This window comes from Aequorivita aquimaris, from assembly GCF_001573155.1.
Lineage (GTDB): Bacteria > Bacteroidota > Bacteroidia > Flavobacteriales > Flavobacteriaceae > Aequorivita > Aequorivita aquimaris.
The window spans coordinates 1-96490 of sequence record NZ_JRWG01000008.1; the positions used below are offsets into that span (position 1 = coordinate 1).

The window sequence follows — 96490 nt, forward strand, 5'->3', positions numbered from 1 at the left end:
GACTTTACCGTAACCGTAATAGACAACGAGCTGCCAGTGGCGGTTTGCCAGGATATTACCGTAGATCTTGACCCTGTTACCGGCATGGCTACCATTACCGCTGCAGATGTTGACAACGGTTCTACCGACAACTGCGGCATTGCCTCAATGAGCCTTGATGTTTCATCATTTGATTGCTCAATGACCGGTGCAAACACCGTGGTTATGACAGTTACCGATAACTCAGGAAACATTTCTACCTGTACTTCTACCGTTACCGTTCAGGACGTTACAGCTCCTGAGGTATTCTGCGTGGGCGGGTTTGGAATCTTCACAGAGTCTGAGGACTTTGAGGGCGCTACAATCCCAACAGGATGGACAACGGTAATTGAATCTGGAAGTCAGGACTGGACATTCGGAAGTGGCGATATGCCAACCGGCGGTGATTTTCCTACCAATGCAGCGATCTTTGATGACGATGCAGCAGGATCTGGTCCAGCAAACATGGCAAGACTTTTATCTCCTGTATATGACCTTACAGGTGGAAGTAACGTACAGCTTTCCTTTGACTATGCCCTTCAAGATTTTGTTGGCGCGGGCGTGCTCTATGCAGAAGTATGGGACGGAAGCGCTTGGCAACAAGTATTTATTATTGATGACGTTGATGTGAGCCCTGTAAATACTGGGGATATAGATGTTTCAGCTTATGCAAACGCAGCATTCCAGGTTCGTTTCACTTATGATGACGAAGATGGTGGTTGGAACTGGGGAGCTGGCGTTGACAACTTCCTATTGAGCTATGAGGCTGCCTCCGGTGGAGGACTTGACGTCTTCCTTGATGCGAACGGTATGGCCTCAATCAGCCCTAACGATCTTGTGACCGGTGTTAACGAGGCTTGCGGCTACACCATTACCGCTGGCGGTGTTGGTGGAGGAACCATGGGATCACTTTCTACCCTTTTCACCTCAAACAACGGTGGAGCAGCGGGATGGACAGTTATGTACGACCTTACGGTAGGACCTAATGACATCGAGGTAACGGATATCGATGTGAACATTGACGGTACCGCTGCCTTCAACCTAGATATGTATACCTTGGTGGGCACGTACGTGGGCAACGAGCAGAATGCTGCTGCCTGGGGAGCTCCCGCGGCTTCGGGAACCGGAACCGGTCTGGGCATTGACCAGCCGAGTAATGCAGTTCTTGCGACCCCGGTTGTCTTGAGCGCGAACACCACATACGGTATCGCCATTGTGACCGATTCTGGCCAAAACTACACCAATGGGGATGGATCCAACCAAAACTTCTCGAACGCTGACCTATCATTATCGTTAGGTTCTGCCGTTGCGGGATTGTTTACCGGATCTGTGTTCTCTCCACGTGTGTGGAACGGTACTGTTCACTATACAGTGGCAGCCAGCTCCGGTCTTGACTTTACTTGCGCTGACCTGGGCGAGAACATCATTGAGGTTACCGTTACCGACGACAGCGGAAACTCTTCTACCTGTATGGCAGTGGTAAATGTGATTGATAACATTGCACCTGTGATTACCTGCGGTCCTCCTGTGACTACTGTATCAGAAACAGTAGATTTTGAAGGTAGCTCTATACCTTCTGGATGGACTACCCAGATTAATTCTGGTTCTCAGGACTGGGCCTTCGGTTCTGGCGATATGCCAATAGGAACTGACTTCGCCTCAAACGCAGCCATCTTTGATGACGACGCAGCTGGTAGCGGTGAGGTAAACAACGCTACGCTTATCTCTCCGGTATATGATATAAGCGCTGCTTCTACTGCCTCGTTGTCTTTTGACTATGCAATGCAGGAGTTTGCCGGTGACGGTACACTTACCGTTGAAGTTTATGATGGGGCCGCATGGCAACAGATTCTTTTTGTTGATGTTGATACTAATCCTGTCAATACAGGAGCCATTGATTTGGCAACTTACCTAAATGCTGACTTCCAAGTTCGTTTTACATATGACGATGAAGGCGGTTGGGCCTGGGGTGCCGGTGTGGACAATTTCGAGCTTAACTATTCTATTGTTCCAACGAGCAACGTAGTGGAAATCGAATTGGGTCCTGACGGAACTACCTCTGTAGATCCCTACAGTCTTGTATCTAATATAGATGAGGCCTGTGGTATCGCTACAATTGCTGTAGATGTGCCAACAGTAAGTTGTGCAGATATAGGAGGTACCTTTATGGTTACTGTATTTGTTAGTGATACTAGCGGCAATATTGCTTCTTGTATTGCAGAGGTAAGTGTGGTAGACAGGCTTGCTCCGGAACTAACCTGTCCAGCAGACCAGACAGTTGATCCAGGACCAGGTAACATATTCTATATATTACCGGATTATTTCGCAACTGGCGAAGCTATCGCGGATGACAACTGTACAGACCCTGTAACAGATACGACCCAAGACCCTGCTCCCGGTACGGCGTTGCCCGATGGTGTTCACACCATTACGTTCACCGCTACCGATGAGTACGGAAACACTTCAACCTGTAGCTTTGAGCTTACAGTTGAGTCTGTGCTTGGTGTGAGCCAAAACTCTTTGGACGCTGGCGTGGCACTATATCCAAACCCAGCGAGCAATGTTGTGAACCTTGTTAACAAGACCAACATTTCCCTAGAGAAAATGATGATCTATGACATAAACGGAAAACTAGTAAGCCAGACAGACCTTCGCGCTATGCAAGGTGAAAGAGCGGTAGATGTTTCATCGCTTGCTGCTGGAGTTTACGTTGTTCAGATTATTGGTGACAACGCAAGCACTGTGAAGCGCTTGATAAAAGAATAATCACCAAATAACCAACCAAAAAGGAAACCCCTTCAGCTTTTGCTGAGGGGGTTTTTGATTATAGCTATTTCACTGTATGCATCTTACCAATTATGTATCTTTACGTTTCTTATTAAAAATCAACAAAATGAAAAAAGCAATTCCTTTATTTGCGTTAGCCCTTATGATTGTGGCCTGTAATAATTCCAAAGAAAAAGAAAACCCGAATCAAACTGAAGAACAAATGAATGAGATTGAAAATCCGTTACTTTCAGAAAGTACCTTGCCCTATGGTGCACCTGATTTTTCCAAAATAAAAGATGAACATTTTAAGCCGGCAATGCTGGAAGGAATAAAACAACAAAAGAAAGCCGTAGAAGTTATTGCCAATTCGGAAGATGAACCCACTTTTGAGAATACAGTTATTGCCCTTGAGAAAAGTGGTGAATTATTGAATAGATCTTCACAAATATTTTATGCACTTGCAGGTGCAAATACCAATGAAACCCTGCAGGCGATAGAGGAGGAGATGGCTCCAAAGTTTGCTGCCCAAAAGGATATGATTTATTTGAACGATAAACTCTTCAAGCGGTTTAAAACACTTCACAATAAAAAAGAATCGCTAAACCTCGATTCGGAATCTTTAAAGCTTTTGGAAGAATATTACGAGGACTTTGAAATTGCTGGCGCCAATCTTTCTTCAGAAGACAAGGAAAAACTGAAGCAATACAATGAAACCATAGCCACGCTGACCACCAAATTTGGAAAAACACTATTGGATGCCAACAATGCCGGGGCAGTCACGTTTACCAATAAGGAGGATTTGGCAGGGGTGGATGAAGATTTTCTGAAATCAAAGGAAAATAAAGACGGCACAGGATGGAAAATTCCACTACAAAATACCACCCAACAACCTTTGTTGCAATCTATGCAAAATAGAGCAAGCCGTGAAAAATTGTTTAAAGCGGCTTGGCACAGGGCAGACCATGGCGCAAACGATACACGCGACTTAATAAAACAATTGGTGGAAGTGCGTGCCCAAAAGGCAAAACTACTCGGATTTAACAATTATGCCGAATGGAGCCTTCAAAAAACGATGGCCAAGACCCCTGAAAATGTAAATGCATTTTTCGGCAAGCTTATTCCCGCCGCAACGGCCAAAGCGCAGATGGAAGCTGATGAAATTCAAAAAATGATAAATTCCAAAGGAGAGGACTTCACCTTAGAACCTTGGGATTGGAACTATTATGCCGAAATGGTCCGCAAAAAGAAATACGATTTGGACGAGGACCAGATAAAGCCCTATTTTGAACTTAACAACGTTTTGGAAAAAGGTGTTTTTTATGCGGCCCAAAAGTTGTACGGAATTACCTACAAACCCAGAACCGATATACCCACCTATCATGAAGACGTAAAGGTTTATGAGCTTTTTGAAGAAGACGGCGAACCATTGGGACTTTTTTATACAGATTATTTTTCGCGCCCAAGCAAGAGTGGCGGGGCTTGGATGGACAATTTTGTAACCCAATCTAAGCTATACAACAAAAAACCGGTAATCTACAATGTTTGTAACTACCCAAAACCTGCAAATGGTGAACCTGCCTTGTTGACCTATGATGAAGTTGAAACCATGTTCCATGAGTTCGGGCATGCGCTGCATGGGTTTTTTGCAGACCAGCAGTATCCCTCGCTTTCGGGTACTTCGGTGGCGCGCGATTTTGTGGAGTTTCCTTCCCAGTTCAATGAAAACTGGGCGCTTTATCCAGAAATTCTTAAGAACTACGCACTTCATTATAAAACGGGAGAGCCCATTCCACAAGCTTTGATCGATAAGATCAAAAATTCGGGAACTTTCAATCAAGGCTATAGTTTGACCGAAAACTTGGCTGCATCAAATCTGGATATGCAGTGGCATACCATTTCTTCCGATAAAAAAATAGAGGATGTAAACGCTTTTGAAAAAGAGGCCTTGCACAACACCAAACTCGATGTGGTACACGCGGTGCCGCCCAGATATCGCTCCACCTATTTCTCACATATTTTTGCGGGAGGCTATGCTGCGGGCTATTATTCCTATTCGTGGACGGAGATGCTCCATCACGACGCCTTCAATTGGTTTGAGACCCACGGAGGCCTGACCCGTGAAAATGGCCAGCGTTTCCGCGATATGGTCTTGTCGAAAGGAAATACCATGAATCTTGAGGAAATGTATAAAGATTGGCGCGGCAGCGATCCGAAAATCGGGCCAATGCTGAAGGCAAGAGGATTAAAGTGATAAATTAAAAAAAGAATGCACGAATAATTCTATGTAATTATTCGTGCATTTGTATTTAACACTACAAGCTTTTTGTTACTTTTTCTTTTTAGAGCTTTTCTTATCCTTCTTGGGATGCACTAACTTTAGTTCATCAATCAAATTAGTTGCTCCAGCATATTTATCCATTATAAAAAGCACATACCGAATATCGACCATAATATTACGGGACAGCGCAGGGTCGTAGTAGTAATCACTCATAGTTCCTTCCCAAACGCGGTCAAAGTTTAGGCCGATTAAATTTCCGTGGGCATCAATGGCAGGGCTTCCGCTATTGCCGCCAGTGGTGTGATTGGTGCCTATGAAGTTAACTGGCATTTTGCCGTTTTCGCCATAGGGGCCATAATCCTTTGCTTTGTAAAGATCAATCAATTTTTGGGGCACATCAAATTCATAATCGCCCGGAATGTATTTCTGCATAACGCCTTCAAGGTGCGTCACTGGCTCATAATAAATAGCATCGGCGGGGGAGTAGCCAGCTACTTTTCCGTAGGTTACGCGCAGGGTTCTGTTTGCATTGGGAAAAATACGCGCTTCCTTGGGGCTCAATTCCAGCAGTGCTTTCATATAATCGCGTTGAAGTCCGGAAATGTTTAGTTCCAGCGCTTCGTATTTTGGAGCAACCTTGTCAAAATAAGTATCGGCCATTTCCTGTGCAACCTTGAATCCAGGGTCGTTGTTTAACTTTTCAATGACCGTTTCGGCATCGCCTTCCAACAAAATTTTTAGGGAATTATGATCAACGAACGCGGAATTGCTATAGACAGTATTTGCAAGTTGTGTGGCGTTTATATTCTGAAAGGAAGCGGGCAAAAACTGCAGAGGAACATTTTCAGCATAGAGCGCGATCAAAGCTTCAAAAACCTCTTTGTCCACTTGTTTGTTATAATCTTTATAATGGCTTTCGGCACTTTCTATAAGATTGTTTTTTCTGTCCATAAAAGATTGGGCGCCACGATTTTCGTACACTTGTTTCAATTGGTACGTTTGGAAGGCCAAGCGCAGCAGTTCCACATTGCGCACTACGGTTTCAAGAAAATATTCCCTCGCTAAGGCATAAGGCTCTATTTCGGTATAATACTCCTCAAATTTTGGCAAAAGTTGTCCGTACTGCTGTTGTTTTCCTTTTTTGTTTATCTGTTCGGTCAGCGCTCTTTCCTGTTGCTTTTTAATCCCTACGGCATTTGATTTTGTCAAGCCAAGAGTTTCACCTTTCCACTTTTTCCAGTAATTGGCAATGCGGGCAAACTTTGAGGCATATTGAATTTTAATCTGCGGATCGGCACGCATATACTTATCCTGAATGGCCAAGGCAGCATCGCGAATAGCAATACGCGCGGGATTTACCGTATTAATAACCTGTTCAATTGCAACGGAAGGCAAATACTCGTCCGTAGTGCCGGGATAGCCGAAAACCAGCGTGAAATCGTTTTCGGCTACACCATCGAGCGAGATGGGCAGGAAGTGTTTTGGCGTGTAAGGTACATTGTCTGCGGAATATTCTGCGGGTCGGTTATTTTTATCGGCGTAGATTCTGAAAAGCGAAAAATCACCGGTATGCCTTGGCCATATCCAGTTATCGGTATCGCTGCCAAACTTTCCAATGGAAGAGGGTGGAGCGCCCACCAAACGCACATCCTTAAAAGTTTCAACTACAAAGAGCATATACTGGTTGCCCTCATAAAAAGTACGTACACGGTTTTCCTGCCAGGCTTCCTTGGGCGAAGTCTGGACCACGAGAGCGATATTCTCTTCTATCTTTTTTTGCTTATCTGCCTCACTCATTGCTTCGTTAATACCTTCCAGAACCTGTTCCGTTACGTCTTCAATACGAACCATAAAGCTGGCCGTTACGCCGGGATTGGGAAGTTCATCCTTCAGGCTCATTGCCCAAAATCCATTTTCCAGATAATCATTTTCCAAAGAGGAATGGCTCTGTATCTGCGAATACCCGCAGTGATGGTTGGTAAGCAGAAGCCCTTGGTTGCTTATAACTTCGGAAGTACAGCCGCCGTTAAAATGCGGAACGGCATCTTTTAGGCTGGCATTGTTAACGTCGTAAATATCCTTGGCGGTCATTTTCATGCCGAGGTTTTTCATTTCGGATGCGTTCATCCCTTCTAAGAGGGAAGGAATCCACATGCCGCCTTGTTGGGCGAAAAGAGGAAAGGATAGAAGAATAAAAAATAGTCGGAACAGTTTCATTTGAATGTTTTTTAAATTGTTGCAATATACTAAATAGAAATATTTATGAACGACAAATTAAATATTCATAACGTTTTTGACGGTATGTTTTAAAACGAAAGAAGTCCGATTTTTTTAAATCGGACTTCTTTTAAATTAGTTTTTGATAGCTTAACTATAGGCCACAATCATCTAAACAGTATTCAAAATACATAGCCCAACTGTTGCCGCCATAAGGTAGACCTGCTGCCCAGCCTGTTTCTGAACCTGTTGGGCCATTTACTTCCGCGTGCGCTGCAATACATAGACAGTTTGGTAAATCTGATAAAGGAATACTGTAAGTGTAGGTTGTAGTTCCGTTCGGATGGCTTGCCGAGTAAGGGAAATGTCCAATACGTGGATTTCCGGATTTATTGGATGGTCGTTGGGAACAATCTCCTACAAAAAGGTGTGATGCGTTAAGTATCCAGTCCCCTTCCATGCTATAGGTGACCAATAGGTTGTCTCCGTAGATTGCAACCTCTACATTTCCAGAATCATAATGTTGTCCTGCCATAAGATCGACTTGAATGCAATAACCGTCACTCGTAGGTTCCTCTCTTGAAGCCACAATATCATCTGGTTGATTGATCAATAGATTATCATTTTCGTTATCCCTAGAGCAACTGGAGATGAAAATTATACCTAAAAAAAGAATGAGTAATTTTGTTTTCATAATTTATTTGTTTAGAGGTTGTTAAGTCAAAGGTAAATAAAAACTATTCATTTAATTTTATTTATTAAAATAATCGATTAAATGTAAAATTTTATCGATAAAATACATTAATTGGTATTTTATATACGAATTAATTGTTAATAAATTAGAAAAATATAGTTTCAAAAGTTATTGAAATTTATTAAGGTGATTTTTTTGTGTTCAATAGAAATAATTTCCAAAGTTTTTATTCGGCATCTATATTTAAATGGAACAACTTCATTCCTAATATATACAGTCAATGCCACTGATAACACTTTTGTTTGAATGTTTTGCAATTGCTACAATATGCTAAATAGACATTCAGAATGAGTTTGATAATCCGTTTTAAAAATATATCGCTATTATGTAAGAAGAACTATATTCGCATTCTATTACGTTATAATTCTCTTTTTTATGTCCTGGATTTTCAATGTGGTTTGGATATTAAGCCAGTTTCTTTCTACTACTTTAGTTACTCAAGCTTCCACAATCTTGACATCTTCTGCTTTAAAACCGCAGCCACCTACATTGCAATTTAAGTATTGTGATCCTGATGGCGATGGCAAAATTGAGCTGAACCTTGAACAAATATCCCAGGAAGCGCTTAATTATTATGGTTTGGATCCTAACGATCCTGAAGCTATTTTAATCTGTAATAGTGACGGTTCATACGTGAAGCTCAACAATCCTTCCCAAGAGCCTACCTTGGAATATATATGCCAAGTGGTTGGGCCCCTTACCGATATAGCTGTAAATGATGTGGGAGATGTATTTGTAAATACCTTTCTATCTATTTATAAAATGGATGCCACAGATTGTTCCTATAGCTCGGTCTTTCCCGTGATTTATGGTGAAGTTTTAAACTCGCTTTCTTTTGATACTGGCGGAAATATGTACTTTGGTTTTGCAGATCACAGCAAGGTTTATAGATATGATGCCGATGGCTTGACAGATCCTTATATATGGCATGATTTTGGACAGGGCAATGCGGGTGGCGATTTCGTGATGGTGGATGGCAAGCTTTACATTTCGTGGGACGACGGATCTTTTAATAGACTTTATGAGGTAACGGTAGATGCAGATTACAATTACGTTTCGCATATAGATAAAATGGAACTTCCAGAAGGTACCTACGGGTTGGCTAGTGAATTTGGAAGTCTTTACGGCGTAACTATTGACTGGCTCTACAGAATAAAACTAGACACTCATACTTTTGAATCTGTAATTTATAATACCTTCGGAAACGGGGACTGGTACGGAGCAGCTGGACTACACGAAGGAATGATACTGAATGCGGCACTTTTTTCCAGTAGTTCAGATGCCAATAACAATACAAACCCTCTTCCACCCCTTTGGACCAATACCCAGAGTGGGCAACAAACTATTTATGTGCGTATTGAAAATGAAACCACTGGGGAGTACGTAATACACCCAGTAATTATTACTGTAAATAATACTCCCCAGCTTACCCAGCCCGAAAATTTAATGCAGTGTAGCGATGATGAAGTGAACACGTTTGACCTGCAACTTGTGGAAGATGAGCTATTGCAAAATGTTACTGAAAGTGTTGTGGTTAGCTACCATGAACTTCCAGAACACGCCGACTCTGGAACAGACCCACTCCCAGTATTATTTGAAATGGATGTTTCGCAAAAAACTATTTATGTTAGGGTAAAAAACAGAAATAATGATTGCTATGCCGTAACGAATTTTCAATTAATTGTAAAGTCTTCTCCAGAATTGGCACCTTTGGTCACTAATAGGACAGAGCGTAGCTTGAGCCAATGCTATATAACTACAAGTGGTAGGGGTTATTTTATGCTTGATGAAATGTATCAACAAATTGTGATGGATGGTAATTCAAATTACATTTTGAAATACTATAGTTCCTTTTCAGATGCCCAAAACGGTTATAATAGAATTCCAAAGTTGTTTTATTCTGACGAAGGTAGTGTGTATGAGATTTTTGTAGCCGTGACCAATGATGATGGATGTACGTCTATTTCAAATTTCTTTTTGGATGGCAACTGCGTAAAATACACTTTGGACTTGGGCAGTATTAATTTTCCCAACTTTTTTACTCCGAACGGAGATGGTATTCACGACTTTTGGAATATTTATGGTGTTTCAGAAAAATTGCAGAAAGAAACAATTGTAACAATTTATGACAGATTCGGTAAAAAAATCTTCGGATTTAAACCATATAACATTATTGGTTGGGACGGAACTTATAATGGAAGGCCTATGCCATCCAGCGATTACTGGTTTGAAGTTGCTACACCTATAGGGGCAAGATTTACAGGGCATTTTTCCTTAAAGCGATAAGCACTTTAATTTTTGGCTGTAAGTAATTAGTGAATGACTTTGAAGATTTGTTTCGAATGATTTAGAGTGTGATTATTTATATATAATATTCAAAATTTCTATTTCTCTAATTTCCTTACCCAGTTTGAATTGCAAAATGTCCCCCACATTATTCCCTGTGAGGGCAACCGCTAGGGGAGCAACGAATGCAATTTTTTGCTTCGCCACATCAGCTTCGTCAACACCAACTATCTGAAATGTTTGAGCAGAGGTGGAAGTGGAAATTTTATAGGTAACCGTGGCGCCAAAACGCACTTCATTTTTAGGTTGTTGGTTTGGTTCTAAAACTCTTGCGGAGGCAATGCGTTCGTTTAGTAAATCCAATTTGCCATTTATTACGGCCAACTCTATGCGGCGTTGTTGCTCATGCTTGGTAGGAAGCGTGGCGCGCTCCTGTTCCAGTTGTTTGCGTTCGTTCAATAACAATTGCATTCCCGTCGGAGTTACATAATTCGTTGCTCCATTTGGCAGAGCGGCACGTGGAGGTATTATGGGTGTTTCTTCTTGGTCTCCTTCTTTTACAAATCCTCGGCTCATATAATCTTTTATAAATAAAGATACTTATTTTTAGATATTGAGAGTTTTTTTGATATTGTCAAAACAGATTAACATAGAAGAGGCTGTCTTTTAAACAGCCTCTCTCATTAAAGTTGTAATTTTTTTACCGTTTTATCACTTTAAAAGTTGATTGTAAATCTTCAGAAATTGCATTTATAAAATACAATCCGCTCTCTAACTGGGACATATCAATTTCAATGATATTGCCATTCGCGGGTCCCTGCGCTACAAGACTTCCCAAAGTATTGTAAATTTTATAATTGTCCAGCTTATAAAGAGAGGTTACGGTTACTTTATTTTGTACAGGATTGGGATAGAAAGAGATATTTTTTCTGAATTTATCCTCAACAGAAGCAATGTCTTCTACAGTTATCGTGCCTTCCATATTAGAGTGTACATCGCATTTATAGTCGTTTGTACCAATTTGTGTAAATGTATAAGAAAACTGGGAACCGCTGCCAGTGAGAATACCACTGTCAAAATCTTCTTGACTGCCAGATTCACTAGTAACGGAGTGGGGCACTTCATCTGTCCAAGTCCATCTTACCGTATCGCCCGGTCCAACGGTTATGCTTACATCTCCACTGGGCACACCAACGAACCAGTCTAGGTCAAAAGTTGTTTGCGCAGTTGCCATAAATGCGGTTAGCGCCATCACAAAAAATAGTTTGATTTTTTTCATAATATTTAGTTTTAGGTTAATATATACTCATTGTTAATTTTTATATTTCAGCGATTTTTTCTAAAAAAACTACTTAAAAGACGCGGCTTATATTAAAGCCGAAGAAGAAATCGCCATCGGTCCAATCTCCCTGCCCCTGAATTATGAAACCGTCTTCAAACATTGCTTGGGCATTGGTGAAATGCATTTGGAAAACATGGCCGCCGGTTTCAATATCTACACCCACTGACAGAGGATTCTGGAAATTGGAATTTTTGTTACGGTTTAAATGGATACCATAATCTGCATTAATGCTCACACGGTTTGAAATTTTATACCTTCCGCCCAATCCTAAGGCGTACTGATTGTTTTTTTCATCGTAGTTCAAGGTGGTTCCGTCATTTAAAGCTTTCCTGCTGCGGGTTGCCAAATTCTCGTGTATAAAAGTTGGCGCTACCAATAATGAAAATGATTCATTAAACTTTTTTGATATTAAAAGCTGAGAAGTATAAGTAAGCCTATCTGCAAACTCGAGGTTTGGGTATTCATCCTGTCCCAGAGAAGTGTTTACGGTGATCAAATTATAACCTACTAATGTTACCGGAAAACCATCGGTTTCCTGAGCTATCAATCTGTATTTAGCGTGAATTCCATATTTTTTTTGAAAAGAACTTCGCGCAATACCAATATTCAACCAATCATTAAAACCATAAATAAATTTTAATTGTGTAACGGCATTGTCCAGTCCAAAAAAATCATCAAATCCATTTTTTACCGACCCGAACCGATGGGCCACAATAAAATAGAAGTCTTTTTTGTCAGCAAGTTTGGTAGATTCAAAATTTACCACTTTCAGACCCTTAAAAGCGGCAATTACCGTTTTGTCGATTTCTGCTTCGTTTTCCAGATCGTTCAGCAAATCTTCTTGCGAAAAAAGACTCAGCGGAAGAAGGAACAGTAAAAAAATAATTTTTTTCATCATTAAAGCTATTTTATCAAGGTGCATTGATCCAGTTTTACGATTTCAAAAAGCTCGTCATACCCAATACATCTGCCTTTGATTGCTACTTTGATATTTGCTCTCAGCTCCGGGATTTCCTCGTGAAAACTTGCATATACACTTTCGTTAAGAGTAACTGCACCTTCTTCTATAGAGGTTATAGTTCCGGTTACGGTTATGGTTTTGTTGAGCAAACTAGCACCATCATCTGTTTTAAAACGTTCCAACAAATAAGGGGCAGTAATTTCCAGTTGTGAGGTTTCCGATTGAATGTCCCGATGGTCTTGGTACATATAGTTATAGACCATAAAGCCACCGATTACAACCAACAATATCAATATCAGGAATAATCTTTTCTTTTTCATTTGTTATCTTATTATTGCTTCTGTAGTTTAAATACTGCGGAAACGTTTACCTCATCGGCAATCTTTTTGCTTACGATGGATGGAATTTTAATATTGAATTCTTCTGGTTTTAATACAAATTGGGCAGTAACCCATACATCTTCCCCTTCTTTTGAAATCACCGCGGGCACTTCCATGGTCTTGTCAGTACCGTGAAGGTTGAAAGTTCCGTTTATAACATATTCTTTCTCTCCCGATAATTCGAAATAGTCAAAATCTTGGATCTTGCCTTTAAAGGTAGCTTTGGGATATTTGGAGGATTCTATATAATTTTCATTAAAATGTTCTTCCATTAATGCCACTTTAAAACGAAATCCTTTCATTAGCGCAAGTGCGGCAAAATTTCCAGTGCCAGTTTCCAAAACTGCGCTTACATTGTTGTTTTCAGCCTTAACTTCCTCAAACGATGGAACGGAAGCCTCAAAGTTTATTTCTCCGGTTTTGGTTGCAAATTTTTCTTGACCAATCGCAGTTACGGCAAAGGCAAAGCAAAAAATCAATAAAACAATTATGGTTTTCATATGTAGAATTATTTTATAAAATCTAGTTTTCCAGCAGTCCATCTTGGTTCCACTGTATTATTAAGTCTATTTGTTGTTGGGGCAATCGTGGCCCGCCCAAGGGCATTAACCCTTGCTCGCCTTCGTTCCTGCTTATTCGGTCTATTAGGCCTCTGGTTTCAACAGCATTTTTTATTTCCGAATAATTGGTCAAAGGCATTGGCGCGCCATTTTGGGGCGGATTGCTGTGGCAGGCGGTACATACATTTTCAAAGACAAAGGCCACTTCTTGAAAGGTTACAACCTCTATGGGATCTTGTTCCTCAATCGCTACAATATCGTCATAGGTGCTGGTGGTGCAGCTTACCAACAAGGCAGAAATAAAGAAGAGGCAGTATTGTTTCATAAAGCGTTTGTGTTTTTTCCGATATAGTATTAGAACATTTAAAAAAGAGAAAACCCTACTTTAAGAAGTAATTTTTTTGAAATGAACTATTGTTCCCGAAATATATCCAAACAAAAAAGCCACGGAAAACCGTGGCTCATTCGCGGGGAAATTAAACAAACAACTAAATTTTTTCAAAAGTGAGAAAGTCTGTACCTCCATTGCCTCCACTTACATCAGTGAGTTCAATTTTGGAATTAGTTACAGAAATAATATCCCAGTCATCTGAAAGTTCTTCAAAGTCTGGTGGCGAAGCAAAGAAAATATTGAAGTCGGTATTACTGGAGCCACCATCGTCATCACTGGAATTACTATCTGTTACAGACCAAGTTCCGGTGATTGTCGTGCTACCGTTTACTGCTACTAAAGAGCCGTTTTCTTTAAAAGTAAAAGTATAACCATTAAAATGGTTTGTTTCATTTTGATCAGAATCAAAGAAATAAGTTATTTTCCATGACCCATTTTGGGCGGTGTTTTGGGTCTGTTGCGCTGTAGTTTCCTGTTGCTGAGTGTTATCATCATCTTTGTCGCAGGACATTGCCAAACCTGTGTATATAAAAAAGGTGAGTATTAATTTTGTGATAATCTTCATAGTTTAATTTTTTTTTGATTTTTATTTATGTAATTAATTCTTTTTGAAAATCAAGGTGTCTTCAATTTCTCCTTGACTATTTCGGGTAATAAAGGTTGCGGACGTTGTTGTATATTGCAATGTCTTGTATTCATCGTCATCGGCTCCATTAATGGGACTGTCCATATCAAACTCAAAATTTAGTTCCTGTCCGGTGACGGTAACTATCCAAATTCCATAAACATACTCCGTACCATTGGTAGCATAAACGGTCTGGTTACTGTAGAAGTTAAAATCGTACCCATTAAACTCAGACGTTTCATCGTTACCATCGTCTAAAAATTTCTCCACATACCAAGTTCCCGATTCAAGAATGTCTCGCAATTCTTGTGGGTCAAGGCCGCCACCGCCGTTTGGCTCGCGGCCAAAGGTCAGGTAGTCTGTTCCGCCGCCACCGCCACTTACATCAGAGAGACGAATAATAGTTTGTGTAGCTTCCAGCACTTTCCAATCATCGTTCAATGCCGCAAAATCACCATTTGTACTTGTCTCAAAATTCATGATGAAGTCTAGATTGCCGCTATTTACTTCGGCGGTCCAAAAACCGTTAATGGTGTTTCCACTGCTTACCGCTGTTGCTGAACCATTTCCGAAGAATGTAAATTCGTATGCATCAAAATTTGAAGTATGGTCCGTGCCGTTCTCTTCCAGTAAGTTTACATACCAGTTTCCCGTAATCAGGTTTTCAATAAAAAGGTTCAACTCGGTGTTGTTGCCGCCTGTATTTGGAGTTCGGCTAAAGGTCAAAAAGTCTGTACTACCATCGCCACTTATGTGTTTTAGGGTAATTATTTCGGCGGTTGCCTCCAGTATTTCCCAATCTTCATCAAGTTCATCTAGTGGGGCAGCTGTTCCGAAGAAAAGGTCAAATTTAAAATTATCGACAAGCGCCCAAGTTCCAGCTGTAATTACACTTGCTTTTACCGCTTGTGCCGTTCCGTCCAAAGCGAAGGTAAATTCATAACCGGCATAATTGTCAGTTTCATCATAATCATCAAAAAAGTAATCAACATACCAAACACCCGTTGTCAGATCTTCCTCAAATTGTGAAATATCTATAGGGTCATTATTTGTGTTCGTCACACAATCATCAATCAATGTTTGTAACTCTTGGTTACTGTTCGCTTCCACGGTAGTACCGTCTTCAAGAATCACCGAAATAGGAAAATCCAGACTGATGAAATCATTTGGCCCCAAATTTTGCAGAAAGATGAATAGTTCCAAATCATTATTAATGGTAACTGTTCCTGTCTGTTGCTGATCTGAATTATAGGTGAAAAATGAAATAGGATATACAAAATCCAAACAGCCAATTTCAACATCGTTTGTGCCGCAAGTATCGGCAAGAGCGTCAAGTTCAGCTTGGGTGTTTACCGTTATTTGGGTGTAATCAAACAGCTCCAAATTTATTGGGAAAAAGATTTCTAAAGTATCTGTATCGTTTGGAAAGAGGTTAAATATTTCTTGAATTATAGTTATATCTTCAGGAGAATTGATGGTCACCTGCTGTCCGTTGGCAATAACAGTCACTGGCAGTACCACCGCCGTGCAGCCATTACCGTCAATAATATCGTCATAAGCGCCCGGATTTTGTGAGGTGCGCAGCAATAGCCCTGTCAGAGGTGAACTGGCTGTAATAGTCTCTTCATCTTGGGTTTCATCAATATGCTCTTCCTCCTCTTTTTGGCAAGAGAAGAGCGAAAGGCCCAAAAAGAGCACCGCGAAAAATTTGAAAAAAAACATTTTATTCACATTCCGAAAGTTAGGATGTTGTACCATAATAACAAATAAAGAAAAAACTACCCTACCCTACAAGTGGAAATATTTTTAAATATATTTGAAAACCATCAATCTCATGTATGAAAGAACCCGAAAACGTTTGTAACGAGAGTATATTCAATCGTCTTTACGAAGCCCACGGCAAACCGGTCTGGCGCTTCATCTATTATAAATGTGGCGATGGAGCGCAGGCGGACGACTTGGTGCAGGAAGCCTTTATAAAACTGTGGCAAAATTGCGCAAAGGTAACCCAGGAAAAGGCAAAGTCTTTTTTATACACCGTTTGCAACAATGCGTTTTTAAATGAAGTGGCGCACAAAAAAGTTGTTTTGAAATACGCCAAAGCAAAGCCCACAAAAACAAATTTTCAATCCCCCGAGTTTTTAATGGAGGAAGCACAATTTCACGAAAAACTCAAGAATTCAATTGAAAATCTTACCGAAGCCCAACGCACCGCTTTTCTTTTAAACCGTATTGAAGGAAAAAAATATGCTGAAATTGCCGAAATGTTAAATATATCGGTTAAAGCCGTGGAAAAGCGCATGAGCAAGGCTTTGGCAACGCTTCGGGATGAAATTGGAAATATATAATATATTTTTAAGGTAGGGTAAAGCCCGTTATGGCTGTTACACCTTTGAACATAATGATAATGGAAAAAGACCAATTATTGCACAAATGGCTCAACAATGAAGCTACCGCAGAAGAGCTGGAACAGTTAAAGGCAGACCCAAAATACGCTTCCTATCTTCAGATTGCCGATGCCAGTTCAGGTTTTGGGGTTCCTGAAATGAATAGTGAGGAAAACTTCGAAGCTATTTCAAAAAAGATAAAACCCGTTCGTCAATTACAAAAGCCGAGTGTTTTTTCAGTGGTTTGGAAGGTGGCCGCAATATTCGTATTGCTAATGGCGGGGTATTATTATACTACCACTTTGGACACTTCCATCACAACCGATATTGCACAAACAGACACATTTTTGCTGCCCGATGATTCTGAAGTTATGATGAATGCAGGCTCCCAGATTACTTATAACAAAAAGGATTGGGAAAAAACAAGAATGCTTTCCTTGGAAGGGGAAGCCTATTTTAAAGTAACAAAAGGAAATAAATTTAGTGTGAAAACTCCTGAAGGAACCGTAACCGTGTTGGGCACACAATTCAACGTTTCCGCACGGGATGGGCTTTTTGCGGTTTCCTGTTATGAAGGTTTGGTAAGCGTGGCCTTCAACGAAATGTTTATAAAATTGGCTGCCGGTGAAAAAGTGGAAGTGGAAAACGGAAAACTAGTAAGTAGCGGTGCTACCGAAAATCCTTCGCCAGTATGGATCCACAGGGAAAGCAGTTTTGAAAATGCGCCACTGCAAAGGGTGATAAAAGAATTGGAAAGGCAATACCCTGTAAAAGTTTCCGTAGAAAATGTTGATGCAGCCAAAAGATATACCGGCACCTTTACCCACACAAACCTTGAACTCGCACTAAAGTCAATATGTGAGCCCCTGCAGCTGAATTATAAAATAAATAAAAACGGAGCAGTAACCATTGATGCCAAAAATAGCAAGTAGCTACCGAATCTTGGTTTTCCTTTTGGTGTTCTGTGTCTTTGGAACAAAAACCATGGCGCAGGAAACCGAAGAAACTACCCTTGTGGCCTATTTGGAAACTTTGGAAAAGCAATATAATGTCCGCTTTTCCTATGTGCGGAAAGAAGTTGAGGGCATTACCCTAAAACCGATTTCCGAACAGGACACGCCTATGGAAAACGTGCTATCCTACCTTCGGGAGAACACGCCCTTTCTTTACAACCGTATCAACGAACGCTATATAACAATTACTTCCAAGGAAAATGAAGGCAACCTTTGCGGAAGGATAATCGACTTGGAAACCCAAATGCCGCTGGAAGGTGCAACTATTATTTCAGAGAACAATTCCTTTAAAACAATCTCAAACGCCGAAGGTTTTTTTTATATCCCCCTACAAAGTAAAAACATAAACTTTACGGTTACCTATGTGGGTTATGCCAAAATCACAAAAAACACTTCAGATTTATCCCCAGATTGCACCGCCTTGCTTCTTACGCCCTCCGTTGCGGAACTGGAGCCAGTAATAGTACAGAATATATTTACCAAGGGAATTGATAAAAATATGGATGGTTCCATATTGCTTTCTACCCAGCATTTCGGACTGTTGCCGGGACAAGTGGAAAACGATGTGCTACAGATTGCGCAGGCGCTTCCTGGTGTGGAGAGTGTGGATGAGACCATTTCAAACATCAACATCCGCGGGGGAACGCACGATGAAAATCTATTGCTTTGGGACGATATAAAAATGTACCAGAGCGGGCATTTCTTCGGGCTCATTTCCGCCTTCAATCCAGACCTTACCGAAAAGGTGACACTTTATAAAAACGGAACCAACATCCGTTATGGCGAAGGGGTTTCGGGCGTGCTGGATATGCGTTCAAAAAATACCCTTTCCGCACAAACCGAAGCGGGCTTAGGCTTTAATCTCATAAACGGCAATGGTTTTTTAGACCTTCCCATTTCCGGAAAGGCCAGCATTCAGGTTGCCGCCCGAAAATCCATCAACCACCTTTGGGAATCGCCTGTTTATAAAAACTATACCAAACGGATTTTTCAGGATAGCGAAATTACCAATGTTGAAAACAACCAAAACAACATTGCGATAAATACCGACGAGGATTTTAGTTTTTACGATGTAGGCACCAAATTGCTCTGGGAGGTTTCAGAGAAAGACAGGCTACACATCAACTTTTTGACCATAGATAATTCCTTGGATTTCACTGAAACTCTGGAAACAACTTCCCAATCAAAAACCAGCAAGTTGGACCAGCGCAGTCTGTTGGGCGGTATTTCTTGGCATCGCTCGTGGAATGACAGAATGGAAACCACCGCTTTGGCCTACGGCACCTATTATTTGCTGGATGCCATTAACAGAGATATTTTTACCACCCAGGAACAACAGCAAAAAAACGAAGTGCTGGAAACCGGCGTGAAGCTGGACGCTGCCCTCAAACTTTCGGAAAAGCTAAAACTCCAAACGGGCTACCAATTTTCAGAAATAGGCATTGCAAACACTCAAGACATCAATCTGCCGCGCTTTCGCGATTATGAAAAGGATGTGTTGCGAACCCACGTGGTTTTTGCGGGTTTGAATTATCTGTCTAAAAATCAAAAAACCTTTGTTGCAGGTGGTTTACGGGGAAGTTATTTCACAAAATTTGATGATATTTTAATAGAGCCTCGATTGAGCCTGCACCAAAAGTTTGCCAACGGCTTTGCGGTAGAGCTCTTGGGAGAATTCAAAAGCCAAAGCACCACCCAGCGAATTGATTTTGAAAGTGATTTTCTCGGTATTGAAAAAAGGAGATGGGTTTTGGCCGATGGTGAGAATACGCCCGTCATTAAAAGCAAACAGGTCTCTGCGGGATTGGTTTACAACAAGCGTGGGCTGTTCATCAATGCCGAGGGTTTTTATAAAATAGTGGAAGACATAAACATTGCAAACCAAGGGCTTCAAAACCAGTTTCGGTTTTCAAGGGCCACGGGCAATTATACAGTGAGGGGTGGCGAATTTGTTATCAACCAAAAAAAAGCATACGTCAGCCTTTGGGCCAGTTATAGGTACAGTAAAAATGATTATGGGTTTAAAAGCCTTATGCCTTCCACCTTTCCGAATAATTTGGACATACAGCATTCGGCAACCGTTGCAGGAAGCTATTCGTGGCAGGCCTTAAAGATTGCTTTGGGGCTGAATTGGCACAGCGGAAAACCTTATACGGTTCCGTTAAAAAATGCTGAAACCACAACGGAAGGGGGCATAACCACCATTCAGTATGATGTGCCGAATAGCGAAAGACTTCCGAATTATTTTAGAACGGATTTCTCGGCTGAATACCTTTGGAAACTATCACCTACCATTGACGCCAAAATAAACTTTGCACTTTTAAATCTTTTGAATACCGAAAACACCCTAAACATCCGCTACGCTTTGATAGGCGATGAAAACAATCAGGTTTCGGTAAACAAAATAGAGGAAATTTCCTTGGGCATTACACCCAACTTTTCGTTCCAAGTGTTGTTTTGATTGCGCATTTATTGGCGTGACCCAAATTTTAGTGCTGAACTTCCTCCTTCTAATTAAGAATTTCTCACCTCTTTTCTTATTTCCGTCCGTGAAGATAACTGATGATGAACAATACCAAAATCAAGACAACTGTAGCCACAAATAGATTTCCTACACCCATAATAAAAGATTTTTAAAGTTTAAAATACAATACCCGCGTATGTTTCTAAAAGTAAATATAAAACAATAGGCGGAAATTTAAAGTGCCACAGCTTTAAAACAAGGAAATGGATTGAATTGTGGGTAGTGAATGCCTTTTTTGAATTCTTATCTTGTATCACTACATTCCTATTACCTAAGCTTTTAATTCAAAGCATAAATAACGAGAGCGTTATACTTTTAAAGAATTATTTCTTTTTATAAGGCGATTTTTTCGTTGTGCCCTTTTCACCATAACCTGCAGGATCATTAGATTCGGGAACGGCTTCCGGATTTTCTTTGGAAGGGTTTTTTGTGGCATCGGGCTTAGAGTTGGGCGCACCTGGATAGTCTTGCCCCTCAATATCTTGTTCGTTTTTCTTTTTCGGATCTAACATTGGAGTTTTCTTGTCCATAACTCTTTTTTTTAATTGTTATATCTAATAAATTATTCTTCCTCTTTTTGTGCGTTTTTTGCATCTTTTCCGTCAGTCTGCGATTTTGGGTTTAGGTTGTCATCTTTAGCAATTCCTTTAGCGTGCGGAATTGGATGTTTTCCTTGTTTGTCGTCAAAATTTGGTGTTTTCATAATATGTAGTTTTAAATTATTTCAATGCTCTAAAAGCAGTTGTTCTACAAGCTAATGAAACTTTAAAACAATACAATTTTTGATAACACTATTTAACAGCTTCTTTTTTATATGTGTTAAAAATAATTGGAAAATAGTATCCCAATTTACTAACGATGGAACACAATTAATTTTTTGCTTATTGAATTTTTATTGTGTATATACATCTAAGCTTTTTATTACGGAGCGCAATTAATACAAGTCCAGAAAACCAAAACATTCCTTGGGTAGAAAAAAGGATAGATTACAAAGAGGTATTATTAAATCCGTTTTTGAAGTCAATTCGTTGTAAAGATTGCCTAAGAAGGCAAGCCTAGCACAGTCGAGTTCCCTTAATTCTCCACTGGGATTTGCCTCTTTTAAATTTTTTCCTCAATTAATATTTACCAAGCAATGAATGCTTACGTGCGTGCCGAGAAACAGGATAAGATTATGAGGGAGTTGCTAAACGAGCAACAGTTGGAAAACTACCAGCAATGGGCAAGAGAACATGCCAATACCTTTGGTGAATAAGCCGATTAATTATATTGACAGTCTATACTGTAAAACAGGATTATTGGTAAATCTATGGGTATATGCATAATGCTGAAACTATTTTTAGAAACTTGATTTACTGACAACGCTAGAGGAGTGTCTATAAAAAATGAGAACCCTTGAGTGCGAGTACCGCAAATGAGAAAGCCACACCAATTGGTGTGGCTTTCTCATTTGATCGTGGAGCCGGAGGGATTCGAACCCTCGTCCAAACAAGCAACTATACCGCTTTCTACATGCTTAGTTTTCATTTAGATTTTCGTGGGCTTGCCGGTCGAAAACTACCAACGCACCCCTTAGCTTTACTTGAGCTTCACAAGAGCATCAAAGCACTACTCTTGCTAGGTTTACTTTTACGAAGCCACTATGTCAACCGCCGTAAACCAAGGCCGTTGAGTGACTTCCTGCTTGCCCACCTTGTGGGCCGAGGCACATCCTACTATGATTCGGATTATGCAGCTAGGGCGTAGTTATTCTCGCCGTTTAAAAAGTGTGAAATATGATATTAACGAGCTATATCCCAGCGCTCGGCATGCTTACAATACAATTAGACCCGCTGTCAAAACCAGTCGGCCCCCTTTGTTAGTATCCAGTAATCAGTAATCAGTGTTCAGTAGCAGTATTCAGTGCTTGTATTAACCTGAAACCTGAAACCAGAAACCTGAAACGGGCAACAAAGATACATGAAAAACCCTATCTTTGCCACCGCAATTATTCATTCAAAAAACATACCAAATGCCCATAACCTTTGCCATCATCAAAGAACGGAAAAACCCGCCAGACCGACGGGTAGTCTTTTCACCTGAAAAGTGCCAAGAAGTCATAAAAAAGTTTCCCGATGCACGGATAATCGTGGAAGCCTCAGATGTTCGCATTTTTCCAGATGAAGCTTACCGCGATGCAGGTTTTGAGGTGGTTGAGGATATTTCAGCAGCAGATGTGATGCTGGGCGTAAAGGAAGTGCCCGTGGATGCTTTGATTCCGAATAAAAAGTATTTCTACTTCAGCCACACCATCAAAAAACAACCCTACAATCGCAAATTGCTAAAGGCGATGCTTGCTAAAAATATTGAAATGTTTGATCACGAAACCATCGTAAATGCAGACAAACATAGATTGATCGGGTTTGGGTATTATGCTGGATTGGTGGGCGCCTATAATGGCTTTAGAGGTTTAGGTTTGCGTGATAGGCTGTTCGCGCTCCCAAAAGTCGAAACCCTTCCAGACCTTGAAGCCGTAAAAGCGGAACTGGATAAGATTACACTTCCGAATATAAAAATTATACTTTCCGGAACAGGAAAAGTTACCCGAGGAGCAAAGGAGATTTTAGATCATTTAAAGATTAGGGAAGTTACCGATGCCGATTATCTTTCCAAAAATTACAATGAGCCTGTATATTGTCTTATTGACGTTTCAGAATACAATAGGCGTAAGGATGGTGGCGATTTTAACAAAGAAGAATTTTATAATGATCCTTCAGAATACGAAAGTGATTTTATGAAATATGCCAAAGTTACCGATATGTTCATTACGGGCCATTTTTTTGGAAATGGCGCTCCTTACTTATTTACGCGAGAGGATGCCAAAAGCCCTGACTTCAAAATAAATTTAGTGGCTGATATATCGTGTGATGTTGATGGTCCTGTGGCCAGTACCTTACGAGCTTCTACAATTGCTGAACCATTTTATGGATATGATCCGCAGACAGAAAGCGAAACCACCTTTGATGCTCCCGGCACTATCACTGTTATGGCTGTGGATAACCTGCCATGTGAATTACCTAAGGATGCAAGCGAAGGTTTTGGTGATATGTTTTTAGAAAACGTAATGCCTGCTTTTTTTAACGGAGATGAAGATGGCATTTTGGAACGGGCAAAAATTACTACAGCAGACGGAAAATTAACTCCTAGATTTGCATATTTAAAGGATTATGTAGAAATTGCCGACTAACAAATTAACTTTTTGTTAACAACCTAGCAATTGAATTTAATCAAAGAAATACAAAAAACAGCACTTGTTACTGGAGCTGCTTCCGGTCTAGGGTTTGAATTGGCCATGCTTTTGGCCAGAGACGGATATCAGCTGGTATTAGTAGATGTAAACGACAAAAAGCTTCAAAAAGCGAAAGAAGATATACTATCTCTTTATTCTTCTGAAATACAATTGATGCATAAGGACTTGAGCCAACAAAATGTAGCAGAAGAGATATTTCAAGCTATTGAGGGGAAACGCATTGATGTTTTGGTGAACAATGCAGGTTTTGGTATTTATGGAACTTTTCACGAGACAAATTGGGAGCGACAAGCAGAAATGCTAAACTTACATGTAATTACTACAACACATTTAACAAAACTAGTATTGAAGGGAATGGTTGTACGCGGCCATGGAAAAATATTGAACATATCTTCACTTGCAGCTTTTCAGCCTGGGCCATTGATGTCTTTATATTATGCCTCCAAGGCATATATTCTATCTTTTTCAGAGGCTATAGCCAATGAACTAAAGGATACGGGTGTTACCGTAACCTGTCTATGCCCTGGGCAAACTAAGACTTGTTTTCAGGATGTGGTGACCAATGGATCGAAAGCTTCTGAGAATAAAATAAAATTCAATATTGCTTGCCCAAAGGCTGTTGCCGAATATGGTTATGAAGCAATGCGAAAAGGGAAGATAGTAGCCATTCCCGGAAACATTAATAAGCTACTGTCCAAATTGCCCAGATTTGTATCGCGCCGCACAGCTACTGCTGTTATACGCCGAATTCAAGAAAAAAACCGAGAGGTTTAAGGTTTTATGTTTTCTTCAGTTCAATAGGTTCTTCCGATTGAATTTTTATCAACGTTTCAAAAAATTGTCGCAATGCTGGATAGGCTTCAGCCGGGAAATTAGTTGTGTTCAATTTTGCACTTAGCCTAACATTTACCCTGCTGCCCGAAACATCATAAACAACCGAAAGCTCGCCATCATTATTTGGAAGTTTCAGTATTTTGTTTTCGGGGACCTTTACTATTTCATATTGGTCTTTCACATCAATTGAAACCAAATAATTGTTGATAACCGGAAAACCAAAATCTATTGGATAATTACGGGTTTCTTTTGAAAATGGATTTTCAGAAAAATAAGTTTGCATTAAAAAAGGATATACAAAAAGCTTGTTGCCCACGGGCTGCTCATGTATGGACATATCATAATTTTCTTTATAGGGCTGCTCTAAATCTTTTTCGTTTTCAATTTGAAAGTTGGTAATATCTAAAGCTTCATTTCGGTTTTGCTTTCTTTTTATGATATCTTCTTTTCTTCTATTATTATTTACGGTTCGTTTTGGAACGGCTATATAGCCCGTTGAAACTTCGCTCACTTTTCCTGAAAATATGCCTTGTTCATTTGGTGCCAATTGCATATTTACATAGTGCATGTTTTTGTTTATAGGATCAATGGGCTCCCAAAAACTACCTTTTTTAAAATCCATTACGCGACCTTGCTGGCAGAGATCACGAAATGGCAATACTCCGAAGGGAGTGTGTTTATCGGTAGCGTCCAAAAGATATTTTTCATCCCCAATTTTAAGATAAACAAGGGCATAGATGAAAGGACTTATTACGGGATACTGCATTGTGGGGGGCGTAAAATCACGTGTGGAAATAAGCATTATTTTTGCATCCATTCCTGCGGCTTCCAAAGCATTTATCAAAGCAAGATTTATTTCAGAACTGTTACCGGATTTACGTTCAAAAGCTTCTTTAACACGCACATCAGATAAGATACGGTATTTGCCGTTCCATGTCATATGGTCTTGAATATAATAATAAATTGCTTTTGCTTTTTCAAGATCATTCCCAGTTGAATAAACTGAAGCAGGCAAGACATCTTTAAAAAAACTTTCATATTTTAATTGACGACCTAAGTCCTTGTCGTATCTATAATAATTGTCTACATCATCCCAGGAGCGGGTATAGGAATGCTTGTTTTCTGCAAAATCTACGTATTCTATGAGTTCATACACCATTGCTGCCAGATAATAATTAGACGAAAGCATATGATTTTCTTTTTTAGCAGCAGGAACATCTTTCATGGCATAGGTTGCTATTTCACAATCTGCTTGTACATCAAATCCTTCAATGGCAAAACAACCTTTTGTCTTTTCGGCTTTGTTGATATATAGCGGTAGGTTTCCGTATAATGTACGGTTATACTTAAAATTTCCTGGCAGTTCGGTATGAAATTCAGAATACATTACAGGTAGTGATCCTTGAAACCGCCACCCGCCAAAATTTGATAAATGGCTTGTTTCTATTCTGTAGGTATATTCTAGGATACTGCCGTCTTTAATGTTTGGAAAAGTGAATTTTTTTAAGGACCAATACGGGTTTTCATCTGTTTCGAATATATTGGCTTCATCTATAAACGTCTTTACTGTACCATTATGAGTGATGGCAGTTATTTTGGTGATGTTTTCATTGTTGTTTTTTTCATTGTAAAAAGGAATTTCAACAGTAGCTTGATCAAAATTTTTAGCGTTAAAAACCTTCATTTTCACGTGAACTTCTTTTATAAGTTTCACATAGTTTTCAACTAATTCAAAATAATAATTACCTTTTTCAAATAAAACCACACCCGCAGCCTCTGGATCTTTGGAGTAGGATTGTAGCGCAAATTCTTCTGGGGTTGGGTTGCCAAAGTCTGCCGTTTCAGGTTGCTGAGAAAATGAAACACCACAAAGGGTAAGGGCTAAAATGAAACAACTAATTTTTAAAAATTTCATAGATAACTTGTTTGAAATGATTTTTTATAGTTTCTTTAAAACAATTGATTCTTCTTTTAAAATGGTAATTATCGTTCCGAAATATTCTTTGAGAGATTGATAAGCATCTGAAGGAAATCGGTAAGTGTTAAGTTTCATGTTGAAACGGATGTTTATCTTGCCACCTTGAGCAACGTAGGTTACTGAACCCTCACCGTCATCGTTGGGCAATTTTATGCTTCGGCTGGTGGGCAGTTGCTCCACTTCGTATGTATTGCCTAAATCTATAGAAACTAAATAGGTGTTTGAAAACGGAAAGCCAAAATCTATTGGGTAACTACGCTCCTTCATTTTAAAGGGGTTTTCGTTGAGGTATGTTTTGTTGAAAAAAGGGTAAAGAATTACTTTGTCTCCCACCTTTTCGGGTTCTATGAAAATGTTGTAATTTTCCTTGAGCGGCTTTTCGATTTTCTTTATTTCCTCTACTTGATATTCCTCTATTTCAATACCTGCCTTTTCTTTTTGTTGGTCTTTAATATATTCTTGGAGGGTTTTTTCCTCAATGCTGTTTCTTTTTTCCAATGCTATGTAGCCGTAATTTGCTTGGTTCACTTTTCCGGTGAAGTTTCCATTTTCATCAGCAGTTATTTGGGCATTTACGTAGTGGATGTTTTTTTCATAAGGTTCAATGGGCATCCAATAGCTTCCTTTTTTGAAATCTAATACGCGCGCTTGAATATTTAGGGCCCGAAATGGAATGATGCCAAATGGGGCTTGTTTATCTGTTGCGTCCAGCAGTATCATTTCATTGTTTATTATTAGTACCGCAACCACATAATTAAAATTGGAAAGTACTGGGTACATCTCAGTGGGCAATCCATTATTACGGGTAGAAAGAATAACGGATTTTGCATCGAGTTTGGCAGCTTCAAGTGCATTTACCAATGAAATGTTTATGGCCGTTACACTGCCCAGTTTATCATCAAAAGCATCTTTTACATTAATGCCATAATTAAAATACCTCCCATTCCATGTATAGCTATCTTGAATAAAACTATATACTGCCTTAGCACGTTCTAGATCATCTTCAATGTCAAGAATGGAGCTGGGTATTTTTTTTTTAAAATAACTTTTTTTGTTTAGTTGTTCGCCAAAATCACTGCGGATTTCAAAACGATGATCCACATCTTCCCAGTTTCGCGTAAAGACTTGATCAAAACCATAAAATGCTTTAAATGCCAAAGGTTCATACACCATTCTGGAAACATAATTTTTTTTAGATAGCATATAGCTTTCTTCCCTAAATGAAGGGACATCAATCATTACATATGTATCTAGCTCCGTATCAATATGTCCATTATTTGAAGGAAGCTTAAAAGCATCTTTAATAACCACTGCTTTTTCAATCGCTAACTTTTTGTCCCCATAAAGAATTCGGTTGTATCTAAAATGTGGTGGTAATTCGGTTTGGAATTTACTATAAAGTGTTGGCAGCTCGTGTTGAAATTCCCACCCATCCAAATCATAAAAGTAAGGGCTTACAATGGTGTATGAATATTCTAAAATGCTTCCATTCTGTACATTTGGAAAAGTAAACGTTAGAACATTCCCGACCCCAGGTTTATGGGTTTTATAGAATGAACTGTTAGGTACAAAATTTTGAACTGCCCCGTTATGGGTTACGGCTTTATAGTCCTTTATTTCTTCGCCATAATATTCATTTCCTTCATAATATGGTATTTCTACAGTGGCGTAATCAAATTTTTTGGCATCAAAAACTTTAATCTTTCTGTGTATTTCCTTTACTAATCTTACGGAGGTTCGCTTAACAATTGGTATTGCATAATATTTTCCGGATTCGTAAAGTATTAAACCTGTGGCATCCGGTTCGGCTTCATAACTTTTAAGATCAAATTCCTTTTGACTGGGCTTTCCAAACTCGTCAATACGATCTGATTGTGAATAGGAAAAGTATAGGTTGAAAACCAAGAAAATTAAAGCGATTTGTTTTGAATGCATAAATTGTAACTGAGGCTTATTTGTGTTTCGCAAAATAAAATAAATATTGGAATTACAAAATGATCAAATACTGATAAAACGAAAGAGAAATTTTTTATAAAACCTATAGACCAATTTTAAAAACAGCCCGAAAAATATTGTAAATGCCCACGCTTCCATATTTTCAATGGGGTTTGTTATAATTGTGAACACATCCATAAAAAGACTTAGTGGATTGTGAAGAATATCCCAGGAATTCCACCGTAATACGCGCCCGAGATACATACCGAAACTTACGGCAAAAGGAAGGATATTCAGGAATTTTAAAACTATTTTTTGGTTAAAATGCTTAAAGCACAATTGCTTCATTTCCTTAACCGAAACTACATAAAAAGCGAGTCCCGTAATTGCAAAAACCGAAATCATCAAGCTGTCAAAACCTATCCATTCCATTGGGCTTAGGCACAGGTGGATAAAATCTGTCAATAAATAGGGCGCATTGGGTAAAAACACCAACCAAAGGAACAATAGAATATAGAGTTTTACTTTTTTTAGTTGTTTGGCTGCCGACATGTAGATGGAAATAAAAAAAGGAATCATGGCTAATAATAGGTTCCAGACCAAAAAAAGATAGAAAAATGAATGGGTTATTTTTAAACGAACGGAAAGCAGAAAAATGCTAAAAACCGTCAATGAAAAAAGTGGAAATAGTAGATTGAAACGATCAAAGAGATATGTTTTTAGGGTTTTCATTTTTGATGGATATTTTTTCGATTAATAGAATTAGAATAAAGCCAATAGTGTAAGCTATCAAGTCCCAAACATCGAATACGGAGCCAATAATGGTTAACAGTATTTCTGACTTTATATTAAGTTTTTCCGCGAGCTTTAAAAACTGCAGCAATTCCACAAAATAGGCAAAGGCCAATACGGAAACGGCAGTTTTGAGAATGTGTTTTTTTATAAAGATTTTCAGGAAGGAATACAATAACAGTATAACAAGCACATCGCCCAAAAAGCCTCTAATAAAGGGGCTGAAATGAAAATAGGCGATGGCAATTTCTGTTGCAAAGAGAATGCTTGTTGCCACAATATGTTTTATTGAAATAGAAAGCTTCATTGAATGACGATGGGTTCTCCCCAATATTTTGGCTGTGAATCAAAAAGAATATCGAGGCCGGCTTTGGTCCGCGCCAAGTATTCCCGAAGTTCTGTCTTTACGGAATACTTTCCCGAGACCGTTTGGGCATTGAAACCTATCGCGTGTATTCCTTTTTGCTTTGCCAAGAAAATGGCCCGTTCGTTATGGAATCTTTGTGAAATGACCGTAAAGCTATTCAGTCCAAAGATTTTTTGTGCCCTTAAAACAGAGTCCAGCGTACTGAATCCGGCATAATCCAAGATTATTTTTTCTTCGGGTATTCCTAATAATACGAGGTCTTTTTTAAAAAGTGCGGGCTCGTTGTAATCTATTCTGCTATTGTCGCCACTAATCAAAATAAAATCAATCTTTCCAGCTTTAAAAAGTTGCTCGGCGGCTTTAATTCTAAATAAATAATAAAGATTTATATCGCCATTGGCCATAAATTTTGAAGTACCTAAAAGCAATCCTACCCTGTTATGGGTAATTTTTTCAGCGTTTTGAAATGTTTGGTTTTCCGTTTCCAAAAGCACATAAGTATCTATGCAGATAATCGCAAACAGTCCAAATGGGCTTAGCAATAAAGCCCATTTGAAAAGTTTTATAATTTTTTTGAAAATTGTTTTCATCTTTTTCAATCATTATTCCAATCAATCCGCCGCGATGCGAACATAATAATCGCCAAAATCAGGAATAGGCCAATACTACCTACCAAAAGCGCATAGTTTTCCAATTGGATAATCACATAAATGAAACCATAAAGTGAAGCTAACGAAGCGCAAATAAGCAACGGAAACTTGAAACCTTTCAAAATGGCACGGGAATAGACCGTTATCAGCGCGAGTACCGAAACAGCCGCAATCGCGTACGCCTTGAAAAAATTGCTGTGTTCGGAAATGGAGATGAGCAATGTATAAAACATTACCAAGGCCAATCCAATCATTACATATTGGAACGGATGGATATAGATTTTGCTCACCAACTGTATCAAGAGAAACACCAGTAGTGTTAGCCCAATGACCATAAACCCGTATTTGGCGGTGCGTTCGCTCTTTTGGTATTCGTCCACGGGAATGATAAGTTTGGTGCCGAAAGCAGAGGCTGAAAGGTCTGGCAAATGCCCGAAAAATGATTGTTCAAACTGTCTGTTTATTTGCAGGATGCGCCAGTTTGCGGTAAAACCGTCTTTGCTGATTTCCTTGTTGGTGTCTTCGGGCAAGAAGTTGCCGTCAAAACTAGGAGAGTGCCAGTTTGATTTCATGGTGGCATCGGTTTCTTTTCCTATGGGCAGAAACTTCAGGCTTTCGCTGCCGTTTATTTTTAAATCGAAGGAAAACGGAAGTGGTGCCGCAAATATTTCCTTGGCATTGGCAATGTAATTGCTTTGGATGGTGTTCAGATAATCCGTGGAATACTGTGGCGTCATGGAAAGGGCTTCCGAAGCTAAATTTACAACCGGCGTGGTCTTTATTCCCTTTAAATTTGAGGTTTTTAAAATAACGGTTGCCTTTTCCCAAAGGATGTTTTCGTCGGCAATATCGGTGTCTGAAAAGTCAATTATGGGAAAATTTCCTTTTACTTCAATTGCCGCAGAATAGACCACCGATTCGTAAATACTTCGGTTTAGGGGTTTTGTGTCAACCTGCGATATAATGTTGAGTTTGTCGGGAAAGAAGTAAGCGTTCTCAATACTTTCCTTAGTTTTGGTATAATAGGAATTGCTCTTTTCATTAAAGATTTTTTCTTCGAAAATAACCTTATACGGAATTTTTAAAATAGGGCCGGAGAGCAGGACTTCATTTCCCCACTTTTCATTTATTTCCCGAACCACTTCCTCTTGTCTGTACGCTCTTTCGTTGATTAGTGATTTTACAAATTCCAAAGGGATCAATAAAACCAATAATAAAAATCCGACCACTAGCATCCTTGCGGTGATGGAATTGCGCATCCAATTGCTGAATCTACTTTTTTTCTGTTCCATAGTATATTAAAAGTTGTGATTAATAAATGTTTTTTTAAGATCCCGAGAAGGGAGATCCAAAGATGCCCACGGCAAGTTCGGCCCAAACTAAGAGAAACACTGTGAGCAGAAAGACGCAAAGAAGAAGGCGATGGCTGGTTTTTTTTATCTTTCTTAGGACTAATTCACAAGAAATACCTACACCGTATAATAAAATTCCCATGACGGCAAAGTCCGAAACGTCCCAATTAACTTCGTCGGTTAATTGTGCAGCTATCAGTGGAATAAGCAATAATACTGTTGCGAACAGCAGAATGAGGTAGAGTCTTGTGTTTTTTGTTAATTTGAAATGGTTTCTTTTTGGAGACATGGTTTAACTTTTTAATTGTTATTGATTAATATAAAGTACTTTGATTTTCAAAGTAAAGAAATAAAAAAATATAATGTTATGTTTTTGGTTTTTGAATCAATTTTTCCAGGGCTTCGATATGTTTTTTGAAGGCTGCTTTTCCAAGGTTTGTTGCTGTATAATTTGTATTAGGCTTTCTTCCCACAAAACTTTTTTCCACCAAGATATATTCAGCCTGTTCCAGCGCTTTTATGTGGCTGGCGAGATTGCCATCGGTAACGTCCAGCAATTCCTTTAGCCGGTTGAAATCGGCATCTTCATTAACTACCAATATGCTCATAATCCCCAAACGGATACGATGATCAAAAAGTTTGTTTATGTTGTCTATAATGCCCACGCTTAACTTTTTCTTTCTTTAAGGTACATAATACTTCCGTAGATAATATGAAAAAGCCCAAACCCTAACAACCAAAACCAAAATCCGTAGCCTGGAAGTGCGGCGCAGATAAGACCAGTGATTATTTGCGCATAACCTAAATATTTCACATTGCCAATGGTATATTTTGAAGCGTTCACGAGTGCAAGTCCATAAAAAATAAGCATCAGTGAGGCGGTGAGGCCGTAATGCTGGCTGTTGAGCTTTATAATAATATATATTCCGCCGGTAACCAAAGGAATTAAAAAGTTGATCAGTAACCGTCGGGTAGTTGTATCCCAAATTTTTTCATTGTTTCTTTTTGCCCTTTGGGTTGTTAACAGATAAGCTGTTATTATACTGAGCAAAAGTACAGAGGCCAAAAGAACGAGCAGCAATTTAAAATTCCAACTATGGAGGGTAAGAAACTCACCGGGTTTCGGGAAAAGATATGCATAGGCAATAGCTGCTCCTATGATAGCGTAGATACCTGCAAAAATACCGGAAAGGCCGCTAAGTGAAATAAACCGTGAGGAACGGTTCATTAGATTTTTGATTTCGCTGATGTCTTTTAGATAATCTTGCTCGCTCATAATAAAGTACTTTGAAAAACAAAGTAAATGTAAAAATTCTTTCAAACCAAATAAATCTTTGATAATATTTAGGTCGTGAAATTTAATATTTTAAAAAGTAAGAAATTACATACAGAAAAAAAGGGGGATTTCCCCCTTCAAATTCAGGGTTTTTCCTCTTGACTGGCATTGTCCTTCTTCGCATCTTTACACTATCAAATTAATTGGGGAGTTAATTTTTGACAAGAGGTTATAAGCTGTTTCTTTTTAGAAGCAGCTTTTCCTTTTTTAAGTTTAATGTCAAATTGTGAAAACAGGAAAAATCCTGTAAAAAAAGGGGGAAATCCCTGTTGATTTACAAGAGATTATGTGCGATATTTGGATACTTATTTAATTGGGGAGTTTTATAAGTATGAGGTTAAGGACTGTGCCCCCAATGGTCACAGTCCTTTTTTAAAAATTAACGATGCTTATTTTATAGAGTTTTGTTATTAGCCAAAGCGCCCTGCCATCCAGAGATGGCAGGGCGCTTTTTTTTTTCAAAGTATAGGGCAGACTATAGTTGGTTGATTGTTTTACGAATTGCCACAAGGTCTGCCAACAGTTTTTCCAGCAGGTTTAAGTTCAGCATATTGGCACCATCACTTTTGGCATTTGCAGGATCAAAGTGGGTTTCAATAAAAATTCCATCGGCACCTGTGGCAATTCCGGCTCTCGCAATTGTTGAAATCATTTCAGGACGGCCGCCCGTAACGCCGGCACTTTGGTTGGGCTGTTGCAAACTGTGGGTTACGTCCAAAACCACTGGGGCGTACTGTTTCATTGTTGGAATTCCCCGAAAATCTACAATCATATCCTGATAACCGAACATCGTTCCACGATCGGTAATCAGTACTTGTTCGTTGTTGCAATCGGTTACTTTGGTCACGGCGTGCTTCATGCTTTCTGGACTCATAAATTGACCTTTTTTCAAGTTTACCACTTTTCCTGTTTCCGCGGCAGCGACTACCAAATCGGTTTGGCGTACCAAGAATGCCGGGATTTGCAGCACATCTACATATTCGGCGGCCATTGTGGCATCGCTCACTTCGTGAATATCGGTAACGGTGGGAACGTCAAAAGTTTCGGAAACTTTTCGGAGTATTTTTAATGCTTTTTCATCGCCAATCCCCGTAAAACTATCAATCCGGCTTCGGTTTGCTTTTTTGAAACTTCCTTTAAATATGTAAGGAATTTCTAACTTATCGGTAATTTTCACAATCTTTTCGGCAATTTGCATGGCCATTTCTTCACCTTCAATGGCGCAGGGACCAGCGAGAAGAAAAAAATTGTTGGAAGTTGTATGTTTTATTTTTGGGATTTTATTCAGTTGCATCGTAAAAGCTTATTTTAAAGCAAAGGTAGTTAAAAGCTTCTTTCTATCAGCTTTGAAAATGCAGTGGACGTTTCCTTCAAAATTATTCTTTCACAATTTTATGGGTTTGGGAATTACCGTTTGCATCTTCAATCTTTAAAAGATAAACTCCGGATTCTGCTTTGGAGAGATCTATTTGATTGGTGTTTTGATTTGTTTCAATCAGTTGCCCCAAAATAGTATAAACAGAAATTTGCGAGATAGATTCTTTAGATTCTATATAAAGTATTCCATTTGTGGGATTGGGATAAATCCTGTAGTTGGGAATTTCATTTTCTGAAATGCCCAAGGTGTTATTGTTGTACCAAGCAATTTTAGAATCTATCTGTGAAGAACTTACTAAATCAAGTTTACCATCCAAGTTAATATCACAAGTAAATACGCCTGTTGTATATTGAATTTCATTTGTTATTAAGTTAGGGAAGCCAAAATCGCCTAAACCGCTCTCATTTCGTAAATAAAATATTTCTGAAGTTGCTCCACTATTTATGAACGAGCTAGAAATTAGATCCAAATCTCCATCATTATCAATATCTGAAGCATTAATAACATTAGGTTGGGGAATATTTTCTGCAATTATTATCATATCGCTAAAATCTCCATTGCCATCCATGTTTTCGAACCAAACTATTCTATTATCCACCTTTAAAACTGCAACAATATCAATATCATTGTCCCCATCCAAATCGGCACCAATTACCTCGCCAACAGAATAATTAGGATTGTTTGTAGAGACAAAGGTAGCATTGCTAAAGGTTCCCGTGCCATTAATATTTTTAAACCAAGCAATATTACCTTCGTCAAATGATTGAGAAACAATATCCAAATGACCATCGCCATTAAAATCAGCAATGTAACTTGATATGGGGTATACAAGCTGAGTTGAAATTACGTGTTGTGTTCCAAAATTACCCAACCCATCTAAATTTTCATACCATGCTATTTTGTCATCACCTCTAGAAATTGATAAAACATCCAAGTCTCCATCCCCATCAAAGTCTGCAGCATGTGAGTCGGTTGGTCTATAAGCGTTTAAAGTAATAATCCTTTGACCCCCAAAATTGCCTAATCCATCTAAATTTTCATTCCACAGAACTCTACTTTGACCATTTTGGGATGGTGAACCATCTAAGAAAGTTGATAATACATCTAGATCCCCATCTCCATCGATATCTGAAGCAGTTACAGAAGTGGACATTTCTTCTGTATTTTGTACAATTAAATTCTTATTGCCAAATAAACCCATTCCATCAAGATTTTCGTGCCACCACACCCCATTTTGAGAGGAATATAAAATATCATAGTCTCCATCTCCATCTAAATCCGCCGAAAATACACTTGAAGGATAAAAAGCATCAATAGAAATAATCTGTTGATCTCCAAACTGTGCAATCCCAGAAACTGCATAGAATATTGAAAGTGTGAAAAGTAGAATTGTTTTCATATCAAAATATTTAGAATAAATATATCGCAATTCTTTGACAAAATAAAATCACAACTTTTATTTCTAATCCACTTAGAAACACTACTTTTGCACCCTCCAAAAAAAGGAGCATTGTTATGAAAATCAAAAACATCGCCATTATTGCCCACGTTGACCACGGTAAGACCACGCTGGTTGATAAAATTATGCACCACTGTAGTCTTTTCCGTGAAAACGAAAACACAGGCGAACTCATCCTGGACAACAACGATTTGGAACGTGAAAGAGGAATTACAATTACCTCAAAAAATGTTTCCGTAGTATACAAAGACACAAAAATCAATATTATCGATACCCCTGGTCACGCCGATTTTGGTGGGGAAGTAGAGCGCGTACTGAACATGGCAGACGGTGTTTTGCTTTTGGTTGATGCTTTTGAAGGGCCGATGCCGCAAACGCGTTTTGTGTTACAAAAGGCGATTTCACTTGGTTTAAAGCCTTGCGTGGTTATAAATAAAGTGGATAAGGAAAACTGTACCCCAGACGAAGTTCATGAATCAGTTTTTGATTTAATGTTTGAATTGGGTGCCGAAGAGTGGCAGCTTGATTTTCCAACCGTTTACGGCTCGGCAAAACAAAACTGGATGAGTGATGACTGGAAAAACCAAACTGATAATATTGAGCCATTGCTTGATATGGTTTTGGAACACATTCCATCGCCAAAAGTTGAGGAAGGTACCGTACAGATGTTGATTACCTCTTTGGACTTTTCTTCCTTTACAGGGCGTATCGCCATAGGGCGTTTGCAAAGAGGAGTTTTAAAGGAAGGAATGCAAATAGCTTTGGTAAAACGCGATGGCACTAAAGTAAAATCAAAAATAAAAGAACTTCACACTTTTGAAGGCTTGGGCCGTAAAAAAGTTGCAGAAGTACAAGCGGGTGATATTTGTGCCTTGGTTGGCTTGGAAGGTTTTGAAATTGGCGATACCGTTGCCGATGCCGAAAACCCAGAAGCACTTAAAACCATTGCGATTGATGAACCTACAATGAGTATGCTTTTCACAATCAACGATTCGCCTTTCTTTGGGAAGGACGGAAAGTTTGTTACTTCGCGCCATATTAAGGAGCGACTGGAAAAGGAATTGGAAAAAAACCTTGCGTTGCGCATGCAGCCAACGGACAGCGCCGATAAATTTATGGTTTTCGGCCGTGGCGTTTTGCACCTTTCGGTTTTGATTGAAACCATGCGCCGCGAAGGATATGAACTTCAGATTGGTCAGCCACAGGTAATCATTAAAGAAATTGATGGCGTAAAATGTGAGCCAGTTGAGGAAATGACAATCGACTTACCGGAAGATGTAAGTGGAACTGCCATTAATATGGTTACAATCCGTAAAGGCGAAATGATTAGCATGGAAGGAAAAGGTGAGCGAATGGTATGTAAATTTATCATTCCATCCCGTGGAATTATCGGGCTTCGTAACCAATTGCTTACCGCTACTGCCGGGGAAGCAATTATGACGCACCGTTTTCTTGAATATCAACCTTTGAAAGGCGGAATTCCTGAAAGGCAAAACGGAAGTTTGGTTTCTATGGAAACTGGTCAAGCTATACCTTATTCAATAGACAAGTTGCAGGATCGTGGGCGTTTCTTCGTAAACCCAAACGAAGATATTTACGAAGGGCAGGTTATTGGTGAAAACACCCGTCAGGATGATATGGTGGTGAACATAACCAAAACTAAAAAGCTTTCAAACGTACGTTCTTCGGGAGCTGACGATAAGGCACGAATTATTCCAGCTATTAAATTTTCATTGGAAGAAGCTTTGGAATACATCCAAAAGGACGAATATGTTGAGGTTACACCAAACCATTTAAGACTTCGAAAAATATATTTGAAGGAAGTAGACCGTAAGCGAAACAAGATTTAAAAGAGGATATAAGACAGTAAGACATAAGACGTAGGACGAGCGCAGAAGTGATATTAAAAGATGTCTTACATCAATTAGTCCTAAGTCAATTTTAAAATAATCGCTGAGCAACTTAATAAACTCGGCGATTTTTAGTTAATTTGTTGTCGCCGAAAGGCAAACATAGAATAAAACAATAGGTATGAATTTTCTTTATTTCGATCCAGGGCTGGGAGCTATGATAGTACAGGCGGTAGTGGCGGCGGCGGCTGGCATTTTGCTTTTTTCAAAAAACGTTATGTATAAGGTGAAATCTTTTTTCGGATTGGTAAAAGAAGAGGAAGATACTTACGATTCAATTGACATTGAAGAGCAAGACACCGATACAGATGACAAAAAAAACTGACGCACACCAAGCCTCTTTTCGCGACCCTTCGGGTTATATGTTTTATGATGGAAAAATCCTGCGAAGGGCCATCAAACCTATATATTTTCCGCAATACAACAAACTGAAGGACAGCGGTTTTTTTAAAAATCTAATTTCGAATGGTCTTTTGATTCCGCATGAGGAAACCTCGGTCTCTTCGGAAGAAATAATCATTACTCCCGAAGAAATTCCCTTCATTACAAATCCGTACGAATGGAGCTTTGAGCAATACAAACACGCTGCGCTCCACACCCTGAAAATCCAGAAATACGCACTTTCAAAAGGCTTTATTTTGAAGGATGCTTCTGCTTACAACGTTACTTTCCACAAAGGGAAACCAATTTTTATAGACACGCTTTCTTTTGACTTTTACGAAGAAGGAACACCGTGGCGCGCTTACAAGCAATTCATCACCCACTTTTTTGGGCCGTTGGTTTTGGCAAAATATCACGGCACCGAAGTTTTCAAAATGATGCAAACGCACATTGATGGAATTCCCGTGAAACTGATTTCATCATTGCTGCCAACACGTACTAAGCTTAGTTCGGTTATTTACCCAAACATTCACTTGCTCGCTAAAATGGAAAGCAAACACAGCGAGGATTACAAAGCCGAAACCAAAATTGCGACCCTTTCAAAAAAATCACAGGAAAACATTGTTGAAAGCCTTTATGATTATATAAAAGGCCTGACGCTGAAAGAAGCCAGTGAATGGGGAGATTATTACAACAAAACAAATTACGATGAAACCGCTTTTGAAGCAAAAAAAACGCTGATAAAAGAGTGGATAAAACCATTGGCACCACAAAAATTGATTGACGTGGGCGGAAACGACGGCACTTTTGCTCGAACCGTGATTGATAGCGTTCCGCACATCATTGTTACTGATATTGACAGCAACGCTGTTGACTATAACTACAAACAACTGCAGCAAAACAAGGAAACCAATATGCTTCCATTTGTTTGCGATGTGCTGCAACCCGCACCGGGCATCGGTTTCAACAATACGGAGCGCAATTCTTTGATTGAACGTTTGGCAGAATACGCGCCGGATGTTACTATGGCTTTGGCATTAATCCACCACATCACGCTTTCCGGAAACGTGCCTTTTGAAAAATCGGCTTCGTTTTTTGCTTCCTTTTCGAAGAATTTAATCATCGAGTTTCCAACCCGTGAGGATTCCTGGGCGCAATCGTTATTGGTTCGCAAGCGCGAATTCATAAACCATTTTGATTTTTACAACGAAACCGAGTTTGAAAATGGCTATCAGCAATATTTTACCCTTGAAAAAAAGGAAACAGTAAAAGGCACCAAACGTTTGCTGTATCTTTTGAAAAACAAAAATTATGCAGGCTAAAAAGAAACAGGGATTTCTCTCGTTTTTTTTTGAAAAGGACAACCTTTTTCCAATAATATCAGCAATTGCGGCGGGCTTATATCCGCTGCTTTTTTATTACACTAACAATTATAAATTGATAAATTCCTGGGGGCACTTCGGGTATTTTATTTCATTATTTATATTGCTGCCGATTCTGGTTTTTTTCATTGCAAATAAAGTATCAGAAATTACTTTTTTTAGAAGACTTCGGTCCTTTAAGCTTCCTTTTTTAAACTTTTTCTTCTTCTTTTTCTTTCTGAACATAGCACTTTATGCAGGGTTTAGCTGGTTAAGGACATTTATGGTTTTTGTAATTGCCTCGCTGCTCACTTTTTTATTTTGGAAGCATTTCAAAAAAATAATCGCTTTTCAGTTTATACTTGCTGTAATCGGCATTTTCACTTTAACGCCCGTAATTATTAAGCAATTGAATTATTCCAAGGAATGGATGATACAACCCGATGGCATTGAAACTGCTGTTTTTAAAAAGAAGCCGAATATCTATTTCATCCAGCCCGATGGGTATGTGAATTTTTCAGAAATGAAAAAGGGAAATTACAATATTGAAAACACAGCATTTGAAACTTTCTTAACGGATAATAACTTCAAAAACTATCCAAATTTCCGAAGCAATTACGGAGCAACTTTGCCTACCAATAGTTCGTTGTTTATGATGAAGCATCATTATTACAACAACGGTTCAGATTTCACAGAAACCATCGATGCGCGTACTGTTATAGTTTCTGACAACAGTGTGCTCCGTATTTTAAAAAACAATGGTTACCGTACATTCCTTCTCACAGAGCAGCCTTATTTTTTGACCAATAAACCAAAACTGGGCTATGATTTTTGCAATTTTTCAACTGAAGAAATCAGCTTTGTAACCACAGGTCTTGGAAATCCTCGGGATGTAATTAAGCCATTTGAGGATTATCTGGAAACGTATTCCGAAGGACCCAATTTCTTTTTTGTGGAGATTTTCAACCCAGGGCATATTATTAATAGAGAAGCGAAATCAAAAGGTATTGCTGGAGAGCGGGAACATTATATTGAAAGTTTAAAAGAAGCTGACAAGAAACTTACAGAACTTACAAAAACAATCCTCAATAAAGATCCAGAGGCACTGATCATTATCATGGCGGATCACGGTGGTTTTGTGGGAATGAAAAGTGTGGAAGATTCGTACACAAAAAGTACGGATCCAGATCTTGTAAACTCAATTTTCAGTTCCATTCTCGCCATTCATTGGCCCAATGGTGAAGCACCGAAATTTGACAATAAACTGAAAACTTCTGTGAATTTGTTTCGCATTTTGACATCTTATTTAAGTGAAAATGATTTGTATCTTGCAAACTTACAGCCCGATGAAAGTTATATTATCATCTACTATGGGGCAACACAAGGAACATACCAATACTTGGATGGAGAAGGAAATGTGGTTTTTAAAAAGCATTAATGGAGTCTAAACAATCAAAAAACGGTTTTAAATATTTTTTTGGAGCTACTTCAGAAAACCCTTTATTGATAGCGCTCGGCGTGGGCCTTTACCCATTGGTTTTCTATTATTCCCGAAACTTTGGAATGATTAATTCCTGGGAACAGTTTGGGTATTTTTTATTGCTTTTTTTAGTGCTTCCTATACTGTTCTTTTCATTTTTAAAGTGGTTTTCAAACCTATCGTTTAATTCAAAATGGGGAAAATACCTGCTTCCTTTTTTCAGCGTTTTTCTATTTCTTTTTTACATTAAAATTATTTTGTACGCAGATGTCCAACGGAAAATAATCTTAGGGATTTTTATCATTTCAGCGCTGATAGCCTTTTTTCTTTACAAGCATTTCAAAAAATGGATTGTTTTGCAGCTAATTTTAGCTGTGATTGGGTTTATTGGTCTGGTGCCTATGCTGATAAAATATTTAAACTATTCTTCAGACTGGATGCAACAACCGGACAATATTGAAGAAATTGTTTTTCAGAAAAAACCAAATATTTACTACATCCAACCAGACGGTTATCCAAGTTTTTCAGAACTGAAGAGTGATTATTATAAAGTGGATAATTCAAGCTTTGATGCTTTTTTAGCGGAAAAGGGCTTTAAAAATTATCCAGATTTTCGAAGCAATTACATCACGACCATCACTTCAAATAGTGCTACTTTTATGATGAAGCACCACTATTACAACAATGGCAGGGATTATTCGGAAATGCTGAATGCGCGAAAAAACATTATGTCCAAAAATCCGGTGCTTTCCATTTTTAAAAACAACGGTTACAAAACCCATTTTATTAGTGAGCATCCGTATTTAATGGTCAACCGGCCAAAAATAGGTTTTGATTATACCAATTTCAGTTACAGTGAAATTCCCTATATCACTACTGGATTCAATGTTAAAAGAGAGGTTTTTCCAGATTTGGAAAAGACAATTGCTTCAAAAAACGATGGTGGAAATTTCTTTTTTATCGAAATTTTTGAGCCAGGCCATATTTCTACTACAAAAGAGGCTTCTAAAGGTAAAGTAGCAGAGCGGGAGCAATGGCTTGAAAAACTGGAAATAGCAAACGTAAAGATTGAAAAAATGGTCAATCTAATTTCCGAAAAGGATCCCGAGGCCTTGATAATGATTATGGCAGACCACGGCGGTTTTGTGGGGCTTGACTATACGCGCCAAGTTTATACCAAAACGTCCAATCCCGAGATTATTTATACTACTTTTGGAGCTATGCTGGCTATAAAATGGCCAAATGGTGAAGCTCCCGAAATGGATTCAAAATTGAAAAGTTGTGTAAATGTTTTCAGGGTTTTGTTTTCCTATTTGGGCAATGACCAAAAATATTTACAGCATTTGGAAAAAGATGGTAGCTATCTTATTATAAAGGAAGGCGCCGAGCCTGGCGTTTATGAATACATTGACGATAGCGGAAACATCGTTTTCAAAAAAGTATAATTTCTTAAAAAGGTTATGGGTAATTTCTTCACAAAATACTTTAAAGAAAATTTCAATCCGTTGCTTACGGGCCTTATTTGTGGATTTTATCCGTTGGTTTTCTATTTTTCAAATAACTTTTCGGCAATCAATTCTTGGGAGCATTTAGGGTTTTTTCTATTATTTTTTATAGGAATTCCAGTAGTGGTTTTTACAATTGCCTCATTATTTTTTAAGTATTCTGAAACGCTTTCAAAATACAGAACACGCATTCTTTTCGTGTTGATAATTATGACCGTGGCAACCTTGATGTCGCAGGCAATGTATCTTACTATTAAAAAGAAAATGCTGTTGGGGTTACTGATTGTTTCAGTTTTGGCAGCTTTGAAAATGCATGCACACTATAAAAAACTGCTTGTCATTATTTTATTGATGAGCATACTTCCAACAGTTAATTGTATTATAAAAATTGTGGAACACGAGCAGAAAATGGAATGGACCGCGTTACCAGATTCAATAGAAAATGTTAAGTTCATAAAGACTCCCAATATTTATATGATACAGCCGGACGGCTATGTGGGGCGGGATATGATGGAGAGCAATCTGTACAATTTCAACAATCCTTTTTACGGTTGGCTGGAAAATAACGGTTTCAAAATTTATGACGGTTTCCGCAGTAATTATCCAGCGAGCCTTACTTCTAACTCCTCCATGTTTTCGATGAAACAGCACCGTTTTGGGAAAGTTCTTTTTCCGTCGATTGATATGCCAAATTCACGCGATATTATTGCTGGAAATAATACGACAATCACCACTCTGAGAAACAATGGCTATAAAAATTTCTTTATCGTTCAGGATGAATATTTTCAACAAAACAGACCAAAGCAGGAGTATGATTATTACAATCTAGATCCTGATGAAATCCCTTATTTCAGCAATGACAACAACGTAAAGAAAGTAGTTTTTAATGATCTGAAAGCTGCCATGGACACAGTGAATATTGAAGGTCCACGATTTTATTTTGTTGAAAAACTACTGCCGCACCACATACACTTTGCGGCTTCCAAAGAAGAGGAACGCGATACATATATTGAAAAAATAAAGGAAGTAAACGGTTGGTTAGAGCACACTGTAAATTATATTTCTGAAAAAGACCCGAACGCAATCGTTATCATTTTGGCGGACCACGGTGGCTGGGTTGGTTTGGGCAGTTATCCCGAAATGTTTTCAACCGAAGACCCGCAGCAAATACGTTCCATTTATTCTACTTTAGCAGCTATAAAATGGAACGGTCATTTAAAGGAAGGAATGGATGCTGAATTGAACAGCAACGTGAATATTTTTCGTGTACTGTTTTCAATTTTAAGTGAAAATCCCGAATATTTGAAATATTTGGAGGAAGATTCGAGTTATAACCTGCAGAACGGCACTTTTTCAAAATCGGTGCGAGCTGTGATTGATGACAGCGGAAACGTGACTACAAACTAAACTGAAACTATAAATATTGGAAGACATTTACGAGATAAAAAAATATCAACCATCACAAAAATTATTGTGGGACAGCTTTGTGAAAGAAGCAAAAAACGCTACGTTTTTGTTTCAACGCGATTTTATGGACTACCATTCCGATAGATTCACGGACCATTCACTTTTAATATATAAAAATGAAAAATTGGTTGCAGTGCTTCCTGCAAATATTTCAGGTTCTGAACTTCATTCCCACCAAGGCCTTAGTTACGGCGGTTTGATTTTGTGCAAAAAAGCCCCTTTTGAAGAAACTTTACAGGTTTTTAAGAATCTGCTGAATTTTTTGAAAGATGCAGGAATTGAAGTTTTAAAACTGAAATTGCTACCAAAAATCTATCATCAACTGCCCAGTGATGAAATTGATTATTTATTATTTCTGGTAATAGCTTCGTTAACCAGAAGAGATTTTACAAGTTGTGTTTTTAACGAAAACCCTTTAAAAATAGCTTCCTCAAATCGCTTGCGCGGAATTAAAAAAGGAGTAAAAAACGAATTAAAAGTTAGTGAAGAGGTAAATTTCAAACCATTTTGGAGCAAAGTTTTGGAACCGAATCTAAAGCAAATCCATAACCAAAAGCCTGTGCATTCTTTGGAAGAAATTGAACTATTACAATCTCGTTTTCCTAAACACATCAAGCAATTCAATGTTTATAAAAATGAGGAGATAGTTGCAGGGGCAACAATTTTCGAAACAGTTACTGTAGCACACGCACAATATATTTCGGCAAATGAAATGGGGCGACAAATGGGCGGTTTGGATTTTCTGTTCAACTACTTATTGAAACATTTTTCCGAAAAAAAATATTTCGACTTTGGGATAAGCAACGAAGCGCAAGGAATGAAAGTAAATAAAGGACTTTTACATTGGAAAGAATCCTTTGGTGGTAGAAGTATTGTGCACGATTTTTATGAAATCAAAACCGAGAATCACAAACTTTTAAACGACATTTTTATATGATTCCGTTTTTAGATCTTAAAGCAATAAACCAAGGTTTTGAATCGGAATTTCAGAACAGTCTTCGTCTGTTTTTGGATTCTGGATATTATATTTTGGGAAACCAAGTGAAACTGTTTGAGGCAAATTTCGCGCGCTATTGTGGAACAACTCACTGCATTGGTGTCGGCAATGGTCTAGATGCACTGCGATTGATTTTAGAAGCTTATAAAATCCTAGGAAAGCTAAAAGAAAACGATGAGGTTTTGGTGGCTTCAAATACTTTTATCGCAACTATTTTGGCAATAAAACAAGCCGGATTAAAACCCGTTTTGGTAGAAACAGATTTGGATAGCTATAATTTCGATTTAACTTCACTTAAAAATGCAATTTCCGAAAAAACGAAAGCAATCATGCCCGTCCATCTTTACGGACAGCTTTCGCCGATGGATGAAATCTTGAAGATTTCAAAAGAAAACAACCTTCTCGTTATTGAAGATGCTGCTCAAGCTCACGGCGCAAAAAATAAAGCTAATAAATATGCCGGAAATTTAGGTGATGCAGCAGGTTTCAGTTTTTATCCCACCAAAAATCTTGGTGCTTTGGGAGATGGGGGAGCAGTAACCACAAATGACGATGCGTTGGCAGAAGTGATTAAAAAACTTAGAAATTACGGAACTTCAACTAAATATGTTAATGATTTTTTAGGTTTCAACTCAAGGCTTGACGAATTGCAAGCGGCATTTTTAAATATAAAGTTGCCGACTTTGGATGCTGATAATGAAATTCGAAGAACGATCGCCAAGAAATATATTTCTAAAATTAACAATGATAAAATAACGCTTCCCTATTATGATGGAAGTAAAAATCACGTTTTTCATCTTTTTGTAATTCGCGTAAAAAACAGAAATACTTTAGTGGATCATCTGGACAGAAATGGAATTGGCCACTTGATACATTACCCCATTCCTCCGCATAAACAGCAAGCGCTTTCAGAATTTTCACATTTAAGTTTTCCAAACGCTGAAAAAATACACAACGAAATTATTAGCATCCCAATGAGTCCTGTAATGATCGAAGAAGAGGTTGAAAGAGTGATTTCAGTTTTAAACAGTTATTAATTTGAAAATTCCCGAATCCATACGCGGTAATTTACTTTTAAAGATGACTTCTTTAAATGCCGGTGTTATTGGCGTTCGGTTGGTTATTTCACTTTTCATTCAGCGTTTATTGGCTGAAATTGTTGGCGAAGCTGGAATTGCCAAAATAGGCTCCCTTCGCAATCTTTTGGAAATGCTTAGCTCTTTTGCCTCAGTTGGTATTTTTAGTGGAGTTGTAAAATATGTGGCAGAATATAAAGATGACAAAGAACAGTTGCAGAAACTGTTTTCCACCACATTAGTATTTACAGTTTTGGGAACCATTGTTGTTTCCTTGGTTTTATTTTTTGGTGCAGATTACTTAAGCACCACTATTTTTGATTCTCCCAATTATATTTATCTTATAAAATTATTGGCAGTAATTGTGCCGTTTATAAGTATGTACCGCGTTTTTAACGGTATTGTGAATGGACTCTCATTGTATAAAAAATTGGCTGGAATAGACCTTTTCAGTTACATTTTAAGTGCAATTCTTACTGTTGTTTTGTTGCTTACAAATAATATTGATGGCGCGCTTATAGCAATTGCAATTACTCCGGCGCTACAGTTTTTCGTGCTTCTTTATATTTTTATAAAAGTGCTTCGCGAATATGTACAGTTTTCAAAACTTACGTTCAAAGTACCTATGGCTAATGGGCTTTTGGCATTTTCACTGATGTCCTTTTTTTCAACAGTTTTGTTGAATTATGTTGAAATTGATATTCGTGTAATGATCCAAAACCGAATTACAATGGCCGATGCTGGAATTTGGACCGCGATGACCAATATCTCCAAAAACTACATGGTTTTTTCGAGTGCCATCTTCACTTTGTATGTGCTTCCAAAGTTTGCAGGAATTCACAACAAAACAGATTTTAAAACTGAACTTTTCAACATTTACAAAACCCTTTTGCCACTTTTTGGCGTGGGAATGTTACTGATATATTTTTTGAGAGATTTCGTTATTCAAATTATTTATCCAGATTTTCTCGGGATGGAACCATTGTTTAAGTGGCAACTTTTAGGAGATTTTGTGCGTTTGGCAGCTATCGTTTTGGGATATCAGTTTTTAGCGAAAAAGATGGTTCGCAATTTTATCTTCTCAGAAGTCTTGTCGCTTGCGCTTTTCTATGGGTTCTCTTATTACTTCGCAGGAATTTATGGCGTTGAAGGGGTTGTAATGGCTCACTTTTTAAGATATGTGGTTTACTTTTTTGTAGTGTTTTTTCTCGTGTTTCGTTATTTTAAAAAGCAACGAAAAACTACCGCGGAATAGCTAAAAGCAAACAATAGTTTATGGCTACCTTTGCAAAAAAAAATTAAAGCTTATTTTTTCCTGAATTTGTATGGCCCAACAACTCTTTAATCCGTTTAAGGATTTAATTTTCGACGAGCATTTTTGTTTCCTTTCGGGAGCTTTGACTACTGAAAAAATTACTGTTTTCCCACAGTGGTTGATGGATCATTTTAAGTTTGGTGACGAGCGGATAGAGATGATGGATAAAACCAAATCCTATACGTATTCAGACCTTAAACTGCCGTGTTCTGCAGAAGTTAAAGATGCATTTGAAGTGCTAGATTATAAAATTCAAGCAGCTTATAAAAATGGTTTTGAAGGAATGGATTCATTAGATGAAAAATTACTTTTCCAATGGACAGGCAGAATGGTCTATGGCCTGCTTTATTACGAAATGGTTTATGAAAGAGACAGATTACTACGGAAAGGTGAAGAATTTGAACTTTCGGCTGCGCTCAAGGAACGCTTTGGCCATTTCCATTTGATGCTCCAGTCCTTGATTGAACCAATTTCTTTCATTGGAAAAAAACCTTGGAGCATCGCTGTTTTCCCACTTAAATACTCTGCCGATATTTTTAGCTATCGCGATGATGCCATCAATTTAATTTTTTCGTTTGGAGTAAATGGTTTTGGTTTTATTGCCTGTTTGCAGGACAATGGTGTAATCGGGGAGAAACAAAAAGAGTTGCTCGATAAAATGAAAGGCAACGTTTTGCATCCTGTTCAGTTTGAAGAGCTGTACGCAAGATTTCACTATTCAGATTATATTTTACAGTACAAACCTGAATATAAAATTGAAAGTCGGGATGATGGAATTAGCATTGAAGCGCTTCCTATTGAAAAAAAGGGCAGCAAACCAGTTTTTGGGTTTTGGGATGAAGACATATTTGCGCAATTGCTCGCCAATTATTGGAGCGTATACGGCATTGAGCGGGAGGATATCCTGCAATTTCAAAAACCGCCACTTAGCTTTCTTGAAAATCCATATTCCAAGGATTTTATTAATCCGGAAACAATCGATTTACCATTTTAACTATTTCTCCCAAGTTTCCAAATATTTTTTGGCGATGTAAACATAGTCGTGGTCACGTTCAATAAATTTTCGGGCATTGACTGAAATGGAAGTCAATTTTTCAGGATTTATAATTAAATCCTCAAGCTTATTGAATAAATATGCTACATCGGGAAGGGCATTTATGCACACTTCATCTTCCTTCAAATTATAGCGGTCCAAAAACTCGGTTTCAGCTCCTGTGAAAACAACTTTTCCCTTCGCCATTGCTTCCAGTGCGTTATAGCCTTGATCATATGCAAATACTTGATCTAAAAGTATATGTGCCGAATTATACTTTTCAATATATTCGGAATAAGGAATATTTTCAACACAAATCACTTCAACTTTTTCTGGGTATTTCTGCTGAATTTTTTCAAGTGCAGCTTCAAAATAATCATTTCCTTTTTTAAAATAATTCGCCCGATTGATGCCGTGGAAAATGATAATTTTTTCTTCCGGATTTATGGATTGAAACTTCAGTTTTTCAGTATTTACAGGGTTTGGAATCAATCCTAAATATTTTTCAGTTCCTTGAAGCGGAATGTCATAATCCAAATCGGAAGCAATTACGCCATCAACGTTTTCAAAAACAAAATCATGCAAATCTTTGTATTCAGGTTTTAGATATTTCAACGCAGGAAAAAATTCTTTTTCTGAAACCTTTAATTCAAAAAGCGGATTGAAAATGGAATAGCGAAACTTTTTTTCATAAGCGTACTTAACGCTCGTATAATCTGTTCCACAGGAAAGCAGGAAGAGTTTTTCGTTATTTTTTTTTAAAAATGAAATGATTTCCTTTTCATATTTAGGCAAAATCCCAAGCGGACTTTCGTTTATCAATTGCACAACATCAAAACCCTTAAATTTTTCTTGCTGTTGAAAAAACTGTTTTTTTAAGGAGAGAGAAGAAATATCAAGACCAAAAAGTTTGAATAGGCCAACCTTCACTTTTTTTGAAATCCCAGAATCATACTTTCGTTTCAAAAGTATGTCTGAAGGGAAATTTTTAAATTCATCACCTGTGGAAACCAAGGTTACTTTTTGGCCGAGTGCCGAGAATCCTTCTTTTAAGGAATTGTGCAACCTGCTGTATTCGCCCACCAAAAGTATTCGCATAAAAGTTATATTTGCCTTGTGCAACCAAAAATACATAATAAATAACGATGGCGACTGAAAAGAAATTTAAAGTGTGCCTGGTTTCCATCTCGCTTGCTAAAGGCGGCTTGGAGCGCTCGTGCGCTATGCTCTCGCAAATGTTGGAGGCAAAAGGTCACGAGGTGCATTTGGTAATTTTGAATGATGAAGTGGATTATCCTTTTAGCGGTAAAATGCTGAATTTGGGAAAGTTGAAAATAGAAAACGATTCTTTGGTAAAGCGATTGCTACGTTTTCGAAAATTTCGAAATTATTTAAAAAAGGAAAAATTTGATGTAATAATAGATCACCGACCAAAAAATAATTTTGAGCGCGAATTGTTTTATTCCAAATTTATTTATCGAGATCTCAACAAAATTTATGTAGTGCACAGCTCCAAAAAAACCGAATACCTCACAGAAAACCCTTCGGCATTTTCAAAAATCTGCAAAAAAAATATTTTGAATGTTGGCGTTTCGGAATATATAGAAAACGAAATTTTGAAGAAGGAAGGAATAGAAAATTCCACAACAATCCACAATGCTTTTGATCCTTCTTGGCTTCAAGAAAACGGCGAGATTCCTAAAATACTTCAAAACAAAAAATTCATACTTTCTTATGGCCGTTTGGATGATTCAATAAAAGATTTTTCTTTTTTGATTCAAGCTTTTTCTCGGTCGAAAGCCTGGGAAAAAGATTTTCATCTCGTCATTTTAGGTGAGGGAAAAGATAAAGAAATGCTTCAAAAACTGGCTACTTCCAAAGAAGGGGCAAAGCAAATCATATTTCTTCCCTTCACCAAAGATCCATTCGAAATCATTAAAAAGGCACATTGCGTAACGCTAACCAGCAAATACGAAGGCTTCCCGATGGTTTTGGTAGAATCACTTTCTTTGGGAACGCCCGTGGTTTCATTGGATATTATTTCAGGTCCTTCGGAAATCGTACAGCACCAAAAAAATGGTTTGCTGATTGCCGAAAGAAGTTTACCTTTATTTGCGGAAGCGTTGCAAAAAGTATGTTTTGATGAAATACTTTATAAAACCTTGAAAGAGAACGCTAAACCTTCCGTAGAACAATTTTCAATGCAGTCCATTTCTGAAAAATGGAACCAAACTTTACAGCATGCAATACGTTGATTTGGATAAAATAGAACTGAGGGAAATTCCAAAAATTAGTGATCCGGACGGCCGTGGAAATCTTTCGGTTGTAGAAAAGGATTTTTTACCCTTTACAATAAAAAGGGTTTATTATTTATACGATGTTCCAAGTTCCTCCACTCGTGGGGGGCACGCCCATAAGGAATTGCAGCAATTTTTGATTGCTGTAAGCGGCAGTTTTGACGTGGTTTTGGACAATGGAAAAACCCGTAGAACCATAACTCTTAATAAACCCGATAAAGGTTTGCTAATTCCGAATGGTGTTTGGCGGGAGTTGGAAGATTTTTCTTCAGGCGCCGTCTGTCTGTCGTTGGTTAGTGAAGAATACAACGAAGATGATTATATCCGTGAGTACGACGAATTCAAGTTATTTAAAAGTACCTAACCGCAATCCCAGCTTTTCCAAATTGTCTTTCGTTTTTGAAAGATACTTCAAAATGGTTTTGTTTTGACGAAGTAGAAATTGTTGTTTTTTACTTAGGTTTTCCAGGTTTATCTTTTTGAAATTTTTCTGAAAAGCTTCTTTATTGCCTTCTATTTTTGCTAAGACACACAGTGAGTAACGGTTTAAGTCCAGAAATTTTTTAAGAGCAGGATTGTTTTTTTCGTAAACTTCGTAGGCTTCATAATTGGCTTTTTCTTCTATATTTTTTACACTTTGGAACAAGCTGTTTTTCCGAACTATATAAGTTGCACAGACTTTTGGGCTGAAAACCACTTTGTATTTTAAACCTATGCGAACGTAAAGATCTGTGTCCTCACCACTTTTAATTTTTGGATCGTACCAACCCACATTTTCAAAAACATCTTTCTTTAAAACTGTGGAAATGCTCAGCAATACCGAATCCAATTGGCTTGACTCAAAGTAATCCACGATTATTGAATCTTTTCCAATGGTTTGGATAGAGTAACTGTTTTTAAAAGTTTTTCTGTTGCGTTTTATTTCGGTAGCGGTAGCAAAAACGGATTCATTGGGGTGTTCAATTACTAACCGATTTTGTTCCTCTAAATAAAAAGGATACCAATAATCATCAGCGTCCATTAAGGCTATATATTTGGATTCTGCTTGCTGTATTGTAAAATTTCTCGCAGCCGATGCGCCAGTGTTTTCCCTGGAAAAATAACGAATGCGCGGATCCTTGAATTTTAATATTTCAGTTTCACTGTTGTCGGTAGAACCATCATTCAGAATTACGACTTCAAAATCAGTAAAAGTCTGGGCCAAGACACTTTTTAAAGTATCAGCAATGTACTTTTCTTTATTAAAGACCGATATGACTACCGAAAATTTAGGCATCCTTAGTTTTTAAAGAACTAAGATAGCCCAAGCGGTACAAATCAAAAAGGAAAAGGGATGGATTTGTAGAATTTAGATTTTTCAGCATTGGTTTCTTAAAGGCATTGAAGAATATTCGCATTACAAACAATAATCTTCTTTTTTTTAGTTTCAAATAGGTTTTCAGGATTTTCACGGTTTCCTTGTCAATAGCACCAGTGTTGTGAAAATTCAATAAATTTTGAAGCGCCAATTCTGACTTTTTTATGAAAACCTCATTGATTTCCAAATTTAAATGGATCACCGGATTATCAATGTGTGTCAGTGGAATATTATTTTTTTTAAGTTCATAACCGAAAACGGAATCTTCATAACCATATCCAGTTAGTTTTTCATTGAATTTTATTTTTTCAAAAATCTCTTTTTTAATAGCAAACCCCATCGTTATAAAACTGCGGTATGGATTTTTAAGGCGTTCTACGAGCGGCAGACTTTCACGTTCTGAGCCGTATTTATGCCTTAAACTATATTTTTCAGAATTATTTTCTGGATATTTAATTCCTCCAAAAATCACCGAAGCTTCATTTGAAAAAGTAACCAAATATTTCGCAATAAATTCTGGGTTTGAAGGAAAGGTGTCCGCATCCAAAAACAATAACCAATCATAATTTGCTTGTTCTGCTAAAAGATTTCGGATTTTGCTTCTGCCGATATTTCTTTCCAAAGCTTGAAAACTACACTGCTTCAACAAATTTATTTTTGAATTTTCCTCCAACGATTTTTTGTCAGTAGAAGCATCGTCCAAAACCACGATTTCATAAACCTCATTTGCGATTTCACACTGTTTTTGCAAGTTTTCTACCAATGAAAAAACGTTGTAATTGTATGTAGGGATAAGGATTGAAATCATTTTTTGGCGATAAGTACAGTTTCTTTCATAAATCCAAAACGTTCATTTGCCGGAAAAGTTTCGATTTCCACATTTTGAAAGCCGTTTTCTTTCAATCTGCGCATTAATCCTTCCACAGAGTAAATGCGTACGTGGTCTTCCTGCCCGAAGGCTACTATTCGTTCTTCGGGCGTTTTCTTTGAAAAATCCTCGTATATTTCTCCTTCTTTAAAAGGAGTTTGGATTACACACTTGCCATTGGGTTTTAATACGCGATGTAATTCTTCCATTGCTTTTTTGTCGTCTTCAATATGTTCCAAAATATGATAGCAGATTATCAGATCGAAAAAATTGTCTTCCAAAGGAATTTTAGTGATATCATACTGATAATCCGCCAGAAATTCATCTTCAAAATCAGTACTGAAATAAGTGATGCTCGGATTTTTCTTCAGCAATCTGTAAACACTTCGCGAAGGTGAAAAGTGGAGCACTTTTCCGTATGCTAAATCGTTTTCGTTAATATAGGAATAAAGTCTTCTTGTTCTGGAACGGCTCCCGCAAAAGGGACAAAGCAGGTCGCCATCGGGAATTTTAATAAATCGTTTAACCAAATGACCGCAAACCGTACATTCGTGATTTTTTCCACGTAGGTGAAAAGCAAAAATGGAACGAAAAAAAACCTCGTTCTCAAAAAGAATTTTTTTTGGAACAAAGGTGAGTGCCACTTTTTTTAAGGTTTGGTACATCTGGCTAAAATACAGTAATCTTTTTGGATGCGGGAAATTTGATTTTCTATTTGGTCCATAAAAAATCGTTTTCAAAAAAAAATTAAAAAAAATGTATCTTGTAAAAAAAGAATCAGCTGTGCGGATATTTATTTTAGTTTTTGTTGTTTTTTCTACACTTTCAGCTTACTCCCAACAAGAGGCCTGGTTTTATCTGCGTGCGCGCGATACTTCTTTCGTGCCTTCCTTTGAAAAAAAAGGAGATTATTTGAGCTATTCGGGTAAAGATGCAAGGCTGAAGGCAGCTTTAAAAAACTATAAAATTAAAATTTTCAAAAAAACCTGGAAACACGCCAAAAAACAAAACCTTAAAAAAACTTTTTTTGTAATTGCCGATAATGAAGCAATGATGACAGATTTATTGCAAAATGTTTCCCATATTTTTGAGTTTGGCGAATTGATAGCCGAAGAGGACAAAAAAATTTTTGAACCCAATGATTACGGATTGACAAGTACCATCGGCGATAATTTGGGAGCGCAAGTTAATCTGGATTATCTTGACGTAATGGAGGTTCCGAAAGCTTGGTATTACACAACAGGTTCGCGCGATGTAATTATTGGAATTTCGGATGGGTCCATCAAAACAGACGATAAGGAATTTGAAGGAAAAAGTAAGATTATAAGGGAGTCTTTTATGGCAAAAGGCCACGGATTTTCTGTTGCTGAATCTGCGGCCGGCCAAGGAGACAATGGGTATGCCATTCCGGGGGTATGTTACGATTGTAGTGTTTATTCCACCAATTATAGACACATAAATAATTTAGAGCAACTCGTTGAGCTTTCCAAATTAGGAGTGAAAGTTATCAATTGTAGTTGGGGGCTTGCACACTATTATGAAACGGCCCAGCAGGCTATTTATGAAATGATGGACAATGGTACAGTAGTGGTTGCAATAGGCCACAACCCACCTTTTTCGGAAACAAAGGGAAAAAAACCTTATTATCCAGCTTCATATGATAAAGTTATTGCGGTTTCTTCTGCTTCGCACCGCTATGCACATTATTCTGAAAATATTCAGATTGAAGAAGATAAGGGCTTGTATTACATAAAAAATATTCGCTATTATGTGGGGCTTACCGGTGGTTTTAAAAATAATGATACTACTCAGGTTCCGCATTTGTATCCTATCAGCATCCGAAATTTGAATAGTGAAATTGACATTGTAGCTCCTTCACAGGGTATTTATAGATACGGTGAACGAGCCCTCAACGGTTTTGACGACGTTAGTCAATTTAACCAAACTTCAGGGGTGGCACCATTGGTTACGGGCAGTATTGGGCTTATGTTTTCGCTTTATCCCTGTCTTCCCGCGGAAGAGGTTGAAACCATCCTAAAATTCACTTCTACCAATATAGACGACGTGGAGCCCAACAAACCCTATGCGGGAATGTACGGTGCGGGAATGCTGAATACAGGCCGCGCGGTAAAAATGGTTTTCGATATGTTTGCTGAAAAGGAACCAGTAAAAATTGAAAACCAGCGGTTCAGTCGCTGGGATTTTAAACTGACTTCTATTTCTGAAGTAGTTATGCAAAATCAGAAATTTACTGAAGAAGCAACTTTAAATCTTACCTCAAAAAAGCGAATTGTAATTTCTGAAAATACCGTCCTAAGACCGAACGCGAAAGGAAAAATTCATCTTAAAATTGACCTAACTCTCAAAAAGGAATGCGAATTGCAGCTGCGCGACCCGAGCATTTTGAATGATTGAAAGTTAATTGGAAGGTTTGAGCCACCGCGTTCGTAACCCCGAAAGTTTGGAACAAAAATCACTACTTAGAAACTTAAATTCTGTAAACTGGGACTGCGACTGAAAACTGAACTACTTATTTTCAAACCGTTTTCTGCACGACCTCAAAAATCTGGTTTTCATCACATTTTAAGGTTTTGGAAGGATACTTCAGCAACAGGGCATAATCGTGTGTTGCCATTAAGATGGTGTTGCCGTTTTTATTTATCTCACGTAAAACTTCCATTACTTCCACGCTCGTTTGTGGGTCTAGGTTTCCCGTAGGCTCATCTGCGAGAATAAGTTCGGGATCGTTCAAAAGAGCACGTGCAATGGCAACACGTTGCTGCTCCCCGCCCGAAAGTTGGTAAGGGTATTTAAAGGCTTTGGTTTTCATATCTACCTTGTCCAATACCTCGTTTATCTTGCTTTCCATCGCAGCTTTGTCCTTCCAACCGGTGGCCGTCAAAACAAAATTTAGATTGTCGCGCACCGTGCGATCGTTCAAAAGTTTAAAATCCTGAAAAACCACGCCCAGTTTTCTGCGTAAAAAAGGAATATTCTTTTCTTTTAAGGTAGCCAAATCGTAGCCCACAATATTCCCTTCGCCTTCCTGCAGCGGAAGATCGCCGTAAAGCGTTTTCATAAAACTACTTTTTCCGGTTCCCGTTTTTCCGATTAAATAGACAAATTCGCCTTTTTCCACTGAAACGGAAACATCCGAAAGAACTAGGTTGTCGCCTTGATAAATGGAAGCATCTTTTAAAAATAATACGGTATCGGCCATTGGGATTATAGATTTACGATTTCGATTTCAAAAGTAATTTGAATTACTTCAAACTGCAACTGATTACTGCCAACATATTTATTTTTCTGAAATTTTTTCTTTCAATGCATCAATCTCCTTTTGCTGCTGAAGCGTGTAGAGCGTCAATTCCTCAATTTTTTGCAGCAAAAGCAAGTTCATTTCTTTTAGCGAAATTCCCTCCTTCTGCATAGTTTCGGCAGAAGGCACATTCGGCAGATGATTGTTTTCTTTTAAAAACGCTTCCAGTTCTTCCAAGGTAATCAAACTATATTCCGGCATCATTTCAGAAAAACCGTTATAATAGGTTTCAAACACATAATCGGGTGCAACTGCTCCCTCAAGATCTACCAGAACTTCCTGGGTGTGGATTTTTCCTTTTACGGTCAAAAGCTCATCGGGAGTAGTTGTGCCAATGCCTATTTTTCCATCCTTTTCAGAAAGATTTTTAAAAGGATTGCGCTGTGCTGTGGCGGAAAGTGAAAACATTAGAATGCCGAAAATCAATAATCTGTTCATAACGATGCTTTTATAATTTGTAAAGTTTTAAAATTACGGTATTTTTTTAAAGCGTTTCAATGTATGTTAAAATCTGTTGAAGAGGTGCATACTTATTTCAATTTTACGTCGTTATATTCCTAAGAAAATCCACCAAAAAATCATTCGTTAATTAAACCTTAAAAATTTACAGTATCGCCGAAAGCTACATTTAAAGTTAAATATCTTTACGCCACAAAAACTGTAAATAATGATAAAGAATTTTCTTGTTTTTTCACTTTTCCTATTCCTTTCATTTTCGTCCTTTTCACAGCAAACAGCGGTCTTTACAAATGATCTCGCCGATTTCAACCAAGCACTGGAACTCTACAATAACGGGCAGTTTTTAGCCGCGCAAAGTCTTTTTGACAAAATAAAAAACAGCAGCGAAGACGAAACCGTGCAGAGCGATTGTGCCTATTATATTGCCAATGCGGCGGTGAGATTGAACCAGCAAAACGCCGACCAGTTGATGGAGGAATTTGTGGAGAAATATCCCACGAGTTTGAAGCGAAATTCTGCATTTATAGATGTCGCAAACTATTATTTCGAAAACGGAAAATATTCGCACGCCCAAAAGTGGTACGATAAGGTTGACACTTCAAATTTAAGTCGAAGTGAGCAAGAACGTTTCAATTTTAATAACGGATACGTCTATTTTAAGGCGAAGCGATATGACGAGGCAAAAAGCTATTTCAACAAAGTTTCCACTTCGCAGAAATACGGCTCGCAGGCGAAGTATTATCTGGGTTTTATCGCTTACGAAGGCGACGATTATGAGGAAGCCAACAAAAATTTTGAGGAAGTAAAAGGGGAGGAACGCTATTCGGAAGACCTTAGTTATTACCAAGCCGATATGAATTTCAAGCTCGGAAATTTCGAAAAGGCCATCGCGATGGGGAAGGAGCAGTTTGATAAATCCAGCCCGCAGGAGAAAAGTCAACTTTCAAAAATTATTGGTGAGAGCTATTTCAATCTTGAAAAATATGCCGAAGCCATTCCATATTTAAAGGAATACAAAGGTTTTCGCGGCAAGTGGAACAATACCGATTACTACCAATTGGGGTACGCATATTACAAACAGGGCGATTACGAAAGTGCCATCGGCGAGTTCAACAAAATTGTGGATGGAAGGAATGCCGTGGCCCAAAATGCCTATTACCATTTGGCGGAAAGTTATCTGAAACTCGACAAAAAACAGGAAGCGTTAAACGCTTTTAAAAATGCTTCGGAAATGGATTTCAGTGCCGAAATTCAGGAAGATGCTTATTTGAATTATGCAAAACTGAGCTACGAAATTGGGAACAGCTACAAAAGCACGCCGCAGGTTTTGCTTTCCTTTATTGAAAAATACCCAAACAACGTCAATAATGATGAGTTGAAACGATTGTTGATCGACAGTTACATCACTTCAAAAAATTATAAAGAGGCGTTGGATTTGCTGGAAAACAACAAAAACTTTGCTGATGAAGCCGCCTATCAAAAAGTTGCTTTTTACCGTGGAATTGAATTGTACAACGAAGCCGATTACAACGAAGCGATTTCGTTTTTTGACAAAAGCCTGAAATATCCCAAAAATCAGGATTTCACAGCGCGCGCAACTTATTGGAAGGCTGAAAGCGATTACCAACTCTCAAATTTCGAAAAATCGTTGGCGGGCTATAAAAAGTTTGCAGAAATGCCGGGCGCACAGAACACTTCAGAATATAAAAACTTGAAATACAATTTGGCCTACAACCAATTCAAACTTAAAAATTATACTGAAGCCATTTCAAATTTCAAAAGTTACGTAGGTTCTTCCTACGCTGAAACCGTCCGAAAAAAGGACGCATACCTGCGATTGGGCGACAGCTATTTCGTGACAAGCCAATATTGGCCCGCAATGGAAAATTACAACGCCGCAATCGATTTGGGCGGCGATAACGATTATGCGCAGTTTCAAAAAGCCATCAGCTATGGTTTTGTGGACCGAAGCGAAAAGAAAATCGAGGAACTGATTGCCTTTATAAAAAAATATCCAAAATCCGTTTACCGCGACGATGCGCTGTATGAATTGGGAAATACCTACGTGGCGCAAAACAGGACCAACGAAGCGATTTCGGCTTACGATCAATTGGTCCGCGATATTCCGAACAGCAGCTTCGTTTCAAAAGCACTGTTGAAAAAAGCGTTGATTTATGAAAATGCCGGAAAAAGCAACGAAGCGCTTGCTATTTTTAAACAAGTAACAAAGGATTTTCCATCTACGCCCGAAGCGTTACAAGCGGTTTCTTCGGCAAAACTCATTTATATAGATCAGGGCAATGTGGACGAATACGCCCGCTGGGTAAAAACCTTGGATTACGTACAAGTGGGCGACACCGAACTTGACGACGCGGCTTATGCAGCGGCAGAACAGCCATATTTGGAAAACAAACAGAGTCAGGCGCAGAGCCGTTTTGAGGATTATTTGCAGCAATTTCCCAATGGTCTGCACGCCCGAAATGCGCATTTCTATTTGGGACAGATTTATTTCGCTGACGGAAGAAGCGATCAAGCCATTCCGCATTTTGAATATGTTGTGAACCGCGAGCGAAGCGAATTTACCGAACAGGCTTTGGCGCGGGTTTCAGAATTGTATTTGGGTAAAAAGGATTACCAAAACGCCTTAAAATATTTAACCCGTTTGGAAGCCGAAGCAGATTTTCCGCAGAACATCATCTTCGCGCAGACCAACAGTATGAAGGCTTCGTATGAATTGAAGCAATATGCCGAAGCGGTAAATTATGCCGAAAAAGTGCTTCAAAATTCTAAAATAGACAATTCAATTAAAAGTGATGCGCAGGTGATTATTGCACGTTCTGCAATGAAAACCAATAATGAAGCAAAAGCCAAAACCGCTTACGCAGAAGTACAGAAAATAGCGACCGGAGCCCTTGCTGCCGAAGCGCTTTATTTCGATGCGTATTTCAAAAATAAGGAAGGCAATTACGAAGCTTCAAACGCTTCCGTACAAAAATTGGCGAAGGATTATTCGGGCTATAAACTCTACGGTGCCAAAGGTTTGGTGCGGATGGCGAAGAATTTTTACGCTTTGAAGGATGCGTACCAGGCGACCTATATTTTGGAAAGTGTGACCAAAAACTTTACCGATTTCCCAGAGGTAGTAGAAGAGGCAAAAGCAGAACTCGCAGTAATTAAAAATGCGGAGGCGAAAACCAATTCTTCCGTTGAAACTGGCGGAAACTAAGCAATTATTTTAAAACGATATTACTATAAATATGTCAAAGAAACGCATAGTATTATTTTCAATCGCAACAATATTATTGTTCAATCTTTCGATGTTTTCGCAGGAAAAAGAACTCGATCCTGAGGTTGTAAATATTGTAAAACCATACACGCCCACAATTTCGGATGCCTTTAAAGTGAAGGAAACCCCTGAATTGAACGATTCCATTTCAACCACAAAAAAGGAGGTGAAGTACAGCATTTTTTCGGTTCCGGTGGCTTCCACTTTTACACCTGCGAAAGGCAAGGCTACTACAGTTGAAAAGGCAAAACCCATTAAATTATACGATAATTACGCAACGCTCGGCTTCGGGAATTACACTTCCATTTTGGGCGAGTTTTACAGCAATTTTGAAATCAGCCGTACCGATAACGCCGGGTTTTTCTTCCGTCACAATTCTTCGCAGGGCGATATAAAAGATGTAAAATTGGACAATAAATATTACGATACCAGCCTTGATGCCAATTACACAAGCAGACAAAAAGATGCAACCTACAGGCTCGATGCGGGCGTGGAGCATCAAATATACAATTGGTACGGTTTGCCCGAAGATTACGTAACGTATCCCGATAACGTGATTGCTGATATTGATCCGTTGCAGATGTATTTTAGTGGTTACGCAGGCGGAAGTATTGCGTTGGACGATTCGTTTTTTGAAAAAGCGGCCTTAAAAATTCGCTATTTGGGCGATGCGTTTTCTTCTTCGGAATTTAATGCTACTTTGAAGCCTGAGTTTTCGTTTCCGTTGGAAAATTTGACTTTTAATATTGATGGCGATATTGATTATTTAAGTGGAAGTTTTGACAGAAATTACTCAAACACTTCAGACATTAAATGCAGTTATTTAAACGCAGGTTTGGCACCGTCAATCACTTTTGTAAATGATGATTTATCGGTTTCATTGGGGGTTGCGGCATACGTGAGTGTGGATTCCGAAAACAGCGACACGGAATTTTCGTTATACCCAAGATTGAATGCTTCGTACCGTTTACTGGCCGAAACCGTGATTGTTTACGGAGGTGCAGAAGGCGGGCTTCAGCAAAATTCCTACTATAATTTTAAGGAAGAAAATCCATTTGTTTCGCCTACCTTAAATATTGCGCCTACCAAAAAACTCTACGAAGGTTTCGGCGGAATTAAAGGGAAAATCTCTAATTCTGTGGCCTACAATGTTCGGGCTTCTTACGGAAAAGATGAAAACCGTGCGCTTTTTCAAATGAATCCTTTAAAGATTTACAGCGCAAATTTTGAAGGATACGAATACGGAAATTCCTTCAATGTGGTTTATGATGATGTGAATACACTTGCTTTTTTCGCGGAACTGAAAGTGGAGGTTTCGAATACATTCACACTGGGAATAAACGGAACGTATAATAGTTACAGTACAGATTTGCAAAACGAAGCGTGGAACTTACCGGATTTAAAGGCTTCGGTGTTTTCAGATTTCAACATAACCGAAAAATTATACGGTGGCGCTTCCTTGTTTTACGTGGGCGAGCGTAAGGATTTGGTTTATAATAATGATCCTTTCGGGAATTCCATAAATCAAGAGGTAACCTTGGATGGCTACGTTGATGCCAATCTTCACTTTGGTTATAGGTTCACGGATAGGCTTTCAGCATTTGTAAAGGGAAGTAACCTTTTTGGCGATAATTACGAAAAGTGGTTGAATTATCCCGTGCAGGGAATTCAAGGTTTGGCTGGGGTTACCTATAAGTTTGATTGGTAGTCTCTAAAAAGAAATTATAATTTCAGAAAACATCCGTCTTTGGCGGATGTTTTCTATTTTTACACCCTAAGAGAACTAATTATGCAAAAACTATTCTTCCTTTTATTAGCAATATCAATTGCTTCTTGCGCCCCAGAAAAACTTCCAGCAGATTTACTGATAAAAAACGCAACCATTTATACGGTTGATAAAGATTTCAGCACTGCAAATGCCTTAGTTGTAAAAAACGGAAAAATCCTCGAAATAGGCTTAAAACCTGAGCTTGAACTGAAATATAAAATCAAGGAAACTTATGACGCAAAGGGCAATACCGTAGTTCCGGGATTGATTGATGCCCACGCGCATTTGTACGGCCTTGGTATGAGTTTACAACAAGTAGATTTAGTAGGAACCAAAAGTTTTGAAGAGGTTTTGGGCCGTGTTGTGGCCTTTCAGGAAGAAAAGAAAATGCCTTATATAATTGGTCGCGGTTGGGACCAAAACGATTGGGATGATAAAAATTTCCCCACTAAAAAAGAATTGGATTCCTTATTTCCAGATACGCCAGTTTCTTTGCGGAGAATTGACGGTCACGCTATGTTGGTTAATTCAAAGGCTTTGGAATTGGCTGGAATTACTTCAAAAACTAAAGTTGCCGGAGGCGAAATAGTTTTGAAAAACGGCGAGCCAACGGGAATAATTGTTGATGCGCCAATGCGATTAATAGGGAAAACCTTCCCGGAAACTACACCTGAAGTTTCCATCGAAGCACTTTTGGAAGCTGAAAAATTATGCTTACAATACGGATTGACAACTGTTGACGATGCTGGTTTGGATAGAAATATCATTGAACTCATTGACCAACTTCAAAAAGAAGGAAAATTCAAACTAAGAATGTACGCGATGGTCAGCAACAGTCCCCAAAACCGTGATTATTATTTAAGTAACGGAATTTATAAAACCGATAGATTAAATGTACGTTCCTTTAAGGTTTATTCAGATGGCGCTTTGGGGTCCCGCGGTGCCGCAATGCGTGAACCATACAGCGATATGCCTGGGCATTATGGTGCAATGATTGCCACCGCAGATAGCCTGAAATATTTAGCTGAAAAAATCGCTGCTTCTGAATTTCAAATGAATACGCACGCCATTGGGGATTCCGCAAATATTGCAGTGCTTCGGGCCTATAAAAAAGCTTTGAAAGGTAAAACCGACAGACGCTGGAGAGTGGAACATGCACAGATTATTTCAGCACAGGATTTCGATTATTTTGATGATAACAACAATATTCTTCCTTCGGTACAACCAACGCACGCCACCAGCGATATGTATTGGGCCGAGGATAGAGTGGGAGCGGAACGTATAAAAGGAGCTTATGCGTATAAGGAATTATTGGAAAAGGCAGGAAGCATCGCTTTGGGAACCGATTTTCCGGTTGAGCATGTAAACCCAATGTACACCTTTTACGCTGCCGTTGCCCGAAAAGATTTAAAAAATTATCCTGAAAATGGTTTTCAAATGAAGGATGCCTTAACTCGCGAAGAAGCTTTAAAAGGAATGACTATTTGGGCAGCTTTCGCCAATTTTGAGGAAAACGAAAAAGGTAGTATCGAAGTAGGAAAGTTTGCTGATTTTACGGTTCTTGATAAAGATATTATGAACGTTGACGAAAAGGAACTTCCAAACACAAAAGTACTCGCAACATTCATTAACGGTGAAAAAGTTTATGAAGTAGAGTAATGGAAGAAATTCTGAAACAACTTCCCCAAAAAGCAAAGGAAGCCGAAGCAGAAAACAAAAAATTTTTTGCAAAGCTGAAAAAGAAACCGCCCAAACACCTCGACAGTTTGATGCTGGAATTGCATGAGGAAGAATTCAAAAGAACAGATTGTCTCACCTGCGCCAATTGCTGCAAAACCACCGGCCCGCTCTTTACGGATAAAGATATCGAGCGTATTTCAAAACATTTTCGAATGAAACCGCAGCAATTCATCGAAACCTATTTGCGGATTGACGAAGATAAAGATTACGTTTTACAAAGCGTTCCCTGCACTTTTTTGGGCACCGATAATTATTGTAGCATTTACGACGTTCGTCCAAAAGCCTGTCGCGAATTTCCACACACTGATAGAAAGAAATTTCAGCAGATTTCACACCTAACGATGAAAAATGTCGCCATTTGTCCGGCAGCTAATAATATTGTGGAGGAGATGAAACGAATAATTAAGTAAGCAGTCGCAGTCGCAGTTTTCAGTTGCGGGGAATTCTGCGACTGAAAACTTTTTAAGGATAAAGTAAATATTTCGCTCGAATTTTCTGAAAATTAGCAAGCCCTTCCTTCCAAGAATCCCGAATTTCTTCGGCAGATAAACCTTCCTCAATTTGTTTTTGCAATTTGTCAGTTCCGGCAAGTTTCACAAAAAAAGAATTGAAAAAATCTTTCTTTTTTCCGTTGGCATTATAAGCATCAATCAACCATTCCAAATTGATTTTATTCAAACGTGGTTCTTTTCGAAGATCTTTTCCATGGCAAAGTTCCCCTTTGAATTTTGGGTTTTTTGCGCCTTCATTGGATTGTGGCGTATATTCAAAAGTATATTTTGAAGCAGGCAAACTAGGCGCCCCAAAAACCTGGAATTGTATATCCGTGCCGCGTCCAGCATTAATAAAAGTGCCTTCAAAAAAGCAAAGACTTGGATATAGGTTTATGGATTGAGCGTTCGGTAAATTGGGGGATGGTTTTATGGGAAGTGCATAAGGTGTTTCGTGCGTGTAGTTTTGCATTTTAACCACAGTCAATTTGCATTTTATTTTATCTTTTAACCAGCCTTCGCCATTAATCATCTGTGCATATTCGCCAATAGTCATTCCGTGAACTACCGGAATAGGGTGCATACCTACGAAACTCTGGTTTTCGGGTTCCAAAATTGGGCCGTCAATATAATGTCCGTTGGGGTTTGGGCGGTCCAAAACAATAACGGGAATTCCAACTTCCGCGCAAGCTTCCATAACATAGTGAAGTGTTGAAATGTAGGTGTAAAACCGAGCGCCCACATCCTGTATGTCAAAAACAACTACGTCAATTCCTTTTAATTGTTCCTGCGAAGGTTTTTTATTGCTGCCGTAAAGTGAAATTAAAGGAACGCCAGTTTTAGAATCCACGCCATCTTTCACGTGCTCCCCGGCATCTGCAGTACCTCGGAAACCGTGTTCTGGGGCAAAAACTTTTTTTACTGAAATTCCGCTTTTTATTAGATGATCTACTAAATGAAATTCCATATAAAATGTATGCTGAGGTGAGGTTTGATATTCTTCATCCGCAATATCCTCAACCATTGAAGTTTGATTCGCTACAACACCTATTTGTTTTCCTTTTAATAGATAATGATATTCTGAAAACCTGTTTGCCCCAAGTATAATTTTATCATTGACATATACAATATCATCCATGCTTAACTCTTTGGATTCGGTCGTTTCTATTTTTTCTTTATTCTGACTTCCGCAGGAAATAATAGTCAAAACAACCAATAAAACTGTATTTTTGAAAAAAGTTAAGCCCATAAAATCGTAGTGAATTTCGAATTTTTCATCGCTCGGCGCATCATTGCTTCCAAGGACTATAAAAGTAGTATTTCGGCACCGATAATAAAAATTGCAATCACCGCAATTGCGCTTGGTATTATTATGATGCTAGTTTCCATTGCCACAGGCGTTGGACTCCAAAAAAAGATTCGCGAAAAGGTTTCGGCATTTAACGGCGATATCATTATTACGAATTTCGACACCAATTTTTCCAACGATTCCCAAAACCCGATTTCAAAAAACCAGGATTTCTATCCAACCTTTAAAAATATTGACGGAATAAAGCACGTGCAGGTTACTGCTTCCAAAGGTGGCGTAATCCGTACCGAAACCGATTTTGAGGGCGTGGTGGTAAAAGGCGTTGGCGAGGATTATGATTGGGAATATTTCAAGGATTATTTGGTTGAGGGAAAACTGCCCGATTTTAAAGGTGATTTAAATGAGGACATCCTGATTTCGGAATATTTGGCGAATAGGCTACATCTGAAACTGGGCGATAAAGTCACCACTTTTTTTCTGAACGATGAAGTCTCAAAAACCCCACGCAGCCGCGGTTTTGATATTGTTGGAATTTATAACAGCGGCTTTCAGCAGTTTGATGAACAATTCATAATAACGGACATTCGCCACATTCAAAGATTGAATAAATGGGAAGCTGACCAAATTGGCGCCTTTGAGGTTTTTGTGGATGATTTTGATGAAATAGTCCCAATTGGCAACGAAGTTTACAACGAAACCGGAAGCACGCTCGACACCCAGACCATCCGCCAAAAATATGCCTCTATCTTTGAGTGGCTGGATCTTTTTGACTTCAACATTATAATGATTATTGGAATAATGATTTTGGTGGCGGGCATCAATATGATTACCGCGTTGCTGGTTTTGATTTTGGAACGCACCCAAATGATAGGAATTCTGAAGGCCTTAGGTGGTAGTGATTGGAGCGTGCGCAAAGTGTTTTTGTATAACGCCATGTACTTAATTGGCGTTGGTCTTTTTTGGGGAAATGTCATTGGTATTGGCGTGCTTTTAATTCAGAAATACGGTAAAATTTTCAAACTAAACCCAGATACTTATTACGTAAACGAAGCCCCAGTTTATTTGCATTGGGACTATATTTTAATATTGAACGCGGGCACATTTTTGCTTTGCCTTTTGATGCTTTTGATACCTTCTTTTATTATTTCGAAAATTTCTCCGGTGAAGGCGATTCGGTTTGAGTAACGAACTTAGACCCCAAAGGTTTCAAAAACCTTTGGGGTCTTTTTTTTAATCGATAATTTATCAAGCTCATAAAAATCTCCCTTCCTTTGGAGGGGCTGGGGGAGGACTTTTTTATACCTTTGCACTTCTAAAATTTGTTATGGAATACGCAGAAAATATATTAGGAACCATCGGTAATACGCCCATGGTGAAAATCAACAAAATAATTGGGGATATTCCCGCTTTGGTGCTCGCCAAATACGAAACTTTCAACCCTGGAAATTCGGTAAAGGATAGAATGGCCGTAAAGATGATAGAAGACGCCGAAGCCGACGGAAGGCTGAAACCCGGCGGGACAATTATCGAGGGAACCTCCGGCAATACGGGAATGGGCCTTGCGCTTGCCGCCATCGTAAAAGGCTACAAAATGGTCTGCGTAATCAGCGACAAACAGAGCAAGGAAAAGATCGATATTTTGAAAGCCGTGGGCAGCAAAGTGGTGGTTTGCCCCACAAATGTTGCGCCCGAAGATCCGCGTAGTTATTATTCCACTTCAAAACGATTGGCGGAGGAAACTCCCAACAGTTGGTACGTAAACCAATATGATAATCTCAGCAACACCAAGGCACATTATGAAAGCACGGGCCCGGAAATCTGGAAACAGACCGACGGAAAAGTGACGCATTTTGTGGTGGGCGTTGGCACGGGCGGCACCATTAGCGGCGTTGGAAAATATTTAAAGGAACAAAACCCCAACATCAAAATTTGGGGAATTGATACCTACGGAAGTGTTTTTAAAAAATACCACGAAACAGGAATTTTTGACGAAAACGAAATCTATCCCTACATCACCGAAGGCATTGGCGAAGATATCCTTCCGAAGAATGTTGATTTTAGTGTTATTGACGGTTTTACTAAAGTAACCGATAAAGACGCCGCAATCTATACCCAAAAGCTGGCAAAAATGGAAGGCTTCTTTTTGGGGAATTCTGCCGGGGCGGCCATAAAAGGCTTACTTCAACTGAAAGATAAATTTACGAAGGACGATGTGGTCGTCGTACTTTTCCACGACCACGGCAGTCGTTACATTGGTAAAATGTACAACGACGAATGGATGCGCGAGCGCGGTTTTGTGGAAGATGAAGTTAAAAATGCTTCGGATTTGATTCAAGAACACTCAGATAAACCTTTAATTACAGTAAAAACGGAAGAACTGGTGGGCCACGCTATCGAAAGGATGAAAAAATACCACATCAGCCAAATTCCCGTGGAGGACACTACTGGCTTTGTGGGCGCTTTGGACGAGACCGATCTGCTTCGAAAATATTTGGAAAACAAAAACGTGGCAGATCTTCCTATAAAAGAAGTAATGCACAAACCTTTCCCAATTGTAAAAAAGAGCACCTCAATTGAAGAAATTTCAAAACTGATCCACAAAGAGAACAATGCCGTTTTGGTCGATTTGGGCGATGGGAAATACAATATAATTACGAAGCACGATATAATAAGAGCCTTGTAATTTTCCACCGCGAATTCACGAATGATATATATTTATTCGTGAATTTGTAGTTACAATCTCCAATAAATAATTCGTATTTTTATGCTACTATGAAAAACGAAGCCAAAAAATTATTTCGATTTCTTCGCACCAAGCCGGTACCCGCAAATACCAATGAAATATTGGCACTGGAGCGTACCAAACTGGCCAACGAGCGTACGCTACTGTCCTACATTCGTTCTTCGTTATACTTACTTTTGGGCGGAATTGGAATCTTGCAATTAAAGGATTTTGAGAGCATAAAATGGTTGGGCTATGTGGCCCTTGCGGTTTGTGTGATTTTTTTGGCCGTCGGCATTTTTAGGTATGTGTTGCTATCGCGCAGGCTTTACAAATGGAACCGTATTCTTTTTGTGGATACCATTTCAGAAAAAGTTCAAAAACAGGCAGATACACAGGAAAAATTACAAAAGGAAGAGGCGGAGGCATAATATTTTTCGCTATATTTATCTCACAGTTTAACACTCCCCACTAAAATAGTTTCAAATGAAAGAGGATTTTCTGCACTACGTGTGGAAATTTCAGAAGTTTGACGTGGGCGGTATTTGCACTTCAAATGGTGAAATTTTACACATAAAAAACCCCGGGAGCCATAACCAGAACTCTGGCCCTGATTTTTTTAATGCCCAGATTGAATTGGACGGCCAACTGTGGGCCGGCAATGTGGAAATTCACTTAAAGTCTTCCGATTGGTATGCCCATGCCCACGAAACCGACGTGGCGTATGACAACGTGATCCTCCACGTAGTATGGGAACACGATGCCGAAATTTACAGAAAGGACGGCTCCGCGATTCCTACTTTTATTTTGAAAAAACACGTTCCGAAAACCACCCAAGAGCGCTACCAAAAGCTGTTTTCAAAGGAAAAAAAATGGATCAACTGCGAAAATGATTTTGCCTCTATAGACGAGTTTACTGCGGAAAATTGGTTGGAAAGACTGTATCTGGAACGGCTTCAAAGAAAAGAAAAGATACTTCTGAAGGAGCTGAAAGAAACTCAAAACCACTGGGAAAGTTTACTTTTTAGAATGCTTTGTAAAAATTTTGGCTTGAAGGTAAATGGCGATTCCTTTTTCAGCGTTGCCAAATCGATTGATTTTTCGGTAGTAAAAAAATGTAGCCAGGAACGGCAAGATTTGGAGGCCCTTTTAATGGGGCAGGCTGGGTTACTGGAAGGCGATACGGAGGATTGGTATTTCAAAACGCTGAAAACCCGTTATGGATATTTAAAGCACAAATTCCAACTGGACAATGCCAATGTAATTGCCCCGAAGTTTTTCAGGCTGCGTCCACCGAACTTTCCCACGGTGCGCCTGGCACAATTTGCAATGCTCTATTTTGAGCAGCCCAGCCTTTTTTCAAAAGTAATTTCCGGAAAAAATTTAGAAGCGTTTTATGAATTGTTCAACGTAACGGGAAGCGAGTATTGGGACAAGCACTATAATTTTGGGATTGGTTCCTTGCAACGCAAAAAACGCGTTTCCAAGAGCTTGATGGATCTTTTGGTAATCAATACCATTATACCTATTAAGTTTTGCTATGCGGTTCAACAGGGCCGGGACATTTCTGACGAAATATTGGAACTGGTCGCCAAAATTTCTTCGGAAGAGAATGCCATCGTCAAAAAGTTCAATTCTTTAAAAAAGATATCAAAAAGCGCAGGCCACAGTCAGGCATTGCTTCACCTTAAAACGGAATATTGCGACAAGAACCGATGTTTGCAGTGCGCCATTGGCAGTTCTATAATTGGTACGGTCGCCCAGCCCGAAGTAAGAAGGATAATGGAAAACTGACTTTTTCTTTAACTTGACTTTCAATTTAAAGCGGAAAAAAGTGTAATTTGCAGCTATGTTGCAAGCAGTATATTCTTTGCGCCATTATCTTGAAAAACGAGGCTTTTATGTGTCTTCCCGCTTGGCCGATAGGTTGGGAATGCGCGCCAAGAGCGTTCGGCTATTTTTTATTTATGTTTCCTTCGCCACTTTCGGAGTGGGCTTTGCCATCTATCTTACTTTGGCTTTCCTTTTAAAACTGAAGGATCTTGTGAACACAAAACGAACTTCGGTCTTTGATTTATGAAGCAACTTTATAATTCCAAAATAGCCATTGCTGTTTTCTTGCTCCTCGTCGTCTTTGCCACAGGAGTGATAGCATTTAGGTTTTTCTCAGACTATAGTTGGATTGATGCTTTTTATATGACTGTAATAACCATAACAACTGTTGGTTATGGCGAAGTCATGCCTTTGAGCCCAGCAGAAAAAATATTTGTGTCGCTTCTTATCATTTCCAGTATCTTTATCGTTGGGTACGCCATTTCGGTAATTACCGAATATATTTTAAGTAAGAACATAGGTGTTTTAAGACAGAAAAAAGTGCAGAAAAAATTGGAATCCATGCATAATCATATTATTGTTTGCGGATATGGCAGAAACGGCAAGCAGGCAGCCCAGAAATTATTGGCTTATAACCGTCCTTTTGTTATTATTGAAAAGGACGAAGATGTTATAGACCGTTTTTCGGATGAGAAGAATCTTTTTATCCTCGGCAATGCCATTGAGGACGATGTACTTTTAAAGGCTGGGATTCAAAGAGCCGCAACGCTTATCTGCGCCACCCCAAACGATGCCGACAATCTTTTTATCGTACTATCGGCCAGGCAGATGAACAAAAATCTGAAAATTATAAGCCGCGCCAGTGAAGAGACCAGTTATAAAAAACTGAAACTTGGCGGGGCAGATAATGTAATAATGCCCGATAAAATTGGCGGCGACCATATGGCTTCCCTGGTGGTGGTGCCGGATCTCGTAGAGTTTTTGGACAATTTGACCGTTTCGGGCCAGCAGGATAGCATCAACGTAGAGCAAATACCGTTTGAAAATATGTGCCCCGACGGTAGGGAACAAGCCATTCATGATTTGGATGTAAGAAAGAAGACCGGCTGTTCCATAATTGGCTACCGATCACCTTCGGGAGAATATATTGTAAATCCTGAACCCTCCCTAATACTTAAAAAAAATTCTAAACTTATATTGATCGGGCGCCCCGAACAAATAGAAAGCTTGAAGAGAGAATACGGTGTTTAAGGAAACGTTAACAAATTTCCTTTTAATTTTTTGAAATTGTAGATTTTTTTAAGCATCTTGCTTCGTTTTATTTTTTAAAACGTTAAATCTTAAAATTCCACTATGAAGAAATATCTTCTTTCGCTAATCACACTTTTAATACCAATCATCACCTTTGCGCAGAATAACTCAGCTTCTGACCGAGTTGATGCAATATTCCAAAAATACACGGGCTGGTTTGTTGATTTAATTTTTTATGAAATCCCGTTTTCGGAATCTTTCCAGATTCCTTGGGTTCTTATCGTTTTAATCGGAGGGGCATTCTATTTCACAATCTATTTCAAATTAATAAACTTCACAGGTTTCGGTACTGCTATTCGGGTTGTTCGCGGAAAATATGAAGACATTGAAAAACACGGCGCCGATACACTTTACGGCGACGTAACGCCAAACGAGCAGGAAAATTTGATAGAGACTATCCGCGATGACAGCGCAGATGGTGAGGTTTCCCACTTTCAGGCTTTAACCGCAGCACTTTCCGCAACGGTAGGTCTGGGAAATATTGCCGGAGTAGCAGTGGCACTTTCCATTGGCGGACCGGGAGCAACCTTCTGGATGATCGTGGCAGGTTTACTGGGTATGGCGTCCAAATTTGCCGAATGTACCCTGGGTGTAAAATTCCGCGACGTGGGGCCGGACGGGACGGTTTACGGCGGGCCCATGTATTATCTTAAAAAAGGTCTGGGTCAAAAAGGTCTGGGTGGACTTGGAAAAGTACTTGCTATTCTTTTTGCAATATTTGTAATCGGGGGTTCTTTTGGCGGTGGAAATATGTTTCAGGCCAATCAGGCCGCAGCGCAGTTTGTGCAGCTTTTTGAACTGCAGGGAACGAGTGCTGCCATTTGGTTTGGAATTGCAATGGCTATAATAGTAGCAGTTGTAATCATTGGAGGTATTAAAAGAATTGCCAAGGTAACAGAAAAGATAGTTCCATTTATGGCGGGTATTTATGTTTTGGGAGCCATTGTAATCTTGGTTGCCAATTACCATCATATAGGTGATGCGTTTGCGTTGATTTTTGAAGGAGCCTTTAGTGGCCTCGGTATTGCCGGTGGATTGGTAGGGGTAATGATACAGGGAATTCGTCGTGGTGCATTTTCAAATGAAGCGGGTGTGGGTTCCGCGGCTATTGCCCACTCTGCAGTACGAACCAAATATCCCGCTTCCGAAGGAATTGTTGCACTTTTGGAACCGTTTATCGATACGGTTGTTATCTGTACTATGACCGCCTTGGTTATTGTAATTACCAATTTTGACAATAACATTATTCAATATGGAGTAGAAATCAACGAAGGGGTAGAACTTACCGCCACCGCATTTGATAGTGTGATTCCGCACTTCTCTGTAGTGCTGACCGTAGCTGTTATTTTATTTGCCTTTTCTACAATGATCTCTTGGTCCTACTACGGAATTCAAGGGTGGGTATATCTCTTCGGAAGAGGAAAAGTTACCGAGCTTATTTATAAACTGTTATTTTGTATCTTTATATGGGTTGGGTCGGTTATTAGCCTCGGGTCGGTTATCAACTTCTCCGACGCCATGATTTTCGCGATGGTAGTGCCTAACATAATTGGTGTTGTATTATTAACGCCGGTTGTACGAAAAGAATTGAATCGCTATATGAAGGCTATCCGTACCAAACACGAAGCCATTGATGATGGTTTGGAAGATATGCAGAAACATATGTAAAAACGAAATTGTATGGAACTAAAATCCCACTTCACGTTCAGCAAGCAGCAACGGAGTGGGATTTTGCTTTTGTTGTTGCTCATCGTTTCATTATTATGTGTTTATTGGTTCGTTGATTTTTCGGAAGAAGATACTTTGGATATTTCTTCATCGGAAATTGTCTCAATGCAAAAAGAAATTGATTCGCTTCGTACAGTTGAAATTGAAAGCAAAAAGCCAAAAAAATATCCCTTCAACCCAAATTTCATTACAGATTACAAAGGCTACGTTTTGGGAATGACCAATGAAGAAATTGACCGTTTGCTGCAATATCGAAAGGAGGGCAAATGGATCAATTCCGCGGCAGATTTTAAAAAGGTTACGGGAGTTTCAGATTCGTTGTTGAATGCATTGAGCCCGTATTTTAAATTTCCCGATTGGGTCAACAATCCGAAGCTGAGAAGTGATTTCAAAGATTATAAAAGCGAAAAAGGCTTTACCGAGAAAACTTTTTCACAAAAAATAGATCTCAATATCGCTACGGAAGAGCAGTTACAGCAGGTTAGTGGTATTGGCGAGGCATTGAGCAAACGAATTATTTCGTATCGCGAAAAGTTGGGCGGATTTTCACACGATGTACAATTATATAGCGTTTACGGATTGGAACCTTCGGTGGTACAGCGCGCACTTAATCTTTTTACGGTAAAAACTCCAAAACAGATAACGAAGATAAATGTGAACACGGCCTCTGCTTCCGACATCTCCACCGTACCGGGAATCTCTTTTGAAATGGCAAAAAAAATCTGGGAGTTCAGGCGTCTGCGTGAAAAAGTAACTACCACTGAGGAACTGGCCAAAATTGAAGGAATGACGGAAAGAAAGTTACAGCTAATTCAGTTATATTTGTCCGTTGAGTAAATTTTCTAAATCGCCGAAAGGCTCATAAATAATAGTTTTGCACCGCATGGATAAAATGTATTTTACAGAAGAACACGAATTTTTTAGAAAGAGTTTTCAGGATTTTCTTCAAAAGGAAGTTGTCCCCCATATAGAAAAGTGGGAGAAAACCGGCCATATAGAACGTTTCATTTGGCAGAAATTTGGCGAGATGGGCTATTTCGGAATCTATCAGCCCGAGGAATATGGTGGCCTGGATCTCGACCTTTTTTATACCGTAATCTTTTTGGAAGAACTTCAAAAAGTGAATAGCGGCGGTTTTGCGGCGGCTATGTGGGCGCATGCCTATTTGGCGATGACGCACCTTAAAAAAGAGGCCAACCACGAGCAAAAGGAAAAATATCTTGCACCGAGTATAACTGGTGAAAAAATAGGCTGTCTTTGCATTACCGAACCTTTCGGAGGTAGTGATGTTTCCGGGATGCGGAGTACTGCCGTAAAAAAAGGCGATAGTTACATTCTGAACGGTTCCAAAACATTTATCACCAACGGAATTTATAGCGATTATTTGATTGTAGCGGCAAAAACAGCTCCCGAATTGGGCAACAAAGGAATAAGCATTTTCGTGGTGGACCGCGATGCAAAAGGCGTTTCCGCAACCAAACTCGATAAATTGGGCTGGCGCGCTAGCGATACGGGAGAGATTGCCTTTGACAATGTGGAAATTCCCGCGGAAAATTTGATGGGCGAGGAGAACAAAGGTTTTCCGTACATCATGCAACATTTCGCCTTGGAGCGTTTGATTATGGGCATCAACGCCCACGCCCGTAGCGAGTTTGCTTTGGAATATACCATTCAATATATGAAGGACCGTTTTGCTTTCGGAAAAAGTATTTCAAAATTTCAGGCGTTGCGGCACCGCGTTGCACAGATTGCCAGTGAAATTGAGGTATGCAAGACCTTTAACTACGTTACGGCGAAACGGTTGAATGAAGGGGAATATGTGGTAAAGGAAGCTACGATGAGCAAACTCATTTCCACTAAAGTTGCCGATGAGGTAATGACCGAATGCCTTCAGTTTTTGGGCGGGTACGGTTATATGGAAGATTACCCATTGGCGCGTTTACTGCGTGATAGTAGGCTTGGGCCCATCGGTGGTGGAACTTCCGAGATTTTACGTGAGATAATTGCGAAGATGGTTATTGAGGGCAAGGAATATAAGCCGGCGACATAATTTATTCATAATTCTAATTTCAGGAAATGAAGCATTTCACTTTAAAAAGTCTTTTTACCTTATTTATTTTTTTCATCACAGCAACAACCTTCGCCCAAACTGAGCTAAAAGGTAAGGTTGCCGATTTCTTAACATTTCAGCCCATTGAAAGCGCCAGTGTTTATATTGAAAACACAACTATCGGCTCCATAACCAATGCCGATGGAAATTTCGTTTTGAAAGTGCCACAACAACATTTGCAGGATACGTTAGTAATTTCTTCTATCGGATATAAAAGCTTTAAGGTTATAATCAGCGAATTTGAAAACGGCTCCGATATATTTTTGGAAGAAGATGTTGCTTCTTTAGATGAAGTGGTAATCGTTGCTGATCCGCGACCCACAACCGGAAATGGTATTGTTGAGAAAGCCATTGAAAAACTTCCGAAAAACCTTCCCGAGCAAGCCTACCTTCAAAAGGGATTTCTGCGCCACAAAGAGCGCAACAAAAAGGAATACAAATGGCTTATTGAAAGCGCCATCACCTTATATGATTCCAGTTATGCTGCCGGAGCAAAGGACAACCTAAAAATAAACGTGGACGAAACCCGTAAAAGTTATGATTTAAGGGATGTTGATAGCCTGTTTACCTATTCCGCTTATTTAAAAAGCATGAATTCAAAGGCCTCAAATTTGAATAGAAATTCGATTAAAACTTCCTCTTTAATTGAAGCCATAAAATGGAACGACAGCCGCGTGAATGGCTTGGAGAATCTTTTTAAGGGCAAGCTCAATTTGGTCCGCAACTCAAATGTTACCGGTGCATTGTTGGGGAAAAATATGTTGGAAAAGCATCAGTTTGAACTCGATACTATTTTAGTTGACAACGGACGAAAAATCTATAAAATCAAAATTGAAAAAGGAGCCGATTTTGTTGGGCTGAACACGCCGAACATCTACAACGAGGGTTTTGAGCCCAAGGGATGGATCTATATTTATTACGACAATTACGCCATCAAAAAAGTGGAGTATGAACTTGTTGCCGCATCTGACGTACAGAAAAAACGCAGCAAGAGTCTTTTTGATACGCAGACCATCCACAAACTGGTAATGACCTATAAGGATTACGACGGAAAAATGTATCCGAATTATATCTACTACGAAACCCCAAAACTAGTAAACACGGGCGACCGTTCTTCCGATAGGATAAAGACCGAGGCCGAACCGGGATTTGACAAGGACGAACAGTATTACTACACCATTCAGGAAATTTTGTTCAGCGACATCATACAGGAGCCAGAACTTATAAAACAGGAACTTCAACAAAACGATTGGTCCGCAGATATTTTTTCAAGTAAGCCTTACAATGAATCTTTTTGGAAAAGTTACAACGTTTTGTTGGAGAGTAAAGAGGAGGAGAAGCTTATACAGGATTTGAGCAAACGTGCATCTTTGTATAAAGAATAACTTTTTTTAAAAAAAGTCACAAGTCATAACTCATAACTCATAACTATTTTCTATCTTTGCCGCCCTAAAGAGAGGAGGTGATGACACTATGTTAATTATACCAGTTAAAGACGGAGAAAATATCGACAGAGCGCTGAAACGTTTCAAGCGTAAATTTGACCGTACCGGAACTATGCGCCAGTTGCGCTCACGACAGGCTTTTACTAAGCCTTCGGTTAAGAAAAGAGCACAGCTTCAAAAAGCACAGTATATTCAAAACTTAAGAGATCAGGAAGATATTTAATGTTTTTTATTTGAATCTTAAACATATAAATCCGTTGTGAAAATTTTCCAACGGATTTTTTTATGGTTAAAAGTTATTGGCTTTTTAAGTTAATCAGTTATTTTTAGAATCCCAGAGTTTCAATCTTAAAAATTGATAAACTAAAACAAGCCGTTATAAAACAATGATCTTTCAGCCTTTTGTAGAATATCTCCAGTTAGAGAAAAAGTATTCACCACATACGGTGACTGCCTATTTAAAAGACATTGAAGATTTTCAGGCTTTTGCTTCTGCGGAATTTCAGTATGCTGAAATTGTAGATGTGAATTATTCCGTGGTGAGAAGCTGGATAGTATCACTCGTAGATTCAGGTATTTCAAACAGAACCGTAAACCGGAAGATTTCATCTTTAAAAACCTACTATAAATTTCTCTTGAAAACGGGACAAATAGAAATTAATCCTTTAGCAAAGCACAAGGCGCTGAAAACTTCAAAAAAGATTCAGGTTCCCTTTTCGGAAAAGGAAATTGGGAACGTAATGGAAATGTTTGGAGAAGAGAATGATTTTGAGGGATTGCGCAACCGTTTAATCGTGGAGCTTTTTTATTCCACCGGAATTCGCAGGGCAGAGTTGATCAATATTAAAGTAACTGATGTTTATTTTGCGCAGAAAACTTTAAAGGTTTTGGGCAAAAGAAACAAAGAGCGCATTGTTCCACTTTTGCCCACGGTGCTGCAATCTATAAATGATTATTTGCAACAGCGGAATGATCTTGAGAACATAAAAGACACCGATGCTTTATTTCTTACCCAAAAAGGGGTTAAAATTTATGAAACTCTTGTCTATCGGATTATTAATTCATATTTTAGTAAAGCTTCGGAAAAGGTGAAGAAAAGTCCGCATATTTTGCGGCATTCCTTTGCAACACATCTTTTAAACGAAGGCGCAGATATTAATTCGGTAAAGGAGTTGTTGGGGCATTCCAGTCTTGCTTCCACACAGGTTTACACACAGAATAGTATAGCGAAGTTGAAGGAGGTTTATAAAAACTCACATCCACGAAACGGATAAATTCAAAAAAACACTTTATGGGGTAAAATTACATATTACATTAACTTTAAATATAATATAGTATGAAGGTAAACATTCAAACACCCAACTTTGCTGCCAAAGATGAACTTTTGGCATTTGTTGAAGGCAGATTGTCCAAACTAGAGCAGTTTTACGATAGAATTATTTTTGCTGACGTATTTTTAAAAGTGCAAAAAACCAGCGAGAAGGAAAATAAAATTGTGGAGGTGCTATTGAGCATTCCTGGAGACGATATGATGGTAAAGAAAGAGGCGAAAAGTTTTGAGGAGGCTGTGGATGATGTTGTTAAGGCCCTTGAAAGACAGCTTAAAAAAAGAAAACAAAAACAAAAAGCATATTTGTAATAGAATTTTTTAGAAAAAGTTTTGTAGAAAAAATAATTTCTCTACATTTGCAGTCCGTTAGAAATAGCGGACTTTTTTATGGCTGAAAAATAGCCTTAAAAAGAGGTCAAAAAGCCGATGTAGCTCAGCTGGCTAGAGCAGCTGATTTGTAATCAGCAGGTCGTGGGTTCGAGTCCCTCTATCGGCTCTTGAAATTTTGGAAACGCTCCTTTTAAAGTATAGGCTTTAAAAGGTCTTGGGGAGATACTCAAGCGGCCAACGAGGGCAGACTGTAAATCTGCTGACTACGTCTTCGCAGGTTCGAATCCTGCTCTCCCCACAGTTTGAAAATTCCAATTTTCAAGCACCAAATTCCAAAAGAATTTGGCTTCAGAATTGGAACTGTTCTTTAAAATTTTGGAATTTGGAATTTCTTTTTTTTTGGAATTTCAATAAATTGCGGGAGTAGCTCAGTTGGTAGAGCGTCAGCCTTCCAAGCTGAATGTCGCCGGTTCGAACCCGGTCTCCCGCTCAAAATGAGTTACAAGTTGTAAAGTTGCAAGTTACAGGTTGGAGTAACCTGAAGCTCGAAACCTGAAACCTGAAACCAAAAACGCCGGTGTAGCTCAGGGGTAGAGCGTTTCCTTGGTAAGGAAGAGGTCATGGGTTCAATTCCCATCATTGGCTCAAGTTTAGAATACAATAGATCACTAATATATAACTAAGATTAAAATAAATACAAAATGGCAAAAGCAACATTCGATCGTTCAAAACCACACTTAAATGTTGGTACAATTGGACACGTAGATCACGGTAAAACAACTTTAACAGCTGCAATTACTAAAGTAATGGCGGATGCTGGTTTCTCTGAAGCACGTTCATTCGATCAGATTGACAACGCACCAGAAGAAAAAGAAAGAGGTATAACAATTAACTCTTCACACGTAGAGTACCAAACAGCTAACCGTCACTATGCGCACGTTGACTGTCCTGGTCACGCGGATTATGTAAAAAACATGGTAACAGGTGCTGCCCAAATGGACGGTGCTATTCTAGTTGTTGCTGCTACAGACGGACCTATGCCGCAAACTCGCGAGCACATCCTTCTTGGTCGCCAAGTAGGTATTCCACGTATTGTTGTATTTATGAATAAGGTAGATATGGTAGATGATGAGGAATTATTAGAGTTAGTTGAGATGGAAATTCGTGACCTTCTTAACTTCTACGAATATGATGGTGATAATGGGCCTGTGGTTCAAGGTTCAGCTCTTGGAGCTCTTAACGGAGAACAAAAATGGGTTGATACAGTTTTGAAATTGATGGAAGAAGTTGATTCTTGGATTGAACTTCCAACCCGTGATGTTGATAAGCCTTTCCTTATGCCTATTGAAGATGTATTCTCTATTACAGGTCGTGGTACTGTTGCGACTGGTCGTATTGAAACTGGTATCGCAAAAACTGGGGATCCTGTAGAAATCATCGGCATGGGTGCTGAAAAATTAACTTCTACTATTACCGGTATTGAGATGTTCCGTCAAATCCTTGATAGAGGTGAGGCTGGAGATAATGCTGGTATCTTGTTAAGAGGTATTGAAAAATCACAGATTTCTAGAGGTATGGTTATTACTAAACCTGGATCTGTAACACCACACGCTAAATTTAAAGCTGAGGTTTATATCCTTAAAAAAGAAGAAGGTGGACGTCACACTCCATTCCACAACAACTACCGTCCACAGTTCTACGTTCGTACAACTGATGTAACTGGAACAATTTCGCTTCCTGATGGTGTTGAAATGGTTATGCCTGGTGATAACTTGACTATCCACGTTGAGTTGCTTCAACCAATTGCAATGAATGTAGGTCTTCGTTTCGCAATCCGTGAAGGTGGGCGTACTGTAGGTGCGGGTCAGGTAACTGAAATTTTAGACTAATTATATAATTATAAAAAGCACTGGGTGTCCCGAATTAACTTCGGGATACCTTGGCTTTTATAGCGGGTTTAGCATATTGGCCTTTAAATGGTGCTAATCCTTATAGACGGGTTTAGCTCAGTTGGTAGAGCACTGGTCTCCAAAACCAGGTGTCGGGAGTTCGAGTCTCTCAACCCGTGCAAAAGATGAAAACCTTTGTTACATCTATAAAATCTTAAACTGCGACAAAATGGTAAATTATATTACAGAATCGTATAAAGAACTTAAAAATCACGTTACTTGGCCTACTTGGGCAGAAGCACAGAAGTTAACTGTTATTGTAGCGGTGTTCTCTGTTTTATTGGCTTTGGCAGTTTGGGGCGTAGATACCGTTTTCAGTAAAATGGTTGGTTTATATTTTGATTGGATCAAGTCGTAAGCAATGACCGAAACAACAAGTACAAAAAAGTGGTATGTGGTCCGTTCAGTAAGTGGACAGGAAAACAAGATCAAATCGTATATCGAAAATGAGATAAAACGATTGGAACTTGAGGATTATATTGACCAAGTGCTAGTGCCCACTGAAAAAGTAATACAGATTCGTAACGGAAAGAAAGTAAACAAAGAACGCGTTTATTTTCCCGGTTATATAATGATACAGGCAAATCTGGGTGGAGAAATTCCACACATCATAAAATCTATCAACGGAGTAATCGGCTTTTTGGGTGAAACCAAAGGAGGAGATCCCGTGCCGCTTAGACAATCTGAAGTAAACAGAATGTTAGGTAAGGTTGATGAACTTTCAGTGAAAGATGATAGTGTTAACATCCCTTACACAATTGGCGAAACCGTAAAAGTAATAGACGGACCGTTCAACGGATTTAACGGAACCGTGGAAAAGATAAATGAAGAGAAACGCAAGCTCGAAGTAATGGTGAAAATTTTCGGAAGAAAAACACCATTAGAGTTGAGCTATATGCAAGTAGAAAAAGTTTAATTGTTACGCTTAATAGGTTTTTCGGAGGCTTCCACTTTTGAATAACCACATTTAAAAATTAGAAATGGCAAAAGAAATCAGTAAAGTAGTTAAGTTGCAAGTTCGCGGAGGTGCTGCCAATCCATCACCCCCAGTTGGACCTGCTCTTGGTGCTGCCGGTGTTAACATCATGGAGTTCTGTAAGCAATTCAACGCTAGAACCCAGGATAAGCAGGGGAAAGTATTGCCAGTAGCGATCACAGTGTATAAAGACAAGTCTTTTGACTTTGTAATTAAAACACCACCCGCTGCAGTACAAATACTAGAAGCTGCAAAAGCGAAAAAGGGCTCCGGTGAACCACACGCAAAAAAAGTAGCCACAATCTCTTGGGACCAAGTTAAAACGATCGCGGAAGATAAAATGCCCGATCTTAACGCATTTACCGTAGAGTCTGCTATGAAAATGGTAGCCGGTACTGCACGTTCCATGGGAATAAAAGTAAAAGGTGACGCACCTTTTTAATCTGAAAAAAGAATCTATAAAATGGCACGATTAACTAAAAAGCAAAAGGAAGCCGCATCAAAAATAGAGCCTAACAAGGCCTATTCTGTAGCTGAGGCTTCTGCTTTAATAAAAGAAATCACCAGCGTAAAGTTTGATGCTTCCGTTGACCTTGCAGTACGTCTTAACGTGGATCCACGTAAAGCGAACCAAATGGTCCGTGGCGTTGTTACCCTTCCGCACGGAACTGGTAAGGACGTAAAAGTGTTGGCATTGGTAACTCCCGATAAGGAAGCCGAAGCCAAAGAAGCCGGAGCAGATTACGTAGGTCTTGATGAGTACCTCGATAAAATTAAAGGAGGATGGACAGATGTTGACGTAATTGTAACTATGCCAAGCGTAATGGGTAAATTAGGTCCTTTAGGACGTGTACTAGGTCCTCGTGGCCTTATGCCAAACCCAAAAACAGGTACAGTAACAATGGACGTTGCTAAAGCAGTTTCTGATGTAAAAGCTGGTAAAATCGACTTCAAAGTTGACAAGACTGGTATCGTACACGCAGCAATCGGGAAAGCATCTTTTGATGCCGAAAAGATTGCAGGAAACGCAAGAGAATTATTAACAACCCTCGTTAAACTTAAACCTCAGGCCGCAAAAGGTGTTTACATTAAGAGTATCTTCATGTCAAGCACAATGAGCCCAGGAGTTGAAGTGGATACAAAAAGGTTTACTGAGCAGTAAAAACTGGAAATTATGACAAGAGAAGAAAAATCACAAGTAATTGAAACGTTGACTGCACAGTTGTCTGATAATGCCAATATCTATCTGGCAGACATTTCAGGCCTTGATGCAGGGAATACTACCAACCTTCGCCGCGCTTGTTTCAAAGCAGGGGTTCAGTTGGCAGTTGTTAAGAACACATTGCTTAAAAAAGCGATGGAGAGTTCAGATAAGGATTTCGGTGAGCTTACAAATATCCTGAAAGGAAATACATCTTTGATGATTTCTGAAACAGGAAACGCGCCTGCCAAAGTAATTAAGGAATTCAGAAAGAAATCTGATAAGCCTCTTTTGAAGGGAGCCTATATCCAAGAGTCAATTTATGTTGGCGACAATCAATTGGATAGTCTGGTTGAACTTAAGTCGAAAGACGAACTTATTGGAGAAATTATCGGGTTGTTGCAATCGCCTGCTAAAAATGTTGTTTCAGCACTTAAATCAAGTGGTGGAAAGCTTGCGGGAATTGTTAAGACCTTATCCGAAAGAGAAGGATAAAAAACCCCTTTTGTCTTCCTTTAAAGGGAGATATAGAGGAATGTTATTGCACTAATTAATTTATATAAACACAATTATTTTTAAAAACGATAGAAATGGCAGATTTGAAAGATTTCGCAGAAAAATTGGTTAACCTAACAGTAAAAGAAGTTAATGAGTTAGCTACAATATTAAAAGATGAGTATGGCATTGAGCCTGCTGCTGCAGCTGTTGCTGTTGCTGCTGGTGGTGCTGCTGCAGGTGGAGACGCCGCTGAAGAGCAATCAGAATTCACAGTAATGTTGAAAGCTGCTGGTGCATCTAAACTTGCAGTTGTAAAACTAGTTAAGGAATTAACTGGTGCTGGTCTTAAAGAAGCAAAAGAAATGGTAGATAACGCTCCTTCTCCAATTAAAGAAGGCGTTTCTAAAGACGAAGCTGAAGCTTTAAAAGCTCAATTAGAAGAAGCTGGAGCTGAGGTTGAGCTTAAGTAAGCTCCTTACGTTCCAAACCTTAAGGTTTAGGTCTTCCGTTTCGGCGGAAAGACCTAAACCATTTTGCGTATATAATGGTTAATGCCTTTTTATACGATTATTTCATTTTCATTTTAATTAAAATTCCGTCCATAGATGTCAGCAACGCAAACTGAAAGATTGAATTTTTCCTCTGTAAAAAATAAGCCGGAATATCCCGACTTTTTGGACATTCAGATTAAATCCTTTCAGGATTTTTTCCAGTTGGAAACCAAATCAGAAGAAAGAGGCCAAGAAGGATTGTACAAAACCTTTTTGGAAAATTTCCCGATTACCGATACCCGCAACCAATTCGTTTTAGAGTTTTTAGACTATTTCGTAGATCCCCCAAGATATTCCATACAGGAGTGTATTGAGCGCGGACTTACCTATAGCGTCCCTCTAAAAGCGCGATTGAAACTGTACTGTACAGACGCCGAGCACGAAGATTTTGAAACCATCGTACAAGATGTCTATCTCGGTACCATCCCATATATGACCCCCAGCGGAACGTTCTGCATCAACGGGGCCGAGCGTGTTGTTGTTTCACAGCTTCACCGTTCTCCAGGGGTGTTCTTTGGCCAATCCTTCCACGCAAATGGAACGAAGCTTTACTCTGCCCGCGTAATTCCTTTCAAAGGTTCATGGATTGAGTTTGCCACAGATATCAACAGCGTGATGTACGCGTACATTGACCGTAAGAAAAAATTGCCCGTAACCACACTTTTCCGCGCCATCGGTTTTGAAAGAGATAAGGATATTCTTGAAATATTCGACCTTGCGGAAGAAGTTAAAGCTTCAAAAACGGGGCTTAAAAAATATATTGGCCGCAAATTGGCGGCACGTGTGCTGAAAACTTGGCACGAGGATTTCGTGGATGAAGATACAGGCGAGGTGGTTTCCATCGAGCGTAATGAGATCATTTTAGACCGTGATACTGTTCTTGAAAAAGAGCATATTGACGAAATTATCGATTCCGGAACAAAAACAATCTTGTTGCACAAAGAGGATAACCTTCAGGCAGATTACGCCATTATCCACAATACACTGCAAAAAGACCCTACCAACTCAGAAAAGGAAGCGGTAGAACACATATACAGACAACTTCGTAATGCCGAACCACCTGATGAGGAAACGGCTCGTGGTATTATCCACAAGCTATTCTTCAGCGACCAAAGATATAATCTTGGTGAGGTAGGGCGTTACAGAATGAACAAGAAACTGGGTCTTGATATCCCAATGGACAAGCAAGTGCTTACCAAGGAAGATATTATAACCATAGTTAAATATTTGATCGAGCTTATTAACTCTAAAGCTGAGATTGATGATATTGACCACCTTAGTAACCGTCGTGTACGTACTGTGGGTGAGCAATTGTCGCAACAGTTTGGCGTTGGTCTTGCCCGTATGGCACGTACCATCCGCGAGCGTATGAACGTTCGTGACAACGAGGTATTTACACCTATCGATTTGATTAATGCGAAAACACTTTCGTCAGTAATCAACTCATTCTTTGGTACCAACCAGCTTTCACAGTTTATGGACCAGACCAACCCACTGGCAGAGATTACGCATAAGCGTCGTCTTTCGGCACTTGGGCCAGGTGGTCTTTCCCGTGAAAGAGCAGGTTTCGAGGTTCGTGACGTTCACTATACACACTACGGCCGTTTGTGCCCGATTGAAACACCTGAAGGACCAAACATTGGTCTTATTTCTTCACTTGCTGTTTATGCGAAAGTGAATAACCTTGGTTTCATCGAGACACCATACCGTAAAGTTACGGATGGTAAAATTGACTTGAAACATGAGCCTGTTTATCTTTCTGCTGAAGAAGAAGAAGAAAAACACATTGCACAGGCAAATATTCCACTTTCAGACAAAGGTGAAATTGAAACCGACAAGGTAATTGCACGTATGGAAGGTGACTTCCCTCTTGTGGAACCAACGGTTGTAAATTACGCTGACGTTGCGCCAAACCAGATTGCATCTATCTCAGCATCGTTGATTCCATTCTTGGAGCATGATGATGCGAACCGTGCACTGATGGGCTCAAACATGATGCGCCAGGCGGTACCTTTGTTGATTGCAGATTCACCAATCGTGGGAACTGGTCTTGAAAGACAAGTTGCTTCCGATAGTCGTGTATTGATAAATGCTGAAGGAGACGGTGTAGTAGAGTATGTTGACGCAAATGAAATCACAATCAAATACGACCGTACCGAGAACGAACGTATGGTAAGTTTTGATTCTGATGAAAAAACATATCAACTGGTAAAATTCAGAAAGACAAACCAGAGTACTTCCATTAACTTGAAGCCAATTGTTCGCAAAGGCGATAGAGTGAAAAAAGGACAGGTGCTTTGTCAAGGATATGCTACTGAAAAAGGAGAATTGGCCTTAGGCCGAAACATGAAGGTTGCCTTCATGCCTTGGAAAGGGTATAACTTTGAGGATGCGATCGTTATTTCTGAAAAAGTAGTTCGCGAAGATATTTTCACTTCCATACATATAGATGAATACTCTTTGGAGGTTCGCGATACCAAATTGGGTAACGAGGAATTGACAAACGATATTCCAAACGTTTCGGAAGAAGCTACAAAAGATTTGGATGAATTCGGTATGATCCGAATTGGCGCCGAGGTAAAACCTGGCGATATCCTTATCGGGAAAATTACGCCTAAAGGTGAAAGCGACCCAACGCCAGAAGAAAAACTGCTTCGTGCCATTTTTGGTGACAAAGCAGGTGACGTTAAGGATGCTTCGCTAAAAGCTTCGCCTTCGTTGAACGGGGTGGTGATAGACAAGAAATTGTTTGCCCGTGCCGTAAAAGATAAGCGCAAACGTGCAAAAGATAAAGAGGACATCGCAGAACTTGAAGCAAAATACGAAGCAAAATTCGTAGCACTGCAAGATGTTTTGGTTGAAAAACTTTTCGCAATTGTAGGTGGAAAAACTGCTCAAGGTGTAAATAACGATCTTGGCGAAGTAGTTTTCCCTAAAGGTAAAAAGTTCACATTAAAAATGCTTCACGCGGTTGATGATTATACCCACTTAACGGGAGGTACTTGGACGACTGATGATGAAACCAACGTATTGGTGGCAGATTTAATGCACAACTATAAAATTAAGGAAAACGACCTTCAAGGTAACTTGCGTCGTGAGAAGTTTACAATCTCTGTAGGAGATGAGCTACCTTCCGGAATTTTGAAACTTGCCAAAGTTTACATCGCTAAAAAGCGTAAACTAAAAGTAGGGGACAAGATGGCGGGACGTCACGGAAACAAAGGTATTGTAGCACGTATTGTACGTGAGGAAGATATGCCTTTCCTTGAAGACGGAACTCCTGTAGATATCGTGTTGAACCCACTTGGGGTACCATCGCGTATGAACATTGGGCAGATTTATGAAACCGTTCTTGGATGGGCCGGACAAAAATTAGGTCGCAAATATGCAACCCCAATTTTTGACGGTGCAACTATTGACCAAATAAATGAATTGACCGATGAGGCTGGAATTCCAAGATTTGGACACACCTATCTATTTGATGGTGGCACCGGGAAGCGTTTTGACCAACCTGCAACTGTAGGGGTTATCTATATGCTGAAACTGGGCCATATGGTAGATGACAAGATGCACGCACGTTCCATCGGACCGTACTCGCTTATTACGCAACAACCTCTTGGTGGTAAAGCACAATTTGGTGGTCAGCGTTTTGGGGAGATGGAAGTTTGGGCCTTGGAAGCATACGGTGCATCCAGCACGCTTAGAGAAATATTGACTGTTAAATCTGATGATGTTATTGGAAGGGCGAAAACCTACGAGGCAATCGTAAAAGGGGAAACCATGCCAGAACCAGGATTACCGGAATCTTTCAACGTACTTATGCACGAATTGAAAGGATTGGGTCTTGATATTAGATTAGAGGAATAGCCCACGGGGTCATTCCGATACCGTAGGCGCGCGATTAATCGCGCGCCTACAAACAAAAATTAATTTTTTTTCAACATGATGAACAGAAATAAAGAAAACACAGTACAGAAATTCGACAAGATTTCTATTGGTTTGGCTTCCCCTGAATCCATTTTGGCGGAATCACGCGGCGAAGTATTAAAGCCCGAAACAATCAACTACCGTACGCACAAGCCTGAGCGTGACGGTCTTTTCTGTGAGCGCATCTTTGGTCCGGTAAAGGATTACGAATGTGCCTGTGGTAAATATAAAAGAATCCGCTACAAAGGTATCGTTTGCGACCGTTGTGGGGTGGAAGTAACGGAGAAGAAAGTACGTCGTGACCGTGTGGGGCATATCAATTTGGTGGTTCCCGTGGCGCATATTTGGTACTTCCGTAGCCTTCCTAACAAAATTGGTTACCTTCTTGGATTACCTTCCAAGAAATTGGATATGATCATTTACTACGAACGTTATGTAGTAATTCAGCCAGGTATCGCAAAATATGAAGGTGGTGAGAATGTGAAGAAAATGGATTTCCTTACCGAGGAAGAATATCTAGCCATACTTGATTCACTTCCGCAGGAAAACCAGTATTTGGAAGAAACAGATCCAAATAAATTTATTGCGAAAATGGGAGCAGAGTGCTTGATCGATCTTTTACAGCGAATCGATTTGGACACACTTTCATACAACCTTCGCCATAAAGCAAACAACGAAACTTCAAAACAACGTAAAACCGAAGCGTTAAAGCGTCTTCAAGTTGTAGAGGCACTTCGCGATGCGAACAAAAATCGCGAGAACAAGGCTGAGTGGATGATTATGAAAGTAATCCCAGTAATTCCGCCGGAATTGCGTCCCTTGGTGCCGCTTGATGGTGGCCGTTTCGCAACTTCAGATTTGAACGATCTGTACCGCCGTGTAATCATCCGTAACAACCGTTTGAAGCGATTGATGGAGATAAAAGCTCCTGAAGTAATCCTTCGTAACGAAAAGCGTATGCTTCAGGAATCGGTAGATTCATTGTTTGACAACACGCGTAAATCTTCAGCAGTTAAAACTGATAGTAACCGTCCATTGAAATCCCTTTCAGATTCATTGAAAGGTAAGCAAGGGCGTTTCCGTCAAAACCTGCTTGGGAAGCGTGTGGATTATTCGGCTCGTTCGGTAATCGTCGTGGGGCCGGAATTGAAATTGTTCGAGTGCGGTCTTCCAAAAGATATGGCTGCCGAACTTTACAAACCTTTCGTAATCCGTAAATTGATTGAAAGAGGAATTGTAAAAACAGTAAAATCTGCAAAGAAAATTATAGATAAAAAGGAGCCCGTAGTTTGGGATATTCTTGAAAATGTATTGAAAGGTCACCCAGTTATGCTTAACCGGGCCCCAACTTTGCACAGATTGGGTATTCAAGCGTTCCAGCCTAAATTGATTGAAGGAAAAGCGATTCAGCTTCACCCATTGGTTTGTACTGCATTTAACGCGGATTTCGATGGTGACCAGATGGCTGTTCACCTTCCACTTGGGCCAGAGGCTATTTTGGAATGCCAGCTTTTGATGCTTGCTTCACATAACATTTTGAACCCGGCAAACGGTAGTCCGGTTGCGGTTCCTTCACAGGATATGGTTTTGGGTCTATACTATATGACCAAACTAAAGAAAACCATGGGCGATGTAGTTGTGAAAGGAGAAGGCCTAACTTTCTATTCAGCGGAAGAAGCTATTATTGCCTATAATGAAGGCAAGGTAGATCTTAATGCCGAAATAAAAATCAGAACCAAGGATTTCAATGAAAACGGTGAGTTGGTGAACCAAATTATTACCACCACTTTGGGAAGGGTAATCTTTAACGAGAAAGTTCCTGAAGAAGCTGGTTTCATAAACGAAGTATTGACCAAAAAGTCGCTTCGTGATATTATCGGTAAAATTTTGAAAGTTACTTCTGTTCCAGTAACATCAGCGTTCCTTGACGAAATTAAAGGTCTTGGGTATAAATTCGCTTTTGAAGGTGGTTTGTCTTTCAGCTTGGGTGACATTATTATCCCTGCCGAAAAGCAAAGCATGATTGATAACGCCAACGAACAAGTTGACGGTATTATCAACAGCTACAACATGGGGCTTATTACGAACAACGAACGTTACAACCAGGTAATTGATATTTGGACCGCAACGAATGCTGAACTTACCGAGCTTTCTATGAAGCGTATTCGCGAGGATCAGCAAGGATTCAACTCTGTGTATATGATGCTTGACTCTGGGGCGAGGGGTTCTAAGGAACAGATCCGCCAGTTAACAGGTATGCGTGGATTGATGGCGAAACCGAAAAAATCAAACTCCGGTGGTGGTGAAATTATCGAGAACCCGATTCTTTCTAACTTTAAGGAAGGTCTTTCAATTCTTGAATACTTTATCTCTACCCACGGGGCGCGTAAAGGACTTGCGGATACGGCTCTTAAAACTGCGGATGCTGGTTACCTAACACGTCGTTTGGTGGATGTTTCACAGGATGTTATTATCAATATTGAAGATTGCTACACCCTTCGTGGAATTGAGGTTTCTGCCTTGAAGAAGAACGAAGAGATTGTGGAATCCCTTCGCGATAGAATTGTAGGACGTACAGCACTTAACGATATTGTTAACCCATTGACTAAGGAATTGCTTGTTGCTTCTGGCGATCATATTACGGAAGAAATAGCCGATGCTATTGGCAAATCTCCGTTGGATAGCGTAGAAGTACGTTCTGCACTAACCTGCGAAGCTAAACAAGGAATCTGTTCACAATGTTACGGTCGTAACCTTGCTACCAATAAAATGGTTCAGCGTGGGGAAGCTGTGGGTGTTGTGGCTGCACAATCCATTGGGGAACCAGGAACCCAGCTTACACTTCGTACGTTCCACGTGGGAGGTATTGCGGGGAACATTTCCGAAGAGAACAAATTGGTTGTTAGATTTGACGGTAAAGCAGAGATCGAAGATCTTAAAACCGTTAAAGGTGAAGATAGCCAAGGCAAAACAGTTGATATTGTAATTTCACGTACTTCTGAAATTAAACTAGTTGACAAGAAAACCGGTATTACGTTAAGTACCAATAACATTCCATACGGTTCCACCCTTTACGTAAAGGATGGCGATAGCCTGAATGCTGGTGATGTGGTTTGTTCTTGGGATCCCTACAACGGTGTAATTATTTCAGAATTTGCTGGAAAAATTAAATACGAAAACATTGTTCAAGGTTTAACCTATCAGGTAGAGATTGATGAGCAAACTGGTTTCCAAGAAAAAGTAATTTCTGAATCGAGAGATAAAAAGCGTATTCCAACCCTTCAAATTTTAGGGAAGAAAGACGAAGTTATCCGAAGCTATAACTTGCCTGTTGGAGCCCACTTGATGGTGGACGATGGCGACAAAATTAAGATCGGTAAAATTCTTGTGAAGATACCACGTAAATCTGCGAAAGCGGGTGATATTACAGGAGGTCTTCCGCGTGTTACTGAGCTTTTTGAAGCGCGTAACCCTTCAAACCCTGCAGTTGTTAGTGAGATTGACGGTGTAGTTTCCTTCGGAAAAATAAAACGTGGTAACCGTGAGATTATCGTTGAGTCCAAATTGGGCGAAGTTAAAAAGTATTTGGTGAAACTTTCAAACCAAATTCTTGTTCAGGAAAACGATTACGTTCGTGCAGGTATGCCACTTTCTGATGGTTCCATCACACCAGAGGATATCCTTCGTATAAAAGGTCCATCTGCAGTACAGCAATATCTTGTGAACGAAGTTCAGGAGGTGTACCGTCTGCAAGGGGTGAAGATCAACGATAAGCACTTTGAAGTTGTGGTTCGCCAGATGATGCGTAAAGTACAGATTCAAGATCCGGGAGATACTACTTTCCTTGAAGACCAATTGGCGCATAAAGATGATTTCATTGAAGAGAACGATAAGATTTTCGGAATGAAGGTAGTTACAAACGCCGGGGATTCTGAAAACTTGAAGGAAGGTCAAATCCTTTCTCCACGTACGCTTCGCGATGAGAACTCTTTATTGAGAAGAAACGATAAAGTACTTGCAGAAGCGCGCGATGCGGTTCCTGCAACGGCCACTCCAGTACTTCAGGGTATTACGAGAGCGTCGTTACAGACCAAGTCATTCATCTCTGCGGCTTCCTTCCAGGAAACCACCAAAGTATTGAACGAAGCAGCGGTTGCTGGTAAGGTCGATACCTTAGAAGGCTTGAAAGAGAATGTAATTGTAGGCCATAAAATACCAGCCGGTACCGGTATGCGTAGATATGATACTATAATTGTAGGTTCTAAGGAAGAGCTTGAGGAAATGAACCGCGTAAAGCAGGAAGTGAATTATAATTAAAGAGGTCATTTCGACTCCGCTCAATGACCGTGGTCTGAGCGGAGCCGAAGACCAATATTTTCTGTCATAGGAAATCTAAAATCTAATAACTAACGTCTAAAATCTAATAATGGCAGATCAAAAAAAAGAACAACCCAAACAAGGGCAGATAAACATAGAATTGGACGAAACCGTGGCTCAGGGTATTTATAGTAACTTGGCCATAATCAACCATTCTGTTTCTGAATTTGTGGTGGATTTTGTAACCATTATGCCGGGAATTCCAAAAAGTAAAGTGAAGTCCAGAATTATCTTGACGCCACAACACGCAAAAAGATTTCTGAAGGCATTGGGTGACAATGTGAAAAGATTTGAAAACGCTCACGGCGAAATAAAGGACTATGAGCAACCGCCTATTCCTTTAAACTTCGGCCCTACTGGCGAAGCATAAGAACATAAAAAAGCCCCGAAATTTTCGGGGCTTTTTTTATTTAAATATCATTTTATAACGTATCAAATTCGCAGGAATCAAATCCTATTATTTAGCTTCCATCTTCGAGCTTCCGGCTTTTTCAAACTCGCTCACAAAATGCAATTTCACATTTGGATATTTTGATTGGGTCATTTGAAGTGTAAATGCAGAATCTGCAAAGAACACTAATTGGCCGCGTTTGTCCTTCGCCAAAAATTTCGCCTTTACCCTTTTAAAATCTGCAAATTCCTCACTTTTTGGATCTTTTGCTTCTACCCAACAGGCTTTGTGCACGTTTAGATTTTCGTAACTACATTTAGCTCCGTACTCGTGCTCCAAACGGTACTGGATTACTTCAAACTGTAGTGCGCCTACGGTACCGATTACTTTTCTATTGTTTAATTCCAAAGTGAAAAGCTGTGCAACGCCTTCATCCATCAACTGATCAATGCCCTTTTCCAGCTGTTTGCTCTTCATCGGGTCTGCGTTGTTTATATATTTAAAGTGCTCCGGAGAAAAGCTTGGAATGCCTTTGTATCGCATCTCTTCGCCCTCGGTCAAGGTATCTCCAATTTTGAAATTTCCTGTATCGTGCAGTCCCACAATATCACCTGGATACGAAATATCCACTATTTGTTTCTTTTCGGCAAAGAACGCATTGGGGCTGGAAAATTTTAGCTTCTTGCCGTGGCGTACGTGCAGGTATGGTGAATTTCTTTCAAAAGTACCCGAAACGATCTTAACAAATGCCAAACGGTCGCGGTGCTTGGGATCCATATTTGCGTGAATCTTGAAAACGAAACCTGAAAATTCTTTTTCATCGGGCTTTACCAAACGTGTGTCACTTTCCTTTGGGCGTGGGGTAGGAGCTATCTCAACGAAACAGTCCAACAACTCGCGGACTCCAAAATTATTCAATGCGGAACCGAAAAAAACCGGCTGCAGTTCTCCATTTAAATACTCATCGCGATTAAAATCCGGGTAAACCTCATAGACCAATTCAAGCTCTTCCCGAAGGGTTTTGGCTGCTTTGTCGCCAACCAATTTCTCCAGTTCAGGGCTACTTACGTCTTCAATCTCAATGGTTTCCTCAATATTTTTTCTGCTATCACCGCTGAAAAGATTTACGTTTTTTTCCCAAATATTGTAAATTCCCTTAAAATCATAACCCATCCCAATTGGGAAACTTAGGGGCGTTACGCGAAGGTTCAGCTTTTGCTCGATTTCATCCAAAAGCTCGAAAGCGTCCTTTCCTTCGCGATCCATTTTATTGATGAAAACGATCATTGGAATGTTTCGCATGCGGCAGACTTCAACTAATTTCTCAGTCTGTTCTTCCACACCTTTTGCCACATCAATAACAACAATTACGCTATCTACGGCAGTTAAAGTCCTAAAAGTGTCTTCCGCGAAATCCTTGTGGCCGGGCGTATCGAGGATGTTGATTTTTATCCCTTCATATTCGAAGGCCAAGACAGAAGTTGCCACAGAAATCCCACGCTGGCGCTCTATTTCCATAAAGTCACTGGTGGCACCTTTTTTAATTTTGTTGCTTTTTACGGCCCCGGCTTCCTGAATGGCACCTCCAAAAAGAAGCAGTTTTTCTGTCAAGGTGGTTTTTCCGGCATCTGGGTGACTAATGATTCCGAAAGTTCTTCGGCGTTTTATTTCTTTTGTTAAGGACATTGTTTTTCTTCTAAATAGGATGCAAAGATAAAGTTTGTTTATTCAGATTTAAACCGTAAATGGTAAGAATTACCTTTTGATTTTTTCTTTCAAATAATATAATTTTTAAAAATACTTTTTCTTCCTATATTATGAATCTACTAGAGAGGTTTTAATTTTACAATATTGTATTGACATTTATTGGTTTACTTGAACATTATAATACAATTAGAATCTTAAAACTGGGATTTTTTTCTTACCAAACTACTTTCCAAAAGCCTTATATTCAGGGTATATACGTACTAACACGTATGTCTTTTTCCTACAAAATTTCTTGTTTTTTCAATCAATTTAGGTCGTTTGCCGACTATTTTTTACAGTTCAACTAATACTTGTTTGTTAGTAATTCCTTAACAGTTTTTACACTGTATATTTGAACATTAATTGTGGTGAAATGTTACTTATAGCATTATCAAAAGATATCGGTATTAATAAAATTCTAACTTATGTTTAAAATAATTACTAAATTATTAGCTTCTGATAAGAGGTTCTTAATAGGTCTCATTTTAATAGGTTGCTTGAGTAGCCAGGGCTATTCTCAAGCGATAGGTTCTTCAGATGAGGGAGAAGTAATATTGCCATATTCGCAAGAATACTTGGATCAATATAATGCTGATCTAGATAAAAAAGCAGCAAATTATAATGCAACGTTTCGTTCTAAATCAAAAGCGCAAGCTTTTGATAATGGTCAGAAAGGAAATGTTGTTGGGGCTTGTAATCTCATTACTTGCGGATCTTTTGAAAAGGACGATGTTGATGGGGGCACCTTCCGAACTGCCATAGGCGGTACCAATGGTCAGTACCAAGCTGATGCAAGATATACCTGTTGGAATGATGACGGAACTGTAGATTGGTCTGAAGGGCAATATATCTCTTATTCAACCACAAACTCTAATTCAGTATATCCTGGTATTATTGAGCCGTCTACTTTTGATGGTGGTGGTTTTGCTATATTTTCATTTCAAAATGAAGCTATTCGCCAAACTTTAACTGTAGTTCCAAATACAGTCTATACTGTATGTTTTGAAATAGCTGTAATACCAAGATACGCTACTGTTAATAGTTATAATCAAGGAGGAGGAATATTGGAATATGCGCCTAACCTGCAATTTGGAGTAAGAAATGGTGCAGTTCAAATTTCTGACCCATTAACATATACCCATAACGATTTAATACAACACCCTCAAAGCGATTTCCCTACAAGGTTGTCATTTTCTTCAAGTGGTAATGGAGGAAATCAAAATCCAGGCGGTTGGACAGAAATAAACCCTTATTGGGAAAATAGATGTATAACATTTAGATCTGGGAATTCCGCAACTTCTGTTGAAGTTTTCTACAAAACTGGAAATCCAGGACGATCAGTTGTTTTGGTTGATGGTTTAAGATTGTCTGTGGAGGGTTTTGCAAACTCTCCCGAGCTTTCAGTAACTTCTAAAGAGTATTGCCAGCCTACCCAGGTGCAGCTTGATTCTTTTGTTACTTCAACTACTCCGATAGGTGCAGAATTGTTGTGGACCACAAACCCGGATTTAAGCGTTACGGCAGATCATTTATCAAGCAACCCTACAGTTACAACTCCGGGAGTTTGGTATGCATTTTATTATAACTCTGGTTTGGGATGTACTTCGCCATCGCGAAAACTTACTTTAACAAATTCAAACTTAGATTCAAGTTACACAAAACAAGACGTAAGTTGTTTTGGCGAGGACGATGGTTCTATTGACCTTTCGGTAACGGGAGGTTCCGGAACCTATACCTATTCATGGACTACTGTTGACGGTAGCGGTTTAAACCCTACGGCACAGGACCAAACGGGGCTAACTGCGGGTACTTATAACGTAACAGTAAATGATGGTAATTGTACTACTCAGGAAACAGTTGTAATTACACAGCCTAATCAAGTTAATGTGGACGCAGGCAGCTACGGGCCGCTTTGCGAAAACGATAGTCCCATTACCTTAACCGGTACTCCAACCAATTCCAACGGAACATGGAGCGGTACGGGCGTTACGGACAACGGCAACGGAACGGCGAGCTTCGACCCAACCGGTCTTAGCGGTACAGTTACCGTTACCTATACTTATACCATTGGTAGTTGTTCTGCAAGTGATACGGCAAATATAGTAATAAATGAAGCCCCAGATGCCCCAACAAGCACGGGCGACATTACGGAATGTGAGCAATCACCAATACAGACATTGGATGCCAACGATGCCATCGTGCCACAGACGGGCATTAATATATTTTGGTATGACGCAGCAACCGGAGGCAACTTTGTGCCTTCGCCAACCTGGAATACAATAGGTTCAAAAACATATTATGCCGAAGCTGTTAACGATACTTCTGAATGTGCTAGCGAAACCCGCACTCCTGTTAAATTGGAAATCATTGCGGCACCGCCCGTTGACGACCCTTCGGACGTTACCGCCTGCGACAGCTACACGCTGCCAGCGCTCACCAACGGGAACTACTACACCGGCCCTGGCGGTACGGGCACGCAGCTCAACGCCGGCGATGCGATCACCAGCACGCAGACGATCTACGTATATGCCGAGACCGGCACCACGCCGAACTGTAGCGCCGAGAACAGCTTTTTGGTGACGATCAACGACACCCCTCCGGTTGACGACCCTTCGGACGTTACCGCCTGCGACAGCTACACACTGCCAGCGCTCACCAACGGGAACTACTACACCGGCCCTGGCGGTACGGGCACGCAGCTCAACGCCGGCGATGCGATCACCAGCACGCAGACGATCTACGTATATGCCGAGACCGGCACCACGCCGAAC

The 96490-nt window shown here is 39.3% G+C and carries 80 protein-coding genes, 5 tRNA genes and 1 other RNA gene; 54 read left to right on the forward strand and 32 right to left on the reverse strand.

The annotated features are described in order from the left end of the window. Together LS48_RS11870 and LS48_RS11875 are read left to right on the forward strand one after the other, a co-directional pair. The coding region (locus tag LS48_RS11870) for a T9SS type A sorting domain-containing protein (RefSeq protein WP_076692470.1) at nt 1–2784 on the forward strand (2784 nt) is incomplete at its 5' end. A 127-nt stretch (nt 2785–2911) separates the two neighbouring features. Continuing rightward, nucleotides 2912–5038, forward strand: a complete 2127-nt coding sequence (locus tag LS48_RS11875) for a M3 family metallopeptidase (protein ID WP_062622803.1) — start codon at nt 2912–2914, stop codon at nt 5036–5038. 75 nt (nt 5039–5113) lie between these two features. Here the strand turns inward: LS48_RS11875 and LS48_RS11880 are convergent, their stop codons facing one another. Next, complete coding sequence (locus LS48_RS11880) at nt 5114–7282, reverse strand: S46 family peptidase (protein ID WP_062622741.1); 2169 nt, start codon at nt 7280–7282, stop codon at nt 5114–5116. Nucleotides 7283–7436: 154 nt separating this feature from the next. After that, entirely contained in the window at nt 7437–7871 is a 435-nt protein-coding gene (locus LS48_RS11885) for a hypothetical protein (protein WP_131807724.1), read from the reverse strand. A 540-nt stretch (nt 7872–8411) separates the two neighbouring features. On the opposite strand from LS48_RS11885, the gene LS48_RS11890 reads away from it, so the two are divergent. Continuing rightward, a complete protein-coding gene (locus LS48_RS11890; RefSeq protein ID WP_062622743.1) occupies nt 8412–10322 on the forward strand; it encodes a T9SS type B sorting domain-containing protein in 1911 nt (636 codons plus the stop codon). Between the two features lie 72 nt (nt 10323–10394). Here the strand turns inward: LS48_RS11890 and LS48_RS11895 are convergent, their stop codons facing one another. The 8 genes from LS48_RS11895 to LS48_RS11930 form a co-directional block, all read right to left on the reverse strand. Beyond that, nucleotides 10395–10898, reverse strand: coding sequence for a GreA/GreB family elongation factor (locus LS48_RS11895; RefSeq protein WP_062622744.1), 504 nt, complete (start codon nt 10896–10898; stop codon nt 10395–10397). Nucleotides 10899–11022: 124 nt separating this feature from the next. After that, a complete protein-coding gene (locus tag LS48_RS11900; RefSeq protein ID WP_062622745.1) occupies nt 11023–11601 on the reverse strand; it encodes a T9SS type A sorting domain-containing protein in 579 nt (192 codons plus the stop codon). Nucleotides 11602–11674: 73 nt separating this feature from the next. Continuing rightward, nucleotides 11675–12562 carry a DUF5777 family beta-barrel protein gene (locus LS48_RS11905; protein ID WP_317038844.1) on the reverse strand — a complete coding sequence of 296 codons (888 nt, stop codon included), beginning with the start codon at nt 12560–12562 and terminating at the stop codon, nt 11675–11677. A 5-nt stretch (nt 12563–12567) separates the two neighbouring features. Beyond that, nucleotides 12568–12945: an OB-fold protein gene (locus LS48_RS11910; RefSeq protein ID WP_062622746.1), complete on the reverse strand. Its 378-nt coding sequence runs from the start codon at nt 12943–12945 to the stop codon at nt 12568–12570. An 11-nt stretch (nt 12946–12956) separates the two neighbouring features. Further along, a complete protein-coding gene (locus tag LS48_RS11915) occupies nt 12957–13505 on the reverse strand; it encodes a YceI family protein (protein ID WP_062622747.1) in 549 nt (182 codons plus the stop codon). Nucleotides 13506–13527: 22 nt separating this feature from the next. Next, the gene (locus tag LS48_RS11920; RefSeq protein WP_062622748.1) at nt 13528–13890 is read right to left on the reverse strand and encodes a hypothetical protein; all 363 of its coding nucleotides are present in this window, start codon (nt 13888–13890) and stop codon (nt 13528–13530) included. A gap of 163 nt (nt 13891–14053) precedes the next feature. Then, the gene (locus LS48_RS11925) at nt 14054–14521 is read right to left on the reverse strand and encodes a hypothetical protein (protein WP_235811033.1); all 468 of its coding nucleotides are present in this window, start codon (nt 14519–14521) and stop codon (nt 14054–14056) included. A 33-nt stretch (nt 14522–14554) separates the two neighbouring features. After that, entirely contained in the window at nt 14555–16303 is a 1749-nt protein-coding gene (locus LS48_RS11930) for a hypothetical protein (protein ID WP_062622749.1), read from the reverse strand. A 116-nt stretch (nt 16304–16419) separates the two neighbouring features. Between LS48_RS11930 and LS48_RS11935 the strand changes: the two genes are divergently transcribed. From LS48_RS11935 to LS48_RS11945, 3 genes are read left to right on the forward strand one after another with little or no spacing between them, the layout of a single operon-like run. Then, the gene (locus LS48_RS11935; RefSeq protein ID WP_062622750.1) at nt 16420–16929 is read left to right on the forward strand and encodes an RNA polymerase sigma factor; all 510 of its coding nucleotides are present in this window, start codon (nt 16420–16422) and stop codon (nt 16927–16929) included. A gap of 59 nt (nt 16930–16988) precedes the next feature. Beyond that, a complete protein-coding gene (locus LS48_RS11940; protein WP_076692472.1) occupies nt 16989–17900 on the forward strand; it encodes a FecR family protein in 912 nt (303 codons plus the stop codon). Continuing rightward, a complete protein-coding gene (locus LS48_RS11945; protein WP_062622752.1) occupies nt 17881–20442 on the forward strand; it encodes a TonB-dependent receptor in 2562 nt (853 codons plus the stop codon). Before LS48_RS11940 ends, LS48_RS11945 begins: the two co-directional genes overlap by 20 nt. A gap of 386 nt (nt 20443–20828) precedes the next feature. On the opposite strand, the gene LS48_RS11950 is transcribed toward LS48_RS11945, so the two are convergent. From LS48_RS11950 to ssrA, 3 genes are all read right to left on the reverse strand, one after another. After that, nucleotides 20829–21035 (reverse strand): hypothetical protein, encoded by a 207-nt coding sequence (locus tag LS48_RS11950; protein ID WP_062622753.1) that lies wholly within the window; start codon nt 21033–21035, stop codon nt 20829–20831. 32 nt (nt 21036–21067) lie between these two features. Beyond that, entirely contained in the window at nt 21068–21208 is a 141-nt protein-coding gene (locus LS48_RS15350) for a hypothetical protein (protein WP_157881735.1), read from the reverse strand. Between the two features lie 751 nt (nt 21209–21959). Next, nucleotides 21960–22358, reverse strand: a transfer-messenger RNA (tmRNA) gene (ssrA, locus tag LS48_RS11955). 164 nt (nt 22359–22522) lie between these two features. Here ssrA and LS48_RS11960 point away from each other — a divergent pair. Together LS48_RS11960 and LS48_RS11965 are read left to right on the forward strand one after the other, a co-directional pair. Continuing rightward, nucleotides 22523–23731, forward strand: coding sequence for an NAD(P)-dependent oxidoreductase (locus tag LS48_RS11960; RefSeq protein ID WP_062622806.1), 1209 nt, complete (start codon nt 22523–22525; stop codon nt 23729–23731). A 30-nt stretch (nt 23732–23761) separates the two neighbouring features. Continuing rightward, nucleotides 23762–24568, forward strand: coding sequence for an SDR family NAD(P)-dependent oxidoreductase (locus LS48_RS11965; protein WP_076692471.1), 807 nt, complete (start codon nt 23762–23764; stop codon nt 24566–24568). Nucleotides 24569–24572: 4 nt separating this feature from the next. Here the strand turns inward: LS48_RS11965 and LS48_RS11970 are convergent, their stop codons facing one another. The 11 genes from LS48_RS11970 to LS48_RS12020 form a co-directional block, all read right to left on the reverse strand. Further along, nucleotides 24573–26543, reverse strand: a complete 1971-nt coding sequence (locus LS48_RS11970) for a transglutaminase family protein (RefSeq protein ID WP_062622754.1) — start codon at nt 26541–26543, stop codon at nt 24573–24575. 24 nt (nt 26544–26567) lie between these two features. Then, a complete protein-coding gene (locus tag LS48_RS11975; RefSeq protein ID WP_062622755.1) occupies nt 26568–28541 on the reverse strand; it encodes a DUF3858 domain-containing protein in 1974 nt (657 codons plus the stop codon). A 63-nt stretch (nt 28542–28604) separates the two neighbouring features. After that, a complete protein-coding gene (locus LS48_RS11980; protein WP_062622756.1) occupies nt 28605–29273 on the reverse strand; it encodes a DUF1361 domain-containing protein in 669 nt (222 codons plus the stop codon). Continuing rightward, the gene (locus LS48_RS11985; protein WP_062622757.1) at nt 29245–29640 is read right to left on the reverse strand and encodes a ribosomal maturation YjgA family protein; all 396 of its coding nucleotides are present in this window, start codon (nt 29638–29640) and stop codon (nt 29245–29247) included. Before LS48_RS11985 ends, LS48_RS11980 begins: the two co-directional genes overlap by 29 nt. Next, the gene (locus LS48_RS11990) at nt 29637–30290 is read right to left on the reverse strand and encodes a SanA/YdcF family protein (RefSeq protein ID WP_117590232.1); all 654 of its coding nucleotides are present in this window, start codon (nt 30288–30290) and stop codon (nt 29637–29639) included. Before LS48_RS11990 ends, LS48_RS11985 begins: the two co-directional genes overlap by 4 nt. Before the next feature lie 5 nt (nt 30291–30295). Continuing rightward, a complete protein-coding gene (gene creD, locus LS48_RS11995; RefSeq protein WP_062622759.1) occupies nt 30296–31642 on the reverse strand; it encodes a cell envelope integrity protein CreD in 1347 nt (448 codons plus the stop codon). Between the two features lie 34 nt (nt 31643–31676). After that, entirely contained in the window at nt 31677–31991 is a 315-nt protein-coding gene (locus tag LS48_RS12000; RefSeq protein WP_062622760.1) for a hypothetical protein, read from the reverse strand. A 76-nt stretch (nt 31992–32067) separates the two neighbouring features. Continuing rightward, the gene (locus tag LS48_RS12005; protein ID WP_062622761.1) at nt 32068–32367 is read right to left on the reverse strand and encodes a winged helix-turn-helix domain-containing protein; all 300 of its coding nucleotides are present in this window, start codon (nt 32365–32367) and stop codon (nt 32068–32070) included. Between the two features lie 2 nt (nt 32368–32369). Continuing rightward, nucleotides 32370–32978: a hypothetical protein gene (locus LS48_RS12010; RefSeq protein ID WP_062622762.1), complete on the reverse strand. Its 609-nt coding sequence runs from the start codon at nt 32976–32978 to the stop codon at nt 32370–32372. Nucleotides 32979–33513: 535 nt separating this feature from the next. Continuing rightward, nucleotides 33514–34332, reverse strand: coding sequence for a 3-deoxy-8-phosphooctulonate synthase (kdsA, locus tag LS48_RS12015; protein ID WP_062622763.1), 819 nt, complete (start codon nt 34330–34332; stop codon nt 33514–33516). Between the two features lie 82 nt (nt 34333–34414). Continuing rightward, complete coding sequence (locus LS48_RS12020; RefSeq protein ID WP_062622764.1) at nt 34415–35815, reverse strand: T9SS type A sorting domain-containing protein; 1401 nt, start codon at nt 35813–35815, stop codon at nt 34415–34417. Nucleotides 35816–35931: 116 nt separating this feature from the next. On the opposite strand from LS48_RS12020, the gene typA reads away from it, so the two are divergent. The 10 genes from typA (at nt 35932) to LS48_RS12070 (ending at nt 48361) form a co-directional block, all read left to right on the forward strand. Continuing rightward, nucleotides 35932–37725, forward strand: a complete 1794-nt coding sequence (typA, locus tag LS48_RS12025; protein ID WP_062622765.1) for a translational GTPase TypA — start codon at nt 35932–35934, stop codon at nt 37723–37725. Nucleotides 37726–37906: 181 nt separating this feature from the next. Further along, nucleotides 37907–38110 carry a hypothetical protein gene (locus tag LS48_RS12030; RefSeq protein WP_062622766.1) on the forward strand — a complete coding sequence of 68 codons (204 nt, stop codon included), beginning with the start codon at nt 37907–37909 and terminating at the stop codon, nt 38108–38110. Beyond that, nucleotides 38094–39488 carry a hypothetical protein gene (locus LS48_RS12035; RefSeq protein ID WP_062622767.1) on the forward strand — a complete coding sequence of 465 codons (1395 nt, stop codon included), beginning with the start codon at nt 38094–38096 and terminating at the stop codon, nt 39486–39488. The genes LS48_RS12030 and LS48_RS12035 overlap by 17 nt, the downstream gene beginning before the upstream one ends. Then, complete coding sequence (locus tag LS48_RS12040; RefSeq protein WP_062622768.1) at nt 39478–40965, forward strand: sulfatase-like hydrolase/transferase; 1488 nt, start codon at nt 39478–39480, stop codon at nt 40963–40965. Before LS48_RS12035 ends, LS48_RS12040 begins: the two co-directional genes overlap by 11 nt. Then, the gene (locus LS48_RS12045) at nt 40965–42452 is read left to right on the forward strand and encodes a sulfatase-like hydrolase/transferase (protein WP_062622769.1); all 1488 of its coding nucleotides are present in this window, start codon (nt 40965–40967) and stop codon (nt 42450–42452) included. Before LS48_RS12040 ends, LS48_RS12045 begins: the two co-directional genes overlap by 1 nt. 15 nt (nt 42453–42467) lie before the next feature. Beyond that, a complete protein-coding gene (locus tag LS48_RS12050; protein ID WP_062622770.1) occupies nt 42468–43919 on the forward strand; it encodes a sulfatase-like hydrolase/transferase in 1452 nt (483 codons plus the stop codon). Nucleotides 43920–43935: 16 nt separating this feature from the next. After that, nucleotides 43936–44916 (forward strand): GNAT family N-acetyltransferase, encoded by a 981-nt coding sequence (locus tag LS48_RS12055; protein ID WP_062622771.1) that lies wholly within the window; start codon nt 43936–43938, stop codon nt 44914–44916. Then, entirely contained in the window at nt 44913–46013 is a 1101-nt protein-coding gene (locus tag LS48_RS12060; protein ID WP_062622772.1) for a DegT/DnrJ/EryC1/StrS family aminotransferase, read from the forward strand. Before LS48_RS12055 ends, LS48_RS12060 begins: the two co-directional genes overlap by 4 nt. A 1-nt stretch (nt 46014) precedes the next feature. Beyond that, nucleotides 46015–47307 carry an O-antigen translocase gene (locus LS48_RS12065; RefSeq protein WP_062622773.1) on the forward strand — a complete coding sequence of 431 codons (1293 nt, stop codon included), beginning with the start codon at nt 46015–46017 and terminating at the stop codon, nt 47305–47307. A gap of 70 nt (nt 47308–47377) precedes the next feature. Beyond that, the gene (locus LS48_RS12070) at nt 47378–48361 is read left to right on the forward strand and encodes a hypothetical protein (protein WP_062622774.1); all 984 of its coding nucleotides are present in this window, start codon (nt 47378–47380) and stop codon (nt 48359–48361) included. On the opposite strand, the gene LS48_RS12075 is transcribed toward LS48_RS12070, so the two are convergent. Then, nucleotides 48362–49498 carry a glycosyltransferase family protein gene (locus tag LS48_RS12075; RefSeq protein ID WP_062622808.1) on the reverse strand — a complete coding sequence of 379 codons (1137 nt, stop codon included), beginning with the start codon at nt 49496–49498 and terminating at the stop codon, nt 48362–48364. A 47-nt stretch (nt 49499–49545) separates the two neighbouring features. On the opposite strand from LS48_RS12075, the gene LS48_RS12080 reads away from it, so the two are divergent. Beyond that, on the forward strand, nt 49546–50655 hold the full coding sequence (locus tag LS48_RS12080; RefSeq protein WP_062622775.1) for a glycosyltransferase: 1110 nt from the start codon (nt 49546–49548) through the stop codon (nt 50653–50655). After that, entirely contained in the window at nt 50642–51061 is a 420-nt protein-coding gene (locus tag LS48_RS12085; RefSeq protein ID WP_062622776.1) for a sugar 3,4-ketoisomerase, read from the forward strand. Before LS48_RS12080 ends, LS48_RS12085 begins: the two co-directional genes overlap by 14 nt. On the opposite strand, the gene LS48_RS12090 is transcribed toward LS48_RS12085, so the two are convergent. From LS48_RS12090 to LS48_RS12100, 3 genes are read right to left on the reverse strand one after another with little or no spacing between them, the layout of a single operon-like run. After that, nucleotides 51044–51973 carry a glycosyltransferase family 2 protein gene (locus LS48_RS12090; protein WP_062622777.1) on the reverse strand — a complete coding sequence of 310 codons (930 nt, stop codon included), beginning with the start codon at nt 51971–51973 and terminating at the stop codon, nt 51044–51046. The two genes, LS48_RS12085 and LS48_RS12090, sit on opposite strands and share 18 nt — an antisense overlap. Further along, nucleotides 51966–52862 (reverse strand): glycosyltransferase family 2 protein, encoded by an 897-nt coding sequence (locus LS48_RS12095; RefSeq protein ID WP_062622778.1) that lies wholly within the window; start codon nt 52860–52862, stop codon nt 51966–51968. The genes LS48_RS12090 and LS48_RS12095 overlap by 8 nt, the downstream gene beginning before the upstream one ends. Continuing rightward, a complete protein-coding gene (locus LS48_RS12100) occupies nt 52859–53587 on the reverse strand; it encodes a methyltransferase domain-containing protein (RefSeq protein ID WP_062622779.1) in 729 nt (242 codons plus the stop codon). The genes LS48_RS12095 and LS48_RS12100 overlap by 4 nt, the downstream gene beginning before the upstream one ends. 91 nt (nt 53588–53678) lie before the next feature. Between LS48_RS12100 and LS48_RS12105 the strand changes: the two genes are divergently transcribed. Then, complete coding sequence (locus LS48_RS12105; RefSeq protein ID WP_062622780.1) at nt 53679–55337, forward strand: S8 family peptidase; 1659 nt, start codon at nt 53679–53681, stop codon at nt 55335–55337. Between the two features lie 121 nt (nt 55338–55458). Here the strand turns inward: LS48_RS12105 and LS48_RS12110 are convergent, their stop codons facing one another. Together LS48_RS12110 and LS48_RS12115 are read right to left on the reverse strand one after the other, a co-directional pair. Beyond that, nucleotides 55459–56142, reverse strand: a complete 684-nt coding sequence (locus LS48_RS12110) for a cell division ATP-binding protein FtsE (RefSeq protein ID WP_062622781.1) — start codon at nt 56140–56142, stop codon at nt 55459–55461. Nucleotides 56143–56220: 78 nt separating this feature from the next. Beyond that, nucleotides 56221–56679, reverse strand: coding sequence for a tail fiber protein (locus tag LS48_RS12115; protein WP_062622782.1), 459 nt, complete (start codon nt 56677–56679; stop codon nt 56221–56223). A 229-nt stretch (nt 56680–56908) separates the two neighbouring features. Here LS48_RS12115 and LS48_RS12120 point away from each other — a divergent pair, with 229 nt between their 5' ends. The 4 genes from LS48_RS12120 to LS48_RS12135 all read left to right on the forward strand — a co-directional run bounded on the left by LS48_RS12120 (nt 56909) and on the right by LS48_RS12135 (nt 63904). Beyond that, the gene (locus LS48_RS12120; RefSeq protein WP_062622783.1) at nt 56909–59926 is read left to right on the forward strand and encodes a tetratricopeptide repeat protein; all 3018 of its coding nucleotides are present in this window, start codon (nt 56909–56911) and stop codon (nt 59924–59926) included. 31 nt (nt 59927–59957) lie between these two features. Further along, nucleotides 59958–61694 carry a porin family protein gene (locus LS48_RS12125; protein ID WP_062622784.1) on the forward strand — a complete coding sequence of 579 codons (1737 nt, stop codon included), beginning with the start codon at nt 59958–59960 and terminating at the stop codon, nt 61692–61694. A gap of 81 nt (nt 61695–61775) precedes the next feature. Further along, on the forward strand, nt 61776–63413 hold the full coding sequence (locus tag LS48_RS12130) for an amidohydrolase (RefSeq protein WP_062622785.1): 1638 nt from the start codon (nt 61776–61778) through the stop codon (nt 63411–63413). After that, the gene (locus LS48_RS12135; RefSeq protein ID WP_062622786.1) at nt 63413–63904 is read left to right on the forward strand and encodes a YkgJ family cysteine cluster protein; all 492 of its coding nucleotides are present in this window, start codon (nt 63413–63415) and stop codon (nt 63902–63904) included. The genes LS48_RS12130 and LS48_RS12135 overlap by 1 nt, the downstream gene beginning before the upstream one ends. A 52-nt stretch (nt 63905–63956) precedes the next feature. On the opposite strand, the gene LS48_RS12140 is transcribed toward LS48_RS12135, so the two are convergent. Then, complete coding sequence (locus LS48_RS12140; protein ID WP_062622787.1) at nt 63957–65234, reverse strand: exo-beta-N-acetylmuramidase NamZ family protein; 1278 nt, start codon at nt 65232–65234, stop codon at nt 63957–63959. A 9-nt stretch (nt 65235–65243) separates the two neighbouring features. Here LS48_RS12140 and LS48_RS12145 point away from each other — a divergent pair, with 9 nt between their 5' ends. The 28 genes from LS48_RS12145 to LS48_RS12280 all read left to right on the forward strand — a co-directional run bounded on the left by LS48_RS12145 (nt 65244) and on the right by LS48_RS12280 (nt 91952). Then, nucleotides 65244–66479: an ABC transporter permease gene (locus LS48_RS12145; RefSeq protein ID WP_062622788.1), complete on the forward strand. Its 1236-nt coding sequence runs from the start codon at nt 65244–65246 to the stop codon at nt 66477–66479. A gap of 139 nt (nt 66480–66618) precedes the next feature. Further along, nucleotides 66619–67977, forward strand: a complete 1359-nt coding sequence (locus LS48_RS12150; RefSeq protein ID WP_062622789.1) for a pyridoxal-phosphate dependent enzyme — start codon at nt 66619–66621, stop codon at nt 67975–67977. An 89-nt stretch (nt 67978–68066) separates the two neighbouring features. Further along, complete coding sequence (locus tag LS48_RS12155; RefSeq protein WP_045081565.1) at nt 68067–68447, forward strand: DUF202 domain-containing protein; 381 nt, start codon at nt 68067–68069, stop codon at nt 68445–68447. 55 nt (nt 68448–68502) lie between these two features. Continuing rightward, nucleotides 68503–69810 (forward strand): DUF2851 family protein, encoded by a 1308-nt coding sequence (locus LS48_RS12160; RefSeq protein WP_062622790.1) that lies wholly within the window; start codon nt 68503–68505, stop codon nt 69808–69810. A 55-nt stretch (nt 69811–69865) separates the two neighbouring features. Next, nucleotides 69866–70096: a PspC family transcriptional regulator gene (locus tag LS48_RS12165; RefSeq protein ID WP_045081567.1), complete on the forward strand. Its 231-nt coding sequence runs from the start codon at nt 69866–69868 to the stop codon at nt 70094–70096. After that, the gene (locus LS48_RS12170) at nt 70093–71100 is read left to right on the forward strand and encodes a potassium channel family protein (protein WP_045081568.1); all 1008 of its coding nucleotides are present in this window, start codon (nt 70093–70095) and stop codon (nt 71098–71100) included. The genes LS48_RS12165 and LS48_RS12170 overlap by 4 nt, the downstream gene beginning before the upstream one ends. 102 nt (nt 71101–71202) lie before the next feature. Continuing rightward, nucleotides 71203–72828 carry an alanine/glycine:cation symporter family protein gene (locus LS48_RS12175; RefSeq protein WP_062622791.1) on the forward strand — a complete coding sequence of 542 codons (1626 nt, stop codon included), beginning with the start codon at nt 71203–71205 and terminating at the stop codon, nt 72826–72828. A gap of 12 nt (nt 72829–72840) precedes the next feature. After that, nucleotides 72841–73725 carry a ComEA family DNA-binding protein gene (locus LS48_RS12180; RefSeq protein ID WP_062622792.1) on the forward strand — a complete coding sequence of 295 codons (885 nt, stop codon included), beginning with the start codon at nt 72841–72843 and terminating at the stop codon, nt 73723–73725. 46 nt (nt 73726–73771) lie between these two features. After that, nucleotides 73772–74938: an acyl-CoA dehydrogenase family protein gene (locus tag LS48_RS12185; RefSeq protein ID WP_062622793.1), complete on the forward strand. Its 1167-nt coding sequence runs from the start codon at nt 73772–73774 to the stop codon at nt 74936–74938. Nucleotides 74939–74964: 26 nt separating this feature from the next. Then, nucleotides 74965–76383, forward strand: a complete 1419-nt coding sequence (locus LS48_RS12190) for a carboxypeptidase-like regulatory domain-containing protein (RefSeq protein ID WP_062622794.1) — start codon at nt 74965–74967, stop codon at nt 76381–76383. A gap of 88 nt (nt 76384–76471) precedes the next feature. Beyond that, complete coding sequence (gene rpsU, locus LS48_RS12195; RefSeq protein ID WP_062622795.1) at nt 76472–76666, forward strand: 30S ribosomal protein S21; 195 nt, start codon at nt 76472–76474, stop codon at nt 76664–76666. Between the two features lie 163 nt (nt 76667–76829). Further along, nucleotides 76830–77717: a tyrosine-type recombinase/integrase gene (locus LS48_RS12200; RefSeq protein WP_062622796.1), complete on the forward strand. Its 888-nt coding sequence runs from the start codon at nt 76830–76832 to the stop codon at nt 77715–77717. 62 nt (nt 77718–77779) lie between these two features. Continuing rightward, nucleotides 77780–78082 carry a ribosome hibernation-promoting factor, HPF/YfiA family gene (hpf, locus tag LS48_RS12205; RefSeq protein WP_062622797.1) on the forward strand — a complete coding sequence of 101 codons (303 nt, stop codon included), beginning with the start codon at nt 77780–77782 and terminating at the stop codon, nt 78080–78082. Nucleotides 78083–78195: 113 nt separating this feature from the next. Continuing rightward, nucleotides 78196–78269, forward strand: a tRNA-Thr gene (locus tag LS48_RS12210). 50 nt (nt 78270–78319) lie between these two features. After that, nucleotides 78320–78401 (forward strand) — tRNA-Tyr (locus LS48_RS12215). A 119-nt stretch (nt 78402–78520) separates the two neighbouring features. Then, a tRNA-Gly gene (locus LS48_RS12220) sits at nt 78521–78593 on the forward strand. Nucleotides 78594–78676: 83 nt separating this feature from the next. Further along, nucleotides 78677–78748 (forward strand) — tRNA-Thr (locus LS48_RS12225). Nucleotides 78749–78804: 56 nt separating this feature from the next. Beyond that, nucleotides 78805–79992 carry an elongation factor Tu gene (tuf, locus tag LS48_RS12230; protein ID WP_062622798.1) on the forward strand — a complete coding sequence of 396 codons (1188 nt, stop codon included), beginning with the start codon at nt 78805–78807 and terminating at the stop codon, nt 79990–79992. A gap of 106 nt (nt 79993–80098) precedes the next feature. Next, nucleotides 80099–80171: transfer RNA gene (locus LS48_RS12235), tRNA-Trp, on the forward strand. Between the two features lie 50 nt (nt 80172–80221). Further along, entirely contained in the window at nt 80222–80410 is a 189-nt protein-coding gene (gene secE, locus LS48_RS12240) for a preprotein translocase subunit SecE (protein WP_062622799.1), read from the forward strand. Nucleotides 80411–80413: 3 nt separating this feature from the next. Then, on the forward strand, nt 80414–80968 hold the full coding sequence (nusG, locus tag LS48_RS12245; protein WP_045081578.1) for a transcription termination/antitermination protein NusG: 555 nt from the start codon (nt 80414–80416) through the stop codon (nt 80966–80968). A gap of 64 nt (nt 80969–81032) precedes the next feature. Continuing rightward, nucleotides 81033–81470, forward strand: a complete 438-nt coding sequence (rplK, locus tag LS48_RS12250) for a 50S ribosomal protein L11 (protein ID WP_062622800.1) — start codon at nt 81033–81035, stop codon at nt 81468–81470. 21 nt (nt 81471–81491) lie between these two features. Continuing rightward, complete coding sequence (rplA, locus tag LS48_RS12255) at nt 81492–82190, forward strand: 50S ribosomal protein L1 (RefSeq protein WP_045081580.1); 699 nt, start codon at nt 81492–81494, stop codon at nt 82188–82190. Nucleotides 82191–82202: 12 nt separating this feature from the next. Then, nucleotides 82203–82724 carry a 50S ribosomal protein L10 gene (rplJ, locus tag LS48_RS12260; protein WP_045081581.1) on the forward strand — a complete coding sequence of 174 codons (522 nt, stop codon included), beginning with the start codon at nt 82203–82205 and terminating at the stop codon, nt 82722–82724. A 95-nt stretch (nt 82725–82819) separates the two neighbouring features. Further along, nucleotides 82820–83197 carry a 50S ribosomal protein L7/L12 gene (gene rplL, locus LS48_RS12265; protein WP_062622801.1) on the forward strand — a complete coding sequence of 126 codons (378 nt, stop codon included), beginning with the start codon at nt 82820–82822 and terminating at the stop codon, nt 83195–83197. A gap of 135 nt (nt 83198–83332) precedes the next feature. Beyond that, a complete protein-coding gene (rpoB, locus tag LS48_RS12270; protein ID WP_045081583.1) occupies nt 83333–87145 on the forward strand; it encodes a DNA-directed RNA polymerase subunit beta in 3813 nt (1270 codons plus the stop codon). A gap of 78 nt (nt 87146–87223) precedes the next feature. Next, nucleotides 87224–91522 (forward strand): DNA-directed RNA polymerase subunit beta', encoded by a 4299-nt coding sequence (rpoC, locus tag LS48_RS12275; RefSeq protein ID WP_193392800.1) that lies wholly within the window; start codon nt 87224–87226, stop codon nt 91520–91522. A 109-nt stretch (nt 91523–91631) separates the two neighbouring features. Beyond that, nucleotides 91632–91952 (forward strand): DUF3467 domain-containing protein, encoded by a 321-nt coding sequence (locus tag LS48_RS12280; protein ID WP_045081585.1) that lies wholly within the window; start codon nt 91632–91634, stop codon nt 91950–91952. An 87-nt stretch (nt 91953–92039) separates the two neighbouring features. On the opposite strand, the gene LS48_RS12285 is transcribed toward LS48_RS12280, so the two are convergent. After that, complete coding sequence (locus LS48_RS12285; protein WP_062622802.1) at nt 92040–93659, reverse strand: peptide chain release factor 3; 1620 nt, start codon at nt 93657–93659, stop codon at nt 92040–92042. 485 nt (nt 93660–94144) lie between these two features. Here LS48_RS12285 and LS48_RS12290 point away from each other — a divergent pair. Then, on the forward strand, nt 94145–96490 hold a 2346-nt coding region (locus LS48_RS12290), incomplete at its 3' end, for an Ig-like domain-containing protein (protein ID WP_193392799.1).

Coding starts and splice junctions, on each gene's coding strand:
- LS48_RS11875 (WP_062622803.1), top strand. CDS start 2,912: ATGAAAAAAGCAATTCCTTTATTTGCGTTAGCCCTTATGATTGTGGCC.
- LS48_RS11880 (WP_062622741.1), bottom strand. CDS start 7,282: ATGAAACTGTTCCGACTATTTTTTATTCTTCTATCCTTTCCTCTTTTC.
- LS48_RS11890 (WP_062622743.1), top strand. CDS start 8,412: ATGTCCTGGATTTTCAATGTGGTTTGGATATTAAGCCAGTTTCTTTCT.
- LS48_RS11895 (WP_062622744.1), bottom strand. CDS start 10,898: ATGAGCCGAGGATTTGTAAAAGAAGGAGACCAAGAAGAAACACCCATA.
- LS48_RS11900 (WP_062622745.1), bottom strand. CDS start 11,601: ATGAAAAAAATCAAACTATTTTTTGTGATGGCGCTAACCGCATTTATG.
- LS48_RS11905 (WP_317038844.1), bottom strand. CDS start 12,562: ATGATGAAAAAAATTATTTTTTTACTGTTCCTTCTTCCGCTGAGTCTT.
- LS48_RS11910 (WP_062622746.1), bottom strand. CDS start 12,945: ATGAAAAAGAAAAGATTATTCCTGATATTGATATTGTTGGTTGTAATC.
- LS48_RS11915 (WP_062622747.1), bottom strand. CDS start 13,505: ATGAAAACCATAATTGTTTTATTGATTTTTTGCTTTGCCTTTGCCGTA.
- LS48_RS11920 (WP_062622748.1), bottom strand. CDS start 13,890: ATGAAACAATACTGCCTCTTCTTTATTTCTGCCTTGTTGGTAAGCTGC.
- LS48_RS11925 (WP_235811033.1), bottom strand. CDS start 14,521: ATGAAGATTATCACAAAATTAATACTCACCTTTTTTATATACACAGGT.
- LS48_RS11930 (WP_062622749.1), bottom strand. CDS start 16,303: ATGTTTTTTTTCAAATTTTTCGCGGTGCTCTTTTTGGGCCTTTCGCTC.
- LS48_RS11935 (WP_062622750.1), top strand. CDS start 16,420: ATGAAAGAACCCGAAAACGTTTGTAACGAGAGTATATTCAATCGTCTT.
- LS48_RS11940 (WP_076692472.1), top strand. CDS start 16,989: ATGGAAAAAGACCAATTATTGCACAAATGGCTCAACAATGAAGCTACC.
- LS48_RS11945 (WP_062622752.1), top strand. CDS start 17,881: ATGCCAAAAATAGCAAGTAGCTACCGAATCTTGGTTTTCCTTTTGGTG.
- LS48_RS11950 (WP_062622753.1), bottom strand. CDS start 21,035: ATGGACAAGAAAACTCCAATGTTAGATCCGAAAAAGAAAAACGAACAA.
- LS48_RS15350 (WP_157881735.1), bottom strand. CDS start 21,208: ATGAAAACACCAAATTTTGACGACAAACAAGGAAAACATCCAATTCCG.
- LS48_RS11970 (WP_062622754.1), bottom strand. CDS start 26,543: ATGAAATTTTTAAAAATTAGTTGTTTCATTTTAGCCCTTACCCTTTGT.
- LS48_RS11975 (WP_062622755.1), bottom strand. CDS start 28,541: ATGCATTCAAAACAAATCGCTTTAATTTTCTTGGTTTTCAACCTATAC.
- LS48_RS11980 (WP_062622756.1), bottom strand. CDS start 29,273: ATGAAAACCCTAAAAACATATCTCTTTGATCGTTTCAATCTACTATTT.
- LS48_RS11985 (WP_062622757.1), bottom strand. CDS start 29,640: ATGAAGCTTTCTATTTCAATAAAACATATTGTGGCAACAAGCATTCTC.
- LS48_RS11990 (WP_117590232.1), bottom strand. CDS start 30,290: ATGAAAACAATTTTCAAAAAAATTATAAAACTTTTCAAATGGGCTTTA.
- creD (WP_062622759.1), bottom strand. CDS start 31,642: ATGGAACAGAAAAAAAGTAGATTCAGCAATTGGATGCGCAATTCCATC.
- LS48_RS12000 (WP_062622760.1), bottom strand. CDS start 31,991: ATGTCTCCAAAAAGAAACCATTTCAAATTAACAAAAAACACAAGACTC.
- LS48_RS12010 (WP_062622762.1), bottom strand. CDS start 32,978: ATGAGCGAGCAAGATTATCTAAAAGACATCAGCGAAATCAAAAATCTA.
- kdsA (WP_062622763.1), bottom strand. CDS start 34,332: ATGCAACTGAATAAAATCCCAAAAATAAAACATACAACTTCCAACAAT.
- LS48_RS12020 (WP_062622764.1), bottom strand. CDS start 35,815: ATGAAAACAATTCTACTTTTCACACTTTCAATATTCTATGCAGTTTCT.
- typA (WP_062622765.1), top strand. CDS start 35,932: ATGAAAATCAAAAACATCGCCATTATTGCCCACGTTGACCACGGTAAG.
- LS48_RS12030 (WP_062622766.1), top strand. CDS start 37,907: ATGAATTTTCTTTATTTCGATCCAGGGCTGGGAGCTATGATAGTACAG.
- LS48_RS12035 (WP_062622767.1), top strand. CDS start 38,094: ATGACAAAAAAAACTGACGCACACCAAGCCTCTTTTCGCGACCCTTCG.
- LS48_RS12040 (WP_062622768.1), top strand. CDS start 39,478: ATGCAGGCTAAAAAGAAACAGGGATTTCTCTCGTTTTTTTTTGAAAAG.
- LS48_RS12045 (WP_062622769.1), top strand. CDS start 40,965: ATGGAGTCTAAACAATCAAAAAACGGTTTTAAATATTTTTTTGGAGCT.
- LS48_RS12050 (WP_062622770.1), top strand. CDS start 42,468: ATGGGTAATTTCTTCACAAAATACTTTAAAGAAAATTTCAATCCGTTG.
- LS48_RS12060 (WP_062622772.1), top strand. CDS start 44,913: ATGATTCCGTTTTTAGATCTTAAAGCAATAAACCAAGGTTTTGAATCG.
- LS48_RS12070 (WP_062622774.1), top strand. CDS start 47,378: ATGGCCCAACAACTCTTTAATCCGTTTAAGGATTTAATTTTCGACGAG.
- LS48_RS12075 (WP_062622808.1), bottom strand. CDS start 49,498: ATGCGAATACTTTTGGTGGGCGAATACAGCAGGTTGCACAATTCCTTA.
- LS48_RS12080 (WP_062622775.1), top strand. CDS start 49,546: ATGGCGACTGAAAAGAAATTTAAAGTGTGCCTGGTTTCCATCTCGCTT.
- LS48_RS12085 (WP_062622776.1), top strand. CDS start 50,642: ATGCAATACGTTGATTTGGATAAAATAGAACTGAGGGAAATTCCAAAA.
- LS48_RS12090 (WP_062622777.1), bottom strand. CDS start 51,973: ATGCCTAAATTTTCGGTAGTCATATCGGTCTTTAATAAAGAAAAGTAC.
- LS48_RS12095 (WP_062622778.1), bottom strand. CDS start 52,862: ATGATTTCAATCCTTATCCCTACATACAATTACAACGTTTTTTCATTG.
- LS48_RS12100 (WP_062622779.1), bottom strand. CDS start 53,587: ATGTACCAAACCTTAAAAAAAGTGGCACTCACCTTTGTTCCAAAAAAA.
- LS48_RS12105 (WP_062622780.1), top strand. CDS start 53,679: ATGTATCTTGTAAAAAAAGAATCAGCTGTGCGGATATTTATTTTAGTT.
- LS48_RS12110 (WP_062622781.1), bottom strand. CDS start 56,142: ATGGCCGATACCGTATTATTTTTAAAAGATGCTTCCATTTATCAAGGC.
- LS48_RS12115 (WP_062622782.1), bottom strand. CDS start 56,679: ATGAACAGATTATTGATTTTCGGCATTCTAATGTTTTCACTTTCCGCC.
- LS48_RS12120 (WP_062622783.1), top strand. CDS start 56,909: ATGATAAAGAATTTTCTTGTTTTTTCACTTTTCCTATTCCTTTCATTT.
- LS48_RS12125 (WP_062622784.1), top strand. CDS start 59,958: ATGTCAAAGAAACGCATAGTATTATTTTCAATCGCAACAATATTATTG.
- LS48_RS12130 (WP_062622785.1), top strand. CDS start 61,776: ATGCAAAAACTATTCTTCCTTTTATTAGCAATATCAATTGCTTCTTGC.
- LS48_RS12135 (WP_062622786.1), top strand. CDS start 63,413: ATGGAAGAAATTCTGAAACAACTTCCCCAAAAAGCAAAGGAAGCCGAA.
- LS48_RS12140 (WP_062622787.1), bottom strand. CDS start 65,234: ATGGGCTTAACTTTTTTCAAAAATACAGTTTTATTGGTTGTTTTGACT.
- LS48_RS12150 (WP_062622789.1), top strand. CDS start 66,619: ATGGAATACGCAGAAAATATATTAGGAACCATCGGTAATACGCCCATG.
- LS48_RS12155 (WP_045081565.1), top strand. CDS start 68,067: ATGAAAAACGAAGCCAAAAAATTATTTCGATTTCTTCGCACCAAGCCG.
- LS48_RS12160 (WP_062622790.1), top strand. CDS start 68,503: ATGAAAGAGGATTTTCTGCACTACGTGTGGAAATTTCAGAAGTTTGAC.
- LS48_RS12165 (WP_045081567.1), top strand. CDS start 69,866: ATGTTGCAAGCAGTATATTCTTTGCGCCATTATCTTGAAAAACGAGGC.
- LS48_RS12170 (WP_045081568.1), top strand. CDS start 70,093: ATGAAGCAACTTTATAATTCCAAAATAGCCATTGCTGTTTTCTTGCTC.
- LS48_RS12175 (WP_062622791.1), top strand. CDS start 71,203: ATGAAGAAATATCTTCTTTCGCTAATCACACTTTTAATACCAATCATC.
- LS48_RS12180 (WP_062622792.1), top strand. CDS start 72,841: ATGGAACTAAAATCCCACTTCACGTTCAGCAAGCAGCAACGGAGTGGG.
- LS48_RS12185 (WP_062622793.1), top strand. CDS start 73,772: ATGGATAAAATGTATTTTACAGAAGAACACGAATTTTTTAGAAAGAGT.
- LS48_RS12190 (WP_062622794.1), top strand. CDS start 74,965: ATGAAGCATTTCACTTTAAAAAGTCTTTTTACCTTATTTATTTTTTTC.
- rpsU (WP_062622795.1), top strand. CDS start 76,472: ATGTTAATTATACCAGTTAAAGACGGAGAAAATATCGACAGAGCGCTG.
- LS48_RS12200 (WP_062622796.1), top strand. CDS start 76,830: ATGATCTTTCAGCCTTTTGTAGAATATCTCCAGTTAGAGAAAAAGTAT.
- hpf (WP_062622797.1), top strand. CDS start 77,780: ATGAAGGTAAACATTCAAACACCCAACTTTGCTGCCAAAGATGAACTT.
- tuf (WP_062622798.1), top strand. CDS start 78,805: ATGGCAAAAGCAACATTCGATCGTTCAAAACCACACTTAAATGTTGGT.
- secE (WP_062622799.1), top strand. CDS start 80,222: ATGGTAAATTATATTACAGAATCGTATAAAGAACTTAAAAATCACGTT.
- nusG (WP_045081578.1), top strand. CDS start 80,414: ATGACCGAAACAACAAGTACAAAAAAGTGGTATGTGGTCCGTTCAGTA.
- rplK (WP_062622800.1), top strand. CDS start 81,033: ATGGCAAAAGAAATCAGTAAAGTAGTTAAGTTGCAAGTTCGCGGAGGT.
- rplA (WP_045081580.1), top strand. CDS start 81,492: ATGGCACGATTAACTAAAAAGCAAAAGGAAGCCGCATCAAAAATAGAG.
- rplJ (WP_045081581.1), top strand. CDS start 82,203: ATGACAAGAGAAGAAAAATCACAAGTAATTGAAACGTTGACTGCACAG.
- rplL (WP_062622801.1), top strand. CDS start 82,820: ATGGCAGATTTGAAAGATTTCGCAGAAAAATTGGTTAACCTAACAGTA.
- rpoB (WP_045081583.1), top strand. CDS start 83,333: ATGTCAGCAACGCAAACTGAAAGATTGAATTTTTCCTCTGTAAAAAAT.
- rpoC (WP_193392800.1), top strand. CDS start 87,224: ATGAACAGAAATAAAGAAAACACAGTACAGAAATTCGACAAGATTTCT.
- LS48_RS12280 (WP_045081585.1), top strand. CDS start 91,632: ATGGCAGATCAAAAAAAAGAACAACCCAAACAAGGGCAGATAAACATA.
- LS48_RS12285 (WP_062622802.1), bottom strand. CDS start 93,659: ATGTCCTTAACAAAAGAAATAAAACGCCGAAGAACTTTCGGAATCATT.